Raw genomic sequence first — 115,343 nt, forward strand, 5'->3', positions numbered from 1 at the left:
AACTTGCAATAAGTTGAGCGGGTCAGTATAAACATTGCGCAATGCGATGGATTCTGCAATCCAAGGTAAATCAGACATTAATTGATGCCCTTTGCCTGAAAGCTCCAGTACAGTTTTGATATCTGCACTTAATTGTTCACGTAAGGATTGACCTAAATGCCAAAGCTCTTTTTTCACTAAGAATTGATCATAATGTTCAGATAACCAAGCGTCTGTTTTACTGAATACCATTTCCAACATACCAATTCTTGTATTAAAGAATGGCCAATGTTGACACATTTCTTCTAAGGTTGCTCGTTCATTTTGTTCAATCACCTGTTGTAAAGCAGCCCCAGCACCTAGCCATGCAGGTAACATAAGACGGTTTTGCATCCAAGCAAAGATCCAAGGGATTGCGCGTAAACTTTCAACGCCACCGTTTGGATTACGTTTTGCGGGACGAGATCCTAAAGGTAATTTACCTAATTCTTGCTCAGGCGTTGCGCTGCGGAAGTAAGGTACGAAATCAGGGTTGCCACGTACAACTGAACGGTAGATTTCACAAGATGAGGCGGAGAGTTTGTCCATAATATCTCGCCATTTTGCTTTTGGTTCAGGTGGTGGTAATAAATTCGCTTCTAAAATAGCACTTGCGTAGAGATCGAGCGTTTCAATCGCCACTGCAGGTAAACCTAATTTGAAGCGGATCATTTCGCCTTGTTCAGTTACACGTAAACCATTTTTCAATGAACGAGGTGGTTGGGATAATAAAGCCGCATGTGCTGGTGCACCGCCACGACCAATTGTGCCACCGCGACCATGGAATAAGGTCAATTCAACACCTAATTGTTCACAGAGATTAACCAGGCTTTCTTGTGCACGATATTGTGCCCAAGAAGCAGCGATCATGCCGGCATCTTTCGCACTGTCAGAATAGCCGATCATAACCATTTGTTTATTATTGATGACGCCGCGATACCAACCGATATTAAATAGTTGTCTCATTACTTCTTCTGAAGCGTTTAAGTCATCCAAGGTTTCAAACAGAGGAACAACAGGTAAGTGATAAGGGACTCCAGCTTCTTTTAATAATAAATGAACACCTAATACATCAGATGCGGTACGCGCCATTGAAATAATATAGCAAGAGATAACACCTTCTGGTTGTTCAGCAATCACGCGACAAGTGTCTAATATTTCTTTGGTTGTATCAGAAGGTGTCCAATCACGAGGTAATAATGGGCGGCGAGAGCTTAATTCACGAATTAAAAATGCCTGTTTATCATCTTCCGTCCAATGTGAATAATCGCCTAAACCAATGTAGCGTGTGATTTCTGCAATTGCATCGGTATGGCGCGTGCTTTCTTGACGAATATCTAAATGTAATAAGGTCACGCCAAAGCAAGTAACACGACGCAAACAATCCAACAATAAACCATTGGCAATAATGCGCATGCCACAAGTTGTCAAAGATTGATAACTATCATTTAACGGTTCCCACAATTGCTCATTACAAGTAATAATGTCTTGTTCATTGTAAATAGGTTTACGACCCGCTAATAAATCATTGTGGTAGGCAAGGGTATTGGTTAATTTTGTACGTAATTCCTTCATTACCATACGATATGGCTCAAGGTGATCGCCATATTTCGCACGATATTCTTCCGTACATTGTGCAATAGATAATTCACTGACGAGTTCTTGAATATCCGCTAAAAATAAGTCCGCCGCTTTCCAACGAGCTAAGTAGAGCACTTCTTGCGTGATTTTGGCAGTAACAAATGGGTTTCCGTCGCGATCGCCTCCCATCCATGAGGAAAAACGAAGTGGGATTAAATCGACTGGCAATTCATAGCCTAAATAGGTTTTGGCATTATCATTTAATTGACGGAGAAACGCGGGTACTGCTTGCCATAAACTATTTTCAATAACAGCAAATCCCCATTTGGCTTCTTCAAATGGTGTTGGACGTTGAGTACGAATTTCATTGGTGTGCCACGCTTGCGCGATAAGTTGTAATAAACGACGTTCAATACTTTTACGTTCTGCATCAGTTAAATCATCATGTTCTAATTTGCTTAAACATTTGTTGATTTCCACCTGTTTATGCACTAAAGAACGACGAGTAACCTCTGTTGGATGAGCAGTGAGCACTAATTCAATTAGTAACTTCTCAATTGTTTTAATTACTTTCTCTTTTGGTACATCTTGTTCTTTGAGGCGTTTAAATAATGACTCAATTGAACGAGAAGAAGACACTTCATCATGATGATGGCGCGAAATAGTTTGATATTGTTCCGCAACATTGGTGAGGTTTAAAAATTGGCTAAAAGCACGAGCAACAGGAATGATATTTTCTGTCGTAATTGTCGAAAGAAGATCTAATAATTCTTGTCTCGCTTTATCATCGCCTGAACGAGAGTCACGAGATAATACACGAATTTTCTCGATTAACTCGAGAATATCACTTCCTTGTGCTTCATTAATTGTTTCGCCTAAAAAATGCCCTAACATATTGATGTTATTACGCATTATTGAATACTCTTCAGTCATAAAAATACTCTCTTAAAAATTAAAAATAATGATATAGATATAACGAAAAAAATAAGTGAAATCAAATTTAATGGAAAAATTTATGTATTAGATCAATAAATGTAAATCTGTTTTATATTTTGTTTTAGTATTTCACTTTTTTATTAGAATATTTCTAATTTTGTTAGCTGTTTTGAATTGGCGTGCTGATTTATGAAGAAGGGAGATTGTCAAAAGTGCGGTGGAATTCACCGCACTTTTAGGACAAATTAATTTAATTTTTTGACAGATTTACGGATGACTAATTCTGGATAGGTATCAATCACTTTACGTTCCGTTGATTTAATTTGTATGCGTTCAAATAATAAGCTAATTGCTTGCTGTCCTAAGCGCGATTTAGATTGATGAATGGTTGTGAGTGGTGGTGCATAAAAACGCGAAGCATGGATATTATCATAACCAATGATAGAAATATCTTCAGGCACATTTAAGCCTCGTTCGATGATTGCAGAAATTGCACCCAAAGCCATTACATCGTTACAACAGAAAATGGCACTCGGTATTTTTTCTTGATTGAGAATTTTATTCATACATTCGTAACCATCTTCAGGCTCGAAGAAACCTTCTTGAATCCAATCAGGATTGATATGGAGATTGGCTTCTTTCATTGCTTGTTCGAAACCTTGATAACGATTTTTTGAAATGGTTTTGCATAATTCACCTGCAATAATGCCAATTTCTTTATGCCCATTTTCAATAAGGTGTTTTGTGGCCAAATATCCACCAATCAGGCTGTTGTCTTGAATACGGTCATTATTTTCACTGGCGATCCCCCAGTCCATAATCACCATAGGTACATCATTGAAATTATTAAAGAATTCTAAACTGTCTTGTGCATATTCTGAACACATAATAAGAATGCCATCAACGCGTTTTTTAGCGAGCATTTCTAAGTGATTTTTAATTTTTTCAGGATCATTCTGCGTATTACATAAAAAAAGAGAATAGCCTTGTTTATAGCAATGTTCTTCCACTGCATGAATGATTTCTGCGAAATAAGGGGATTCACTGGTTGTAACAATCATGCCAATGGATTTTGTCGTATTTACTTTTAAGCTACGTGCGACCGCACTCGGCGAATAATTTAGTTGTTGGATTGCATTTAATACAGATTGCTTGGTTTCTTCAGCGACGTGTCTTGTTTTATTTATAACATGGGAAACAGTAGTGGTGGATACACCTGCCATCTTCGCCACATCTTTAATTGTTGCCATAATTCTCTCCTAATTCGTTTTGGCTATTATAGTTTGAAATGCCTGAAAAATGTATGAAAAAATCTATGGGAATAGTAGAACCTTAAGCAATTTTCTCCATTGAGTGAATTATTTGTTAACAGTTATATATTTAAGTGATGACATTATAAACTATTTATAAAAACTCTATCTATAAATGCTACATTGACAGTGATATTGAGTGAAGATTAGAATTTTTAACACATTCCGACCCTAAACCTTTATAGGAGATTGATATGACTATCTATGTATCTAATATATCTGAATTACAAACTGCTTTGTCTTCATCTGACAAAGAAATTGTATTAAAGCACTCAATTATTATTCCTAATGAATTGCACTTGCCAAATGGTTTCTCTCTAAACGCAGATCCAGCTGATCACATCCTTATTGGTTTTGGTAATGGTGGTGGTTTAAAACTAACGGGAAATAATACGGTTAGCAATATTGCTATTCAAACAACGCCCACTGAACGAGCAATTTATATTGATTCCTCCGAAGTCGATTTAGGCAAAATTGCTTTAGAAAATTTGACGGTTACAGGTCAAGTTCAGCTCTTATTAAGAAGACCTAATAGCAAACTCGATCTCTACGTGAATAATTTAGATATTGTTGCCAGTGATAGCCGTAACCGTTCAGAGAAACCTTTAAAATACGGTGTGGTAGTTCATCAGGGTGCATTCACTTTGTATAACTACAATAGCGATAAAGATAGTTTAGTGACTGCAACAATCGAAAATATCCGTATTGGTCGTAAAAATGCTCCTGTGTTAGGAAGTGGTGTCTTTATTGGTGGGTTTAACGATGATGGCGGTAAAGTTATTGTTGAAAAATTAGTCACCGATGAAATTTACTCTAATGGAATGATTCCTTTCGGTCAACCAAATATTATTACTGGTGGTATCTTTATTTTATCAGGCGCTCATGCGAAAGAAATTGATAGCAAAGGCACAGTAACGACCTATGGTGTAAACGATATGGTGCTTGATGTATGGGGCAGCGTTGATAACTGGGTATGTCATAAAGAAATTACCTCTTACGGTACCAGTGGCATTGGCTTTGTGAATTTTGGTATCGTCAAAAATTTTGATGCAAAAGCACCAATTAGAACCTTCGGTAGCGGTGCTCGCGCATTCAACCAATATGATGGTACGATTGAAAGAGCGCGATTCCACAGTTTAACCACTTTTGGCGATGGTTCTATCGGTATCCAAGTAAGTAAGCCTGTGGGAACAATTCACATCAAGCATGACATTCAAACAAATGGTTCTGTTGGTGAATCTTTAGTGAAAGGACAAATTATGACTCTCGCTGCGACAGGGTTAAGTATCCAAGAAGGCGGTGAGATCCAGTCTTTAGTTGTTGGTGGTAACATTGAAACAAAAGGCGATAAAGTGACCACTTTAGAAATCAATAAAGGTAAACTTCTCAAATGCCAAATTGATGGAACAATCCAAGCTCTTGGCGAAAATGCAAAAACCTTAAATGTGACAGCAGAAAGCCTTGATAAGAAAATCCTAACGGAATTAGAAAGCAAAATTGCTTAATGAATCACATACAAAAAAGACCGCATTTGCGGTCTTTTTTTACATCATTATTTTAAAGTGCGGTGCATTTTTGCCTAAATTCGTTGCATTAATCTATTGAAATAACCCATTGGTTTGTTTACTAATTGTTGGAAAGAACCTTGTTCTACAATGCAAGCATTATCAACCACAACAATTTGATCAAATTGTTCTATTGCAGTTAAGCGATGTGTAACCATAATTAAGGTTTTGTCATGGCAATGTTGAAGAATTAATTCAATCACTTGGCGTTCTGTTTCGCGATCTAAACCTTCTGTAGGTTCATCCAGTAATAAAATTGGTGCATCGTTTAATAAAATACGCGCTAATCCTAAACGGCGTTGTTCTCCTCCTGATAATGGGCGACCGCCATCACCTAACCATTGCTCTAATCCTTGCTCCAATAAGGAAGATAAGCCTACCGCATGAAGTACTTCAACCATTTTTTCATCGGTAATTTGTTGTGCGTTCGCAATTTGTAAATTATTGCGTAAGGTATCGCTAAAAACATGCACACGTTGGGTTAAGAAACAAAATTGTTCACGTAAACAGGCTTCAGTATAATCTGCGAGCAAATGTTGTCCTAACCAAATATGCCCCTCATTAGCATCATAATTTCTTACTAATAATTGTAATAATGTAGATTTTCCACTCCCAGTTTTGCCTAAAATCGCGGTTTTAGAACCTGTAGGAATTTGCATATTGATCTGTTTTAATGCAATTTCTTCTCGTTGAGGATAATAAAAACTGACATTTTCAATATTGAGTAAAATAGCCGATTTTTGCACCGCACTTTGTTGCCCATTGAACTGCACTAAAGGCGATTGTTCTGTAATTTCTGTTACGCGCTCAGCACTGGCAACTACTTGTCCAATGTGAAGGAAAGCAGCGCCTAATGGCATCAGAATTTCAAAGGCAGCAAGGGTAGCGGTGGTAAATAACGCGATAAAGGCAAAGCGATAGGTATCAGAACCAAAGTCCATTTCTGAGGCAAGCCATAGGGTTAGCACCACTAATAATCCATTGGAAAATAAAGAAAGTGCGGTGGATAATCCGGATAAATTGCTTTCCCGCTGTTGATAATCTTGCCACTGTTGTTCCGTTGTATTCAGTTGTTGCTTTAACTTCGCTTCCGCATCAAATAATAATAATTCTGCCTGCGCTTGAATAAACTCAATAAATTGAACGCGGTATGCTGAACGGGATTGGGTTAATTTCACACCAAATTGTTTGCCCAAATGGTAAAAAATGGTAGGAATGATTAACAGCAAAATGAATAAGATTGCACCAATTAATAGGGCTAGTGACACATTAAATAAACTCAAACCGATAGTCATAAATAGAATGACCACAATCGCGCTGATAAAAGGCGCGATGAGGCGTAAATAAAGGCTATCTAATGTATCAATATCGGCCACTAAACGGTTGAGTAAATCGCTGTTACGATAGCGATTTAATACGGCTGGCGAAAGCGGAATGATTTTACTGAAAACCTGCACGCGTAGTTTGGCAAGTACACGAAAAGTCGCGTCATGGGTCACTAATTTTTCAAAATAGCGCGCTGCCGTTCGACCAATGGCTAATCCTCGCACGCTAGCGGACGGATAGAAAAAGTTAAATAGCGTACCTGCTCCAGCAATCGCAGTGGCAGCAAGAAACCAGCCTGATACACTTAATAATCCAATGCTGGCAGCCAATCCAGTAATCATTAACACTAAGCCTAAAAATAATGGCCATTTATTGTGTTTGAATAAGGGTAAAAAAGGGAGTAGTGAACGCATATTTTTATATTTTCCAAAACAGATAAATTTTACACCGCACTTTACTGCACATCTTGCTTGCGCTGCGCTAATAATGTTGCAAAATAGCCTTGATCTTTAAGTTGATCATAATGCCCTTGTTGTACGATTTCGCCTTGTTGCATGACGAAAATTTGATCGCATTGTTTGAGGTCTTCAATACGGTGAGTAATCATCAATGTTGTTTGTTGTTGGCTAATTTGTGCAAGGGTCGTTAGAATTTGATTTTCTGATTGCGCATCTAGGCTTGCAGTGGGTTCATCAAGTAATAATAAATTTCCTTTTCTCAATAGTGCGCGCGTAATGGCAAGGCGTTGTGCCTGACCAACAGATAATCCCACGCCACCTTCTTTAATCTCCGTATTTAATCCGATGCGATCAGTAAATTCTTTTGCATTTGCTTGTTCTAATGCAGTTTCAATTTCTTGTGGTAGCGCTTGAATGTCGCCTAATAATAGGTTTTCTTTAATGCTACCTTGTAGCAACAATGGGTTTTGTCCTACCCAAGCAATTTGTTTGCGCCATTGAGTGAGATCGCATTGATTTAATTCAACATGATTGATTTTTAGGCTGCCTTGATAAGGTAAAAAACCGAGTAACACATTGATGAGAGAGGTTTTCCCTGCGCCACTTTGTCCCACTAAAGCGATATGAGCTTTGGCAGGGATCTTGAAATTCAGTGGTTGAGTTAGAGCTTTACCTTCAGGCGAAAGCACCACTAAATTTTCTGCTTGAATTTCCACCGCACTTTGATGAGGAATTTGTTGTTGAGCCTGTGATTGAGCCGTTTGGTAATCGCTTTCTAAAAATGTCACAATGGCATCTGCTGCACCAATACCCGCAGAACGATCATGATAATAGGTGCCGAGATCGCGCAATGGTTGATAAAATTCAGGCGCTAAGATTAAGCAGAAAAAGCCGGTGAACAAGCTGATTGAGGTGCCCATTGAGCCAAATTCAATTTGCCCTAAATAACTAAAGCCAAAATAAACCGCCATGATAGCAATGGAAATAGAGGTGAAAAACTCCAGTACAGAAGAGGATAAGAATGCGAGTTTTAACACATCCATAGTGGTTTTGCGGAAATCTTCCGTTGATTTTTCAATATGTTTAGTTTGATCTAAAGTGCGGTTAAAAAGTCGTAAAGTTTCTAAACCTCGTAATCGGTCCAGAAATTGTGCACTTAATTTAGCCAGCGTATCCATATTTTGCTGGCTTTTATCCGCAGCGGCTAAACCTACAATAATCATAAAAAGAGGGATCAAGGGGGCTGTTAGCAACATAATTAACCCGGCAACCCAATTGAGAGGAAAGATAGCGATCAGGATAACCACGGGTACAATAACGGAAAGCATTTGTTGAGGCAAATAACGTGCGTAGAAATTGTGTAGATTTTCTACTTGTTCCAGCATAAGACTTGCCCAACTGCCAGCTGGTTTGCCATTGATCGTGGCGGGTCCCACTTGATGAATTTTATCTAAAATTTGTTGGCGAATATGATTACGTAATTGTTGACCGCATTTAAAACCAATTTTTTCGCGCCAATAAAGGATGGCAGCGCGAATCGCAAAGCAACAGAGCAATGTGATAAATTGGGGGATTAAGGTGTTGCGATCGGTGCGTAATATCACAAAATGTTGTAATAAATTTGCTAACAGCCAGGTTTGTCCAATTAAGAATAATGATGATAGCGTTGCTAATCCTACATTAAGATTTAATAATTTTTTGACAGGTTGTTGCTGTGCTCGCAACCATTTAAACAAATATTTCTGACGCTGTTTTTCCATGTTTTTATTACAACAAATTTAAAGAAGGAATTGTAAAATTACCCCAAATAAAGTGCGGTGCATTTTTATTAAGTTTTGGAAGTTAGGATTCTACAAGAAATCTAACCTAAACGCATTACTTTATCTGGGGTGATTTTGTACTCAATTTAAGGTATTTTTCTATGCGAAATACCTTGATTGGTATTAATTTTGTGCATCTAAGAAACGCTCTGCATCCAATGCTGCCATACAGCCTGTGCCAGCAGAAGTAATGGCTTGACGATAGTTGTGATCCATTACATCGCCTGCCGCAAAGACGCCTTCAACAGAGGTGGCAGTGGCGTTGCCTTCTAAGCCTGATTTCACCACAATATAGCCATTGTTTAACGCTAATTGGTTTTGGAAAATCTCCGTATTTGGCGCGTGACCGATAGCAACAAAAACACCATCTAATTTTAATTCTTCAGTCGTATCAGATTGCGTATCTTTTAAGCGTAATCCTGTGACGCCCATATTGTCGCCTAAGACTTCATCTAAAGTGCGGTTGGTATGAAGAATAATTTTGCCTTCTTCCACTTTTTTCATTAAACGATCAACTAAGATCTTTTCTGCACGAAAACTATCGCGACGGTGAATTAAATGTACTTCTGAGGCAATATTGGCTAAATATAATGCTTCTTCCACCGCAGTATTACCGCCACCAATGACAGCAACAGGTTTATTGCGATAGAAAAAACCATCGCAAGTGGCACAAGCGGACACTCCACGACCTTTGAACGCTTCTTCTGAAGGCAAACCAATGTAGCGAGCAGAGGCGCCTGTTGCGATAATTAATGCATCGCAAGTGAAGGTTTGCATATCGCCATATAATGTAAATGGGCGACTAGAAAGATCCACTTTATGAATGTGATCAAAGACAATTTCGGTATCGAATTTTTCCGCATGTTGTAGCATGCGTTGCATTAATTCTGGGCCTGTAGTTTCTGCAAAATCGCCTGGCCAGTTTTCAATTTCAGTGGTGGTAGTAAGCTGTCCACCTTGTTGTAATCCTGTCACTAAAACAGGTTTTAAATTTGCACGAGCCGCATAAATAGCTGCAGTATAGCCTGCTGGGCCTGAACCTAAAATTAATAATTTACAATGTTTGGTATCTGACATAAAAAATCCTTATTTAAACAAATTAATATAATAATGAATATAATGAACGACGATATTTATTGGCAATTGGATCTGTGCCTAAGGCGGAAATAATGGCAAGGAATTGCTGTTTCACTTCGCCATTTTGGGCAGATAAATCTTGCTTCAAAATATCAAATAATAGGCTTAACGCTTCCTCATTTCTATTAGCTTGGTTTAATTGAACCGCTAATTTTAATGCGATTTCAGGGGTTGGATTCTTTTTATAATCCGCTTCTAATTGCTGAATTTCTGGCGTATCCGCTGCTTTAATTAATAACTCAATTTCTGATTGCAAACTATGCCAACGACTATCACGATCTTGCAATGGAATTTGATTTAAAATCTCCAACGCCGGCTCTGTTTTCTTCATCGCAACATAGGTTTCGGCATAAATTAACGCGATATCACTATTTTTTTGATCAGAGAGTAACCATGCCTCTTTTAATAATGGCAAAGCGGCGTCGTAATTTTCTGCCTCTAAATAATCAAGGGCTAAATTATATTTAATTTCTTCCTCTTTCGGTAGAATTTGGCTAAGACGTTGTTTTAATTGTTCTTCTGGCAACGCCATTTGGAACGCATCGACCGCTTGTGCTTCTTTGAATAAATAGGTTGTTGGCAACGCTTGAATACCAAATTGCATGAGAATATTTTGCTCGGTTTCGCAATTCACTTTTCCTAGTAAGAATTGCCCTTGGCATTGTTCACAATACTGTTCAAAAAGTGCGGTGAATTTTAGCGAAGTTTCATGACTTGGCGCATAAAACACAATCGCCAGTGGCGTGTTTTGCGAACGTTGTAAGATTTCTGTGAGGTTGTGTTCAGTTACATCAATAATATAGTTGCTCATGTTCATTCCTTTAAAATGTATTATTTATAAGCAATTCCAAGAAATATTTGATACAAGACGACAAGTATCACATTTAAAATGAAAAATATCTAATATTGGAGTGGATAATGTCCATTTCCCTTGGCAAATAGGACAACGACGTTGTTGTTCTTGCTCATAATCTTTGGCACCGACGCGATATAAATAGTAATAGGTGGGCGTGCCTGTTTGTTGTTCCACTTCTTTCGCCAAAGCATAGCCATGCTTAAATAAATGGCTATCAACATTGGAAATTTCAAGTAGCGCCTGTTGTTCAAGGGTTGAACCATTCATTTGTAGCTGATCGCAAGCTTGCCAATTTTCTTGCCATTTTATTAAATCCATACTTAAGTGCGGTTGATTTTTTAAGGATTTATACAAAGGGATTGGCGCTAAATTTTCCCCATTATGCAAGGGTGAACAGGATTGCAAATGAGTAGTATAAAGTACTTGCCAATCAATCTGGTCTTCATTGGTTTGATCAGAATTAAAGTCTTCCGCCACAATTTGAAAACTCTCTAAATTTACACCGCACTTTTGTAACTTTGCTAAGCAATCTTGCACAGGTTGGTTGTTGTTATCAAATAATAAGCTATGTTGTTCGGGGCAAATGACACGAATACCAAAACCATTACTTTGTTCTTGTTCCGCTAAAAATAAGGGGATTTCACGCCCTATAATTTGCCCGTTATAACGCCATTGATCAATTAATTGATTTAATAACAACATTTGTTGTTCATTTTGTTGGGTTTGATTATGCGTGAAAAAAATATCGATTATGTACATAGGGGTTGAATTTTGCTTAGCTTGTGCAATATATTAGCACATCAACGATTAAAAAGCTTAAATGGCTTTCTGAAAACGCTAACGCTATGATGAAAAAACAAACGCAAAAATATTTAGATCAACTCCAACAAACCTTGCAAGAACTTGCCTTTTGGCAAAGTATGCCGCCTTCGGCAGAAGCCTTATCTAGCACTGAACCTTTTGCTATCGATCATTTAAGTGCAACGGAATGGTTGCAATGGATTTTTATTCCAAGAATGACCGCACTTTGTGAGAGTGAGCTACCATTACCTCGTAATATGGCAATATCGCCTTATATTGAAGAAGCATTGAAAGATCACGAGCAATTGGCGAAATTGTTAGCGCCAATTCTTGCGATTGAACAGTTATTACAAGGCGAACAACGTGCTTGAAATTTTATATCAAGATGAGTTTATCATCGCGGTAAATAAACCTGCGGGAATGTTGGTGCATCGCAGTTGGCTCGATCCTCATGAAACGCAGTTTGTGATGCAAACATTAAGGGATCAAATTGGACAACATGTTTTTCCAATTCATCGCTTAGATCGCCCCACTTCAGGTGTTCTATTATTTGCTTTAAACCCTGAAATTGCCAATTTGTTGTGCCAGCAATTTGAAAATAAAGTGGTAGAAAAGTCTTATTTGGCTGTGGTGCGTGGCTATTTAACGGGCGAGGAAAAAATTGATTATCCTTTGAAAGTACAAAGAGATAAAATTGCGGATAAGTTTGCTCAGCAAGAAAAAGAAGCACAAAGTGCGGTGACAATTTATCAAGGTTTACAACAAGCTGAAATGCCTTGGTCGGTAGGAAAATATCAAACATCGCGTTATTCTCTTGTGCGTTTAATGCCACAAACAGGGCGAAAACATCAGCTTCGTCGCCATATGAAGCATATTTTTCATCCTATTTTGGGCGATACTCAATATGGTGATTTACATCAAAATCGCGCATTAACTCAGCATACAGAAGTTGCGCGATTAATGTTGCATGCAGAAAGGCTAGCTTTTTCTCATCCCGTAACAGAACAACACTTGACCATTCAAGCAGGATTAGATTTGCAATGGCAAAGACTGTTTGAACGGTTTAATTGGACTATTTAATTTATTGTTAGATTGGCAAATATCAAATTAAGGAGAATATTATGTCAACAATTGTTTTAGCATTAGGCGATCTCTCTTGTGGACATTGCGTTAAAGCAGTGCAAAAAGTGCTAACAAATATGGAGGGCGTAGAGCAAGCAGAGGTAAGTTTACAGTTTGCCAAAATCGTGGGCGAAGTCGATGCGCAAAAATTAATTGATACTATTGTTGAGGCTGGTTATCAAGCCAAACTTGCACAAGCGGACGCTTTATTGGCGTTATCGGGTTTGAACTGCGGACACTGTGTGAAAAGCGTGGAAAAAGCTTTAAGTGCGGTGGAAAATTTGGATGTTTTTGAAGTCAGCAAAACTGAAGCTAAACTTTATGGCAAGTTAGATGTAAACAATGCAATAAAAGCCATTATTGACGCCGGATTCGAGGCGGAATTAGTGACTAGCCCAAAGTCTGATCTACCAACACAAACCTGTACAGAGCCTGATCCTGTGGTGGTAGAGCTAAAAAATGATCAGGCAATCAATGACGAGCTGCCACAATATCATTTTCTATTGACGGGAATGAGCTGTGCAGCTTGTGTCGCTAAAGTGCAAAAAGCCATACAAGCAGTGGACAATGTGCAATATGTACAAGTTAATCTTGCTGAATCCACTGCATTAGTCAATGGTGAAATCGATCCTCAACATGTAATTCAATCTGTTGTTCATGCGGGTTATGGTGCAGAACTCATTGAAGATGAACAAACTCACCGAGAAAAGCAACACCATTTTATTCAATCGGAAATAAAGCAACGTCGTTGGCAGGCCATATTGGCTTTATTGGTTGGATTTGGCTTGTTTTTCTGGATGATTTTGGGCGGACAAACACAAGTCACGCCACAAAACCAGCAAAATTGGCTCATCGTTAGTTTCGTTGTTCTCGTTGTTATTGGATTAACTGGTGGGCATTTTTATCGACGAGCTTGGCAAAATTTACGTAATCGTACCGCTACCATGGATACTTTAGTCGCCTTAGGTACTGGTATGGCTTGGCTTTATTCCACTGTACTGGTATTGAATGTGGATTTTTTCCCAGAACATTCTCGCCATCTGTATTTTGAAAGTAGCGCTATGATTATTGGATTAATCAATGTGGGTAAAATGCTTGAAGCGAAAGCGAAGCAACGTTCTTCTAAGGCGTTGGAACGCTTATTGGATTTAACCCCTAAAACCGCGAGAGTTGTGGGCGAGCAAGGTGAATATGATTTGCCTATTCAACAGGTACAAACCCAGATGATTTTGCGTTTACAGACTGGAGATCGTGTTTCGGTTGATGGTTCAGTTATTCAAGGTGAAGCTTGGATTGATGAGAGTATGCTTACTGGTGAGCCATTGGCGATACATAAGCAAATTGGCGATAAGGTCAGCGCCGGAACGGTAGTCAATGATGGGACCTTATTATTTCGTGCAGAGCAGGTCGGTAAGCAAACCAAATTAGCCAATATTATTCGTTTAGTGCGTCAGGCACAAAGTAGTAAACCTAAAATTGGGCAATTAGCTGATCAAATCGCGAATTGGTTTGTGCCAGTGGTGATTGTGATTGCACTCATCGCTGCGATAACTTGGTATTTAATTACCCAACAAATTGCCTATGCTTTTGTGGTTTTAACCACCGTTCTTATTATTGCTTGCCCATGTGCTTTAGGCTTAGCCACTCCAATGTCGATTATTGCTGGCGTTGGTCGTGCGGCAGAATTAGGCATATTAGTTCGTGATGCCGATGCGTTACAAAAAGCATCACAAGCGGATACCATTGTTTTTGACAAAACCGGTACGCTAACGGAAGGTAAGCCGCAGGTGACGGACATTTATACCTTCAATGGTTTTGATGAAAAAAGTGCGGTGCAATTTGCGGCAAGTTTGGAGCAAGGGGCGAATCATCCTTTAGCAAAAGCCATTTTGGATTATGCACAAGACATGGCATTGGAAGAACCACAACAATTTAGTACATTAAAAGGGATGGGGGTAAAAGGGCATATCGCTAACAAAATGGTGCTGTTGGGCAATGCAAAATTTTTACAACAGCACGAAATTGATGTACAAATTGCGGAACATGAATTTACTCAACTCTATCATAAAGGTGCCACTGTTGTTTTCTTAGCCATCGATCTGCAACTTGCCGCAATTTTTGCTATACGTGATCCATTACGCCAAGAAACTGTGACAGCTATTCAACGTTTGCATAAACAAGGCTATCAATTGGTCATGTTGACGGGGGATCAGGAAAAAACAGCTCAAGTTATTGCAAAAGAAGTGGGGATTGAACAGGTAATTGCAGGTGTATTGCCGGAAGGAAAAGCGCAAGCTATTCAACAATTACAGCAACAAGGACTAAAAGTCGTGATGGTTGGCGATGGTATTAATGATGCTCCGGCACTGGCACAAGCGGATGTGAGTATTGCGATGGGAAGCGGTAGTGATATTGCGATTGAAACCGCTGAATTAACCTTAATGCGACATAGCATTGACGCCATTGCTGATTCTTTATCTTTGGCTAAAGGCACTTTACAGAATATGAAACAAAATCTATTTTTTGCCTTTATTTATAACAGCTTAGGGATTCCTTTGGCAGCAGGCGTATTCTATCCTTGGTTAGGTGTATTGCTTAACCCAATGGTTGGTGGCGCAGCTATGGCATTTTCATCCATCACCGTTGCTAGCAATGCCAATCGCTTATTACGTTTTAAACCTAAATCTTAAAAAAGTGCGGTAGAAAATACTAAAGTTTTATCTTTGGGATGAAGTTAATCTTAATGATGGATATTTAACCAAATAAAAGATGTGTTTTGATTTAAATCAACTAATGTTTATCTTTTACTTTGAGAACAGGGAACTTTTCTGTATTATCACACACATCAGGTCAAGTGCTTGATAATTCATAAAGTTCCTAAATAAAATAATCTTAATAAATAGCTAAACTACTTTCCTACCACCTCAGTTGAGGTGGTTTTTTTATGTCTACAAAGTAGCAATTAATAATGTAATAAAAAATTGCAGCGAGATTGCCATTTCAATTAAGCCAATCTGTTTAGTGGATAATTTTTGCGTAGGAAGTATGACTGCACGAATTAAAGCTGGCAAAAATGTGAGGGCTAAGAAAAGTTGTTGTAATGCTAAAAATACTATGATTAAAACACAGTGAAAGAGAATGGAAGAAAATAAATAATAGGGATTTTTTCGTTCTCGTAAGACGGATTTGACATATAGGGTTACGCCGATAAAAAATAAACTTGGGAAAATAGCTGTCCAATAAATTTGATCATCAACTTGGCGATGAGGAAAATAATAGGCTGCCATTCCTACAACAGCAAAAATAGAGATAGCATTTAAATCATTGAGCAATGCACGTTCATCTTTTTTCTTCGCATAATAAATGCTGATTAAACTGAGAGGAAGAATGGCAAGGGCAAAATAAATCAGCTGCCAATTATGTAAAAACGCAGGAGCAGAAAAAATGAGACAAGCGACACCATAAATCATTGTCCATTTTCGATACAGCTCAAGATTTCTACCTTTAAACAAATTTAGAAAAGGGTAGGTCATTAAATATAGACTAAACCACGCGAGTAGTAGAAAAAAATGCTGCCAAATAGGATCGGAAAGTAACATGCCGTATAAAAATGGCATTAATGCCATGACAATTGCGCCATGTTGATTTGAAATTAAGAGTTTCATAATTGAATGCGAAAATTTATTTTTGGTAAAATTTTAGTGGGTTTTTATTTAAATTGGTATAAACTTTTTGCGTAATTTTATTAAAAAATAAGGAGAGAAAATGAGTATTCAACGCTTTCATGTGGGTAAACGTTATTCTGAAGTCGCGCTGCATAATGGTGTAGCATATTTAGCCGGACAAGTGCCTGAAAATACAGCAGGACAAGCAATTTATGAACAAACAAAAGATGTATTAGGTTTGATTGACAAATTGCTTGCCGAAGTGGGGACAGACAAAAGCCGAATTTTAATTGCGCAAATTTTTCTAACAGATATGAAAAATTACGCAGAAATGAACCGCGCTTGGGATGAATGGGTAGCTGATAACAATGCGCCACCGAGAGCCTGTGTAGAAGCAAAATTGGCTGATCCAGATTGGTTAGTGGAAATTGTGGTGACAGCCGCAGCATAATAAAAAGCGCGGTCAAATTTCCCAGTATTATGTAGCAGTTGTAAAAAGACTTAACTAAAAAACATACAGTCCTTATCAAGGTGCATTCTTTGATAAGGATTTTTTATGATGATTAATTCTGATTTAATTGTTAGGTTAGGGTAAGAAATTAAACACTATCAGAAAGAATATAAGTCGATTATTGTATGAAGGAAATTGAATTACGTTCATTGCCGAAATAGTGGAGCAAGCAGACGGAATGGCAACAGGTGATGTAAATAGTATTTTTGATTTAAAATCAGCAGCTCTTCATCAAGGCATATTGTTCTTCTTTCAAAAGAGATGGTTGAGATAACCAAAGTACTCATGATTGAGTGCGCATAAATAGATCTGATAGTAAGATAAAAAGAGCGGTGGATTTTCAGAAAGTTTTGAAAAATCCACCGCACTTTGTTTAGATTAAATTATCAAGGGGGGCGAACATTGTGTTTAACCCTCTGATAATCTGTTGGTTATATAACTTACCAGCTATAACGCACGCCAATATGTCCATTGTAGGATTTGCGTGATACGCTTGAATCACGGTGTACACGGTTGCGATCTTGGATGCCAATGACATAGCGTGCGTCCGCATAGACACTTAAGTTTTGGTTGATTGGGTATTGTCCACCTAAACCAAACTCTGCCGCTAAGTCGCCGAAACGCTCTTTCACTTGTTCTCTTCCTACTTGGATAGTGCTGCCTTTACCTGATAAGGTTTGGATTAAGTTAGCAGTAAAGTAAACTTGTGGGCTGTTTTTGTCTAAAGTTTCAGACCAGTTTACTCTCACACCTAAACGACCCACTAGGCTGTCTTGATGGGATTTTTTCACTTGTCTAATGCCATCGTTAAAGCCGTTTAACCAAATGCTTTGGTAGCTTAATTGGGCTTGTGGCTCTACGGTCACTTGTGGGTTGAGTAAGTGGTATGGTTTACCCACTTCAATAGACGCCCCTAAGCCGTAGCCGTTTTGCTTCACTTGCGTGTTGCCACTGCGGTAACGGTTTTGTAACCAAGACACTTGTCCAACTAAGTCAAGGTAAGCCCCTGCTGGACTATAGTATGTGTGGTAGCCACCGATTGAGAGCATGTCAGATTTAGCGCTGCCAGTGAACTTATTACCAACCACTACGCCATTCTCTGCGTTGTATTTATCAAAGAACTTGCTGTTTGCCCAACCGTACGTGAAAGTTAAGCCCGTGTGTTGTTGGCTCTTGTCGTCGTTAAGTTTGAAATCAATATCACGACCGAATTGTACAAAACCTGATTTTACATCTGCACCAAAACGATCTCTGCCTTGAAGTGCAGTGGAATCTAGGTTCATTCTGCCCCATACTTGATTGAGGGCATTGCCGTTTTCCCAACCTGCGTTGCGTTGTTCGCCCACACGTTCATGTAATTTACCTAATTGCGCTAAGCCCATTTGGCGGTTGATGAACGGTTGTTGAACATAACCCACCACAGGTTTGCTGATAATATCAACAGTTTCGGGTTCAACTGGTGTAGTTGGTGCCACTGGGTTGTCTGGATTAACTGGATTGCTTGGGTTAGCAGGGTCGCTTGGTTTCGCTGGCGGTGTTGGCGTTGGTAATTTCGCTTTCAATGTCCAGTAGTAGCTGTTGCCTTCACGTTTTAATTGTGCCTCGCCTGCGTTAGTGGTTTCCGCGCTACCTGTAAATGTACCTGAGTCAGTGCCTTTCACAGTTATCACTGGGTTATTAAAGCCACCATTTTTCTCGGCTTCTGCACGTGTCACATCACCTAAAATTTTATTCGGTACCACAACGGTAGTAGCGCCAGTGGCATTACCTTCAATCACAAGTAAGTCATTTTTCTGTACATCAGGGTTGTTCCAAACCGATTTAACTAACACTTGTGAACCTACTTTACCTTCGTAGTTGCCTTTAATGGTCATCTTCGCTTCAGGTTGGTCTGGTGGTGTCGCATTGACAAGGTCAATTTTGCCCTCATTAACCACGTTGTAGCCTACCGTTGAAGTAGCTGTGTTTGGTGCTAACGCCAGTTTACCTTGTGTACCAATGGTCATATTGCCTAAGCCGTCATTGGGTTTTCCACTTAATAAATCACCTGTTAGGGTTAAAGTTGCTTCTTTGTCTTTTGCAACATTAATGGTTGTCCAGTTGCTGATTTTAGTATTATTCGGTTCGCCTGCTACAGTTGAAGCACCTGTTAAATTTTGATTTAATACGAAAGTGTTTTCTTCGCTATCTGACAGCGATTCGCCACTATCAAGACCGCCATTAATTCTAATTAAATTGGCAATATCAGTACCAGAAAGCGAAAATTTATCATTTCCCTTTCCCATAACAATATAGCCATTAAATATCCCAGCCGAGGAGGTCATTTGGTCATCACCATTTTGGGTATAGATGCCTCCAAGAATTTCACCTGTATTCTGAATCAGATCATTACCTTCTACAGTAATAATTGAAGTATCAACATCCTTATTACGATTAATCAACTTTCCTGCATTCGTAATATGTACTGGGGTCGTCTTACTATAGTCATTAAATGTAATAGCTGCGAAGCCTGTTTTATCTTCTATTTCAATTACACCGTTTTCTGTATTTTTTATAACAATTGTTGCTGTTGGCGAATGTTCAGTGAATCTGAGTAAACCAATTCCTATATAAGAAGATTTAATATAATGTTGATTGGTTATCTCAATTGTTTGCACATTTTGATTGATCTTCTGAAGCTCAATACCTACTGCATACTTAGTTGAAGACGAAGTTATATTACCTGAATTTATAATTCTTACTTTTTCCGAATCAGCCCCCCAAACAGTCACTCCCAATGCATCACCTTGTGAATTTTTGACATTAATATTTCCACTATTGATGATCTCAATCTCTTTACCAGCACCTGTTATCGCTGATATAGAATTATTTGGTGTGTTGGCTGTGATATTAATTGTCCCTTTGTTCTCAGTATAGGCTTTTGCAAATTTTGCATTGTTTGCAATACCCAAAATAGCACCTGATTTTTGCTGTGCATCAGCGACAATAACGTTAATTACCCCCGTAGTATCATTTAAAAAAGAGTTATCTTGATTTTGATTATTATTATTTAAATAATAAATATTTACTGCCGCATTGGAACTATTTATTTTTTGAAGTGATTTTGCATTTTGCCAGGTAATTGTGCCTCTATTAATGCCTGAAAATGCGGTTGCGCTATTTCGCGTAAAAATAGGCTCTATCCCGTCAGAAGAACTGATGTTACCTTCATTAATTAATGTTGTATTAACATCAGAGATAATTTGCGCACCATTATCTCCTGCACATATTACTGTAGTACGTCCGCTTGCGGATAAATTTGGATCATGAGTACAAGCTGCAATGCTGTCATTAGATAATATGAATAAGAAACTACCGAGGATTATTCCACAACTTTTATTCATGATTTTATGGCTTTTACCCAATTCAGATATTGCATAACTTAAGCCTGTATTTGGGTCAAATTTTGTTTTAAAAATGTGATTTAGCATAAATCTTCCTTTATTTTGCGTAAATGGTTGGTCAACACCAAACTTGCTATTAGAGAATTAGGTCAGACCTCATGAAAAGTCCTAAATTTTAATCCTATAACTTGTCATTTGCAAGGTTGTGTTTTTGTGAATATGCCCCTTTGTTATATTGAGATAACTAGGAGTCAAATGTCATCTTTTTGATCCGGAAGTGCTGATGCATTAATGATTATTTTTACCATTGTTGAGAATGAAACTCGATGTCTTATTGCTTGAAAGATTAGTTGTATTTAGTTATAAGAATTTGCAGCTTAATAAGTTGATTAGATAGTCCAACTTTTTCTGGGCTGATCAGAAAAGGCTTTTTATTATCCACTCACAATATAAAAATTTGCGGTCAAATTTCCTTTATTTTTGACCGCGCTTTTTAAGTTATTGTGCCATATTTTGTACTGATTTTAGGAAACCGGCAGCGGTGGCGTAAACGTCGGTTTTGCCTTGTGCCATTAAAATCATGTCTGACATTTCACGAAAGGCGCCTTTGCCTCCGCCTAAATTAAGGACGTAGTCCGCGCAATCTTTTACATAGTTAGCCGAATCAGCTACAGCAAAAGATAAGCCGCAAACCGCAAATGCGGGAAGATCAACACTATCATCACCGATATAAGCGGTTTGTTCTGGTGTGACGCCAGCTTGCTTCATTAATTCATAACAAGCTGTTTCTTTTTCTAATTTGCCTAATAGAGCAAACTGAATGCCTAAATCGGCAATTCGTTTCTGTAAAATCGGAGAAGAACGTCCTGAAAGTACAGCGACTTGAATACCTTGTTCAATCAGCATACGAATACCTAAGCCATCACGCACATGAAAACTTTTAATCGCTTCGCCATTGGCATCATAATGCAATAAACCATCGGTCAATACACCATCAACATCTGTTATCACTAATTTAATCTGTTGTAATTTTTCTGTGAGCATATTGATTCCTTAGCTTGAGAATTCAATTAAACCGACTACTTGCTGATTATCATCTAATACCACTAATGAATGGATTTTTTTCTCTTTCATAAAGCTTTCAGCGGCGGATAAAAATTCATTTTGATGAATGGTTTTTGGATTTTTGGTCATTAGATCCTGTGCTGTTTTATTGAGCGTATCTGCCCCATTGGCACTTAATGCACGTCGAATGTCACCATCGGTAATAATGCCTTGTAGTTTTTTATCTTGCATAACTAATGCCACGCCCATACGCCCTTCATTCATAATGGTTAAGCAATCAGTAAAGCTAGTTGAAGGTTCGGTCACAGGTAGGCGCGTTTGCATTTGATCTTTTACGCGACATAATAAACGACGACCTAATGAACCACCTGGATGGAATTTAGCAAAATCAATAGGCTGGAAGTTGCGTGCATGAATCAGCGCAACAGTTAGTGCATCGCCTAAAGCAAGAGTGACAAGAGCAGAAGTCGTTGGCGCTAGATTATTTGGGCAAGCTTCACGATCAATGGTGATATCTAAAACATAGTCGGCGTGTTTACCTAAAGTTGATTTTTTATTACTGGTTAGTGCAATGATTTTATTACCAAAATTCTTTAAGCTTGGAATCAGTTTGTTGACTTCATCGCTTTCGCCACTGTAAGAAATCAATACGACGATATCAATAGGTTTTAACATGCCTAAGTCGCCATGGAATGCTTCTGTTGGGTGTAAAAAGAAACTTGGCGTGCCTGTAGAAGCCAAACTGGCGACAATTTTTTGTCCGATTAAGCCCGATTTTCCCACGCCTGAAATGGCGACACGTCCTTCACATTGTAGAATTAATTCAACCACTTCATTGAATGTGTTATCTAAGTTTTGGCTCAATTTCGCTAATGCTTGTTCGGCAATAGTGATAGTTTGACGACCATTTTGTAAATGATTCATATTGTTCATCTCACAAGTGCGGTTAAAAAATTAAAAGTTTTAACTTGATGTTATGCCTGTATTTTAGCGTAAGTTTTCGTTTCACTCTAGGGAAAATTCCGTTATACTACGCCTTGAGTTAGTCAGACAATCGCTGGTTTATTGAAGCCCTTAACCGTTGTTTAACGACCTAGTGGGACAAGTAGACGAGAGGAAAGTCCGGGCTACATAGGGCAGAGTGCCAGGTAACGCCTGGGGGGCGTGAGCCCACGACAAGTGCAACAGAGAGCAGACCGCCAACTTCGGTTGGTAAGGGTGAAAGGGTGCGGTAAGAGCGCACCGCATGGCTGGCAACAGTGCATGGCAGGGTAAACTCCACTCGTAGCAAGACCAAATAGGAACTCAATGGGTGTGCCCGCTCAGAGTTCGGGTAGGTTGCTTGAGCATACATGCGAATGTGTGCCTAGAGGAATGATTGTCCAACGACAGAACCCGGCTTATCGACTGACTCATTCCAAATTTTAACCGCTGATTTTATCAGCGGTTTTTTTATGTGATGAAACGTTTTAAAACAGAATATTATTTCTGTTTTTCAACTGCTTCTAATGCTCTTAATGAATAAGTATAAGCAGCACCGGCATTTAATGCGATTGCTGTTGCTAATGCACCTGCGATTTCACTTTCTGTTGCACCTGCTTTAGCTGCTTCTGCTGCGTGTACGCTGATACAACTTTCACAACGCGTGGTTACTGCAACGGCTAAGGCAATGAGTTCGCGTGTTTTCAAATCAAGTGCTTCCGCCGCAGCTGCTTGATTAAGTGCTTTATAAGCGTCCAACATTTTTGGATGCTTTTTACCTAATTCCGCAAAAGAATCCTTAACAAGTGCGGTGTGTTCTGGCCAATTTTGAAACATAACAATCTCCTATATGATGATTTGTTGGGTTGTTTTAGATAAAAAGAGTTTATTTACCTAAATTATCAAAGAATTTTTTTACACCATCAAAGAAGTTAGAGGATTTCGGGCGTTGTGCATTTTGTCCTTCCAAACTTTTCTCCAGTTGTAATAGTAATTCTTTTTGCTCTTCATTCAGTGAAACAGGGGTTTCAATAATCACTTTGCAAATTAAATCGCCGCTGTAACCTGTGCGCATGGCTGAAATACCTTTGCCTCGCATACGGAACATTTTACCACTTTGTGTGCCTTCTGGGATTTTTAATTTAACGCGTCCATCTAATGTTGGCACGTCAATTTCCCCGCCAAGCGCGGCTTGTGTAAAGCTGATTGGCACTTCACAATAGAGGTTATTACCATCGCGCTCGAAAATATGGTGATCTTGAACATGAATTACCACATATAAATCGCCTGCAGGTGCGCCATTTTCGCCAGCTGCCCCTTTGCCTGCTAAACGTAATTGATTTCCTGTATCAACACCCGCTGGAATTTTAACTGATAGATTTTCGGTTTTATGTACTCGTCCATCGCCATGACATTTTTTACAGGTTTTTTCGATTTTTTTCCCTCTACCATGACAGGTTGGACAGGTGGTTTCTGTCATGAAGAAACCTTGTTGACGACGAACTCGACCTGAGCCATGACAAGTTGGACAGGTTTCTACTTTAGATCCTTTTTCTGCACCAGAGCCATCACAATGATCACAATGTACTAAAGTACGAATTTGGATATCTTTTGTTACGCCTTTCACCGCTTCTTCTAAGGTGATTTCAATATCGTAGCGTAAATCATCTCCACGAACTACACGTTGGCGACCAGATCCGCCACCAAACATTTCGCTGAAAATATCTTCAAAACCACCGAAGCCACTAAAACCGCTGAAACCTCCGCCAAAGCCGCCAGCACCACCAAAACCACCTTGTTCAAAGGCTGCATGTCCATATTGATCGTAAGCGGCGCGTTTTTCTTTATCGCTTAAAATTTCATAGGCTTCTTGAATTTCTTTAAATTTTTCTTCTAAGGCTTTATCCCCTTTTGTGCGGTCGGGGTGATATTTCATTGCTAGTTTTTTGTAAGCTCGTTTGATGGTTTTCTCATCAGCACCACGATCGACTTCAAGTAATTCATAATAATCTTGCTTTGCCATAATATTTCCGTTTTGTTGTTCTGATTTTTATCAAATAAAATTTTATTATTGGATATGGTGGCTTGTAACTAAATTACAAGGGGGCATTATCATTCTCTCTGTATTTATTTTAAAATAATGTTGAGGTTTATTCTTGCTCAAATGCTTATGAATGCTCCTCTGAATAAGAAAAGTGCGGTGGAATTCACCGCACTTTTGGGGATTAATGTTCTCTGGTTTTAAAGAACTCAACATCAGGGTAGCGTTCTTGTGCTAAATTCAAATTCACCATTGTTGGTGCGATATAAGTGAGGTTATCACCGCCATCCAAGGCGAGATTTTGCTCATTTTTACGCTTGAATTCTTCAAATTTTTTCGCATCGCTACATTCAACCCAACGCGCAGTAGCAACATTGACGTTTTCATAAATTGCTTCAACGTTGTATTCTGATTTTAGACGGGATACTACCACATCAAACTGAAGGACACCCACTGCACCAACAATTAAATCGTTGTTTGTTAAAGGGCGGAATACCTGTACTGCGCCTTCTTCTGAAAGCTGAACTAATCCTTTTAATAATTGTTTCTGTTTAAGAGGATCTCTTAAACGAATACGGCGGAATAATTCTGGCGCAAAGTTCGGAATACCGGTGAATTTTAACGTTTCACCTTGGGTGAACGTATCGCCGATTTGAATGGTGCCATGGTTATGTAAACCGATGATATCTCCGGCATAAGCTTCTTCAGCATGGGTTCGATCGCCCGCCATAAATGTGAGCGCATCTGAAATTACCACATCTTTACCAATACGCACATGGTGGAATTTCATCCCTTTTTCATATTTACCAGATACGATACGCATAAATGCCACGCGATCTCGGTGTTTTGGATCCATATTGGCTTGAATCTTAAAGATAAAACCAGTGAGTTTTTCTTCGCTACTTTCCACTAAACGTGAATCTGATTGACGCGCTTGTGGTGCTGGTGCCCATTCGGTTAAACCATCAAGGAAATGATCTACGCCAAAATTGCCTAATGCGGTACCAAAGAAAACAGGGGTGAGTTCGCCTTGAATAAATAAATCATGCTCAAATTCATTAGAAGCACCTTTCACTAATTCCAATTCATCACGCAATTGTTGAGCTAAATCATCACCAACCGCAGCGTCTAATTCTGGACTATTTAATCCTTTGACGACACGTACTTCTTGAATTCGATGACCTTGACCGCTTTGGTATAAATAGGTTTCGTCTTTATAAAGATGATAAACCCCTTTAAATAATTTGCCGCAACCAATTGGCCAAGTAATAGGTGCACAATGGATATTTAATACGCTTTCTACTTCGTCTAATAATTCCATTGGATCACGAATATCTCGGTCGAGTTTGTTCATAAAAGTAATGATCGGCGTATCGCGCAAACGAGTCACTTCCATTAATTTAATGGTTCGTTCCTCAACCCCTTTTGCACTGTCGATAACCATTAAACAACTGTCCACTGCGGTTAAAGTGCGGTAGGTATCTTCCGAGAAATCTTCGTGCCCCGGTGTATCTAATAAGTTGACTAAACAATCATTATAAGGAAATTGCATGACGGAGGTGGTGATAGAAATACCACGTTGTTTTTCCATTTCCATCCAGTCTGATTTGGCATGTGCTGCGGAGCCTTTGCCTTTTACGGAACCTGCTGTTTGAATAGCATTTCCGTATAATAGCACTTTTTCTGTAATGGTTGTTTTACCCGCATCGGGGTGAGAGATAATTGCAAAAGTACGTCGTTTATTGACTTGTTGTGGATATGACATAATTATTTCGTAATAAGTTAAAAAATTCTGCGTATTGTCGCTGAATTTCGGTATTTTTTCAAATAAAAAAGCCTTTCGGTAAATGCCGAAAGGCTTGGGAAATAGGATGGTGCGACTAGCTGGACTCGAACCAGTGACCCCCACCATGTCAAGGTGGTGCTCTAACCAACTGAGCTATAGTCGCATAAAAGTGCGGTTATAATATAGAAAGATTTTCTTAAAAACAAGCGTTTTTAGCAATCCCATTTTTGATTGATTAATAACTCAACGATTAACTTTTTAGCTGTTGAATTTTCTTTATTACATTACTTGTGGAACAACCATTTTCAAAGTTGAGCACCAGTACGTCACCGCCATTTGCCCAAACTTCTTTAGATCCTGCAATTTCTTCAGGTTTGTAATCGCCACCTTTAACTAGCAAGTCAGGGAGTATTTCGCTAATTAAACGTTGTGGTGTGTCTTCATCAAATTCGACTAGCCAATCCACTGATGCCAAACCAGCTAATACACTCATTCGGCTATTTAAATCGTTAATTGGACGAGTTTCACCTTTTAAACGTTTCACTGAATTATCCGTATTTACGGCAACAATGAGACGATCACCTAATTTACGCGCATTTTCTAAATAGGAAACATGACCAGGATGTAAAATATCAAAGCAGCCATTAGTCATCACAATTTTTTCACCGCGATCTTTCGCTAATTGGACTGCTACTTTTAAGTCCGCTTCGTTCATAATCCCGAAACCATTTGACGTTCGTCCATGAATTGCATTTTCAAGTTCGACGGTGGACACTGTCGATGTACCCAGTTTTCCAACCACAATGCCAGCGGCAACATTGGCCAAATAGCAAGCTTCTTCAAAAGAACGTCCATCTGCTAATGCGGTTGCAAGCACGCTGATCACTGTATCTCCTGCACCTGTAACATCAAACACTTCTTTGGCTTCTGTTGGTAAATGATAAGCAGGTTGAGCAGGGCGTAATAACGTCATGCCTTTCTCTGAACGAGTGACTAAAAGTGCGGTTAAATTTATGTCAGAAATTAATTTTAATCCCTTTTGAATAATTTCTTCTTCGCTATGGCATTTACCTACGACAGCTTCAAATTCAGACATATTTGGTGTTAGTAGGGTAGCACCGCGATAACGCTCAAAGTCAGTGCCTTTCGGATCGATCAACACCGGTACATTCGCTTTGCGTGCAATTTGGATCATCTGTTGCACATCGTTTAATGTACCTTTGCCGTAATCAGAAAGCACTAAAGCACCACAATTTTTTACCGCACTTTCTAGCTTATTTAGTAAATCTTGGTTGCGGACTTGATGAAAATCCTCTTCAAAATCAAGACGTAATAATTGTTGATGACGAGAAAGAATACGTAATTTAGTAATGGTTGGGTGAGAATCCAATTTGACAAAATCGCAATTGATTTTTTGTTTCTCTAATAATTGTGTAAGCGCATTACCCGCTTCGTCGTTACCTGTTAAGCCAAGCAATTTGACTGGTACATTCAATGAGGCGATATTCATTGCTACGTTAGCTGCACCACCAGCGCGCTCTTCATTTTCTTGCACGCGCACAACAGGTACAGGTGCTTCAGGGGAAATACGATTGGTTGCACCAAACCAATAACGATCAAGCATAACATCGCCGAGAACTAATACATTAGCGTTTGGGAAATGAGCTGAAAATTGAGTCATAATAGTTATCCTGAACATTAAAATAAATAATTTTACTGATTTTACCACAGCCAAAAAGAGTTTGGCTTAAAATTTCATTCAAATTCCGTTACACTATAACGAATTTATCTGTGGTTTCTATTCTGGATTAGGTTATGTCACAACAACAAATGCCGCAATTTCAAACTGCCTTTTTACACCCAAAATATTGGGGATTTTGGCTCGGATTGGGCGTCTATTGGTTAATACTTTGCTTGCCTTACCCTATATTGCTTAAAATTGGCGATGGTTTAGGTTGGCTTTTTTCAAAATTAAAAGTGGGCAAACGTCGTGAAAAAATTGCTCGCCGGAATTTAGAATTAGCATTTCCTGAGCTTTCTCAGCAACAACGTGAAGATATTTTACGAAAAAATATGCGGGCAGTAGGCATGGCGGTGATTGAAACGGGTATGGCGTGGTTTTGGTCTGATCGTCGCATTAAAAAATGGGCAAAAATTGAGGGTTTAGAACATTTAACCCATCATGCAAAAGACGGTATTTTGTTGGTGGGAATTCATTTTTTAACCTTGGAATTAGGGGCTCGAATTGTAGGATTACATCATGCAGGCGTAGGTATTTATCGCCCAAATGACAAGCCTATTATGAATTGGTTACAAACATGGGGGCGTTTGCGTTCTAACAAGTATATGTTAGATCGCAAAGATTTACGTGGTATGGTCAGAGCCTTGAAGAAAGGCGAAACTATTTGGTATGCGCCAGATCATGATTATGGGCGAAAAAGTGCGGTGTTTGTTCCATTTTTTGCGGTACAAGATGCGGCAACGACGACGGGTTCTTATTTTTTATTGAAAGCCTCTCCTAATAGTAAAGTGGTGCCCTTTGTACCTTTAAGAAATGAAGATGGAGCAGGCTATACCGTCAGTATTTCGCCAGCTGTCGATTTCTCCGATTTGTCAGATGAAAGGGATGTTGCGATTCGTATGAACCAATTGATTGAACATGAAATTCTAAAAGGCGTGGATCAATATATGTGGTTACACCGTCGCTTTAAAACAGAACAAGATGGCGACGATGGCAAAAAATATCGTTAGAGGAATTAAAGGGGGCACTTCAAGCCCCTTTTTATATAGCAAGACTTTGCAAAAGTGCGGTGTATTTTTTCTTTGTTTTATGTATAAGGCTAGCCTATTGAAATAAAAGGATGTGTTTTTAACTAAAATATGGTAAAACTATTTCCCGAATTTTACTAACAACTTATAGGAAACGAATATGTCGAATTTACAAGCAATCATTGAAGCCGCGTTTGAACGTCGTGCGGAAATTACACCAAAAACTGTTGATGCGGAAACTCGTGCAGCGATTGAAGAAGTGATTGAAGGCTTAGATAGTGGTAAATATCGTGTAGCGGAAAAAATTGATGGTGATTGGGTGACTCATCAGTGGTTGAAAAAAGCAGTATTACTTTCATTCCGTATTAATGACAATAAGCTAATTGATGGTGCAGAAACAAAATATTACGACAAAGTTGCATTAAAATTTGCAGATTATACGGAAGAACGTTTTGCGCAAGAAGGTTTCCGCGTGGTGCCTTCTGCAACTGTACGTAAGGGCGCATATATTTCGAAAAATGCGGTGTTAATGCCATCTTATGTAAATATTGGTGCTTATGTTGGCGAAGGTACCATGGTAGATACTTGGGCAACTGTTGGTTCATGCGCACAAATTGGTAAAAATGTACACTTGTCTGGTGGTGTAGGTATCGGTGGTGTATTGGAACCATTACAAGCAAATCCAACTATTATTGGAGACAACTGTTTTATTGGCGCACGTTCTGAAGTGGTAGAAGGCGTTATTGTAGAAGACGGTTGTGTAATCTCAATGGGCGTATTCATTGGTCAATCAACTAAGATTTATGATCGTGAAACGGGCGAAGTGTTCTACGGACGTGTGCCAGCAGGTTCAGTTGTCGTATCCGGTAGCCTTCCTTCAAAATGTGGCAAATATAACCTTTACTGTGCAGTTATCGTGAAAAAAGTTGATGCAAAAACATTAGGTAAAGTAGGTATCAACGAATTATTACGCAGTATTGAAGAATAATTCATATAAATTTGAACTTTCTTTTAATTTATATGTCTTAGAAATCTGAATGTGGCTTAAAAATGCCACATTTATCGTAGGTTCGTTATCCATATAGTGATAACTTTATTATGAACAATTTTATAGGTACAACAATGAAAAAATCAGTATTAGCAGCATTAGTATTAAGCTCAACATTAGCATTAGCGGCTTGTGATCAAGCGAAACAAGAAGTCGCTAGCAAAACTGAAGAAGCAAAAACAGCAGTAGCAGCGAAAGTTGAAGAAGCTAAAGCGGCAGTAAGCCAAGCAGCAAATGAAGTAAAAGATGCTGCAGTTGCTAAAGCAGATGAAGTTAAAGATGCGGCAGTTGCTAAAGCGAATGAAATGAAAGATGCAGCTATGGCAAAAGCTGATGAAATGAAAGATGCAGCTATGGCTAAAGCGAATGAGATGAAAGACGCAGCTATGGCTAAAGCAGACGAAATGAAAGACGCTGCAATGAAAAAAGTAAATGAAGCTAAAGATGCAGTGATGGATAAAGCAGCTGAAGCTAAAGACAAAGCTGCAGAAATGAAAGATGCGGCGATGGATAAAGCGGCAGAAGTGAAAGATGCAGCGATGGATAAAGCAGCTGATGCAAAAGAAGCAGCAATGGGTAAAGTTGAAGAAGCTAAAGAAGCAGTAACTAAATCTATGGATGCGGTTTCTGAAAAAGCTGCTGAAGTAAAAGATGCAGTGACTAAATAATTCATTCATCTTTAATCTATTATAGAAGGAAGCCAATCGGCTTCCTTTTTATTATCAATTCATAAATTCTGTGTTAGAATAGCCGACCATTATTGATGGTATATTAAGGAAAAAGAATGAAAGTATTAGAAGGCGTTTTAGCCGCTCCTCATGCAAAAATTGCTGTAGTAGTTGCTCGTTTTAATCATTTTATTAATGATAGTTTAGTTGATGGGGCTGTAGATGCATTAAAACGTGTTGGGCAAGTAAAAGATGAAAATATTACTTTGGTTAAAGTGCCAGGTGCTTATGAATTACCTTTAGCAGTTCGTCGTTTAGCAGAAAGTAAAAAATTTGATGCAATTGTTGCATTAGGTACAGTCATCCGCGGTGGTACTGCACATTTTGAATATGTTGCGGGAGAAGCGAGTAGTGGTATTGGCCATGTTTCTTTAAATTGTGATATCCCAGTCGCTTTTGGTGTATTAACCACTGAAAATATTGAACAAGCTATTGAGCGTGCAGGAACTAAAGCAGGCAACAAAGGGGCTGAAGCTGCATTAGTAGCATTAGAAATGATCAATTTATTGGATCAAATTAAAGCATAATATGAAAGAACAAATGAAGAAGCCTTCAGCTCGTCGTCGAGCGAGAGAATGTGCAGTACAAGCCTTATATTCATGGTTTGTATCACAAAATGATGTGGCGGAAGTTGAACTTACTTTTGTTACTGAACAGGATTTAAAAGGTGTTGATATCCCTTACTTCCGCAAATTATTCCGTCAGACTGTAGAATTTGTGGAAGCAGTGGACAGTACTTTAGCGCCTTTCTTAGATCGCACAACGGAAGAACTCACTCCAATTGAAAAAGCAATTCTACGTTTAGCTACCTATGAATTAAAGTATGAGTTAGACGTGCCTTACAAGGTTGTTATTAATGAAGCAATTGAAGTGGCGAAAACCTTCGGGGCTGAAGAAAGTCATAAATATATTAATGGTGTATTAGATAAAGTTGCACCAGCTTTAGGTCGTAAGTAAATAAAAATTAAAGGTGGGAAATCCCACCTTTTTTTAGGTTAAAAATATGGCAAATGGTGAATTTGATCTTATTCAAACATTTTTTGAGGCACCACGTCAAATTGGCAGGAATGATGTTCATTTAGCGATTGGCGACGATTGTGCTTTAACGCAAGTGCCTAAAGGTAAGCTATTGGCAATTACGACGGATACTATGGTGGAAAACTCTCATTTTTATCCCAATATTGATCCGCGTGATTTAGGTTATAAAGCCATTGCGACTAACCTCAGTGACTTGGCAGCCATGGGGGCTGAGCCAGCTTGGGTTTCTCTCGCATTAACTTTACCCAAAATTGATTCTGATTGGTTGAAGGGATTTAGCCAAGGAATGTTTGAGATTTTAAATCAATATAATGTGAAATTAATTGGTGGTGATACCACAAGTGGCAAAATCCCGACAATTACCATCACAGCGCAAGGATTTGTGGATGCAAACACAGCACTCAGTCGTCATCAAGCGAAAGTCGGTGATTGGATTTATGTTTCAGGCACTATTGGTGATGGTTTAGCTGGCTTTTATTTGCTATCAGAACATTATCAACATCATAAAACTGCGGTTAATTCTGACGAAGTTTTTTTGATTCGTCGTAATCTTCATCCAACACCGAGAATCGAATTAGGGCAATTGTTAGCGAAACATCAACTTTCCCATTGTGCCTTAGATCTTTCTGATGGTTTAGTCGGAGATCTTGGACATATTTTAGCGCGTAGCAATCTAAGTGCGGTGTTAAATTTAGAAGATTTGCCTTGCTCTGAAGCACTTGTTAATCTATATGGACGAGAGAAAGCCGAGCTATTGGCGTTACAAGGTGGTGAAGATTATGAGCTGTGTTTTACGGTGCCACAAGAGAAACAAGCGGAGTTAGAACAACATGTAGCTTCATTAGGTGTGCCTTGTACTTGCATTGGTCAAATGATAGAAAAGCAACCATCAAATATTCTCTATCAACGCCATAACCAACCGATTGATTTACAACTAACTAGTTTCGAGCATTTTAAATAAATATGAATTCTGAAAATCCCTTAGCAAAGGTTAGCTTAACAAATCCCATTCATTTTTTAGCCCTAGGTTTCGGCTCTGGTTTGATTCGCCCTGCACCGGGGACTTGGGGGAGTTTAGCTGGGTTGATTTTAGGTGCATTGTTGTTGCAATGTTTAACCATAAAAACTTTCCTTTTTTTCACCGCACTTTGTTTTGTATTAGGTTGCTATTTATGCCAAAAGACAGCCGATGATATGGGCGTTCATGATCATGGTTCAATCGTGTGGGATGAATTTATTGGTATCTGGTTAGTGTTAGCCGCGGTACCTGAAATAAATCTGTTGTGGTGCATTGTGGCATTTGTGCTATTTCGTTTTTTCGACATTTTAAAACCTTATCCAATTAAAATCTTTGATCAAAAATTAGAAAATGGTTTTGGCATCATGATTGATGATGTCTTGGCTGCTGTATATGCCGTATTATTGTTATTTTTTTATTCGTTGATTGCATAGGTTGATTATGCTTAATTTAATGATTGTACATTTCTTTGGCTTATTAACACCTGGACCTGATTTTTTCTATGTGAGCAGAATGGCTGCTAGTAATTCAAGACGTAATGCTGTTTGCGGTGTGATTGGCATTACGTTAGGCGTTACTTTTTGGGCTGTTGCTTCAATGCTTGGTTTAGCCTTTGTGTTTACAACCATGCCAATGATGCATGGCATTGTTATGGTTTTAGGCGGTGCTTATTTAACTTATCTGGGCGTATTAATGCTTAAAAGTCGTGGCAATGTAAAATTTGAGAACTATACCGAACAAGAATTTAACCAGCAGACGAGTATCAAAAAAGAAGTGCTAAAAGGATTATTTGTTAATCTATCTAATGCAAAAGCCATAATTTATTTTAGTAGCGTGATGTCACTCGTTTTAGTCAATTTAACGCAAACGTGGCAAATCCTCATTGCATTAGCGATTATGATTATTGAAACCTTTGTTTATTTTTATGTACTTTCGGTTTTATTTTCACGTCCAGCAGTAAAACAAATTTATACGCAATATAGTCGTTATATCGATAATTTTGCTGGATTAGTTTTCGCTTTGTTTGGTGGTTATTTAGTTTATAGTGGCATATTGGAACTTTCCATATAAATAAAACCTTCCATTTGGAAGGTTTTATTATTTGAGCAAATCTTTTAAGCTAGCTTTCATCATGGTCATTTGATTTTCATACAGGGCTTTGCTTTCTCGCTCATCAATCATATAAGAAATGGTTTCAGAAAGCGTCATATTCATTTTGCGAGAATAGCGAGAAAGGCGCTGCCACACCGCATATTCTAAATCAATAGATTTCTTTTTCGTATGCTGTTTTTCCCCATTGAAAAAACGCTTACGGCGCGCGCGAATGGCTTGATCAAGTTTTACTACTAAGCCTTGCGACATATGTTGTTTAATCCAATCTTCAATGGCTTTAGGTTGATTTTTGCACAAAATCAGTTCTTTCGCTTTTTCTTGCGCTAAACTTTGTTCTTGGTAGTCGGTAATATTTTCACCTTCGCGAAATTTTTTGGTGAGATATAACCATTTCCAATGGCTTTCTTGATTCTCAAGTTTCTGATATTTCATGATTTTTATGCTTTTAGTGACGTGGTAACTGAAATTAATATACGCTTTTTATCGTTTTTTGGCTAGTAAATTTTTAGCAAAAAGGCGGAAGTATGCGATAATAGCCAACCATTTAATCAACGAAAGAGAACGATAGTGATTTCATTGACTGAGCCAAAATTAAATTGGACAGATTTGCAGCCTAACTTAATTGAATCTGATGTGCCCGATAAATCTGTATGCTTGTTAGATTTACAACCTAAAGTAAAAACAGCTATTCATCAATTCTTGCAAAATTCACACCGCAGTTTATTAGTATTAAAAGCTGATAGCGTATTAGATTATGCAAGTGCGGTGGAAAATTTTATTAAATTACAACAGGCTCCGTTGTCGTTATCAGGTGTGCAATATATAGTGGAGCAAGCGGATAGCTTTTCTTTTGCTCAAGTGAGTGCATTACCTGCGCAATCCTTTGAAGATAATTTTGCAGCTAAGCAAATTGTTGCAACGGCTTTGTATTTTGATCAGGCAACTTTATTTGGTGCTATCCGAATTCATCCCACTTCTCATGATATTCAATTAAATGCAGGTTTGGTCCATCAATTAAATCAAGGCGTACTTATTTTGAGTTTATCTCACTTATTGGCGCAATTTGACTGTTGGTCTCGTTTGAAACAAATTTTATTAGAGCGACGTTTTACTTGGTATTCCACACATCCCTTTAAAGCCTTACCTTGTGAAATTCCAAGTTATGATTTATCGCTGAAAGTGGTATTGCTAGGCTCAAGAGAAGAAATTGCGACCTTTGAAGAATGGGAAAAGCAGCTATATCAAATGGCTGATTATGCGGAAATTGAGAATTATATTTCCTTACAAGAGCCAGACCAGCAAATTGTGTGGCAGCAATATGTACAATCTTTTGCTAAACAGCACGTTTTACCTAATTTGACAGCAGAGGGAATGAATAAGCTCTACCAATTATTTGTGCGTGAGAGTGAAAGCCGAATTCTTATTAATATTTCGCCGCCATTGTTAAAAAATGTACTGAGCGAAACGCAACAGATTGCTCAAGGTAAATTGGCATTAAGTGCGGTGGATTTTGAGGCATTTTTTCAACAGAAATCAGCACAATATGGTTTCTTAAAAGAGCAAGCTTATTCAGATATTTTATATAACCAAGTCTATGTTGAAACAGAAGGGGAAGCCATTGGACAAATTAATGGCTTGTCTGTTGTTGAATTTGCAGGTACGCCATTATCTTTTGGTGAGCCTTCAAGAATCAGTTGTATTGTTCAATTTGGCGATGGTGAAGTCATTGATATTGAAAGAAAAAGTGAGTTGGCGGGTAATTTGCATAGTAAAGGTATGATGATTGTTGAAAGTTGTCTATCCAATTTGTTGGATTTGCCTTCACAGTTACCGTTTTCGGCTTCACTCGTTTTTGAGCAATCTTACGCAGAAATTGACGGTGATAGTGCTTCATTAGCTGCATTTTTAGCCTTAGTGAGTGCATTATCTGAATTGAATATTCCACAATCCATCGCAGTAACGGGGACAATCGATCAATTCGGCATTGTTCACGCAGTTGGCGGTGTGAATGATAAGGTTGAAGGTTTCTTCGCTATTTGTAAAGCTAGAGGCTTAACAGGCAAGCAAGGCGTGATTATTCCTGATACTACTTGCTATCAACTTTCTCTGAGTGATGAAGTAGTAAGTGCGGTGAAAAATAATCAATTTTCTATTTGGGCAGTTTCTGATGTATTCGATGCTTGTGAAATTTTATTTGAACGAAAATTGGAGCAAGCCGAAACATCGTCAGATGAATTGTCTATTGCGCAATTAATTAATCAACGTATTGAAAGTCGTTCAGAGCAACAACATTCGTCTTTTTGGTCTAAATGGTTAAATAAAAAATAACTGATCGGAACAGTTTGGCGAACATGTGTTAGCTGTATATTTTTAGACTGGACTTTGTTAGTATAGGTTTATTCAGTGGTTTAATTGGATAAACCTATTTTATATAACAAAAAGAGAGAAAAATGACTAACACTTGTACACCCAAAAAGAGTTCTTATTCTTATGAGGAATTATTAGCTTCTGGTCGTGGAGAACTTTTTGGCGAAAAAGGCCCACAGCTCCCAGCACCAACAATGCTAATGATGGATCGTATCGTTGAAATGAATGAAACAGGCGGATTATTCCAAAAAGGTTATATTGAAGCTGAATTAGATATTCATCCAGATTTACCTTTCTTTGCTTGTCATTTTATTGGCGATCCAGTTATGCCTGGTTGCTTAGGTTTAGATGCAATGTGGCAACTCGTTGGCTTTTTCCTCGGCTGGATTGGCGGTGAAGGGAAAGGACGTGCTTTAGGTGTTGGTGAGGTCAAATTCACAGGTCAAATTTTACCAACAGCGAAAAAAGTGACTTACCGCATTAACTTAAAACGCGTGATTAATCGTAAGTTAATTATGGGCGTTGCAGATGGCGAAGTCGAAGTGGACGGAAAAGTCATTTACACTGCGACAGATTTAAAAGTGGGTCTATTTCAAGATACCTCAGCTTTTTAAATAATAACGATATTGTAAAGCCCGAATATTTATTCGGGCTTTTTTATACATCTAATAACACTAAAATTGCAGCTTCTCCGCCCCATTCTCGTGGTGCTTGATGTAGTGCTCTTACTTTGGGATGTTGAACAAGCCAACGGGGAATTTGTTTTTTTAAGGTAAAAGTGCCATAGCCGGTCATAATACTTGCGCAGTAAATATTTTCATTTTCACAAGCTTGAATTAAGCTGGCTAACTCCAATTTGGCTTGCTCTCGAGTTAAACCATGTAAATCTAAAAAAATTTCTGGAGAAAAATCACCTCGTCGAAGCTGCTTTAACAGATAGCTATCTTCATTTTCTCTTAAATATTTCACCGCACTTTCTTCTTCTAACAATGGCTCATATTCATCAGAAAAATAAAACAATGTATCTTCTTTTTCTCGTAATTCTTTTTGCTCTGCTTTTTTTCTTAATTGCTTTTTGCTGCGTTCAGGCACAAAAATATCCTGTTTTAAGGGTTTAATACCTTTAATTTCGTCACGAAATAGATTTAAATCATCATTCTGTAGCATTATACCTTTCCTTGTTGAGCGAAATTTCTATATACTAACGGAAAATTTGTATTTTACCAAACAGGAGCATTGGATGACTTTTTTCGAAAAAGGAGCAAAAGAGATTTCGGTTTTAACAGATTTACACACAATTAAGGATTATCTCCGTTGGGTGTACAGTATGTTTAATTCACAAGAGATCTTTTATGGTCATGGCATGGATAACGCTTGGGATGAAGCCTCATTATTGGTGCTTTCCAGCTTAAATTTGCCGATGGATGTGCCAACAGACTTATATGATGCGCGTCTTACTGAGTTTGAAAAGCAAGAGATTATTGAATTAGCCATGGCGCGCATTTCAGAGCGTATCCCAACCCCTTATTTAGTGAATTCATCTTGGTTTTGTGGGTTACAATTTTATGTGGATGAACGCGTGCTCATTCCTCGTTCTCCAATTGGCGAACTTATTTTAAATAAATTTGACGGGTTATTGGATAAAGCTCCAACTCGAATTTTAGATATGTGCACTGGCAGCGGTTGTATTGCAATTGCTTGCGCAGATCAATTCCCTGAAGCAGAAGTGGATGCGGTGGATCTATCAACAGATGCGCTCGAAGTGGCAGAATATAATATCGAGCGCCATAATATGCTTGGACGTGTTATCCCAATTCAATCGGATCTTTTCACCGATGTGCCTCAAGATAAATATGATCTTATTGTCACAAATCCGCCTTATGTGGATAAAGAAGATTTAGACAGTATGCCGGCCGAATTTCAACATGAACCTGAATTAGCGTTAGCCGCAGGTGAGGATGGATTAGCTTTAGTGACTAAGATCCTTGCTCAATCTGCAAACTATTTAAATGACAATGGTGTGTTAATTTGTGAAGTAGGCAATTCAATGATTCACTTAATTAATGCTTATCCAGATGTGCCATTCAATTGGATTAATTTTGAAAATGGCGGCATTGGTGTGTTTTCATTAACTAAACAACAATTACTGGATTATCAACATTTATGGCATTAATTCGCTTTAATGTGAATAATAGATAATTACCTACAATAAAATTTTTCTATAAAAAATATTGATTAATCGACCGCACTTAACATTTCTTCGGCATTTGCTAATGCAGTGGCAGTGATTTTACTTCCACCTAACAATTTAGCAATTGCTTGAATACGGTCTTGGTGAGAAAGTGCGGTCATTTTTGTTTCTGTTTTTTCATCCACAATAAATTTTTCCACCATAAAATGATTGTGTCCATGGCAAGCGACTTGCGGTAAATGGGTAACACAAATAACCTGACATTTTGTTCCTAATTGGCGTAACAATTTTCCTACTACATTAGCAGTTGCCCCGCTGATACCTACATCTATTTCATCAAAAATTAATGTAGGGATAGCACTTTTATCTGAAGTCAGGACTTGGATGGCTAATGCGATACGAGAAAGTTCCCCACCTGATGCTGTTTTCGCTAACGGTTGACTGGATTGCCCCAAGTTGCTTTGTAAATTAAATTGAATACTGTCAGCGCCATTGGTGGTGATTTTTTCGTAATCAGTATTTAAATCAATAAAAAATTGCGCATTTTCCATTGCAAGTTGTTTAATTGAGGCTGTAACTTGGGTTGCCAATTTATCAGCACCGATTTTGCGACTGTTGTGTAGTGCTTTTGCCGTTTCTTGCATTTGGGCTAAAGCTTGTTGTTCTTGTTCAATAAGAGTTGCTTCACTTTCGGAAAAATCAACTAATTGTGCTAATTCTTGTTTTAAAGTGCGGTGAAATTCCACTAAGTTTTCTGCATGAATATGATGTTTCTTCGCAAGGTGAATCGCTTGGCTCATTCGTTGTTCAATTTGTTCTAACAAATAAGGATCTTGTTCAATATGAGAAGAAAGATGCTGAACTTCATTGCTGGCTTCTTGAACCTGTATTAATGCTTCTTGTAATAAATCTTGTACAGAACTATAACGAGGATCTAATTCCACTAATTCATCTAAATATTGGGTTGCTTTGTACAGTAAGCTGTCTGCACTAACGGTTTCGTTTTCACTTAATAACGTCAGCACTGATTGTGACAAAGAGGTTAGTTCTTCACTACTTGAAAGGCGTTTATGTTCTTCTTCTAATTCTAAAAATTCATTAGGTTGTAAATTAAACTCATCCAGTTCGTCTACTTGATATTGTAAAAGTTGTTTTCTTGCTTCATTTTCAATGCAGCGTTGTTTAAATTGCTCAACCTGTTGTTTGAGTTTTTTCCATTGCTGATAGTCAGCGTTCATTTGGTTGAGCAAATCTGCATGATTGCAAAAATTATCGAGGGTTTGTAACTGGAAATCACTCTTTAATAATAGCTGTGAGGCATGTTGTCCATTAATATGAATAAGATAGGTTGCCAATTCTTTTAACTGTGAGGCAGAAACCGGAGTACTATTAATAAATGCTTTTGAGCGCCCATCTTGATTGATGATACGGCGTAATATACAGTTTTCAGGGTGATCGTTATCTTGTAATTCATTTTGCTGTAACCATTGGGCTACTTTAGTTTTTGGTTCAATATAAAAAGTTGCACAAACGTCAGTTCTTTCTTGATCTTCTCTAATCATTGAAAGCTCTGTTCGTTGACCTAGGCATAACCCTAGCGCATCAATTGCAATTGATTTTCCTGCACCTGTTTCCCCTGTAATAACAGACATGCCGTTGGATAATTCGATATCTAAGTGGCGGACAATAGCAAAATTATTAATGGTAAGTTGGGTAAGCATAACAAAACTCCTTTACTGTATGTTATACAGTATATTATATGATTTATATACAGTAAAGTGTTTTGTGATAAGTTAAAATAATTTTTTCGACCAACCTAATTTTGTTCGCAATACATTGTAATAATTGTAATTATTTAAATGGGCGAGTTTAAATTTGTGTTGGCTTTTTTGTACAGTAACAATATCGTCATTTGAAAGTTCTAATGCTACTTGGCTATCGCAACTGACTTCTAAACTCGGCACAATATGACCAGCAAAGCGAATTGAAATTTTGCTGTCTCCATCAATAACTAATGGGCGTGATGATAAGGTGTGTGGATACATCGGCACTAATGCGATGGCATTAAGCTGAGGTGTGAGAATTGGGCCACCAGAAGAAAGCGAGTAGGCGGTTGAACCTGTTGGGGTAGCAATAATTAAGCCATCAGCACGTTGTGAGAAAGCAAATTTATCATTTATGTACACGTGGAATTCGATCATATGTGAAATTTTGGCACGATGCACTACTAATTCATTAATCGCATTACCACTAGATACGATTTGATTATCTCTCATTACATTTGCTTCAAGTATAAATCGTTCTTCAACGAAGAACTCACCATTTAAGCAAGCTTGTAGCTGGGAATAAGCTTCTTTGGGATCGATGTCGGTTAGGAAACCTAAATTACCTCGGTTAATACCAATTAAAATAATATCGTATTTTGCTAATACGCGAGCATGACCCAGCATATTACCATCGCCGCCAATAACAATGGCGAGTTGTGCTTGTTGGCCAATTTGATCTAGTGAGGCAATATATTTAGGTTCTAATCCAATTGTTGTCGCAAGATTTTTTTCAACAAGTACGTTGTAACCGCGTTCTTGTAACCATAAGAAAATATTTTTATGCATTTGTAAATTGATATCATCGCGCGGATAGCCTACGATACCAATGGTTTTGAATGATTTATGTAGTGGATTGATATTATCTCGGTTGCTGTACATAGTTATTACTTGAATTTTAAAAAAACGCCCTTATATTACAATGTAAATTACTGACGAGTAAAGATGAACATTCATTCGCCCTTTTATTACAATTAATTTATTGATTTTTTATGGAGAATTCTATGTCGGAAACTGAATACAAACAAGAACAAACCGAAGAGCAACAAGTGGAACAACATGCTGAACAAGAGGTTGAGCAGGTTGTAGAAACTGCAGAAGAACAAGTGGATAACAATGCTGAGAGTACTGAAGTCGATCCATTAGAAGAAGCGATTTTACGTGTCCAAGAATTAGAGCAACAACTTGTTGAAGCCGGTAAAAAAGAGCAAGAAATTCAGTTACGTGCACGAGCTGAAGTCGATAATATTCGTCGTCGTGCGGAGCAAGATGTGGAAAAAGCACATAAATTTGCTTTAGAGAAATTTGCGAAAGATCTGTTAAATACTATTGATAATCTTGAGCGCGCGTTGGCAACACAAGCCAATAAAGATGATGAATGTGTGAAAGGTTTATTTGATGGCGTAGAATTAACGTTAAAAGAATTGCTCGCCACTGTTGCTCGTTTTGGTATTGAACCAGTGGGTGTTGTAGGAGAAAACTTTAATCCTGATTTACACCAAGCGATTTCTATGCAACCAACGGAAGGATTTACAACTAACCAAATCACCACTGTATTACAAAAAGGTTATTTGTTAAATGGTCGAGTGATTCGTCCTGCGATGGTGATGGTTGCTGCTTAATAAAACTTCATAAAATTCCACCGCACTTTTAATCAAAAGTGCGGTTTATTTTTACCATTCTTTCTTCCAAGCACTTTGGTCTAATTCTTTACCAAAATAACTTTCTACTAGGCGTTTAGTAATGTCGGTTTGCGGATTACTAAAAATATCCTGTGTTTTTCCATATTCAATGACTTGCCCTTTATCCATTACAAGTACTTGATCCGCAATATGTTTAACAATACCAAGATGTTGGCTGACATAAATATAGGACACTGCGCGGCGTTCCTGTACATCAAGCATTAAATTTGTTAGCTGCGTTTTGACGGAAGAATCAAGAATACCCAAAGCATCATCGGCAATAATAATTTGGGGATCGAGAATTAATGCTTGTGCTAAAGCAACACGTTGCATTTGGCTAGCAGACATCGTATTGATTTTGACATTTGTATGATCGGGGTAAAGTCCAACTAAACGTAATGTATTGAAGATTTTTTCATCACGTTGCTCTTGATTTAAGTCCGTCATATAACGTAATGGCGTATCTAATATTTGCCCTACATTTAAATGTGGATTAAAGGCAGAATGGGGATCTTGATATACCATGCGAATATATTTTGTGCGATTGGGATCGTTAAATTCTAGCGTTTTTCCTCGGAAGATAATGTCACCAGATGTAGGACGCGTAATGCCCATAATCATTTTCGCTAAAGTGGATTTACCAGAACCATTATTGCCAATAATCGCTAAGGTTTTTTTACGATCAAGTTTAAAGCTGACATCTTGTACGGCATGAAAATAGCTATGCTGGAGCAAACCATAATGTTCTTTAAAGGACTTGCAAAGTTGATTGACTTCTAATAATGCCATATCTATTCCGTATTTTGATTTTCTACATTGAGTGTTAATGGACTATTTACTTCTTTTACTTGGCTAATTTCTCGTAAATTTAGCGGGTAATGGCAAGCAAATTCATGTTGTCTCACTCGTCGCATTGGCGGTTTATTGACGCATTTTTTTTGAGCGAAAGGACAGCGTGGTCCTAAACGACAACCCATTGGCATATGTTCTAGTAATGGCACGCTGCCTCTTAATGTGCTTAAACGACTTTTTAATGGTAAAGGTTGACTAAAATCAGGGGCTGAATGAAGAAGTGCCACTGTGTAAGGATGATGAGGCGTTTCTAAAATACTTTCTTTAGGCCCTGTTTCGGTATTTTGTCCGCAATATAAGACGACAAAGCGATCGCACCATTCACTTATGGTACTGATGTCATTACTCGATAGTAAAATTGAGGTGCCGTTATTTTGATTCATACTTGAAAGCAAGCGGAATATTTGTAGCTGCGTTGTAGATTCCAATGAATTCGTGGCTTCATCCGCAATCAATAATCGAGGTTGGTTGGCAACAGCGATGGCTATCATCACTTTTTGCCCTTCTCCTTCAGTAATATCACCAGGATAGCTGTTCATGATATCTTTATGATCTTTAATACCAACGCGGTGTAATAGCTCAATAGCACGACGTTTTTTCCAACCAAACCATTGCCACCAGCGCCCTTTGAATGTCCAAGAGGGGATATGTTGAATGATTTGTGCGCCTATTTTCATACTCGGATCTAAATAGGAGAGAGGCTCTTGATAAATCACTGAAATGGATTTGCCCACCAGTTTTTTGCGTTTGCTTGGATTGAGTTTAAGCAATTCCACATCAGCGAAGCGGAAACGATCCGCTGTAATAATCCAATTTTCTTTCGCCGCGTTACAAATCACTTTCGCGATTAAACTTTTGCCCGATCCTGTTTCCCCAACCAATCCACAAATTTCGCCTTCGTTTAGTGTCAAACTCACATTATCTACTAATTTAATGCGTCCTTGTGGTGTTTGAATTTCAATACAAAGATTACGAATATCTAATAATGCCATTGTTGACTCCTATTCATAATATTTGTCGATAGCTTTACACAAACCATTGCCAAAGATACTCACGATTAACAGTGAAATAAAAATTGCAATACCAGGTAAAATCATTGACCAAGGGGCGAGATAAACAAGTTCAAGACTATCTCTGATCATAGCTCCCCATTCTGGTGTTGGGCGCTGTGCGCCTAATGATAAAAAACTTAATGCGCTAATTTCCATGATAGTAACAGTAAAAGCTCTGATTACTTCGCGCAAATAACGCACAGTAATATGAGGTAAAATAGTTTCGGTGAGCAAATTCCGCGTTGAAACACCATTTAAACGCAGGATAGAAACGTATTCTTTCTTTTTCTCCAATTGAATAGCCTGATAAATTTCATGGATAAAATGAGGCAACAGAGCAAGGGTAATCGCCAGCATTGCATTTGGTAAGCTTGGTTCCATTAATGTGGCAATAATGATACTAATTAATAGAATAGGCACCGATAAAAAAGCATCTAAAAAGTGACCTAAAATACGCGATTTCAATCCTTTTGAAATGCCCGCTAAAATCCCTAAAAAGCCACCAATAAGTGCGGTGAAAAAAACCACAATTATGCTTGAACCGAACGTATAGGTAATACCATTAAGAAGGCGGCTAAAAATGTCTCTTCCTAGATCATCAGTGCCAAAGAAATAAGCTACTTTACCTTCTGTATTCCAAGACGGTGGAATGAGTTCTGCACCAACAAATTGCATATGGCTTGGATAAGGCGCAAGCCAAGGACTGATCATCGCAATGATTGTCATAAAGACGAAAGCATAAAAACCAAATAAGGCAATACGATCTTGTCGAAAAATATGCCAAATTTGTTTTATTGTGTTGGTTTCGCGGAATTCGTTGGGTTCTTTATCAAATATCATTTGCCCACCCTTTTTTTCCGAAAGGATCTAATAAAAAGCTCAGTAATTCGGCGATTAAATTGATGGTAATGATAAATAATCCAATCACAATAACGCCAGCAGCAATACTGTTATAATCTTGTTGAGAAACGGATAGCATTAACCAGCGTCCAATACCAGGCCAAGCAAATGTACTTTCAACTAACATCGATAATGCTAAAACAAACGTAATCAAGCGGGGTAACTGTGGTATTAAATGTGGCAAACTATTTCGCAATACATAGCGGAATAGGATGCTACAAGTTGACCAACCTCTTGTTTGTGCAAACTTCACATAGTTTTGATTTAAGATTCTTTCACCTTGTTGTTGAATTAAGCGGGTAATTTCCATTGTTGGCGAAAGCATTAACACCAATGAAGGCAAGGCCAAATGTTGGAGAACATTTTGGACTATTTTAATGCGATATGGCACATCAACGAACCACATATCAATGACGGCAAAGCCCGTAATTTGTTTGATTTCATACAGTGCATTATATTGTCCTACTGCAGCAATTTCCCAGCGATATACTGCAGCAAAATAGAGCAGAATGGGGGCAATCCAAAAAAACGGAATTGAAATACCAAAAGAGGAAATGGCATTAATGGCTTTTCCATATATGGTGCGATGTTGGAAAGCTGCAAATATGCCTAATGGTACACCAAATAAAAAGGCCAAAAAGATGGCTGCGAAAACCAATTCGATAGTCGGCGGCAATACAGTGAAAATAACTGAATTTAATGAATCTCCGCCGTTATAGGTAATGCCTAAATTGCCTTTTAATAAACCACTGACATAATCCATATAACCAGAATAAAAGTGCGGTTCAGAAAATGAAATATTTGATGGCTCACGCATAAAAATATGATAGCTCACCAACGTCAGAAAAAATAAAATGGCTGAGGTTAAAAATAAGCGACGAAAAAGAGCATATATCATTTTTTACGCTCCTGTTTAAAGGATAGTTTTTCAAAATGAATGTTGCCAAATGGAGTAATGTCAATGCCACGTACTTTGGTATTGGAAATTAATAAACGTCCCACATTGGCAATGGGGAAAATCGCGAGTTCCGACAAGGCAAATTCTTCCGCTTCTTGATAATCAGCTGCTCTTAAATGGGCGTTGCGATTGAGTAACGCCACATCAAGTAATAAATCAAAACGGCTTGAACACCAGTTGGCGATATTGGTAATTTCACTGGCGCTGTTGCAACTAAGAATCGGGCGTAAGAACGCATCTGGGTCCAAACTGCCAGATAACCAGCCACCTAAAATCAAGTCATAATCTTCAGTTTTATTTGTCAGATTTTGGATTAAAAAGTTGCGAGAAACAGACCGCACTTTTACTTTTACACCTACTTGCGCCAAGTCAAATTTAATCATTTCTGCCATTTTTATTGGGGCAGGATTGTAAACTTGATCTTCATTAATTACCCACAAATCTAAGTTAAGATCGCGATCTGCTAGAACTTTTTTAGCCTGTTCTGGATCATAATGATAGCTTAGTTTTTTGGGTGATGATTCAGCAGCCCATGATACTGGCGGAATAATGCGGTTAGCCAAGGTCGCTTTTTTGTAATAAATCAAATCGATAATTCGTTGACGGTTAATAGCTTGTGCAATAGCTTTGCGAACTGATTTATCTTGCACCGCAGGGCGTAAGGCATTAAAAGCAAGAAAAGATAAATTCATGCCATCAACCATGGTCGTTTGGTAGCGGGTTTCTGCATTTTTTAATAAACCCAGTTGGCTTAACTCTGGGAAACCCACAATCTGGCATTCATCATTTAAGAATTTTGCTAATCGACCTGTGCGATCCGTTGAAAAGTCGATCACAATATGGGGAATATCTGCTGTTTTTTTCCAATAATGAGGATTACGCGTTAAACGAATATATTGGCTGCGGAAATAATCCTGTACTTGATAGGCTCCTGTGCCAACGGGAAGTTGGTCGAGCTGGCTGAGATTGTCATCTGCATTGAGCTGTAAAGCATATTCTTGCGATAAAATGACCGCATACTGACTGGCTAAATGAGATAAAACAGAGGTATCAGGCTCAAATAGCGTAATTTTTACTGTACGAGCATCGATGCTTTCTACTTGTTTAATTTTTTTGTCGAGTTTCACACTTTCAAAATAAGGAAAACGTGATTTACGAGCTAAATCGTGGAAGATTTGATATTGTCGATCCACATTATCATTGTTATCTTCACTGAATTCAGGTAAGCCAGTAGAGTGGCCTAACACACGATTGAGTGAAAATACCACATCATCTGCGTTTAAATCTCGGCTTGGTGTAAACCAAGCAGTGTGGTGGAATTTTATGCCCTTACGCAGTTTTATTGTGATGGTCTTGGCATCCGATGAAATTTGATAGGATTCGGCAAGTGAAGGCTCAATTCGAGCACTATTATCCGCAGGTTCAAATAATTTATTATAAATTTGTTCTGTTACCACATTCATGCTTGTGCTCGTATCCGCAGTTTGTGGATTAAAGGAAAAACCCGTTGCATGAGTACAATAAATTAATCCATTATTTGATACCGACGAAGGCACGCGAGGTGTTGCCTGTGCTGATGTTGCAACAGCGCAAGAAAAAAGTGCGGTTAAAAAAGGAAGAATTTTTTTAAGCATAAATTAAGGTATTCGTGGTAAATTAGCCTAAATTTTAGAATATATTTGTTAGGTTGGCTACCTGATTTATGTGAATCCCGCATAGTTGCCTAATTTATGAGAATTTAAATATGCTAAATAGTTTGCAGAAAGAAATAAATCAATTTATTGATCGTGGCTTGGATCGTTCCTTGCGAATTGCTGTGACAGGGTTAAGTAGAAGTGGGAAAACTGCTTTTATCACAAGTTTTATCAATCAATTGTTACATATTGATAAAGTCGACAATTACCATTTACCTTTATTTGAAGCAGCGCGTAATAACCGTATTATTGCCGTAAAACGTGTGGCGCAATTGGATTTACGTATTCCTCGCTTTGAATATGAAAAAAATTTGGCAGAACTTAGTCAAATTCCACCGCGCTTTCCACAATCTACGCGTGGCGTGAGTGAAACGCGCCTTGCTATTCGGTATCAACGTCATAATGGCTTAATGAGTTATCTTAAAGATACTGGCACCTTATATGTGGATATCTTTGATTATCCTGGGGAATGGTTGCTCGATTTGCCTTTATTGCATTTGGATTATCAGCAATGGTCACAATCTTTGACGCAATTGTTTACTGATAACCGCAAACATTTAGCTCAAACTTGGTTGCAAAAAGTGCAACAACTGGATTTATTGGCTGTGGCAAATGAAGATAAATTGGCTGAAATTGCACAGGAATACACCGCCTATTTACATCGTTGCAAAGAACAAGGGTTACATTTTATTCAACCGGGACGTTTTGTTTTACCAGGTGAGCTTGAAGGAGCTCCTGTATTACAATTTTTTCCGCTATTAAATGTTGATGAATCACAATGGGTTAAATTGAAAAAGCAAGCTTCATCAAATAGTTATTTTGCTGTTTTACAGAAACGTTATGAATATTATCGTCACAAAATTGTGAAGCATTTTTATCAGGATTATTTTGCTAAATTTGATCGTCAAGTGATTTTGGCAGATTGCTTAACGCCTTTAAATCATAGTCGTCAGGCTTTTGTGGATATGCAAGAAGGATTAAGTCAATTATTTCAGAATTTTCATTATGGCAAGCGAAATTTATTACATCGGTTATTTTCGCCTTGCATTGATAAATTAATGTTTTTAGCCACTAAAGCGGATCATATTACCAGTGACCAATTGCCTAATTTAGTGAGTTTAATGCGCCAGCTAGTGCAAGATGGTGGACGACATGTTGAATTTGAGGGTATTGAAACGGAGTACAGCGCAATTGCGGCAATTCGTTCGACCCAGCAAATGAACGTTGAGCAGAATGGTCAACATTTTAAAGCGATTCAAGGGATTAGAACCAGTGATTTGAAAAAAGTAACGCTTTATCCTGGTACTGTACCAAGTAAAATTCCTAATCCGGAATTTTGGCAAGAGCGGAAGTTTGAATTCGATCAATTCGAGCCTCAACCTTTATCACCTAACGAACCCATTCCTCATTTGCGCATGGATACGGTGTTACAATTTTTATTAGGCGATAAATTAGCGTAAGTGAGAAAACAATGAACGATAAAATTATTTTTGAACATCAAGATCATTCAGATAATGAACAGCAGTTTCAAGCTAAGCAAGAGTTTGATCAACAAGCGAAGATTGAAGTAGATAATGAGCCATTAGAAGCAGAACTATTAGATGAAAAATTTGATCAAGCCATAGTGGCGAAACCGCGTTGGTGGGTAAGAGCGTTAATTGGCGTGATGTTATTATTTTTATTAGCCATAGTGGCACAATCAGTCCAATGGTTGATTGATACTTGGCAGAATCATCAATGGATTTATTTCGCTTTTGCTTTGGTAAGTTTTTCAACAGTATTGCTAGGTTTAGTGGCAATTGCTCGAGAATTCTCACGCTTGCGTCAATTGCGTCAGCGTTTATTGTTGCAGCAACAAAGCAGCGAGTGGCAGCATAAAAGTGCGGTGCAAATTGACACAGATTTTTCGGTGGATAAAATGCGCCATTTTTGTGATGAAGTGGCAAAAAATATGGGGCTAGATGAGCAACATACCGCATTAATTCAATGGAAAAAGCAAATTTCATTGGGACATAATGCACAAGAAGTAGGATTTTTATTTAGCCAAAATGTGCTTCTTCCCGTTGATCAAAAAGCAAAACAATTAATTACAAAAAATGCCATTGAAAGTGCGGTGGTGGTAAGTATTAGTCCTTTAGCGGTGGTTGATGTATTTTTTATTGCTTGGCGTAATATCCGTTTAATTAATCAAATTGCACAACTTTATGGTATGGAATTAGGTTATTTCAGCCGTTTGCGATTAATGAAATTAGTGCTATTAAATATGGCACTCACAGGTGCCACCGAATTGGTACAAGAAATGGGCATGGATTGGCTATCGCAAGATATCGCAGCAAAACTCTCTGCACGAGTGGCTCAAGGTATTGGTGCGGGTTTATTAACCGCTCGTTTGGGGGTTAAAGCCATGGAGTTTTGTCGCCCAATGGCATTTAGCCGTCAAGAAAAGCCGAAGTTAGCACATATTCAACGTGAATTATTAAGTCATTTAAAAAGTACCATATTAAACCCATTAAAAATAAAGCAAAGCGAAAAGATGTAACGATTTATTGACGTGTGTATATTTATGATTTACAGTTTAAGCCAATGACTGTTTTCCTTTGGGTTTAAAAATGAACGAAAATACACCGCACTTAACTTATCATATTGATGATATTGTGGCATTAAGTCCAAAAATGCAAAATTTGATTGATAAAGCGAAGAAATTTGCAGTCCTTAATGCGCCTTTACTCATTCAAGGTGAAACGGGAACTGGCAAGGATTTGTTAGCCAAGGCTTGCCATCAATGGAGCCCTCGTCGAGATCATAAGTTTATCGCGGTGAATTGTGCAGGCTTACCAACAGAAGACGCTGAAAGCGAAATGTTTGGACGCATGCAAGCAGAGCAAACCACTCAGGGATTTTTTGAATATGCCGATGGCGGTACAGTATTATTAGATAGCATTGCTGAGTTGTCCTTGCCATTACAGGCAAAACTGTTGCGCTTCCTGAATGATGGTACTTTTCGTCGCGTAGGAGAGGAGCGAGAACATTATGCCAATGTGCGTGTGATCTGTACTTCTCAAGTGCCACTGTTGCATTATGTGAATGAAGGGAAAGTCCGTAGTGATTTATTTCATCGCCTCAATGTGCTGACGTTAGATCTGCCGCCATTAAGTGGGCGTCAACAGGATATTGAACCTCTCACTCAATTATTTGTTCAGCAAATCAGTCAAAATCTTGGTATTTCTCCACCGCACTTTGATCAAGCATTTATTCAATATTTACAGCAACATCATTGGGCTGGTAATGTGCGTGAATTGTACAATGCCTTATATCGAGCTTGCTCTTTATGTGAAGGTCAGCCGCTTGCCATAGCACATCTTAATTTGGCAGAAAACACATCTGTGAATTTGAATGTAGATCCTGTGGGGATTGAACAGTTCGAGAATTTGAATTTAGAACAAATTATGGAAAACTTTGAAAGCCAGGTGTTACGTCAATTTTACAGCCAATATCCAAGCACCAGAAAATTAGCGACACGTTTAGGGGTTTCGCATACTGCCATAGCCAATAAATTAAAACGTTATGGCATAAGCAAATAGACTTAGCTTTCTTCTAAATCAGAAATGGGATTAAATAGGGCTAATTCAGGGAATTTTTTTACACGTTTAAGCCATTCCACTTTTTCAATGTCGATCTGTAATTCAAATTCGCCTTGTTCAGAAATTTTCTCTTGGCGTATACAGTCCAATTGATAAAAACTATGGCGAATTTTGCCTTGGTTGGCATTTAATGTGATGGTTAAAGACAAAATCGTATTTTGTAACCGCTGATGAATAGCTTGAAATAGCAAGTCTATACCAGCACCAGATTGGGCAGAAAGATAGACCGCAACAGGCTGATTTTCATCATTATATTCAATGTGTGGCTGGATATTTTCTTGTTGATCGATTTTGTTATAGACCAATAAGCTTGGTACTTTATCCGCATGAATTTCCGCTAAAACCTCATTTACTGCCGCAATATTTTCCAATTTTCTGCTATCAGCGCTATCAATAATATGTAGTAATAAGCTGGCTTCAGTCGTTTCTTGTAGAGTTGATTTAAACGCATGTACCAAATCATGAGGCAAGTCACGAACAAATCCTACGGTATCTGCTAAAATAACGGTACCAATATCTTTGATATTTAAACGGCGCAATGTAGGATCGAGCGTAGCAAATAATTGATCTGCTGCATAAACATCCGCTTGAGTGAGACGATTAAATAATGTTGACTTTCCCGCATTGGTATAACCCACTAAAGAAAGCGTTGGTATATTCGCTTTTTGACGGGTTTGCCGATTTTGATTGCGTTGTTTTGTCACTTTTTCTAAACGACTTTGTAATTGTGCTATTCGCACTTTAATTAATCGTCGATCTGTTTCTAATTGGGTCTCTCCCGGTCCACGTAAACCCACAGCCCCTTTTTGTTGGTCTAAGCCTGTTTTTCTGCGCACTAAACTCGAAGATAAATATTTCAGTTGTGCCAGCTCAACTTGCAACTTGCCTTCATGTGAACGTGCACGCAAAGCAAAAATATCTAAAATTAACCCTGTTCGATCGACTACTCGGCATTGACAAATTTGTTCTAAATTTCGAATTTGTGCTGGTGTGAGACTATGATTGACGAGGACAACAGTAGCCTGTCGTTGTTCAACTGCTTGAGCAATTTCTTCGGCTTTGCCTTGTCCCACAAAATATTTTGCTTGTGGTGTTGAGCGTGAAGTTGTAATAACTTGTGAGATTTCTACCTGAGCCGATTTCGCTAGCAATTGAAATTCAACAAGATCTTCAAGATTTTTATTTTGGGAAAAGAATACATGAACAACAACAGCACGATCTTGGCTATTGCTTAACGCGGGTGTTTCACAAAGCGCGGTGGAAATTTCATTATTTTTCACCGCACTTTGTTGATTTTGGGTGCTAAATAAAGTCAATGTTATTCAGCTTGAGAATCCGATTCTGCATATTGTTGAGGTTGTTGCTGCGTATTGTTGTGATGTGACACTGAACGAGCTGGAACCACAGTGGAAATTGCGTGTTTGTAAACCATTTGATTAACAGTATTTTTTAATAAAATCACAAACTGGTCGAAAGATTCAATTTGACCTTGTAATTTAATACCATTCACCAAATAAATGGAAACAGGAATACGTTCACGGCGAAGTGCGTTTAAATAAGGATCTTGTAATGATTGTCCTTTTGCCATTTTATTTTCCTTCTTTATAGTTATTATAAATAAGATTATTCATCTTATGAGGATAATTCTACCATATCAATTTTGCATAGCAAGCTCAAAAGCTTGTTTTACTTTTTCTGGGTTTTGTTCGTTTTCTAAACTATTTAACCATTGAATTGGACTTTTCCAACCGCGTAACCAAGTGATTTGTCGCTTAGCTAGCTGACGTGTTGCACATATACCACGATAAATTGCTTCATCTAAATTATAGTCGCCTTGTAAATGTTCCCACATTTGTCGGTAACCCACACAACGAATAGATGGTAAATTTAAATTTAAATCACCTCTTGCGTAAAGCTTTTCAACTTCTGCTTGAAAACCTTGCTCAATCATAAGATGAAAGCGTTGTTCAATACGTTGGTGTAAGATCGAGCGATCTTCTGGTGCAATTGCAAACTGTAAAATATTGTAGGGGAGCGCTTCCCCTTTTTGTTCTGTTAATTCAGTGAGGGATTTTCCGGTTATATAAAAGACTTCTAGCGCACGATTAATGCGTTGGCTATCGTTGGGATTAATGCGTTGTGCTGATATGGGATCAATCTTAGCTAATTTCTGATGTAAAGCCGGCCAGCCTAATTGCGCAGCTTTTTGTTCAATTTCGGCCCGAATATTTTCATCTGCATTAGGAAGAGGGGAAAGCCCTTCTAATAAGGCTTTATAATAAAGCATTGTACCACCCACTAAGAGTGGCACTTTACCTTTAGCACTAATATCCGCCATTTCAGTTAAGGCATCTTGACGAAAATTCATTGCAGAATAGCTTTCTGCTGGATCAAGAATATCAATCAAACGATGTGGTACTAGCGCTTGTTCCTCTTTGCTTGGTTTGGCAGTACCAATATCCATGCCTTTATAAATCAAGGCGCTATCTACGCTGATGACTTCAATTGGCAACATTTGACTTAGCTTAATTGCTAAGTCCGTTTTGCCTGAAGCTGTTGGGCCCATTAAGAAAATAGCGGTTGGTTGCGTAGATTTCATGATTCATCTCTGTTTAATTGTGCTAAGTAATGGCTAAAATCTACTTGAATAGCGAAGTCGAGTAGATTGAGCGATTGTTGATTCAGTTGCAGTTCCACTTCTTGCAATAAATTGACTGCTTGGGCAAATACCTCAATGTTAGGAAATTCCAACAAAGATAAAAGTGCGGTGCAAAATGGCTCAATTTTTGGGTAATTATTTTGTAATAATCCCATCACAATCTTTTGTAAATTTTGTTGGCGTAAGCATTGTGGTACTTTGTTTAAGGTCAGACGTTGCTGTGCAACATTTTCAACAAATTCAAAGCCTAATTCAGCAAATAACGGTTTTTGTTGTTGCCACTGTTGTTGTAATTGTTCGTTTAAGCGAAATACAACGGGAATTAATAAAGGTTGTTGTGAAATTTGTTTGCTTTTCAAACTAAGTTGAATGTTTGTTTGTTGTAACTGTTTGATACTTAACAAATAAAATTGGGTATTTTGTTGTAACAACAATGCTTGATTATCAACAAGTGCTAGGGCTTTTAGCATATGTTGTTGCACAATTTCTTGCGTTGCAACCACATTGATTGGTGGCGATGAGCTTGGCGTGTTATCGGTTTTTAATAATTCACCATAAGCTTTTTGTTCGCTTTTACTAATATAAGGTGCCTTATCGTAATGATGCGTTGAATGTGAGCCATAAGCAGACGGATTTGCCCCAGAAGTAAAAATATTATGTCCTGCAGCTGCGCGATTAGGTTTTTGTGCCACATAATGGGCTTGTGGTTCTTGGGTTTCGTTATGTTGTTCTGCTGCTGCTGAGAAATCCAATTGTTCAGCACTGGATAACGCATTTTCAACGCCCTGACAAATAAAGTCATGGATTAAACGGGATTGATGAAAACGCACTTCATGTTTGGTTGGATGAACGTTCACATCCACTTCGTTTGGATTGAGATCTAAAAAGAGAACAAAAGCAGGGTATTGTTCCGAATGTAAATAATTGGCATAGGCTTGACGAATAGCGTGCGTGATGACTTTATCTTTCACCATTCGTCCATTGATATAGCAATAAGCCAAATCATTTTGCGTGCGATAAAACTGAGGTGCAGCCACCCAGCCTGATAGGTGCAAATCATCATGTTTCCAATCAATATGTAAGGCATGCTGTACAAAATCATCACCACAAATGGCAGCAACCCGTTTTAAAACTTGCGCAGTTTGCACCGCACTTTTATATTGGCGAACCGTTTTGCCATTATGGGTTAGGGTAAAACTAATTTGTGGCTTGGCGAGTGCAATGCGGCGTATGACTTCATCAATATGCGCAAATTCGGTTTTATCACTACGCAAAAATTTACGGCGCGCTGGCGTATTAAAAAATAAATTAGCTACTTCGACAGTGGTACCCACAGGATGAGAGGCGGGTTGAATGTGACTCTCTTGTTCTCGACCTTGAACATAAACTTGCCAAGCTTCATTTTGATCTGCTGTACGCGAAGTGAGGGTTAAGCGAGACACTGAGCTAATACTGGCTAAGGCTTCGCCTCGAAAGCCAAGACTTAAAATAGATTCTAAATCTTCAATATTGGCAATTTTACTGGTAGCATGACGAGCTAGCGCCAAGCTTAATTCGTGTTTTGGAATACCAATGCCATTGTCGCGGATTTTGATTAGGCTCGCACCACCATTTTCAATATCAATTTGAATACGGTTGGCTCCGGCGTCTAAACTATTTTCCACTAATTCTTTCACCACAGAAGCAGGGCGTTCAACCACTTCTCCTGCTGCAATTTGATTTGCTAACTGAGGTGATAGAATTTGAATTGGCATAACTATTCCTTAATTTGAATTTTCTGACCGACAAATACTTTGCCATGCTTTAATTTTGGGTTTAATTTCAATATCTTGTCTGGAGAAATACCATATAAACGACCGACGGCATAAATGGTTTGATTTTTCTCCATAACGTGATATTTCGGTACTTCTTTTATTTTTTCTGTGCCTACTTTTTTATCCGTTTGTTTATTTTTCTCGGTTTTGCTGTCTTTGTTCTTTTCAGTAGTTGATTTTACTGGCGCATTTTTTTCATGTTCATTGCTTGGTTTTGTTTTAGTGCTAGCTGGGATTTTAAGCTTATCACCAATTTTCAGCTCTTTTTGTTTAAGCTGATTGAGTGCCATAATATCTTTAACGCTCACTTGATATTTTTTCGCAATTCTATCCAAGCGTTCTCCCGATTTCACTTGATGAACAACACCGCTTTCTTTAATGGATTGTTTTTCAGTATTATTCTGTTCTGTTTTTTCTTTTGATGATTCAATGACTTTTTTCTCTGTGGCAGGAATTTTAATCGTTTCACCAATCCACAATTCCTTACGTTTCAATTTGTTTAACGTCAGAATATCAGCTGAACTTACCGCATATTTTTGTGCTAAACCACCAAGGGTTTCGCCTTTTTTAACTTTATGGCGAACACCACTATCTTTTATTGTGTTTTCAGTTACTTTTTTGTCTTCTACCTGATTTTTTTCTTCTTTTTTATTCTCTTTCTTATCTTCTTTTCCTTTGTCTGAATTTTTCTCTGTTTGCGTTTCTTTGTATGACACAGTGGTATTTACATCTAAGCCACCATTACGGCGACGATAATCTACCAATCCCTGATAAATAATATAAGCAATACGTTTACGATAAGCGCTGGTACTTAATTTTGCTTCTTCTTCAGTGTTGGATAAAAAGCCGGTTTCAACTAATACAGAAGGAATGTCTGGCGAACGTAATACACCTAAACTGGCATGCTGTGGTTTGCTTCGACTGAGTTGGGTAATTTTGGCGAAATTGCGTAAAATCGCATTGCCCATTTCATAGCCGACACGTTGGCTGTGTCCAAATTGGAGATCCAATACGGTTTGATTAAGATAGACTTCATTACTATTAGAAAGCACTCTGCCAGCACCACCAAGCAGTTCAGATTGCTTTTCATGATCTTCTAACCATTGTCCCATTTCATCATTTGCACGACGATTGGATAATACCCAAACGGAAGCACCTCTCAGTGCATTATTTGTTGAGGAATCCGCATGAATGGATATCAAATAATTGGCTTTATTACGGCGAGCAATTTCCGAACGAGCAGGAACAGAAATATAATAATCGCCTGAACGCGTTAGAACGCCACGAAAATTAGGATCTTTATCCAACAAGGCTTTTAATTCTTTAGCAATGGATAAGGTGACGTTTTTTTCATAAATGTTGAGATTGCGTCCAATGGCACCGGGATCTTTGCCCCCATGTCCTGGATCAATCGCAATTGTCCAAGCCACTGAAAATGAAAAACTGGAAAAAAGTGCGGTGAAAATTAATACTAAAATTCTTCTCATTTTATTATTATGCAATCTGTTGAATAACCTGTTGTCCTAATGAACTGTTCGCAACTAATTCAATATGGCGAGCCTCATTAGCATAAGAAATATTGACAATTAAATCAGCGCTGGTTAATAAATTTGCGCCTTTTTCTGCCCATTCAATCAAGCAAATACTGTTTGCTGAAAAATAATCACGAATTCCCATAAATTCTAATTCTTCGGGATCATTGAGACGATATAAATCAAAGTGATAAATGCGTAATTGTTGTAATTGATATTCTTCCACTAATGTATAGGTTGGACTTTTTACATTACCCTTATGACCTAACCCCTGAATCATTCCGCGACTTAATGTGGTTTTACCTGCACCTAAATCTCCATTCAAATAGACCACAAAGCCATTTTGTGCGGATAAAGGTGCAATAATATGAGCTAATGTTTTACCAAATTGGCAGGTCATTTCTTCATTAGCAAGATATGTTGTATAAGTCGGGTTCATCATGAGAATTAACGCAAAATCAATATAAAATAACGCAAAATTATACCGCACTTTATATTGATTCTAAAGGGACAAGCGGACTTTATTTGTCACTAGGATAAAATAAATCCATACAAAAAATAAGTATTAATCTGAATTACCTATCGAATTTATTTGAGTAAACCATTTTCATTCTTGGGCGAATAGTATTATACTTAACCCACTTTCAACGCATCTTGTAGCAAAGAAAGGAAGACCTTTTATTTATCATTTATGGAGAATTATTATGGCAATTAATTCAATTGGTTTATCTTCTGAATCATCTAAAACATTAGCGCAAGAATTAAACAATTTATTAGCAAGCTACCAAGTGTTTTACACCAATGTTCGTGGATATCACTGGAACATTAAAGGTTGTAACTTCTTTGAATTACACGCAAAATTTGAAGAAATCTATGATGACTTAGTGGTTAAAGTAGATGAAATTGCAGAACGTATTTTAACTTTAGGTCACACACCTAATAACGGTTTCAGCCAATATTTAAGCGTTTCACGCATTAAAGAAGATATCGGCGTGAGCGATGCTCAATCTTGCTTAAAAGGCACATTAGAAGGTTTCAAAACCTTATTAAAACAACAACGTGAAATTTTAGCGCTTGCTGGTGAAGTGGATGACGAAGGTACAGCTTCACAAATGAGCGATTACATTACTGAACAAGAAAAATTAATTTGGATGTTTAGCTCAGCTTGTGGTTGCTGCAACGGTTAATTTCTCTGATTAAACAAAAAAGTGCGGTGATTTTTACCGCACTTTTTTTATTGCGCTTAAAACGAAAAAAGACGCTTTTTAAAGCGTCTTTTAAGAATTTGGAGCGGGAAACGAGGCTCGAACTCGCGACCCCGACCTTGGCAAGGTCGTGCTCTACCAACTGAGCTATTCCCGCATGCTGTTTGTCTAAAACAGGGCTTATTATACGAAGATTTTTATTCTGTGCAAGCGAAAATTTTTTAAAACAATTCACTTGACTGAATTTTAATCTAATTTAATAAAATGTTGTCGATAATAAGCTAATTCTTTGATGCTTTCTTTAATATCATCTAATGCAAGATGTGTATTGCCTTTTTGTAATCCATCTAAAATTTCAGGTTTCCAACGGCGAGCCAGTTCTTTTAATGTGCTGACATCTAAATGGCGGTAGTGAAAATATTCTGCTAAATCAGGCATGTATTTAAATAAAAAGCGTTTATCTTGCGCAATACTATTGCCACAAATTGGTGAGGCACCTTTGGGGACCCACTTTTTTAAGAAATCAATGGTTTGTAATTCAGCTGCACGTTCTGTTAATTTGCTTTGTTTGACTCGATCAACCAAACCATTTTCAGTATGGGTTTTGACACACCAATCGCTCATTTTATTTAATAATTCATCGGATTGATGAATGGCTAATACGGGTCCCTCCGCTAAAATATTAAGATTTTTGTCTGTAACGATGGTTGCAATTTCAATAATTCGCTCTTTTTCGGGATCTAAGCCCGTCATTTCTAAATCAATCCAAATGAGATTTTCTTTATCTTGTGCCATAATTTAAGGTATCCTATACAAAATTTTGTCCTATTTTAACTAAAATTACGATAAAAAACGACCGCACTTTTAAGGAATTCAGATTGGCAAAGCATAAACTTACTCAAAACCAGAAACGTCGTATTCATGCTAATAATGCAAAAGCATTGGATCGTCATCGTCGCCAAGCGAAAAAAGATATTGATTGGCAAGAGGATATGTTAGGCGAAACCCAAGATGGCGTGGTGGTAGTGCGTTATTCTATGCACGCAGACGTGGAAAATAAAGATGGGAAGGTTTTTCGCTGTAATTTGCGCCGTACTTTGTCAAATGTGGTGGTGGGTGATTTGGTTGTTTGGCGTGAAGGTCATCAGCAATTACAGGGTATTAGTGGTGTGATAGAAGCGGTTTTACCGCGTAAAAACGAGTTAAGTCGTCCAGATTATTATGATGGTTTAAAAGTGATGGCGTCGAATATCGACCGTATTATTATTGTGTCAGCGGTGTTGCCAACGCTGTCATTAAATATTATTGATCGCTATTTGGTCATTTGTGAAACAGCCAATATTCCAGCGGTGATTGTATTAAATAAAGTGGATTTATTATCTGAACAAGAATACCAACAAGCTGAGCAACAACTTAAAATTTATCAAGATATTGGTTATCAAACCATGATGATATCAGCGAAGACGGGTAAAAATATGTCAGAATTGACCGCACTTTTAACGGAAGGGATATCCATATTTGTGGGGCAATCAGGAGTAGGGAAATCAAGTTTAGTCAATCAAATTTTACCTGAAGTGAATGCGCAAACGGGCGAAATTAGTAGTGTGTCAGGGCTAGGACAACATACGACTACCGCTTCTCGTTTATATCATTTATCGCAAGGCGGTCATTTAATTGATAGTCCGGGTATTCGAGAATTTGGTTTGTGGCATTTAGAGGCAGATCAAATCACAAAAGGTTATAGGGAATTTCAAGCATTTTTAGGCACTTGTAAATTTAGAGATTGCAAGCATTTACAAGATCCGCAATGTGCATTACGAGAAGCGGTGGAACAAGGCAAGATTCATCCTACGCGTTTTGAAAATTATCATCGTTTGATTTTAAGTCGGGAAGAAAATAAATCTCAGCGACATTTTGTTGAATAAAGCAAAAATACAAAGACCGCTCTTTAAAAGTGCGGTCTTTTTTATACTATTTTTATTTTTCGTGCGGGTTACGCGTGTTGGTTCCTGATAGATTTCTCATTAGTAATGCATAATCTAATTCGATATCTTGTGGAATATCCAGGAACACGAAATGTCCATCGCCTAGTCCAGCTTCAACAGTTTCATTTTTACGATTTAGCAAACGTTGAATTTTGAATGTGATGTTGCCTTTTGGAGTCATCATTTCCACTTCATCGCCTAGTAAAAATTTGTTTTTAACTGCAACTTCCGCCATACCTTGTTCATTACGTTTACCCGTAAATTCGCCCACGAATTGTTGACGCTCAGAAATGGAATAGCCATATTCATAATTTTGATATTCATCATGCGTATGACGACGTAAGAAACCCTCGGTATAACCGCGATGTGCTAGGCTTTCTAATGTATCCATTAAGCTTTCATCAAATGGTTTGCCTGCTGCTGCATCATCAATAGCTTTACGATAAACTTGCGCGGTTCTTGCACAATAATAAAAGGATTTTGTTCGTCCTTCGATTTTTAATGAGTGAACACCTAATTGCGTTAATTTTTCCACATGTTGAACTGCTCGTAGATCTTTTGAGTTCATAAAGTAAGTGCCATGTTCATCTTCAAAGGCAGTCATTTGTTCATCTGGACGATTAGGTTCTGTGTAGAGGAACACCTTGTCTGTTGTGCTACCTTCGCCTAACGTTGGCTCAATATTTTTGACTTCAATTTCCGGTTGATATTTTTGCACATCGTTTTTAGGGACGATATTTCCCACATCATCCGTTGTGCCTTCTTGCATTTTATATTCCCAACGGCAAGCATTGGTACAAGTGCCTTGATTTGGGTCGCGTTTGTTAATGTATCCTGATAATAAACAGCGTCCAGAATAAGCCATGCATAATGCACCATGAACGAAAATTTCTAATTCAATATCAGGCACTTGTTCGCGAATTTCTGCAATTTCTTCAATGGAAAGTTCACGAGATAAAATTACGCGTGTTAATCCCATTTGTTTCCAGAATTTCACTGTTGCCCAGTTCACCGCATTGGCTTGTACGGATAAATGGATATCCATTTCAGGAAAATGCTCACGCACCAACATAATTAAACCTGGATCAGACATAATCAGTGCATCGGGTTGCATATCGACCACAACTTGCAGATCTTTAATGAAGGTTTTGAGTTTGGAATTATGTGGCGCAATGTTGACCACCACATAGAATTTTTTGCCTAAATTATGGGCTTCTTCAATGGCAATTTTTAAATTGGCATGATTGAATTCATTGTTACGCACACGCAAGCTATAGCGAGGTTGCCCTGCATAAACCGCATCTGCACCATAGGCAAAGGCGTAACGCATATTTTTTAATGTTCCCGCAGGGGAAAGGAGTTCGGGTTTGAATGTCATAAATTTCTCTCTGAGTACAAGTCAGTAATTTGCCGAGGCAAATTGTTAAAGGTGCAGTATTTTAGCAGAAATTGTGGTAAAGTGCGGTGCAATTTTCGCAAATTTTAGGAATTTTTATGTCAGAGCAACAACTTAATAATTTTTCGTTAATTAGCCGTTTATTTGGTAATTTATTTTATCGTTCACCAACAGATCCTATTTTGGCGAGCGTATTTAACTGGTTACAGCAAAAGGGTTTGCAACAGGTTTGGGCGTTAGAAACGGATAAAAATACGCAAGCAGCGATTGAAAGTTTACAAATGCCATTGGACGTTAATTTGTTAGCACAAGAATACCAGCGTTTATTCGTGGGTGAAAAGGCGATTTCAACGGCAATATCCGATTACGGTATTGATGTGGCGGAATTTGTGGCATTTCGACAAGAACGTGCTATGCCAGAAGTAGAAAGTACGGATCATTTTGCTTTAGTTTTTTTAACTGCTTCTTGGATTGAGGATAATTTGGATTCACCGCAGGCACAGCTTGAGCTATTTGAACGCTTTTTATTGCCTTGTGCTAATTTATTTCTGAACAAGGTGGAGCAACAAGCTAATTTGCCTTTCTATCGTGCTTTAGCCTTGCTATCTCGTGAAATTTTAGCAGCAATGGCAGATGAATTAGAGGAAGTTCAGGCATAAGTTATGATTCATTTAAAGCAAGTCCAGTTTCAATATAAAACCATGGCAATGCAATTTGACTTGCATATTCAAGCAGGTGAAAAAGTGGCGGTGATTGGAGCAAGTGGCGCAGGGAAGAGCACTTTGTTGAATTTAATTGCAGGTTTTGAATTCGCCCATCAAGGCGAAATTTGGCTAAATGGCGAAAATCATTTCTCAACGCAACCCCATCAACGTCCCGTTTCGATGCTATTTCAGGAAAATAATTTATTCCCACATTTGACGGTTTATCAAAATATTGCTTTGGGGATTAAACCCAATTTAACGTTGGATGAACAGCAAAAACAAGCGGTAGAGCAGGCAGCAACTGCGGTAGGTTTGTCTGCATTTTTATCGCAGAAACCCACTTCACTTTCAGGTGGACAAAAACAGCGCGTTGCTTTAGCTCGTTGCTTGTTACGTGATAAACCAATTTTATTGTTAGATGAACCCTTTTCTGCTTTAGATCCCCAATTACGCCAAGAAATGCTTCAGTTGCTATTAACATTATGTGAACAGAAGAAGATTACTTTAGTATTGGTTACTCACCAACCTAATGAATTAGAAGGGAAAATTGATCGCCTTATTCAGGTAGAAAATGGCAAAATTATATAAATGAATATTCAAAGTGCGGTGCATTTTTGTTAAGTTTTAAAACTTTCAAAAAATACACCGCACTTTTTATTCTGCTGGTCGCGCTTCTTCTACTGGCGCTTTTGTTTCTGTTGGCGTAGATTGCTCAACTGGTTTTGGCGACATGGCACAGAAATTTTGTGCGTTATCTATCCATACAGGGATATTGCGTACTGGCGAATAGCAATTCCAACCGCCGTAAGCGTTCACCCCAACCCATTTTATATTTTGTGGTTTGCTTGGTTTAAGTGGGGAAATTTCAGCACGACGAAGATAATTTTTATAAATTTCTAAGGCACCACTTGCGCCTGTTAAGCCAGTGCTGCCGTTATCATCACGTCCTAGCCAAATTGTAGCAACATTTTGACCGTCTATACCCACATACCAGGTATCACGCGCATCATTGGTAGTGCCCGTTTTTCCTGCTAATTTTAATTCAGCAAAATCATTCATTAGGCTTCGTGCTGTTCCGCGTTCAACCACTTGTTGCATAGCATATAATGTTTGGAATGCAGCTTCCGCTGGCACAACTTGTTCGGGTTCTGTTGAATGTTCATGTAACAATTGACCCTGACGATTGCTAATGGAATTAATGGTGCTAATCGGAATTTTACCGCCATTATTTGCAATCACTTGGTAAGATTTTGTTACATCATAAGGAGAGATACTGTATGAGCCTAGTAACATTGCCGGCACTTTGGGGATATTCACGCGATCCCATCCCATTGCTTTTTGGGTTTCAATTACCTGTGTTAATCCTACTTTCATACCGATGTTGACCGTTGGAATATTAAGGGAGCGTGCAAGCGCATCCATTAATAGCACAGAGCCACTATAACGGCGATCGTAGTTACGAGGTTGCCAAGGTGGACTACCTTTAATATTAATAGTAATAGGTTGATTGTTAATGGCTGTATTTAAACGGAATTGTTGTGGATTGCTTAATGCTGTTAAATAAACGGAAGGTTTTACCAAAGAACCAATTTGACGATTTGCCATGATCGCGCGGTTAAAACCAGCATATTGTGTTTGTGTGCCACCAACGATGGCGCGAATTTCACCATTATGATAATCAGCAACAACCATGGCAGCCTGTAAATGTGGATTTTTCACTTTAAGCTGCAATTCTCTTGTTGCATTTACAACCGCTTGTTCCGCATAAGCTTGCTGTTTTATGTCCATATTGGTAAAAATTCTCGCCCCCAGTAAATCGGCTGGTTTGATGTGGGTGAGATTTTGGCGTAGTTCAGATTGCAATGTTTGAATAAAGGCAGGATAAGGGCGTGAGATATTCCCTTTTTCTTGCACACCTAATGGGCGCTGGCTGAGCATATCAAATAATTCTCTATCAATCATTTGATGTTCTAACATTAGACCTAATACAACATTGCGACGATTTTTCGCATTTTCAGGATTACGCCAAGGGTTATATAAAGAAGGGCCTTTTACCATGCCGACCAACAGAGCTATTTGGTCTAAACTGATTTCGCGTACTGGGCGCCCAAAGAAAAAGTGGCTCGCTAATTCAAAACCATGAATTTGGCTGTCGCCATTTTGTCCTAAATAAATTTCGTTTAAATAGGTTTCTAAAATGGTATTTTTGTCGTAACGCCAATCTAAAATCACCGCCATTAAGGCTTCATTGATTTTTCGAGTGAAAGAACGTTCATTGCTTAAAAAGAGGTTTTTAACTAATTGTTGGGTTAATGTACTTCCACCTTGAACAGTATGCCCAGCTTTGATATTGGTAAACATCGCGCGCGCAATGCCTAATGGACTAATTCCATCATGTTCATAGAAACGACGATCTTCAGTGAGGATTAGTGTATCAATTAATAAGCGCGGGTAATTTTGTAGCGGTATTGCTAAGCGTTCTTCTTTATCTGATTCGGATTGCAACATAGCAATGAGTTTTGGTGCCAAGCGAAAATCATTAATTGTTTTACGATTAATTAAATCTTCAATGACAACTAATTTTTCATCATGGAAACGCAAACGAAATACGCGTTGTGCTTCTGCTACATCGGGGAAAGGGAAAGCACGACGTAATAAAACAATACTATCGTTTTCAATTTTAAAATCACCTGGTGCTGCCACGATAGTTGTCTGACGATAATCATTATTTAGCAACAATTGAATAACATCATTTAGATTGAGATTATCTTGCAAGCGGATACTTTCAATACGACTATACACTTCGGTGGGGAGTCGCCAAATTTGTCCATCCATTTTTGAACGAATTTGCGAGTCCAAATAAGCGCCATAAGCAAAGGCTAAACAACCGACAGTAAAAATCGTTTTAGCAAAAAACAGTTTCCATTTGTGCTTTTTGGCGAAAGGTATTTGTTCGGTGGATTGTTCCGTTTGTTTTTCTTGAGGATGTTGTTCCGATGACATTAAATAATCCTAGTTTCCATGCAAACTGGCACAATTCTAGCACAATTTTATTTTCTGCGTGTAGCCTCTCTTGTTAACCCTTTTCTTTTTTTAGCAATGAGAATAAAAAGAGCAGTGCAGCAGCGATAACCACAGAGGGACCTGCGGCAGTATTGTAAAACATGGAAAATGCCAAGCCCATATTCACTGCAATCATACTCACAACAATAGCAACAACTACCATGGTTTCCGGAGTACGAGCAAAACGTCTTGCCGTAGCGGCAGGGATAATAAGTAATGAAGTGATGATTAAAGCACCAACAATTTTCATGCTGAGAGCGATCGTAAGTGCGGTTAAAATCATTAACAAAAATCGCATTTTCTTAATGTTAATCCCTTCAACTTGGGCAAGATCTGGGCTAACGGTTGCTGAAATAAGTGGTTTCCAATAAAACACTAATAGCGACAATACGATGATTACGCCACATAAAATATAAAGCACATCATCAAAATTGACGGATAGAAGATCACCAAATAAATAACTCATTAAGTCGACACGAACGTTTTGTAATAAGCCAACGGTAACCAAGCCTAAAGACAAGCAACTATGGGCAATGATGCCTAATAAAGTATCTACGGCAAATTGGGTGCTATTTTCTAACCAGACCATCACAATGGCAAGGATTAAAGTGAGGATTAAAATCGCAACATAGGGATTGATTTCAAAGAAAATACCAAGAGCTACACCTAATAAAGCAGAATGTGCAAGAGTATCGCCAAAATAGGCCATTTTACGCCACACAACAAAAGCGCCTAAAGGTGCGGTAATAAAAGAAAGTAGCATGCCGGCAAGCCAAGCGGGAAAAATAATATCAAACATAATGATGACCTATTTATTTATGTTGTGCGCAAGTCGTCTGACCTTGGCAACAAATATCGCCATGCATATCGTGGCGATGATTATGATGGTGAGTATAAAAGGCAGTGTTTTTAACAAACTGATCACCAAATAATCGGATAAATTGTGGATTATTAGACAAAATCTCTGGTGTGCCTGCACAACAAATATGTTGATTAATACAAAGCACTTCATTTGTATCCGCCATCACAATATGTAAATCATGGGAAACCATTAAAACGGCACAATTTAATTTTTCTCTGGTTTGATGAATTAATTGGTACAATTCCGCTTGTCCTCCTAAATCAACGCCTTGAGTTGGCTCGTCTAATACTAATAAATGGGGTTTGTTCAAAATAGCCCGAGCAATTAAAACGCGCTGCATTTCACCACCCGATAATTTTTGTAGGATATTTTTTTGTAAATGAGAAATAGATAATAATGAAAGTGCGGTTAAAATTTCGTGTTTTTTCACGCCTTTCTTTAAGGACAAAAATTTTTCTACTGTAATCGGTAAAGTTGGATCGATATACAATTTTTGTGGTACATAACCAATGGATAGCCCTTTTTTATAAATTACTTCGCCTGAGGTTGGGGTAAGCAATTTGAGTAACACTTTTAAAAATGTTGATTTCCCACCACCATTTGGACCAACAATGGTAATGACCGAATTAGGATAAATTCGGAAATTAATATCTTGTAATGCAATTTTTTGTGGAAAACGTACACTAATCGATTTTAATTCGACTAAAGGTTCGTTTATTGCTGAACGAATGGAATGAATTAGCATAAGTGGATATCGGTGGCAAAATAAAATGGCGTTTAACATAGCTTATTTTATGCAATAAAACAAGTTTAAGTGCTTAAAAAATGAATGATATGAGTTATTTACTCATTTCTCTGATTTTTTTATTGTGTATAATGAATTTTCTTTATTTATGCTTGTCATAAAAACAGCCATTTAGAATTAGGATCATTATTATAGTGAAGCAAATCAAGTTAGCTCGTGATAGACGCAAAAGAAAATCTTACATTAAAGCTGGGGTTTTCTTTTTGGCTTTGCTATGCATTATCACAGGGGGAATTCTCAGTTTAAAGGATACTGTAGAGAATAATGAACCTATTAATATTACTTCGACGCAAGAACAAGCTGAATTTCAACATCTCAAACCAACCTCAACTCAATCTGACGAAAATCTAAATAATGAAGATTCATCTTCTATTGTTCAAACCACCTCAGATCAAAATGAAGAGAATGCAACCTCTTATGATGATGAATTGTTAGAAAAGGATGATGAGTCCGACCAAATCGATTTAACTCAAGATAAATTACCTGAAGATGCACAGAATGTATTGGATGATTTATTGGATGCGGTTGATCAAGCAAAACGCATCACCGATCAATTCTCTCATACTATTGTGAAAGGGGATAAGTTAAAAGATGTATTAGAAATGTCTGGTTTAGAAGATGAAACTAGCCAAAAATTAATTGCAAGCTACCCCGAGTTAAAAAATTTAAAACCGGGTCAGCAAGTCTATTGGATTTTAGATAATGAAAATGAACTAGAATATTTAAACTGGCTTATTTCTGAAAGAGAAGAGCGCATTTATGAACGCAAAGAGAGTGGACAGTTTGCGCGTCAAATTATAGAGAAGAAAAGTATCTGGAAGAAAGATGTGCTAAAAGGTCAGATAGAGAACAGCTTACGAGCTAGTTTACAAAAATTGGGTTTAGATAATCGACAAATTCATCAATTAAGCACCGCGCTTCAATGGCAAGTGAATGTAGCCAAATTAAAAAAAGGTGATAAGTTTGCAGTATTAGTATCACGTGAATACTTAGGTGATAAGTTAACTGGTCAAGGTAATGTTGAGGCCATTCATATTGTGGCGAGTGGCAAAAGCTATTACGCCATTCAAGCAAATAATGGACGCTACTATAATCGCCAAGGTGAAACAATTAGCAAAGGTTTCGCTCGTATCCCATTGCAGCGACAAGCAAGAATATCTTCGCCTTTTAACCCTCGCAGACGCCATCCTGTAACTGGGCGTGTCCGACCACACAAAGGAACTGATTTTGCTTTACCTGTGGGCACACCTGTTATTGCTCCTGCTGATGCTGTTGTTGAAAAAGTGGCGTATCAAAGTGGCGGTGCGGGACGATATGTTGTTTTACGCCATGGTCGTGAATATCAAACTGTCTATATGCATCTCAGCAAAGCGCTTGTGAGAGCAGGACAATCTGTTAAGCGAGGAGAACGGATTGCTTTATCTGGCAATACGGGGATTTCAACAGGCGCCCATTTGCATTATGAGTTTCATATAAATGGACGACCAGTTAATCCGATGACGGTTAAATTACCGGGTGGAAATACGGGAATGGCAGATAGCGAACGTAAAACGTTCTTAGTGAGAGCTAAGGCAGTTGAAAGACAATTAAAAATATAAGCATTTATTAGGATAAATAATAAAGCGCGGTGGAAAAATGACTTTTTTTAACCGCGCTTTTGTTTTAGTATTAAGTTCTACTTTCATACATTAAAACAATGAAAAGAGAATCACTTAACTAAAAGTATCGACTTTTTAATAATAGCTGATATAATACAGACAATGTTTATGAATGTTCGTTCATTTTTATTTTGTAATAAAAATGTAAGATTGAACAAAAATAAACCAATATTTAGTTTCTTTGCTTATAAAACAACCAAAAAAGCAAAAAAATGTTTGATTTTTCCTATTTAGGATTGGATAATACGCCCACTTTTGAAATGTTCTTCTTGATATAGATCAAGGTAGAATTGAATTTGTCAAAAGGAATAGGGCAAATTCAACCCTAGTAGGCAAATCTAGTGCTATAAATCTTTATAGCTAAGATAAAATAAAAGGTACATCTTTTGTACTCGGAATTCAGCTGAATCCAGCTGATATTTTTGAAATTAGATGACTAAAAAGTAAGAGGATCATCACAATGAAAAAAACAGCTATCGCATTAGCTATCGCTGGTTTAGCAGCGGCATCAGTTGCACAAGCAGCTCCACAAGAAAACACTTTCTATGCTGGTGCTAAAGCAGGTTGGGCATCATTCCATGACGGTTATACTCAATATGAAGATGCTGCAAATGGTTTAGGTACACTTAAAAACTCTGTAACTTACGGCGTTTTCGGTGGTTATCAAATTTTAAACCAAGACAACATGGGTCTTGCAGTAGAATTAGGTTACGATGACTTCGGTCGTGCTAAATTACGTGAAAATGGCGTAACTTCTGCAAAACACACTAACCATGGTGCACACTTAAGCTTAAAACCAAGCTATGAAGTATTACCAGGTTTAGATGTTTACGGTAAAGTTGGTGCAGCATTAGTTCGTTCTGACTACAAAACTCAAAAAGGTTTCACTAACAACTTCAATGGCGTTGAGCGTACACATAGCTTAAAAACTTCATTACTTTTAGGCGCTGGTGTTGAGTATGCAATTCTTCCAGAATTAGCGTTCCGTGTTGAATACCAATGGTTAAACAACGTGGGTAAATTAAAAAATGCTGATGGTACACGTTTCGACTATACTCCAGAAATCCACAGCGTAACTGCAGGTTTATCTTACCGTTTCGGTCAAGGTGCTCCAGTTGTAGCTCCTGAAGTTGTGAACAAAACTTTCACTTTAAACAGTGATGTTACTTTCGCATTCGGTAAATCAACATTAAAACCTGAAGCTGCTTCTACTTTAGATGGTATCTATGGCGAAATCGCTCAAGTTGCTAGCCCAGCAGTTGCAGTAAATGGTTATGCTGACCGTATCGGTAAAGATGCAGCAAACTTAAAACTTTCTCAACGTCGTGCTGAAACAGTTGCTAACTACTTAGTATCTAAAGGTTTAGATTCTAACGCTGTAACTGCAACTGGTTACGGTGAAGCTAACCCAGTAACTGGCAACGCTTGTGACGCAGTTAAAGGTCGTAAAGCATTAATCGCTTGCTTAGCGCCAGACCGTCGCGTTGAAGTTCAAGTTCAAGGTAACAAACAAGTTACTATGTAATTTGAGATATCTAATTATTAGTTAGATTTATTCCGAAAAGACCTAAACTTAGTTTAGGTCTTTTTCTGTATTATGCGATATTCATTGAACTAAGTTTCAGTTTATTTGTCTTAATACTGATTTTATTTTTATAAAAGGAAACTTTAGAATGAAAAAATGGTTACTTATTCTTGTTGTTGCTGTTGTTGCTGGCTTTACATTAATGTCTAGCTACAATGGTTTAGTGAAAGCTGAAGAAGAAATTGATTCTGTGTGGGCGAATGTTGAATCTCAATACCAGCGTCGTGCGGATATGATTCCAAATTTAGTGAATACAGTGAAAGGTCAAGCTAATTTTGAAAAAGAAACCTTAACAGGTGTGATTGAAGCACGTGCTAAAGCAACACAGGTTAAAATTGATCCAGCAAATATGACGGAAGAGCAATTAACGCAATTCCAACAAAACCAAGATTCTGTTGGTTCAGCGCTTTCTCGTTTACTTGTTAGCGTAGAAAAATATCCAGAATTAAAAGCACATGATGGTTTTAATAACTTACAAGCTCAGTTAGAAGGTACTGAAAATCGCATTAATAAAGCACGTAATGACTTTAATGCGGCAGCAAAAATTTATAACCAAAAAGTGCGCCAATTCCCAACAAAATTAGCAGCGTTGATTTTAGGCTTTAAAGAAAAACCTTACTTTAAATCAACCGCTGGTGCAGAAAATGCACCAACAGTGAACTTCCAATAAGATTAATTGAATTTATATGGGGTTGTTGATTGTTCAGCAACCCTGATTTTTAAAGAAAAATTATGTCGCTATTTTCTCGAATTCCGTTTGATAAAAAACAAATTGAAGCTGCAATTGCAGAATTAGAAAAAAATTCTTCAGCAGAGCTTCGTGTTTATATTGAACGTCATTTACCTAAAAATACCTTAATTTTAGACCGCACTTTAGCTGTATTTAAGCAATTAGATATGCACGAAACAGCAGCCAAAAATGCAGTGCTGATTTATATTGCCTATAAGGATCATCAATGTTCAATTATTGGGGATATTGGTATTCATCAGTTTGTTGGTGAACAATTTTGGCAGCAGCAATGTGACTTAATGATAAGTTATTTTAAACAAAAGCAATATACTTCTGGTGTAGTAGCTGCTATTGAGCAAATTGCTGGCGAGTTGACGACCTATTTTCCTGTTCAAGCTGATGATATTAATGAATTACCAAATGAGGTGATTATTAATGAATAAATTATTTCAAAGTGCGGTATTTTTTTGCTTAGTTTTTGTTAGTGTTTTAGCAAAAGCAGCTGATTTCCCTGCTAGTCCGAATCCATTTCGCTATGTGAATGATTACACTAATACATTATCTGCAGCAGATAATCAGTATTTAGAAAATAAACTGATTCAATATGGGCAGAAGACGAGTTCTCAAATTGCAGTAGTTATTATTCCAACGACTGGCGAATATGAAATTGCGCAATATACAGCAGAATTAGGCGATAGATGGGGAATTGGACGTAAAAAGCTAAATAATGGCGTTTTATTTCTGATTGCTAAAAATGATCGCAAAGTGTTTATTGCTACTGGGCAAGGTTTGCAAGGTGTTTTACCTGATGCTTTTTTATCACAGTTAATTCGCAAGGTGATTTTGCCTTCTTTTAAACAAGGGCAATTTGCACAGGGTATCAACCAAGGATTAGACTATATTATTGCCGCTAGCCAAGGCGAATTTGATGCGGCAAAAGTAGAGTCAGAGGAAAGTTTAGAAGATTATATTCCTTTCTTTATGGTTGTCTTGTTTATTCTTTTTGTTTTATTTGGTGAATTGAGCTGGCGTCGTAAACCTTATATTAGCCCAACCGCAAATCATGATTTACAAAATGCAGCAATCATCGCTGCTTCCGTATTAAATAGTCGAAGACGTAACGGCGGTGGATTCGGAGGCGGCTTTGGAGGCGGTTTTGGTGGAGGATCTGGTGGTGGCTTCGGCGGCGGTGGTTTTGACGGAGGCGGTGCTGGCGGTAGCTGGTAAGCAAGAAGTTGATAATCCCACTCGGTTATAGCATAAAGGAAAAAACTTGTGATAAAATAACCGCACTTTTAAATACGACAAAGGAAAAATAATGGAAACATTAGATAAAATCAAAAAACAAATTGCTGAAAATCCAATTTTAATTTACATGAAAGGTTCGCCGAAATTACCTTCTTGCGGTTTTTCTGCGCGTGCAGTCGAAGCGTTAATGAACTGCCAAGTACCATTTGGGTATGTTGATATTTTACAGCATCCAGATGTACGTGCTGAGTTACCAAAATATGCAAATTGGCCGACTTTCCCACAATTATGGGTAGAAGGTGAATTAATTGGTGGTTGCGACATCGTATTGGAAATGTTCCAAGCTGGCGAGTTACAAACCCTGTTAAAAGAAGTAGCAGAACGCCATCCTCAAGCTTAAGTTAGTAAAGAGCAAGCCATCATATTGATGGCTTGTTTTTATTACAAACTATTCTCATTAAAAACAATTCTTGTGTATTTCATTGCAAATTTCCGCTAGAATATCCCCCATTATTTTTTAGTTCTATTTTAATCTAAGTATCAGATATATCTACTTATTTTGAGGTATAGAGTAAGATTCTATGACAATTCTAGTTTTGGGTATTAATCATAAAACAGCAACGGTGGCTTTGCGGGAAAAAGTAGCGTTTTCGGAAGAAAAGCGTCAAATTGCCCTACAACAAATTCACCAGTTGGACTTGGCTCAAAGCGCGGTCATTTTATCTACTTGTAACCGTACAGAAATTTATTTGCATAACAAGCAAATATCACCAGAAGAACAAGATGTTAGCTTGTTTTTAGATCAAGCTGTTGCTTGGTTTGCTCAAATTCATCAAATTAGCTCAGAAGAATTACAATCTTGCCTTTATTTGCATATTAATCAACAAGCGGTTAATCATTTAATGCGGGTTGCTTGTGGTTTGGATTCATTAATTTTAGGTGAGCCACAAATTCTAGGCCAAGTAAAACAAGCTTATCAATTAACGGAAGAATTTGCTGAGCTGCATCATTTAGCATTAACAGGTGAATTTTCTCGTTTATTCCAACGCACTTTTTCTGTTGCGAAACGTGTGCGTACGGAAACCAATATTGGTGAAAATGCAGTATCTGTGGCTTATGCAGCTTGTAGTTTGGCCCGTCAAATTTTTGAGAATTTAAAATCCTTATCGGTATTATTAGTCGGTGCGGGTGAAACCATTGAATTAGTGAGTCGCCACCTTTTACGCCATGGTGTGAAAAAAATCATGATCGCTAACCGCACTTTATCAAGAGCGGAAGAACTGGTTGCTCGCCTTGATCGCAGTGACAAAATTGAAATTATGCCTTTAAGTGAATTGCAACAAGGATTAAATCAATGTGATATTGTTATTTCTTCTACTGGTGCACCTCATATCTTAATTTCGCAAGAAATGGTTAAACAGGCTCAAAAGTTGCGTAAAAATGCCCCAATGTTATTGGTTGATATTGCGGTTCCTCGTGATGTAGAAGACAGTGTGGGCGATCTTGATCGTATTTATCATTATACTGTTGATGATTTGCAAAATATTATCCAACGTAATATGGATGAACGAGAAAAAGCGTCAGCTCAAGCACAACAGATTATTAATCAAGAATGTCAGGATTTCTTTGAATGGCTTAAAGTGCATCAATTTTCCAATTTAATTCGCACTTATCGTGATAATGCAGAACAAACGCGTCAGGCGTTGTTAGAAAAAGCCATCAATGCGTTACAACAAGGTGAAAATGCCGAACTAGTTTTACAAGAACTAAGCTATAAATTAATGAATAAATTAATTCATTCGCCAACTCAGGCTATGCAAGGAATGGTAAAAGCGGGTAACGCAAAAGGATTACGCAGTTTTTCGCAAGCATTAGGTGTAGAATATTTTGAAAAGTAGCGATAGCTACTTTTTTATTACTCGACAAACGATAAAATTCAGTAATTAATAGGATAAATTATGATTACCTTATATGCATTAAAGCAATCCCGCGCTTATCGTATTGCTTGGTTGTTGGAGCTTTTAGAAGTTGAATATAATCTTGTTTTAATCGACAGGGATAAACAGACCTTTCTGGCCCCAAATGATTTACGTAAAATGCATCCTTTAGGTAAATCCCCTTTAATTCAAGATGGCGAATTGATTCTGGCAGAAAGTGGCGCTATTGTTGAATATTTGCTCAATCGTTATGATGTTCAATGTCGTTTCAAGCCCCAAAATAGCGATGCATCTTATACGGATTATATTTACTGGTTACATTATGCAGAAGGATCAATGATGCCCTTGTTGGTTATGTCATTAATTTTCAACCGCATTGATGCACAAAAAGTCCCATTTTTTGTCAAACCTATAGTGAGAAAAATCACCACAACATTTCGTCATCATTTTTTACATCCTCAATTGAAATTGCATTTAGACTATATTGAACAAAAACTAGCGAATAAAACTTGGTTTTTAGGTGAACAATTAACGGGTGCAGACATTATGATGAGCTTCCCACTACAAGCATTGGTTTATAAAGGTTTAGATAATTACCCAAATATTAATAACTACGTTAAACGCATAACACAAAACAATGCTTATCAAAAAGCTGAAATGAAAATAGGGAAGTTGGAGATATGAGATAAAGCCTTTGATTATCATCAAAGGCTTTATTATTACTCTCTTGCAAGTGCCATAATGGGATCTAATTGAGCGGCTTTTTTAGCAGGCATATAACCAAAGATGATACCTATGAGTGTTGAAAATAACACTGCAGCGATAATGGAGAACATTGAAAATGCCATGTGGAAATTATTAACAAAACTATTAAATACATAGCCAATAATCAATGAAAGAGCAATGCCTGAAAGACCGCCTATGATACAAATAAGTACGGCTTCAATTAGGAATTGTTGCAAAATATCGCTTTTACGCGCACCAATTGCCATTCGGATACCAATTTCTTTTGTGCGTTCGGTTACTGATACGAGCATAATATTCATTACCCCAATACCACCGACAACCAGTGAAATAAAGGCAATAGATGAGATTAATAATTTCATCGTATCGGTTGTACTTTCAAGGGTTTGTTTAATCGTATCGCTATTCATAATAAAAAAATCTTTTTTACCATGGCGAGAAATAAGGTATTGCGTCACACTTTTTTCGGCAACGCTAGTATTTATATCATCATTCACTTTAACGGTAATAGAACTAATTTTGCTACCACCCGTTACACGATACATTAACGTGCTATAAGGCACATAAAGGTTGAGATTGCTTGATACGCCCATTTGACGATTGGAAACGACACCAATAATGCGAAATGGACGATGAGCAAAAAGCACAACTTTACCAATGGGATCTTCATGAGCAAAGATGGCTTGTTTGGCACTTTCATCAATAATGGCGACTTGGGCATTGTGAACGACTTCTTCTGCATTAATTAAACGCCCCATTCTTAATTTCATGCCTTCCACATCAAAGTATTGTTCGCCAATTCCTTTTAGATTTGTTGCCACGAAAGATTTATTGCCATAAATTAATGTGCCTGTGGCGGCATTATTTGGCGTAACCCCTTGCACATAGCTCTGCTTTAATAGAGCATTCGCATCTGCAACAGTTAAATTTTGCATATTTTCAGCACGTCGATCACCAAAGCCTGTACCATTAAAAATGGTCATGGTATTGGTGCCTAATCCATTGATATTCGACAATATTTTTTGTTGAGAACCGTTGCCTAAAGCAACCACAGAAACCACAGAAGTGATTCCAATGATAATGCCCAACATGGTGAGTAGGGAACGCATTTTATGCGCAATAATGGCACTCATCGACATTCGGAATGCTTCAATCAATTGATCTCGGTTAAAGCCAAAACCGCGGTGTGTTTTTGACGACTTTTGTACCGCACTTTTTACATTAGCTTTTTGTTGATCACTAATGATTTCACCATCTTTAATTTCAATAATACGGTTGGCACTTGCCGCAATATTGGGATCATGAGTGACGATAATAATGGTATGTCCTTCCTGATGAAGTTGACGTAAAATGGTCATCACATTTTCACCACTTTGCGAATCCAGTGCGCCAGTGGGCTCATCAGCTAAAATAATTTCACCACCATTCATCAACGCACGTGCAATACTCACGCGTTGTTGTTGACCACCTGATAGTTGATTAGGCTTATTATTTTCTTTATTGTCTAAGCCTAATTTGTGTAATAAGGTTTTCGCTTGTGCAAGACGTTCATATTTGGATTGACCTGCATAAATAGCGGGAAGCGCTACATTTTCTTGCGCTGTTAGCGTGGATAAAAGATTATAACGTTGAAAAATAAACCCAAATTTCTGGCTGCGAAGTTGAGATAATTGCGTTGAATTAAGCGTAGTGGTTTCCTGTCCTGCAATTTTATAAGAGCCAGTGTTGGCTGTATCCAAACAACCAAGGATATTCATCAGCGTTGATTTTCCCGATCCTGATTGACCAATAATGGCAACAAAATCGCCTTGTTGAATGTTCAAAGAGATGTTTTTTAGAATATGAACTTGATTTTCGCCTTCACCAAAATAGCGATTTAATCCATTGATTTCAATAATATTCATTCAATTTTCACCGCACTTTTAGGGTTACAATATACGGGGGCCACGCGTTGAATTTCCCACTTTTTCGCCTTCATTTAATTGCGATAAAATCACTTTTTCACCTTCTTTTAAGCCTGACTTAATTTCAGTTTGGAAATCATTTTGCATACCAATTTCAACCTGTCTTGGTTCCGATTTATTTTCACTCACTAATACATTGACCATGTATTTATTCTGTTGGCGTTGCAATGCCATATTGGGTATGGCTAATACATTTTGGGCTTGCGCGATTTTGATGGTGTTTTCAGTGGTCATGCCAATTCTCAACACTCGATTGGGATTATCAACAACTAAATTTGCATAATAATACACCGCAGTTGGCGAAGTATTTGTTGTGGTTCGCGCATCAGTAATAGTTGTTGTTGCAGGATCAACACTTTCAATCACAGCATGATACTGGGTTGAATAATCAGACAAAATGGTAAAGCTGACTTCTTGTCCTGCTTTCACTTTGGTGATATCTCCCTCAGAAATTTCAGGTTTAATGAGCATTTTGTCTAAATTAGCCACTGTTACAATTGTGGGAGCTGCTTGATTGGCGTTGACGGTTTGCCCTTGTGAAATGGGAATAGAAACCACAGTGCCTGTAATAGGCGATGTAATTTTAGTGTAGCCAACATTCGTTTCTGCGGTGTTGACTTCAATTTCTGCTTGTTTAATTAATTCTTTTAATGCCGCTATTTCATATTTTGCCGTATCTAAACTATTTTTAGCTGCATTAAAACTTTCTAAGGAAGTGGATTGTTGCGCGTATAATTTAGCCTGACGATTATAGCTAGATTGCGCTACATCATAGGCGGTTTTTTTCGCATTTAATTGCGATTGATAGCTCGCTAATACCGCTTTTTTGGTGTTCAACATATTCACTTGAGTGGTGGAATCTATTTCTGCGATCAATTCACCTTTTTGGATATCCTGTCCTAAGGTGACATGTAGTTTAGTAATTTTGCCTGATACCTGTGCGCCGACATCCACTTGATTCAAGCTATGAACAGTGCCTGATGCAATAACCACTTTTTCTAAATTAATGCGTTTTACTTCCTCTGTGAGATAAGTTGTCGCTTTGGTTTTGTTAAAGGCGAAGAAGTACAGTGCTGCGGCAGCACAAAGAAGTAATATGAGTAGAGCAAAAATTTTCTTTTTCATAATGTATTAATCATTTCAATCACAAACAGATAAAGCTAAGTTGAGTTTTATCTAAACAGCAAAATTCTAACATGAATTCAGGCAGAGAAGAAAAGTGCGGTGGATTTTCCTCATGTTTTATGTAAAAGCACGCTTGAATTTAAAATAAATAGGCGCTTGCAAGATAAAGCAAACTTTTGAATTTTCAGGCTAAAACGTGTAGAATGAACAGAATTTTTAACAACGCAATTTAGTACTATGACAACAGAGAATATTGAATTAGAAGAAGCTCGTCCGAGTAACTTTATTACCCATATTATTGATGAAGATTTGGCTTCAGGCAAACATACGCATGTACATACACGTTTTCCACCAGAGCCTAATGGTTATTTGCATATTGGTCATGCAAAATCCATTTGTTTAAACTTTGGTATTGCTAAAGATTACAATGGGTTATGTAATTTACGTTTTGATGATACTAACCCTGTAAAAGAAGATGTGGAATATGTTGAATCTATTAAACAAGACGTAAAATGGCTTGGTTTTAACTGGGAAGGCGAAGTGCGTTATGCATCAGATTATTTTGATCAACTTTATGCCTATGCCATTGAGTTAATTCAAAAAGGCTTGGCTTATGTTTGTGAATTATCGCCAGAAGAAATGCGTGAATATCGTGGTACCTTAACAGAGCCGGGTAAAAATAGTCCATATCGTAATCGTTCTGTTGAAGAAAACTTAGCGTTATTTGAAAAAATGAAAAATGGCGAATTTGAAGAAGGTAAAGCCAGTTTACGCGCTAAAATTGATATGGCATCACCATTTATGGTGATGCGCGATCCTGTGTTATATCGTATTAAATTTGCAAGTCATCATCAAACAGGCGATAAATGGTGCATTTATCCAATGTATGATTTCACTCATTGTATTTCCGATGCGATTGAACGTATTACCCATTCATTATGTACTTTGGAATTCCAAGATAATCGTCGTTTATATGATTGGGTGTTAGATAATATTTCCATTGAACGTCCATTGCCACACCAATATGAATTTTCTCGTTTAAATTTAGAAGGCACTTTAACGTCTAAACGTAAATTGTTGAAATTAGTCAATGATGGCATTGTTGATGGTTGGGATGATCCGCGTATGCCTACGGTTTCAGGTTTGCGTCGTCGTGGTTATACACCAGCTTCATTGCGTGAATTTGCACGTCGTATTGGTGTCACCAAACAAGATAATGTGGTGGAATATAGTGCGTTAGAATCCTGTATTCGTGATGACTTAAACACCAATGCACCACGTGCAATGGCGGTTATTAACCCAGTAAAAGTGATTATTGAAAACTTTGAAGGGGAAGAAATTTTAACGGCACCAAATCACCCAAATCGCGAAGAATTAGGTGTGCGTGAATTGCCTTTCACTCGTGAACTTTATATTGATGAAGCCGATTTCCGCGAAGAAGCCAATAAACAATATAAACGTCTTGTGCTAGGCAAAGAAGTGCGTTTACGCAATGCTTACGTGATCAAAGCAGAGCGTGTAGAAAAAGATGCAGAAGGCAAAGTGACCACTATTTATTGTACTTATGATCCTGACACTTTAGGCAAAAATCCTGCGGATGGTCGTAAAGTAAAAGGGGTAATTCAGTGGGTATCTGCAATGCAAAATTGCCCAGCAGAATTCCGTCAATATTCGCGTTTATTCACTGTAGCTAATCCTGGTGCAGAAGAAGATATTCTTGCTGCAATCAATCCTGACTCATTGATTATCAAACAGGGTGTTGTGGAAAAAAGTTTAGCAAATGCACAACCAGAACAAGCTTATCAATTTGAGCGTGAAGGTTATTATTGTGCGGATAGCAAATACAGTCGTCCAGATCATTTAGTATTTAACTTGACGGTCAGCTTAAAAGAAGGATTTTAAATGAAAAAACTCATGTTATTGATTGCCGGTGTCCTTATGATAGCGGCTTGTTCTCAACCAAAAGATATCTATTTTAATGGTTCAGAAGGCTCTCATTCGGGAATGAAATACGACAAAGCAAGTCAATCATTCCAAATTAATAAATAAGCCTAAAGTGCGGTTAAAAAATCAAAAATTTTAACCGCACTTTTTATTAAGGACATCTCATGCAACAACGATTTTGGGAACAGAAATCTTTAGCGGAAATGAGCGAAGCAGAATGGGAAGCGCTATGTGATGGTTGTGGAAAATGCTGTTATCGTAAATTTATTGAAGGCCACGGTAAGCGTGAGCGCCTGTATTTTACCCGCATTGCTTGTAATTTGCTGGATTTGGACTGTGGCAAATGCAGTGATTATCCTAACCGATTCAAAATTGAGAAAGATTGTACCAAGCTAACCAAGAAAAATTTACCTGATTTCGTTTGGTTGCCTTCCACATGTGCTTATCGCTTGCTTTATGAGGGCAAGCCGTTATTTGATTGGCATCCTTTAATTTCAGGTAAACCAGAATCTGTTAAATTAGCTAATGTGATGATCAAAAATGGTATTCATGAACGTGACGTCATTGATTGGTTTGATTTTGTGATTGATGAAGATCACAAAATTTAGCTAAATCGATTGTGTTTATTTGCCGCCTTGCTAGAATGAAAGCAGAATGATTGCTAAGGCGGTATATGATGTTTTCAGAACAACAAAAGCAACAAGCCGAACAACTCGGTATTTCCTTATCTCATTATGATATTGATGGGCATTTAATTTATGTGAAGCCCGAAACATTAGATTATTTCACCGCGCTTTTTACCCAAAAACGTGACAATTCAACCGCGCAAAACAGCCCCTTATTTGATGATGTTGTTGTGTTAAATGAAGCACAAACAACAGAATATGATTTTCAACATTTCTTTACTTCCACTGTAACTTGCCAACTTGTAGATGAAAATCAGCAAGCCATTTTTGAGCAAAAAGCAGCACAAAAAATTAGCTTGCCTGCGTTATCTATGGGGTATTATCAGCTAAATTTACGCAATAAAAATCAGCAGAAAACCATTCGTTTATTGGTTCAACCCAAAACCAGTTTTCAATCCCCTGTATTACAAAATAAAAAAGCTTGGGGATTGAATGTGCAACTTTATAGTTTGCGCTCAGCGCGTAACTGGGGTGTCGGTGATTTTGCGGATTTGATTTATTTAATTAAAAGTGCGGTGCAATTTGGTGCAGATTTTATCGGTATTAATCCTCTACACAAAATGTATGCCGCTGTACCAGACTGGGCAAGTCCTTATAGTGCAGCTTCTCGTCGTTGGCTTAATCCTATGTATTTAGCGGTGGATCAACTACCTGAATTTGCTTATGCCAAATCGACGCAAAATTGGTTTAATCAGCAGCAACAATATATTGAGCAGCTGCGAAATGAGGATAACGTAAATTATGCGGCAGTTTTTGCGTTGAAATTAGAGGCGCTTAAACAACTCTTTGCATTTAGTAATCGTAGCAAAAGTGCAGAAATCATCGAGCGCCGTCAACAATTCCAGCAATTTATGCAACAACATGGCGAGGCGTTGTTGGATCAAGCATTATTTGATGTGTTAGATCAACAATCACATCAGGGCATGCCAGAAGATGAAAATCAAATCGGTTGGTTAGGTTGGCAGGCAGAATGGCAGCAACTCGATCAAAAACAACGCCAAGCATTACATCAAAAATATCAAGCTGAAGTGCTGTTTTATGCTTGGTTACAATGGCTGACCGAGCAACAATTAGCAGAAGTGCAACAAGTTGCCAAAGATGTGGGGATGCAATTAGGCATTTATGGTGATCTTGCAGTGCAAAGTTCCAGAGGCAGTGCTGATGTATGGTGCGATCCTGAATTATATTGTGTGAATGCAAGCGTCGGTGCGCCGCCAGATCCTCTAGGACCCGTTGGTCAAAATTGGAACTTGCCACCCTATAATCCTTCCATATTAAAAGCAAGAGGATTCCAGCCCTTTATTGAAATGTTACGTGCCAATATGCAATATTTTGGCGTGTTACGTATTGATCATGTGATGGGTTTATTCCGTTTATGGCTGATCCCTGAACATAAAAACGCGAGCGATGGTGTTTATGTGCATTATCCGTTTGATGAGTTAATGGCCATTTTAGCCATTGAAAGTCAGCGTAATTATTGTATGGTCGTTGGCGAAGATTTGGGGACTGTTCCTGATGAAGTGCGGTCAAAATTAAGTGAGTTTTTCATTTTTTCCTATTTTGTGCTGTACTTCTCACAACGTCATGGCGAATTTCCACGCGCTGATCATTATCCAACTCATGCCTTTGCGACCATTGGTACACATGATGTGCCTTCGTTACGCAGTTTCTGGCATTGTCGTGATCTGGAATTATTTAACCAATTGGGCATTTTACAAGGTGATTTCTTGCAACAAAAATATGATCAGCGTGTGCAAGATAAACAGGCTTTATTGAATACATTACATCGAGATCAATATTTACCCGATGATTATCAAGGTGATGCAATGAGTATGGCGATGCATGATCATCTTAATGTCGTCATCCATCGTTATTTAGCCCAAAGTCAGAGTTTATTGATAGGGGTACAGTTAGAAAACTTGATTGATCAGGAAATGTCGTTTAATTTACCAGGTACATCAACAGAATATCCTAATTGGCAACGAAAATTAGCATTACCTTTAGAGCAGATTTTTATCAATCCTCGCATTCAAGCGTTATTGACTGAAATCAACCACAACCGAAATCAACAGTAGGAATGGCTTATGAAAAAATTAGTAGAACAATCCGTAATTAATGCTTTTTTTAATGGTACTCATGCAGATCCTTTTGCAGTATTGGGTATGCATGAAACAGAGCGAGGCATTGAGGTGCGAGTGTTAATGCCTGATGCTGATCAGGTTGTCGTTATTCATCGTGACACCCAACAACCTTTATTAACCTTAGATTGTATTGATGAGCGAGGTTTTTTCTGTGGCGTTGTGCCAGATATTCGAGAATTTTTTGCTTATCAGTTAGAAGTGACTTGGGGTCATGAAAGTCTGTTAATTGAAGATCCTTATCGTTTCCATCCAATGATTGAGGAATTAGATCATTGGTTATTGGCTGAAGGTTCGCATTTACGCCCTTATGAAGTGTTAGGTGCACATTTTATTGAACATGATGGTGTTGCAGGGGTGAACTTCCGTTTATGGGCACCAAATGCAAAACGTGTATCTGTCGTCGGGGATTTTAACTATTGGGATGGTCGTCGTCATCCAATGCGTTTCCATGCAAGTAGCGGTGTATGGGAATTATTTATTCCAAAAGTCACATTAGGACAGCTGTATAAATTTGAATTATTAGATAGCAACAATCATTTGCGTCTTAAAGCAGACCCTTACGCGTTTGCAGCTCAATTACGCCCAGATACCGCTTCACAAGTGAGTGCATTGCCTGAAATTGTTGAAATGACCGAGCAACGTCGCAAAGCAAATCAATCTGATCAACCTATTTCTATTTATGAAGTGCATTTAGGATCTTGGAGACGTAATTTAGAAAATAATTTCTGGTTAGATTATGATCAGCTAGGTGATGAGCTCATTCCTTATGTAAAAGATATGGGCTTTACCCACATTGAATTGTTACCGATTTCTGAATTCCCATTTGACGGTTCTTGGGGCTACCAACCGCTAGGTCTTTATGCACCAACAAGTCGTTTTGGTACACCAGAAGGATTTAAACGTTTTGTTGAAAAAGCGCACAAAGCGGGCATTAATGTGATTTTAGACTGGGTGCCAGGCCATTTCCCAAGCGATACCCATGGTTTAGCGGCTTTTGATGGTACAGCATTGTATGAACATGCCGATCCAAAAGAAGGATACCATCAAGATTGGAATACCTTAATTTATAATTATGGTCGCCATGAAGTGAAAAATTACTTATCAGGTAATGCATTATATTGGTTAGAACGTTTTGGCTTAGATGGCTTGCGTGTTGATGCGGTAGCCTCGATGATTTATCGCGATTATAGCCGTTCTGATGGTCAATGGATCCCGAATCAATATGGTGGGCGTGAAAATTTAGAAGCCATTGAGTTTTTAAAACATACTAACTATGTCTTAGGCACTGAAGCCTCTGGCACAATGAGTGTTGCAGAAGAATCGACTTCTTTCGCTGGGGTGACTTTGCCACCAGAGCATGGAGGTTTAGGTTTCCATTATAAATGGAATATGGGTTGGATGAATGATACTTTATCCTATATGAAACTTGACCCAATTTATCGCCAATATCATCACAGTAAAATGACATTTGGTATGCTATATCAATACAGTGAAAACTTCGTATTGCCTTTATCACATGATGAAGTGGTGCATGGTAAATGTTCATTGCTAGGTAAAATGCCAGGGGATGCATGGCAAAAATTTGCTAATTTACGTGCATATTATGCTTATATGTGGGGTTATCCGGGCAAAAAACTTTTATTTATGGGGAATGAATTTGCTCAAGGTCGAGAATGGAATTACGAAGAAAGCTTGGATTGGTTCTTGCTAGATGATTACCATGGCGGCGGTTGGCATAAAGGTGTGTTGCAGTTAGTGAAGGATTTGAATAAAACTTACAAAAATCACACCGCACTTTATCAGTTAGATAGCAAACCAGAAGGCTTTAATTGGCTTGTTGTTGATGATGCACAAAATTCGGTATTTGCCTTTGAACGCTGTGATAGCAATGGTGAACGCATTATTGTGGTCAGTAACTTTACACCTGTGCCTCGTGAAAATTACCGAATTGGTGTTAATGCCGAAGGCGAATATGAAGAAATCCTAAATACAGATTCAGTTTATTATAAAGGATCGAATTTGGGTAATTCTGGCGTTGTTGTCTCAGAGGAAGTGGAAAGCCATGGAAAAGCGCATTCTATTTCTGTTGTTGTACCGCCATTAGCAACAGTTTATCTCCGTTGGAAAAAAGTGGAGAAAGCAGTGAAAAAAACGCGTAAGCCGCGTCAGCCGAAAGCGGTAAAAGAGGCTGAAATGGGGGCAGAGAAGACTGTTAAAAAAACAAGAACAGTCAAAGCAAAAGCCACAACTGCAGAAAAAACGAAAACCACTAAATCTGTGAAATCTACGGCTGCGAAAGCAGAAAAAGCAAAAACAGCTAAAGCGGATAAAGAAAAAACAGAAAAAGTGGTAAAAGCGAAAGCAGAAAAGGTGGTTAAGGTAAAAGAAGAAAAAACGAAAACAGCCAAAGCTGCAAAAGAGAAAAAAGCAACAGAAAAAACAACAAAGGCAAAAACTGCCAAATAATATTATTTCACTCATTTAGGGCGTAGCGATACGCCCTATCATTTTATTATTGTAGTAGGAATGAACAATGCAAGATTTGCAAACTGAAATGGGAATTCAATTTGAACAACGAAATCAACAATCAGGCGTAAATTTTAGCCTGTATTCATCACAAGCAAGCCATATTGAACTTTGTTTATTTGATGAACAAGACAATGAACAACGCTTCGCGATGCAAGTCAATGACAAACATATTTGGCAATGTTGGTTGCCGAATATCTCTGAGGGGACTAAATATGGCTATCGTATTTATGGCGATAATGAATTAAGCAACCCGAACAAATTAATGCTCGATCCTTACGCCAAAAAAGTGGTCGGCAAACCTGATTTATCTCATTATGAAGCTTGCTCTTGGTTTCTCCTTTCTGATGATCGTGATAATGCACAAAAAGCACCTAAAGCAGTCGTATATCAACCAACAGAATTTGATTGGGAGGATGATAAATCGTTGCAAACACCTTGGGCTAACACAATTGTGTATGAATTGCATGTGAAAGGATTTAGCCAATTACGCGAAGATTTACCCCAAAATATTCGTGGGACTTATGCGGGATTAGCGCATGCAAAAAGCATTGCTTATTTGCAGGATCTTGGTATTACTGCGGTTGAGCTATTGCCGGTCAATTTTGCCATAAATGAACCGCACTTACAGGAAAAAGGCTTAAGTAATTACTGGGGATATAATCCTTTAGCCATGTTTGCTTTAGAGCCTAATTATGCTGCAACAGAAGAACCAGAGATCGAATTTAAGCAAATGGTTAAAAAGTTGCATAAAGCGGGCATTGAAGTGATTTTGGATATTGTTTTTAACCATAGTGCAGAGAGTGAAAAATATTATCCAACTTTTAGTCAGCGTGGCATTGATGATCAAACTTATTATTGGCAAAACGAGCAAGGGCAATATCTGAATTGGACAGGTTGTGGAAATATGCTGGATATTTCAAAACCAGCGAGCAGAGCTTGGGTGTTGGATTGTTTACGCTATTGGGTAACAGAATATCATATTGACGGTTTTCGTTTTGATTTAGCCACCAGTTTAGGCAGAGAAAGCCCTGAATTTAATCCTAAAGCAGTACTATTAACGGAAATGGAACAAGATCCTATTTTAAGCAAATGCAAATTGATTTGTGAACCTTGGGATCTTGGTGAAGGCGGATATCAAGTGGGAAGATTCCCCGCCTATTTTGCAGAATGGAACGACCGCTATCGTGATGATATGCGCTTATTTTGGTTGTGGAAAAGTGGCAACTTAGGCGCTTTTGCTGAACGTTTAGCTGGTTCAAGTGATATTTATCGCAAGGAAAACCAATACCCACATAAAACGTTGAATTTTTTAACCGCACATGACGGTTTTACATTACGCGATTTAGTGAGTTATAACCATAAGCATAATTTGGCGAATGGCGAAGATAATCGTGATGGACGCAATGATAATTTCAGCTATAACCATGGTGTTGAAGGAATGGTCAATGCCTTACCATTGCAGCAACAAAGTGCGGTGGAAAATCAACGATTTTTAACCAGTATGGCATTATTGCGCAGTTTATTATTATCTAATGGTACGCCGATGTTATTAGCAGGCGATGAGTTCGGCAATACGCAATATGGCAACAATAATGCTTACTGCCAGGATAATGAAATTAGTTGGCTAAAATGGCAAAATTTTGACCGCGCTTTATTTGTGGCGACAAAACAAGCCATTCAATTACGTAAAAAAATTGCGAGCTTGTGTCAGGATAAATGGTGGAGCGATGAGAATGTTCGTTGGCTCAATCAATGGGGCAATCCAATGAATGAAGGGGATTGGCAGAATCAGGAAAGTAAAAATTTACAAATTTTACTCGATGAGCAGTGGTTATTCCTTATCAATGGCAAAGATGACATTCAGCATTTTGTCTTACCAGAAGGACAATGGAAAATGCTCGATTTAATTGCCGAAAAAATCGTGGAGGGAGAATGCGAGATTGAACAGATCGGATTACATGTCTTTTCCCGAAAATAACCGACTTTTTTATAAAAATTTGAGGTATATCACAGAAATAAATTACATTCTAACTATAATGGGTTGTAAGGAATGTTGAAATACATCATACCTTAACTGAAACGATTAATTCGCAAATTTTATTTTATGGAGATCTGTTTATGAGCAGCAATATTTCACAACCGAGCAAACACGAATTAGTCAAAGATACTTTAGTATTAATTTTGGCAGGGGGACGAGGTTCTCGTCTATATGAATTAACAGATAAACGCGCTAAGCCAGCCCTATATTTTGGTGGTAACCGCCGTATTATTGATTTTGCATTGTCTAACTGTATTAACTCGGGATTAAACCGTATCGGTGTCATTACACAATATGCAGCTCATTCTTTATTACGCCATTTACAAACGGGTTGGTCGTTTCTACCACAAGAGCGCGGTGAATTCGTTGATATGTTACCTGCGCGCCAACAAATTGATGATAATACTTGGTATCGTGGTACAGCGGATGCGGTTTATCAAAATATGGCGATTATCCGCGACCACTATAAACCAAAATATGTTTTAATTTTAGCAGGTGACCATATTTATAAAATGGATTACGCACAAATGATTCTTGACCATGTTACCAGTGGCGCAAAATGTACAGTTGGTTGTATTGAAGTGCCTCGTGAAAGTGCAAAAGAATTTGGCGTAATGGCGGTTAATGAAAACTTAAAAGTTAAAGCCTTCGTAGAAAAACCAAAAGATCCACCACCAATGGTTGATAAACCAAATTCTTCTTTGGCTTCAATGGGTATTTATGTATTCGATGCGGATTATTTATATAACGTGTTAGAACATATTGTTGATACACCTTATACATCTCATGACTTTGGTAAAGATGTGATGCCGTTAGCATTAGAAGAGGGCGTGTTATATGCCCATCCATTTGATCGTTCTTGCAAAGGTCGAAATACGAATGGATCTATTTACTGGCGCGATGTGGGTACACTTGATAGTTTCTGGCAAGCCAACATTGATTTGGTTTCCGAACAACCTCAACTTGATATTTATGATCCGAGCTGGCCAATTCGTGGTAACCCAATTCAGCCTTATCCATCAAAATTCTTCTATCATCAACCAATTGAACGTCCGGTAGATAACTCATTGATTGCCGGTGGCTGTTTGATTACCGATGCTTCTATTAGTTATTCTGTTGTATTTGACAATGTGAAAGCGAATGAAGGCTCAATAATTGATCATAGTGTTGTTTTACCACAGGTAACAGTAGGTAAAAATGTAACCTTGAGACGTTGTATCGTGGATCGTAATGTGACAATTCCAGATGGTTTGCAAATCGGTGTTGATTTAGAATTAGATAAAAAACGTTTCCGTGTCAGCCAGAATGGTATTGTTCTTGTTACTCGAAGCATGTTACAGAAACTGCAAGGGGAAACGGTATTATCTGAAGAAAATTTAGATTAATCCCTCTAATTGATACGGACGCCATTATTGGCGTCCATTGTTATTTTAGCTATCTTCAAAAAAGAGAATGAAAGATGAATATTTTACATGTGTGCTCTGAAATTTACCCTTTATTAAAAACCGGCGGACTTGCAGATGTATTAGGGGCTTTACCAAAAGCACAAAATCAAATTGGCGATGAAGCAAGGGTATTAATTCCAGGATACCCAGCAATTATGCGTGGGATTCCTGAAACAGTTGTTGTTGCAGAAGTCCATACTTTTGCGGGTTATGTGACATTACGTTATGGAAAATTAGATGATGTGGGTGTTTATATTATCGATGCACCACATCTTTATGCAAGAGAGGGCAATCCTTATCATGACCAATGGTATAACGACTATATCGATAACTATAAACGCTTTGCATTATTAGGTTGGATTGGTGCGGAATTAGCTGTTGGTTTGGATTTTTGGTGGCGAGCAGAAGTTGTTCATTCCCATGACTGGCATGCAGGTTTAACTAGTGCTTATTTGCATTTAAAAGGTCGCCCAGCTAAATCCGTATTTACTATTCATAATTTAGCGTATCAAGGTAAATTCTCCTATCACCATCTTTATGAAATTGGTTTACCTTGGGATATGTTCCATGTAGATGGTTTAGAATTGTATGGACAAATTTCTTACTTAAAAGCAGGTTTATTCTATTCTGATGCGGCAACGGCAGTCAGTCCAACCTATGCAAAAGAAATTACACGTCCTGAATTTGCTTATGGTTTAGAAGGGTTATTATCGACTTTATCTTACCAAGGTCGTTTACATGGCATTTTAAACGGCGTTGATGAACAAGTGTGGCATCCGAATAATGATCCATATATTGAGGATCACTATAAATTAAAATTTATGGGTGGTAAGAAAAAGAATAAACAAAAATTACAAGAATATTTCAACTTGCCTCAAGATCCTGAAGCCTTACTCTTTGTAATGATTACGCGTTTAACAGAACAAAAAGGGGTTGATTTATTACTAGAAAGTGCGGATGAAATCGTTAAACAAGGTGGACAGCTAATTATTTTAGGCTCAGGTTCGCCGAATTTAGAAGAAGGCGTATATGGTTTAACCCAATATTACCCTAATAATGTGGCGGCTAAAATTGGCTACGACGAACCTTTATCTCATTTAATGGTTGCTGGTGGCGATGTTATTTTAGTTCCAAGCCGTTTTGAACCTTGTGGATTAACCCAATTATATGGTTTGAAATATGGTACCTTACCTTTAGTTCGCTCTACTGGTGGATTGGCTGATACTGTTGTTGACAGTTCGAGTGAAAATATCAAAGCCGGAACCGCAACAGGATTTGCCTTTGAGCACGCCGATCCTTATTCCTTACGCCAAGCCTTAATTAATGCCTTTAATCTATGGCAAAAACAGCGTTTATGGTTCAGTGTAAGGGCGAATGCGATGGAGCAAGACTTCAGTTGGACACTGGCAGCAAGAAGCTATCAATCCCTTTATTATAAAATTTAGTTGGATTTTTTATCAAAGTGCGGTTAAAATCCGCACTATTTTATTATATATGTATGGAGTTTATTAATGACAGATCAACTATTTTCCTATAGTCGTCCCGAGGAAAGTGTCGAATCACTAAAGAAATCAATTGTTTATAAATTAGTTTTTGCAATTGGTCGTTCACCAGAAGAAGCAAGCCAACGTGATTGGTTAAACGCAACATTATATGCTGTGCGCGATTTAGTCACAGAAGGCTGGATTTCTACAGCAAGACAAGCTCGTTCAGAAGAAACACGTCGCGTTTATTATTTATCAATGGAATTCTTAATGGGAAGAACCTTGTCAAATGCCTTACTTGCTGAAGGGGTGTATGACATTGCTAAACAAGCATTAAGTGAATTGCATGTTGATTTAGAAGATGTATTAGAAAAAGAAGTAGATCCAGGTTTAGGTAACGGTGGTTTAGGCCGTTTAGCTGCTTGTTTTATGGATTCAATTGCAACGTTGGCATTACCAGGTATGGGATATGGTATTCGTTATGAATACGGTATGTTCCAACAACATATTGAAGATGGTCGCCAAGTAGAGAAACCAGATGCTTGGTTAGAAAAAGGCTATCCTTGGGAATATATCCGTCCATCTAAACGTTTTAACATTCATTTTGGCGGTAATATCCATTTTGAAGGTAAAAAATGTGTTTGGACGCCAGCTGAAGAAATTTCTGCCTTAGCTTATGACCAAATGATCCCGGGTTATGCAACAGATGCTGCTGCAACATTGCGTTTATGGTCTGCTAAAGCGGGGGATAACTTCAACTTGGCGAAATTTAACCAAGGGGACTATTTCGGTGCAATCGAAGAGCGTTCATCAAGTGAAAACGTTTCTCGTGTACTTTACCCAGACGATTCAACTTGGGCGGGTCGTGAATTACGTTTACGCCAAGAGTATTTCTTAGTATCTGCTTCATTACAAGACATTTTGAAACGCCATAAACGTACTCATGGCACCTTAGATAATTTAGCAGACAAAGTGGCTATCCATCTAAATGATACTCACCCAGCATTAACAATCCCTGAATTAATGCGTATTTTAGTAGATGAAGAAGGCTACGCATGGGAAAAAGCATGGGAAATGACCGTTGCTATTTGTTCTTATACTTGTCATACCCTCATGTCAGAAGCATTAGAAACATGGTCTGTTGAAATGATGGGTAGCTTATTACCACGTCATTTACAAATGATTTTTGAAATTAATGATCATTTCTTAACTTATGTGCGTGAGAATGTGACTCAAGATGAAAACTTCATTCGTCGAGTGTCCTTAGTTGAAGAAGGTAATAACCGTAAAGTTCGTATGGGTTGGTTATCTGTTGTTGGTTCACACAAAATTAATGGTGTGGCAGCAATCCACTCTGACTTAATGGTGACATCAACTTTCTCTGATTTTGCACGTATTTATCCTGAGCGTTTCACTAACGTGACTAACGGTATCACGCCTCGCCGCTGGATTGGTGTTGCTAACCCGAATTTATCTGCATTATTTGATAAATATATTGGTAATGAATGGCGTAGAGATTTAAGTCAATTACGCAATTTAGAAAGCTATATTGGCGATGCATCATTCAAAGAAGCTGTTTACAACATTAAACATGTTAACAAAGCAAAATTAGCGGCTTATATTAAGAAAGAATTAGGCGTAACTGTTAATCCAAATGCGCTATTTGATGTACAAGTGAAGCGTATTCATGAATATAAACGCCAAATCCTTAATGTGTTACATATTGTTGCTCGTTATAACGCAATGTTAGCTAACCCTGAAAAAGATTGGACACCTCGCGTGTTTATCTTAGCTGGTAAAGCGGCATCAGCTTACCATGCAGCAAAACAAACCATCAATCTCATTAACGATGTTGCGAATGTGATTAATAATGATCCTCGCTTAAAAGATCGCTTAAAATTAGTTTATATTCCTAACTATAGCGTAAGCTTAGCGGAATTAATTATTCCAGCCGCAGATATTTCAGAGCAAATTTCTCTAGCGGGTACTGAAGCATCTGGTACAAGTAACATGAAATTCGCTTTAAATGGTGCATTAACATTAGGTACATTAGATGGTGCAAACGTTGAAATTTTAGAAAACGTTGGTGCTGACAACGTATTTATCTTTGGTAACACCGTAGAGCAGGTTGACGAGTTACGTCGTAACGGATACCGCCCATTTGATTATTACCAAAACGATGCGGAATTACGTCAAGTAATTGACCAAATTATTGGTGGTCATTTTTCTCCAAATGAACCTAATCGCTATCATCAGCTATTAAGCGGATTACAGTATCATGATTATTATCAATCATTTGCTGATTTCCGTAGCTATGTTGAAGCACAAAAAGTTGTGGATGAGAAATTCCAAAATAAAGAAGCTTGGGTCGATAGTACATTACAAAATATTGTCAATATGAGTTTCTTCTCATCTGACCGTACTATTGCTGAATATGCAGAGCGTATTTGGAATATTAAACCTCTAAAAGTTTAATTAAGTAAAAAAGAAATCCTCGTCAAGTGGCGAGGATTTTTGTTTGGTAAAAATAGAGTTTAAAAAAGTGCGGTGATTTTCACCGCACTTTTATATGGCAAACTATTCTTGTTCGGCTTTTTCTTTTTTGCCTTTATAGACTTTGAAAGCGATAAAAGCAGCAAGTAAGCCTAAGAAAATATATAACCCCGTTTGTCCTGTTTTAATTTGATGGGCGAGCCATTCGCGATTATTGGCACCATAGAAGCCTAGATAAACCCAAATTGGCACAGATATAATGGCAGCAAAGAAATCCAATAGTACAAAGCGAGTATAGCTCACTCGTTGAGTGATACCTGAAACCATATAAATTGGGGCGCGTAAGCCAGGTAAAAAACGAGCAACAAATAAAACACGATTGCCATAGCGTTCAAATTTTTCCCGCACCATCCGCAGACGTTTTACGTTGACAAGTTTGCGAATAGGGCGGAATCTTAAAATTTTGACACCATAAATTCGCCCTAGCCAATACATTGTGCTATCGCCAGCCAAAACCCCAATCATGCTGACCACAAGCATGATGTGCACATTGACATTTTCAGGATAAAGTCCTGCAATAATGCCACCAGAAACAAGCGTAATATCTTCTGGGATTGGCACACCAAATCCGCAAATTAGCAGAACAAATAATACTGCCCAGTAGCCATAATCTGTAAAAAAGCTAACTAATAAATCCATAAAACATCATCCTATAAATACGAAACAAAATGAGATAAATCAAAAGGTTTGGCTTCTCGTTCCATTTTTTCTTCTGCGCTACCAACCATTAACAAGGCAATGATTTTATCATGCTCGGTGCAACCAAAAGCTTGGTGTAATGCCGTTCCTTCGGTCCATTTCCCTGTGATCCAAACATTATCAAACCCCAGACTTTGTGCTGCTAATTGCATAGCATAAACAGCACAACCCGCAGTTAATTGTTGCTCCCAAGCGGGCACTTTTTCTATATGGGGATCAATTTTGGCAACAACCCCAATAATCATTGGTTTGCTACATATCCCAGCGATTTTGCCGAATTGTCGTTCATCTAAATTAAACTCAATCGCTGTTTGCGTTAAGAGGTCAGCTAAAGTTGTTAATCCTTCTTTTTCAATAACAACAAAGTGATAAGGATGTAATCGACCATGATCAGGTGCATGGAGTGCCGCATGAAAGATTTGCTCTAATTGTGCTTTATTCGGTGCTGGTGGCACTAATTTTTTATTTGAACGGCGAGTGGTAAGTAATGTTAAGGTATCCATTATTTTTATAAATTCTTTAATAAAGTGCGGTAGATTCTACCACATTTTTACGGTATATTCCTTGCAGTTTTTTACTATTCACTAGGATATATATGAATTCTCTTTTTCGTTTTTTTAAATTCATTTGGAAAACACTCAATTTTGTTCGCCGCGTGGTGATGAATCTTGTTTTTTTGCTTTTTGTTCTGTTGGCGATTACGGTATTTAGTCTTATTAATTCCAATTCTTCGCAGCAACATTCAGCACAGGTTGATGGCGCATTATGGTTAGCTTTAGATGGCTACCTTGCGGATAATCGTGAACAAGGAATGACTTGGCAACAAGCACTAAATGAATTGGAAGATAAGCCTATTCCTCGCAAAATTTCGACTTTTGATGTGGTTTATACCATTGAGGCTGCGAAACAAGATGAACGCATTAAAGGCTTGGTGCTAGATTTAAATTATTTTGAAGGCGCAGATTTGCCTGCATTAGAATATATTGGCAATGCGATTAAGGATTTTAAACAACAAAAGAAACCGGTAATTGCTTTTGCGGATAATTACAATCAAAGCCAATATTTATTGGCAAGTTTTGCGGATGAAATTTACCTTAATCCAGTTGGCGATGTGAATATTCATGGTTTGTCAGCACAAAATCTTTATTTTAAATCCTTGTTAGAAAAGCTGGAAATTACACCGCACATTTTCCGTGTAGGGACTTATAAATCTGCGGTGGAGCCCTTCTTACGAGACAATATGTCGCCTGAAGCCAAAACCAATACGCAACGTTGGTTAGGTGCTATGTGGGAAAATTATCTGGATTTAGTTGCACATAATCGTCAAATAGATAAAAGTAAAGTGTTGCCGGATTCAGCACAATTCTTAGCAGAATTAAAATCGTTAAAAGGTGATAGTACAGCTTATGTGAAACAACGTAAGCTTGTGACGCATTTTGCTACTCGAGCAGAAATGCAGCAAAAATTAACCGCACTTTTTGGCAAAACTGAGAGTAATGAAATTAAAAGTATTGATTTTGACGATTACTTAGCTTTATTGCCCGATCGTTTTGAAAGCCAAAATGAGCCTAAAATTGCGGTTATTAATGTTGAAGGAGCCATTGTTGATGGCGAGAATTCAGAAGAAGATGTGGGCGGTGATAGCGTTTCTCGTTTATTAAATTTGGCTAAACAAGATAAATCGGTAAAAGCGGTTATTTTACGGGTTAATAGTCCAGGTGGTAGTGCATTTGCTTCGGAAATTATTCGTCAAGAAATTGATAATTTGCAACGTGCTGGTAAACCTGTGGTGACTTCAATGGGGGCAATGGCAGCTTCAGGCGGTTATTGGATTGCTAGCACAACAGATTATATCATCGCGGATAAGAACACCATTACAGGATCTATCGGTATTTTTGCTATGTTTCCGACTTTTGAAAATAGTTTGAAGAAAATTGGGGTAACGGAAGATGGTGTGAGCACCTCGCCATTAAGTGAGCAGTCTGCTTTTAGTCCTTTATCAAAAACGGTCAATGATATTTATCAAATGGAGATTGAACATGGTTATGATAAGTTCTTGGATGTAGTCAGTCGTGGCAGAAAATTAACGAAACAAGAAGTCGATAAAATTGCTCAGGGACAAGTTTGGCTTGGTCAAGAAGCATTACAACATAAGCTAGTTGATGAACTAGGCGATTTTGAAAGTGCGGTGAAAAAAGCGCAAGATTTAGCTAATCAAAAATTAGGTGGCGAACAACAATATGCAGTTGAATGGTTTGTAGAAGAAGAAAAAGGTTTGGCCGCATTGGTGCAATCGTTGCGTAAAGAAATGCGCGTATTATTTGGTCAATCTTTTGCTTTACCAAAAGTATTAGAGCAATATGCTTATCCCTTGCATAATTTAAATCGTTTTAATGATCCCAAAGGGCAATATTTGTATTGTTTAAACTGCGCCAAAGTCAATTAAAAAACGGTCAATATTGTAATTAAATTAATTGGTTATACCTTTTTATTTTATTGTATAATACGGATAATTTTTAAACATATATTATGCCGATTGAAGTAGTATCGGCACAACATAGTAATTAATTCAACCACATTTAAAGGTTTTTTATGAATAAAGTATTTCGAGTCATTTGGAACAAATCAACACAATCTTGGATGGCTGTATCAGAATTAGCTCGCGGACGGGTAAAGTCTAGCTCGAGTAACACTGTTGATTTAGCAAAAATCACCGCAGTATTATCATTGGGAACATTAGCTTTAACACCATTGTCTGCAGAGGCCGCTCGTCAGCTTGCTATAGTCGGTGCACAAAATGTTTATATCGAGACAAATGCTGGTACTGAGACAGATACTAATAAAAAACAGAATATTTTAATTGGAGAAACAGCGAAGGTAGCACAAACATCAATAGGTTCTAGCCAAAGTAAATACAGTAATGCTTATGCAGATAAGAACGTAGTGATTGGTTATGATGCAACTTCAGCAGGTCAACGAAATGTAGTATTGGGTAATAATGCCTCCACATTTGGCGGTGTTTCCTTTGGTTCATCACGCGATCAAATTTCTATCGGTACAAATGCGATGGCAGCAGGGACATCAAGTATTGCATTAGGTTTGGATACTTTTACGAATTCTATTGATGGAATCGCCATTGGTACTTCTGCCAGAGCTAATTCAGAACGATCTATTTCTTTAGGTATAAATACGACTTCTGCGATGGATTCTGTGGCTATTGGTTCAAATGCCAAAGCAGAAAGTTTTCAGTATTCTGTTGCAATTGGTGCAGAGTCTAAGGCGGATGTTGCAGCCACTCAAGAAGGCAATATCGTTGTTAATGGTGTAAATTATGACGGAGCAACAGGAGCTGTTCCATCGTTAGCAACCAGTACTAGAGATAAAAGTTATGTCGTTTCTTTCGGTAACGATACGATTAAACGTCAATTAAAAAACGTGGCTCCAGGTAAAATATCTGCCACTTCCACCGATGCGATCAACGGTTCTCAACTTTACAGTATTACTAAAGGTATTCAAGATAATACTCGCACCTATTTCCACGTCAATTCGACAGATACTAAAAACTTTGATGCAGCAAACAAAAATGCTCAAGCAACGGGTGCGAATGCAATGGCGGTGGGTCCGAATGCAAGTTCTGCCGGGGCTGGTGGTTTAGCTATCGGGGCGAATGCGAATGTGACCAATTCTGCTGGTATAGCCTTGGGTATTGATTCGATTGCCTCTGCGGATGCAGCTACTGCGTTAGGTCAAGGTGCAGCGGCGAAAGGGTTAAACTCTGTTGCTATCGGTCGTAATTCGGTGGTGAATAATCAGTATTCTATTGCGATTGGTGAAAATGCAAATGCGAGCACCAACAATTCTATTGCGTTAGGTCATAATTCAGTGACTGCTGCAACGGGTACGAATAATGATTATGTAAGTAAAAATGATGCTCAGGCTAATGCGAATTTGCCAGCCTTTGCTGGTATTGCGAAAGATACTTCTGGCAGTGTGTCTGTCGGTAAAGCAGGTGAAGAACGCCAAATTCATCATGTGGCAGCAGGACGAATTTCTGCTACGTCAACAGATGCCGTAAACGGCAGTCAGCTCTATCAAATCGCTAATAATACGGGCTTTAATATCAAACAAAATGGCACTGCGAAATCTCGTATCAATAACAATGGCGAAGTAAATTTCACAAATGGCACCTATTCCACCGCAGTTGTGACGGATGGGGAGAATAGTTCAGCTGTTAAATTTGATGTGGTTACCCAAAACATTGATAGTGATGCAACCACAGGTGTGGCGTCACCGAATGGCAGCACCGCAGGTTTAACAACAGCACAAACCGTTTCTGATGCAATCAATAAAGCCGTTGAAAAATCTGGTTGGACAGTTAAAGCGAATAATGATACTGGCGAACGAATCAATAACAATGGGGCGGTGAGTTTTAATAGCGGTGACAATATCGTGGTAGAGCGCTCTGTTAATAACATTACGATTAAAACTGTCCAAAATCCAACCTTTACTGATGGTGCAACGGTTGGCGGAATGCTAAATGCCAATGGGGGTTTGACTGTGGCTGGCTCTAAAACGGTGAGCATGGGCGGAAATAAGATCACCAATGTTCAAGCTGGGCAGGCTGATACGGATGCAGTCAATGTGTCGCAGTTAAATGCGTTAGGCACTAACAATATCAAATTGGCTGGCAACTCAGGTAATACTGATACGCAGGCACTGAACAAATCAGGCGGATTGAGCTTTGGTGTAAAAGGCGATGGTACTTATATCACCAGTAATGCGGCGGGTTCGGATGTTACTTTATCTTTAACTCAAGCAACGAAAGATAAAATTGATAATGCCGCAAACAAAGATTTATCTAACATCACACCAGCTGGCACAACGGTGATTAAAAATGCGGCGAAAGACGCTGTCAATGTAGAAAATGGTACCAATACCGTTGCGTCTAGTCGTGATGTCAATGGCGTTAAAACCTTTAAAGTCGATGTGGATTTATCACCTTATGCGAGAACAGCTGATTTAGGCAATACGCCAATTACCTATAAAGCCAATGGTGCGGGACAGAAATCTACAAGTCTATCGAATGGGTTAGATTTCAAAAATACTAACGGCTTAACCATTGAGGCTAAAGACAATGGCGTTGTGGAATTAGGTTTAGATCAAGCCACTCAAAATGCAATAAATGTGCGTGAAACCGTTAAAGCAGGCACAGGTGTAACTGTAACGGATACCGAAACTAACGCAAGCGGTGGAAAACAATTTACGGTTTCTGTAAATGATAGCCATATTAAAGACAAAGCTAAAGAAGCTATTGAAGTGAAAGGCAATGGTTTAGCGAACGTTACTCCGAGTGTTGATGGTGAGAAACAAATTTACACTGTGAGTGTGTCTGAACAGGGCGTAAAAGATTTAGCAAAAGGGGCAGTCAATGTTACCAGCAATAGCGATATTACGGTTACACCAACAGCGACAAATGACACCAAAACCTTTGATCTTACTCTGCAAAAATCCACCGCAGTAACAGCAGGCGATAACAAAGTTGTGACTTCTGATGCGGTAAATACGGCGATCAATAATTCAGGTTGGAATTTAAAAGCGAATGCAGAAACAGATAGCAAAAAAATTACCAACGGAAATGATGTGATTTTCCAAGAAGGTAAAAACATCAATATCACACGTGAAGAAAATAAAATTGTTGTTAAAACGGTTGATAGTCCAACGTTCACTAATTTAGAAACCACAGGCACAGCGACACTTAATGGCTTAACAATGAAAGCCAATGCTCCTGTGAATATGGGGAACAATAAAATCACCAATGTTGCCGCAGGCGAAGCTGATACTGACGCAGTCAATGTGTCACAGCTCAATGCGCTAGGCAATAACACCCTTAAATTAAACGGTGACAGCACATCTACTAGCACACAAGCCTTGAATAAAGAAAATGGTTTGGAATTTGGCGTGAAAGGTCAAGCAGGCTATATCGAAACCAGTGCTAAGGGTTCAGATGTATCACTCAAACTTTCTGACGCCGTTAAAACGAAGTTAGACAATTTAGCGAACAACGCAAACGACACTTACGCTAACCAAAGTTTATCAAATATCAACGCTGCGGGTATCCAGAAAATTCAAGATCAAGTGGCAATCGAAAATGGTAGCAATACCATTGCTTCAACTCGCAATAACAATGGCGTAAAAACCTTTAAAGTTGATGTAGATCTCACAAAAACCAACCTTGCTTATAAAGCGGATGGCGAAACTACGTCAAAAAACACCGCACTTTCTGATGGGCTAACTTTCAAAAATACCGATGGTTTAACTATCACAAGTAAAGATGGCGGTGTTGTTGAGTTGGGATTAAGTGAGAAAACCAAACAAGATATTGCAATTCGTGAAACAGTGGTTTCAGGCAATGGTGTAACTGTAACGGATACTGAAACTAATTCAACTGGCGGTAAGCAATTCCGCGTTGCGGTGCAAGATGATCATATTAAACGCCAAGCCAAACAAGCGGTGGAAGTGGTTTCAGGCAATACAGCTGATGTGACTGTGGCACCGACCAGAACGGATCTCAAAGATACTTACACAGTGACGATAAATAAAGCAACGGAAGTGACTGAAGGCGATACCAAAGCGGTTACGTCCGATGCGGTGCATAAAGCCATCAATGCGTCTGGTTGGAAGCTTAAAGCCAATGACGAAAATGGTGATGGCGAAAAAATTGCCAACGATGGCGAAGCGATTTTCAACGCAGGCGATAACATTGTAGTGACTCGCCAAGGCAATAAAATCCAAATTGCTACCAACCACAACCCAACCTTTAATAACGGTGCGACAGTTGGCGGAATGTTAAATGCCAACGGTGGTTTGACTGTTGCAGGCTCGCAAACAGTGAATATGGGTGGAAACCAAGTTCATGGCGTGGCGAATGGTACAGTAGACACCGATGCAGTGAACTTATCACAATTAAACGCAACCACTAATAACTTAACGACCAAAGGTTTAGACTTTACAGGTAATGATGGCAAAACACACCGAAACTTAGGTGAAACGGTAAACATCTCAGGCGAAGGAACGACAAAGGGTCAATATACGGGCAAAAACCTCAAAACGGTTGTGAGCGAAGGCAAAGTCGAAATTCAATTTGCGGACAACCCAACCTTTAACGATGTGAAAGCCAATGATGTTAATGCGGCAACAGTGACAACCACAGGAGCGATTACTGCTGGCGGAATGTTGAACGCTAATGGTGGTTTGACAGTGGCAGCGAATAAAACTGTCGATATGGGCGGAAACCAAGTTCATGGAGTGGCAGAAGGTACAGCTGATACCGATGCAGTAAATGTGAAACAGTTGACGGATACTGTGGCGAACTCATCTTGGAATTTAACCAATGGTGCGGTCGATGGTGGAGAAGATGTCACAGATAAAGCGTTGGCAGTAGAAGAAATCAATCCAAACGATCAGTTGAGACTACAAGCGGGTAAAAATATCAAAGTCAAACGTGAAGCGAATGGTGTTGTGACCTATGCGACCAAAGATGATGTGACGTTCACCAATGTGAAAACGGATACCTTAACTACGACAGCGGGTGCAACCATTGGTGGTATGTTAACAGCCAATGGTGGTTTGACCGTTGCAGGCTCGCAAACAGTGAATATGGGTGGAAACCAAGTTCATGGAGTGGCAGCTGGTACAGCAGACACCGACGCAGTGAATGTATCGCAGTTGAATAGTTTACGTGACAATACTCGAACCTATTTCCATGTAAATTCGCAGAAACAAGAAAACTTTGCCAACGCAAATGCGATTGCACAAGCAACAGGCGTGAACGCTTTAGCCGCTGGTCCAAACGCAACGGCAGCCGGTGAGAGTTCAGTGGCATTAGGGGATGATGTTAAAGCGGCTGCGGCGAACAGTGTTGCAGTCGGTTCTGCCGCCTTGGCTGAGAATGACAAATCGATCGCTATTGGTGACCAAGCGAAAGCGAAACATGACAATTCAGTGGCATTAGGTGCAGGTTCTGAAACCGCAGCGATCGGTAACGATCAAAACTATGTGATTAAAGCAGATGATGGCACTGATGGTGCAATGCCTGAATTTGCGGGCGTAGCAAAAGCGACTTCTGGCAGCGTTTCTGTGGGTAAAACAGGAGCAGAACGTCAAATCCATCATGTTGCTGCAGGGCGTATTAGTGCGACATCAACAGATGCAGTCAATGGCAGCCAGCTTTACCATATTGCCAATAACACTGGTTTCAATGTGAAAGAAAACAATGCGGATAAATCACGAATCAACAACAATGGTATGGTCAATTTCGTGAATGGCACCTTCTCAACTGCGGTGGTTTCTGATGGAGAAAATGCTGCGGATGTGAAATTTGATGTTGTGACCCAAGAGATTGATAGCGATGACACCACAGGCGTCGCCACACCAAATGGTGCAACATCGGGGTTAACGACCGCAACGACAGTGGCTAACGCAATCAATAAAGCGGTAGAAAAATCAGGTTGGACAGTAAAAGCCAATGGGGATGAGGGGCAACGCATTAATAACAATGGCGAAGTGAACTTTGAGCAAGGAAAAAACATCAATATCACACGAGATGGAAGCAAGCTTGTCGTCAAAACCATTGATGATGTGAACTTTGCAACAGTCACAACATCAGGCAATGTGAATGTCGGTGGACTGTTAAATGCTAATGGTGGCTTGACTGTAGCGAAGAACCAAACTGTCGATATGGGTGGAAACAAGATCACCAAAGTAGCAGCGGGAACGGAAGATACTGATGCAGTGAATTTATCGCAATTAAACGCAACCACTAATAACTTAACGACCAAAGGTTTAGACTTTACAGGTAATGATGGTTTGCCGAAAACTCATCGTGATTTAGGACAGGCATTGGCTATTGAAGGGGAAGCAGCTACAACGGGTCAATATTCTGGCAAAAATGTCAAAACGGTAGTTTCAGACGGCAAGGTTGCTATCCAAATTGCAGAAAGCCCAACTTTTGTTGATGTTTCTGCAACTAGCCTTACAACCACAGGAGCGATTACTGCAGGTGGTTTATTGACTGCGAACGGTGGTTTAGCGGTTAAAACTGGTACTTCAGTGAATATGGGCAATAACCAAGTTCATGGCGTGGCAGAAGGTACAGCTGATACCGACGCAGTAAATGTGAAACAGTTGACGGATACTGTGGCGAACTCATCTTGGAATTTAACCAATGGTGCGGTTGATGGTGGTGAAGATGTCACAGATAAAGCGTTGGCAGTAGAAGAAATCAATCCAAACGATCAGCTGAAATTACAAGCCGGTAAAAACATCAAAGTCAAACGTGAAGCAAATGGTACAGTGACCTATGCGACCAAAGATGATGTGACCTTTGCAAATGTAACTACTCAGAATTTGAATGTGACTGGAGCAAGTACGCTCAACCAATTAACGGTAAACGGTGCAACCTTATTCAATAAAGGCTTTACGGTTGCTTCGAATCAAACCATTGATATGGGCGGTAATCGTATTCAAAATGTAGCTAATGGTACAGCAGATAGTGATGCAGTGAACTTATCGCAGTTAAATGCAACGACAAGTGGTTTAACAAACAAAGGGTTAGATTTTACGGGTAATGATGGTGAAACACATCGTAACTTAGGTGAAACCTTATTGATTACAGGTAAGGCAGCATCAGGAACAAATTACAATAGTAATAATGTGAAGACGGTAGTAACAGATAAGGGAGTAGAAATCCAGATTGCTGAGAATCCGACGTTCACTAATGTAACAGCGACTAATGTAGATACAACAAACCTTGCAGTGTCAGGTAATAGTACTTTTGGAGGAGAAGGTAAAACCTTTACTGTAAACAAAGGTACAACCATTAATATGGGCAATAACCAAGTGAAAGGTGTTGCGAAAGGAACGGAAGATACCGACGCAGTAAATGTGAAACAGTTGACGGATACGGTAGCGAACTCATCTTGGAATTTAACCAATGGTGCGGTTGATGGTGGTGAAGATGATACTAAACTGACCGAAGCAGAGAAAATCAATCCAAACGATCAGCTGAAGCTACAAGCGGGTAAAAACATCAAAGTGAAACGTGAAGCAAATGGTACAGTGACCTATGCGACGAAAGATGATGTGACCTTTGCTAATGTAACTACTCAGAATTTGAATGTGACTGGAGCAAGTACGCTCAACCAATTAACGGTAAACGGTGCAACCTTATTCAATAAAGGCTTTACGGTTACTTCGAATCAAACTATTGATATGGGCAGTAATCGTATTCAAAATGTAGCTAATGGTATAGCAGATAGCGATGCGGTGAACTTATCTCAGTTAAACGCAACGACAAGTGGTTTAACAAACAAAGGGTTAGATTTTACGGGTAATGATGGTGAAACACATCGTAACTTAGGTGAAACCTTATCGATTACAGGTAAGGCAGCATCAGGAAAAAATTACAATAGTAATAATGTGAAAACTGTAGTGACAGATAGAGGCGTTGAGATCCAGATTTCAGAAAATCCAACGTTCACTAATGTAACAGCGACTAATGTAGATACAACAAACCTTACTGTATCAGGCAATAGTACTTTTGGTGGAGAAGGTAAAACCTTTACTGTAAACAAAGGTACTACGATCAATATGGGGGACAATAAAGTTAGTGGAGTTGCTAATGGTGATATTTCTGCAACGAGTACAGACGCTGTAAATGGTAGCCAATTATACGCAGTAAAACAGCTTGTTGGTGGTAACAGTGGTTCTAATACAACTATTGTCAATCCAGATGGTAGCACAACAACGGTTTCTGTTGCAGAATCAAATGGTTATACCTTAACAACTTATAATGTTGAAAACCAAAAAGAGTATAGAACCAATAATGTTGTTGAAGCTATTGGACGTATGAATGAACAGGGTATTAAATTCTTCCATACCAACGATGGTGTTGTAGATCCTGCAATTCAAGGGGAAAATACGATCGACTCAAGTGCCTCTGGTAAATTCGCAACCGCAGTGGGTTATCAGGCGAGAGCTACGGGTGAAAATGCCATTGCCTTAGGTAAAGGTTCAACTGCTAGTGGAACGAATACTATCAGCATTGGTACAGGTAACCAAGTAACAGGCAATAACTCAGGTGCAATTGGTGATCCAAGCACAGTGTCTGGCGATAATTCCTATTCATTGGGTAATGACAACAAAGTTGCAACCAATAATACCTTTGTGGTCGGCAATAATGTGACTCAAACTGTGGATAATTCGGTCTTCTTAGGAGCTAATACGGGTTATGTAGCTGCTGGAGATACGACTAAGGGCAATATCGCTCACACCTCACAAACTATTGGTGGAACAACATATCAATATGCTGGCGGTAAAGCAGATGAAGTGGTTGGTGTGGTTAGTGTTGGTAATGTAAATTCTGACGGTTCAATGCAAACTCGTCGTATTCAAAATGTAGCACCAGGTTTAGTAAGTGCAGAAAGTACGGATGCGATCAACGGCAGTCAACTTTACAGCTTAACGAGCTTTGTTGACCAAGGCTGGACATTGAATACCGGTGCAGTTAGTGGTACTAATGGTGTTGCACAGGGTTCATCCCCAACTAAAGTTGGATTAGGACATACTGTAAAAGTGAATGCTGGCCAAAATATTGTCATTAATCAGAAAGGACAAGAGTTTAATATTGGCACCTCTATGTCACCGAATTTTAACCGTTTAACCATCAATCCAAATGGTAAAGTGGATATGGGGGGGAATCGTATTCAAAATGTGGGTAGAGCAGTTGCACCGAATGATGCGGTCAATTATGGTCAGTTCAAATCGGAAATGCAATCAGTGGATCGTCGTTTGCGTAGTGGTATTGCAGGGGCGGTTGCGACAGCAGGTTTAGTACAAGCATTTAATCCAAATGATAGCTTAGTAGCTATTGGTGGCGGTACTTATCGTGGTGCAGCAGCTGTTGCATTGGGTTATTCTCGCGTATCGGATAATGGCAAAGTGATCTTTAAAGTAACGGGTAGTGCGAATAACTACGGTGATGTAACTGGTAGTGCGAGTGTGGGCTTTAAGTTCTAATTTTCGCTGATGAAAAAGGCTGTACTTTTCAGTACAGCCTTTATTTTTATCAAAGTGCGGTTAAATTTGGCAGAGTTTTTTAACTGAATTTAATCGCTCATCATTATGATATTTTCTGTTTATTTCGCTGAATAATACCCACCCATTGCACTATAAATCGCATTTTCGCTTTGGATTACCGCGTATTTTGCATTCAAAATGGCGACTTGAGAGGCTTTTTCTGTATTTGCTGCATTTAACCATTCACGCAATTCAGAAACGCCTGCATCATAACGATTTTTATAATATTGCGTAATGCGCTTGTCATAATCATATTTTTTCGTCAAATTCGCGAAATTGCTGACAGATTGTGTATAAGCGAAATAGTTGGTATCAATTTCATTGAGCGCACTGGTAATGCCTTTTTCGTAGCTCACTTTTGCTGCCTCGTAAGCGGCTTCTGACAGTTTTACATTCCATTTAACATGGTTCCAATCTAAGAATGGCAAGCTAATACCTAATATGCCAGATGCCATTGGATTTTCAAATGCATTGCTCACTTTATTACCTGATGATGATAATGATGCACCAAGGCTGATGGTTGGAAACCAAGCTTTTTGCATGGCTTTTGCATCTTTAAAGGCACTGTTAAAGCGGAATAAATTCCCTTTTACATCAGGTCGATTAGCAATAGTTGAAACAGGGACATCTAAATTTACTTTGGCGGTTTTAACATTCAAAATATGAGGAAATTGAATATTTAACGCTTCTTGTGGTTTTAGGTTTAACAAATTGCGTAAGGTTTTTTCTGCTGTTTTACGTGCAGTTTGATAAGTAATCAGATTATTGCGCACCATTAATACCGCTTGAGTCGCTTGGTCTGTGCTTGCACGATCTGCTACACCTTGCGTCAAACGGTTTTGCATAATTTTATTAATACGTTCGTAGTAGCTAATGCTATCATTTGTTGCGCTAATTGCATCATTTAAATAAGCAATTTGGTAATAAGTGACAACTACCGCGTTAATAAGTGATAAACGCGCAGCTTCAAGATTTTGCTGTGTTGCCTTGTATTGCCATTCTTTTGCGTTAGCAGCATCGGCTAGACGTTGCCATAAATCCAATGTATAGCTGACATTTAATGATCCTTTATGGCTAATCGTCGAATTAGCATGTTGATCAATTGGTCGGCCAGCAGATGAAGAGGTTGAACCACTAAAAGATGGTACCAAATCTGCACCTAATAAATTAGCTTGATAAAGTGCCGCGTTCACAGCGATGGCAGCTTTAGCTAAATCTTTGTTATTTAATAATGCACTTTCAACCACTCGATTGAGTTGTGCATCATTATACAATGCCCACCAATTGTCCTTAATATTGTATTGTTGGGTGATTTCAACATATTGCTGATAATCTTGTTGGGTGCTTTGATAGCTATCATTGAGGTTTGCGCAGCCCGCCAAAAAGGCAGAGAGCATTAATCCCATTGTTAATTTGGAAATATTCATCATGTGATACCTTGAATAAAAATGTAAGTGCGGTTAAAAACTTGCTTATTTTTCACCGCACTTTTTTGTGAATTATTACTGAACGTTCGTTCATTTTTGTGTTGTGTATTGTAACAGAAAAAAAATGAGATTGAAATTATTTCAATAAATCATTCATCAAAGGCAAAAAATTTTTATATAATGCAAGCAAGTGCAAAATAAGGAGTAAATCATGACATTAAGAATTGGTATCGTTGGCGCTGGCGGTAGAATGGGGCGACAACTTATTCAAGCGGTGCATAATGCACAAGGTGTGGAATTAGGTGCTGCATTTGAGCGAGCAGGATCTTCTTTAATTGGCAGTGATGCAGGAGAGCTTGCTGGTATTGGACATTTGGGTATTCAGGTTCAGGGTGAACTAGCGCAGGCAGTTGATCAATTTGATGTGTTAATTGATTTTACTCGTCCTGAAGGCACGTTAAATCATATTACCACCTGTGTTACTCATCAGAAAAAAATGATTATTGGTACCACAGGATTTGATGAAGCAGGAAAACAAGCTATTCAAACTGCAGCGGAAAAGATTGGTATTGTTTTTGCTTCTAATTATAGCGTGGGCGTGAATTTAGTGTTTAAATTATTGGAAAAAGCTGCAAAAGTGATGGGCGATTATTGTGATATTGAAGTGATTGAAGCGCATCATCGTCATAAAGTGGATGCGCCTTCCGGTACTGCTTTATCCATGGGCGAACATATAGCTAAGGTTTTAGGGCGTGATTTAAGCAAAGATGGCGTATTTGCTCGACAAGGTATTACAGGCGAACGTAAGTTAAATGAAATTGGTTTTTCAACGATTCGCGCATCAGATGTTGTTGGTGAACATTCTGTTTGGTTTGCGGATATTGGCGAGCGAGTAGAAATTTCACACAAAGCATCTAGTCGAATGACCTTCGCTAATGGTGCAGTAAGAGCGGCAAAATGGATTGCTGATCAGCCTAACGGTTTATATGATATGACGGATGTGTTGGATCTGAATAATTTATAAATGACATAAAAAAGTGCGGTGGATTTCACCGCACTTTTTGTTTCGGAGCGAAATATTATTGTACTAATAAATAGAAATTATTATTGCCACGCTTAATATTTAACGCGATCACAGAAGGTTTTTTATCTAAAGCTTCTTTTAATTCTCTTAAATTATTAACACTTTGACGGTTAACGCCCACAATTAAGTCACCCACTTTTAAACCACGTTGAGCAGCAGAGGAGTTTGTTGCCACTTTCACGATTTCCACGCCATCTTTATGATTATTAAATACTGCACCTTCTAATGCTGGGATTAAATCATTTGCGTCAGAAGACACAGATTGAACTAAATCATCTGATTGTAAGGTCACTTTTGTGGTTTCTGTTTTACCATCGCGCCAGTAGGTTAGCTCAAAGGTTTTACCTGCGCCAGAAGTCGCAATTTTGGCACGCAACTCAGCGAAACTTATAATTTTTTGACCATTAAGAGCAATGATTACATCGCCTGCTTTTAAGCCAGCTTTTTCTGCCGCTGATTTTGGTAATACTTCACTGATAAATGCACCTTGTTGTGCATCTACATTAAATGCTTTGGCTAAATCTGCATTTAATTCGCCACCTTTGATACCTAAAACACCACGACGTACTTCGCCAAATTCAACGATTTGTTGTACTAAATTATTCGCCATATTAACAGGAATAGCAAAAGCAATCCCTGCATTGCCACCACTTGGTGAAATAATAGCAGTGTTGATACCAATTAATTCGCCATTTAAGTTGACTAATGGACCGCCAGAGTTACCGCGGTTTACTGCCGCATCTGTTTGAATGTAGTTTTCATAAGTACCACTGTCTGATCCCATTGAACGACCTAAAGCTGACACAATGCCCGAAGTAACGGTTTGTCCTAAACCAAATGGGTTACCGATCGCTACAGTAAAGTCGCCAACGCGAAGTTTGTCGCTATCTGCCATTTTAACTGCGGTTAAATTTTTCGGATTTTCGAGTTGAACTAAAGCTACGTCAGATTGTTTATCTGCACCGAGGATTTTACCTTTAAATTCACGACCATCATGTAATGTCACAGTAATAGTATCAGCTTTATTGACAACGTGATTATTGGTTAATACATAGCCTTTTTCTGCATTAATAATGACACCTGATCCCATGCCTCTGAATTTACGTGGTGAGGATGAACGACCACCGAAAATATCATCACCAAAGAAACGACGGAATTCTTCAGGAATACCCATATCCATTTGGGAGTTTGCGCTGTCTTTTCCTTCCACATGAATAGATACAACAGTTGGTAATACTTTTTCTAGCATAGGCGCTAAGCTTGGTATTGTTGTCCCCGAAACTTCGGTTGGTAATTGCGCCATGCTTGTTGTTGGCGCTAAAACACTTAGTCCTAATACAATTGCACTTAGGGCAAAATGGATTTTTTTCATCTTCATAAGTTTTCTCCTAAATAAAATAGAACAAATAAATCTCAGTGCTCTATATGACAAAAAAATGGGGCAAATGTTCATAAATTCAAGACTGGAGAATAAAAAAACGCTCCCAATAGGATGGGAGCGTTCTATTTATCGCAAAAGTGCGGTTAATTTTTTAGCACTTTTTATTGTGTCGCTTGGATTGCTGTGAGCGCAATGGTGTAAACGATATCATCAACTAATGCACCACGAGATAAATCGTTTACTGGTTTACGCATACCTTGTAGCATTGGACCAATAGACACTAAGTCTGCTGAGCGTTGTACCGCTTTATATGTGGTATTACCTGTATTTAAATCTGGGAAAATAAATACAGTCGCTTTACCAGCAACAGGTGAATTTGGCGCTTTAGATTTCGCAACATCTTCCATTACCGCAGCATCATATTGTAACGGACCATCAATTAATAAATCAGGGCGTTTTTCTTTTGCAATACGTGTTGCTTCTTTCACTTTTTCTACATCAGCACCTGAGCCTGATGTACCTGTTGAATAAGAAATCATCGCTACTTTTGGATCAATACCAAATGCTTTTGCAGAATCAGCAGATTGGATAGCAATTTCAGCAAGTTGTTCAGCTGTAGGATCTGGGTTTACCGCACAGTCACCATAAACTAGCACTTGATCTGGTAACAACATGAAGAAAATTGAAGAAACAATTGAGCTACCAGGTGCTGTTTTGATAATTTGCATTGGTGGACGGATAGTATTGGCTGTAGTATGCACCGCGCCAGAAACTAAACCATCAACTTCATTTGCTTCTAACATCATGGTTCCAAGAACAACGTTGTCTTCAAGTTGTTCACGAGCAGAAGTTTCAGTCATTCCTTTTGCTTTGCGAAGTTCAACTAAACGATTAACGTAGTTTTCACGAACAGAAGCAGGATCAATTACAGTAATGCCTTTACCAAGTACCACATCTTGTGCTTCAGCAACACGTTGTACATCCGCAGGGTTTGCTAAAAGTACACATTCTGCAATACCACGTTCTGCACAAAGTACAGCTGCTTTAATTGTACGAGGTTCATCACCTTCAGGTAGTACAATGCGTTTTTTAGCTGCACGAGCTAATTCGGTTAATTGGAAACGGAATGCTGGAGGTGATAAACGACGAATACGAGAAGATTCACCAACGATTTGGTTAATGAAATCAGTATCAAATTGTTGGCTAGTGTATTGTTTGATGTTTTCAATACGTTCTTTGTCGTCAACAGGGACTTCTAAATTGAAACTTTGTAGGCTGAGCGCTGTTTGCCAAGTATTGCCTTCAATACGGAAAATAGGTAAACCTGAGGTCTCAAAAGCGCGTTGGCATAATTTATTGATTTGGTTATCAATTTTATAACCACCAGTTAATAAGATACCGCCAAGTTCAATACCATTTGTTGCAGCAAGCGCTGCTGCTGTTAATACATCAGGGCGATCCGCGGAGGTCACTAATAAGCTACCAGTACGGAAATGCTCAACCATATTTGGTAAGGTACGAGCACAGAAAGTAATGCCACGAATACGGCGTGTTTGGCTTTCACCTTCATGAATAATAGATGCGCCTAAGTGTTTGATTAAATCTACAACACGACTTGCCACAAGCTCGGTATTCCAAGGAATACATGCAAGCACTTTAATTGGGCTGGTTGCAAATAAGCGATAAACCTCGCCAGCTTGATTATGGCTATGTTGGAATGAGTCGAAAATTTCAGTTAAATCAGGGCGTGTGCGACCAGTGTCATCAACTGGAGCATTGAATTTATTGATAACCACACCAAGTAGGTTAGGGTTTGATTTACCACCAAAAGACGCTGCCGCTGCTTCAACGCGTTCTTTTAATTCCGCAGGAGTATCTGTGGATGGTGCTACCACTAAAATTATTTCTGCATCTAATGCTTGAGCAATTTCATAGTTAATGCTGTTTGCATAAGAATTTTTACGTGTTGGGATTAAGCCTTCAACAATCACAATATCATTGTCTTTAGCTAATTTTTGATGGCGTTCAACCACTTTTTCTAATAACACATCCGTTTGATTTTGACCGATTAAGTTTTCTGCTTCACTTAACATGAATGGTTCAGCGGTTTCAATACTTGTGCTGGTACGAACGATAGAAGTTGTACGGTCTAATTTATCTTCGCCAGTATTGGGTTGAGAAATTGGTTTTAGGAAACCAATTTTGCTGCCTTTTTGTTCCAAAGCTTCGATTAAACCTAGACTTACACTAGTTAAACCAATGCCACTGCTAATTGGAATAAGAATAATAGTTCTGGACATAATTTTTCCTAAGTTTGAGATAAAAAAGAAACTGCCGATATCTATCGGCAGCTTATTCTATTTGATTAGAAGCAAAGACCTGCAGTGTCTTGTGCAATTACTAATTCTTCGTTAGTTGGAATTACCATAGCAACTGGTGTGTTATCAGCTGTAATAATACCTTCATTACCAAAACGCGCTGCTAAGTTTTTATCATGATCTAATTGGTAACCGAATAATTTTAAGTGACCTAATGCTTTTTCACGAACAAGGGCAGAGTTTTCACCAATACCACCAGTGAATACGATTGCATCTAAACGATCACCAATAACCGCCATGTAAGAACCGATATATTTCGCTAAACGGTAGCAGAATACATCTAAAGCACGTTTTGCTGGCTCTTCTTTGTCGTAGTTATCTTCTGCATAGCGGCAGTCACTAGTAATTTGAGTTAAACCTAATAAACCTGATTTTTTAACTAAGGTTTCTTCAATTTGTTCAACAGACATGCCTAATGATTTATGCATATAGAAAATAATTGCTGGATCTAAGTCGCCTGAACGAGTACCCATGACTAAGCCTTCTAATGGCGTGAAACCCATAGAAGTATCAATACATTCACCATTGCGGATTGCAGCAACAGAAGCACCATTACCTAAGTGGCAAGTAATTACATTGATTTTATCTGCTGGAATACCTAAACGATCTGCAACTTCGCGGCTAACGAAATAGTGGCTTGTACCATGCATACCATAACGGCGAACACCTTTTTCTTTATATAATTCGTATGGCAATGCATATAAGAATGCTTGCTCAGGCATTGTTTGATGGAATGCAGTGTCAAATACAGCAACGTTATTATTTTTTAAATGTGGGAAAGCTTTAAATGCTTCTTGGATACCGATTAAATGAGCAGGGTTGTGCAGTGGCGCAAATTCTGCTGCTTCTTGAATACCTTGAACAACTTCATCAGTAATCACAACTGATTTAGTGTATTTTTCGCCGCCATGAACAATACGGTGACCGATCGCAGCAATGCTGTCTTTTAATTCTTGCGTTAAGATATGAGAAACAATGAAGTTTAATGCTTCACTGTGCGCAGCACCTGCGCCTAAATCTGCATTACCTTTTTCGCCATTTAATTTCCATTTGATACGTGCTTCTGGAAGATAGAAAGCTTCAGCTAAACCTGATAATTTTTCTTCGCCAGAAACAGGATCTAAGATTGCAAATTTTAATGATGAACTACCACAGTTTAAGATAAGAACTAATTTTGACATAAATTAACCTATTATGTAGGGTTGAAATTAAAATGTATTCAGCTCAATTTAAGCTGAACAGAGGTTGAAAACCATCTTGCCGCATAGGATACACTTTTCAGGCTATAAAATAAATTATTAAGCATGGAAAAATGTCAATTTCTTCAAAAGAAATTGATAAATTCAATATTTTTTGAAAAGTGCGGTGTAAAATTTCGTCGTTTTTGCTACATCAGAGATCATTAATGTAACCTAAAATGGCTTTTGTTAACTCAACATAATGACCTTTAAAGCGATGACTGAAATTCAGTAAATAATAAAATTGATATATAAGTTTACGCTCTGCATAGCCATCATCTAGGGGGAACACTTGCTGATAGCTTTGGTAAAATGCTTCAGGGAAGGGTTCAAATAATTCACTAAACGCCAAATCACATTCACGATCGCCCCAATAACAAGCAGGATCGTAACTATATATTTGATCTTTCACTTTAGCGCAATTTTCAATCCATAAGTTACCATGTAACAATGAGGGTTTCGGTTTATGTTTAGCAAGTTTTTTCGCGATCATTGACACGATTTCATCAATATTGCCAAAGTCCAATCCCTTTTCATGACAAATCTGTAATTGCCAACCGATACGTTGTTCTGCAAAAAAGGTTGCCCAATTATTGTGCCACGCATTTGGTTGATGGACGGGGCCTAACCAAGTATCAAAATCTAAACCATAACATTCAGGTCCCTGTACTTGATGTAATTGTGCTAATTCCTTGCCGAATTGAGCAAAATCTTCTTCATCATCTTGTTCAATTGACAAAGCTTCTAATAATAAGAAACTGTGATTTTGCGAACAACCGACCGCATAAGCTTGAGGCACTTTAATGGTATGTGTTTTTGCTAATAGCTCAAGTTGATCTGCTTCTGCGCGGAACATCGAACGATAGGATTTCTCGTTACATTTCACAAAAACGGGTTGCAAACCGTCATTAATCATCCAAGCTTCGTGCATTTCGCCTGTGTGAACTTTGTCTTTTTCTTTAATGTGATAATAAGCACCAAATTGATCTGCTAGTACTTGAGAAACGGATTTCCACATAATTACCCCCTTAAAATAACACGCAACTAGGATTAACTTGATATTAAAGGAATTTTTGTCAATAATCTGTGATGAAGTTCAAATTATAGAAAGAAAAAGGAGAGAATATGCAACTTTATGTTTATGATCATTGCCCTTATTGTATTCGTGCCCGCATGATTTTTGGACTGAAAAATATCCCATTCGAAAAACGCGTTTTATTAAATGACGATGAAACGACACCAATTGGATTAATTGGTAAAAAAGTTGTGCCAATTTTAGTGAAAGAAGATGGCACCGCCATGCCAGAAAGTTTAGATATTGTGCGTTATGTAGATACGCATTTTGGCTCGCCAATTTTATCGGAACAAGTTCGCCCCGCATTAGAGCAAGCAATGAAGAAAATTGGCAGCTATTATAATCATTTATTACTGCCTCGTTTTATTCAATTAGGTTTACCTGAGTATGGCACTGAAAGTGCGGTGCAATATTTTGTGAAAAAGAAAACGGACTTTATCGGGGATTTCGCTGAGAATTTATCGAACAGTCAGCAATATATCGATCAATTACAGCAAGATCTTATTGAACTGGGTAACTTGATTTTGGCTGAAGATAAAGCCAATGGCGAACAACTTTCTTTTGAAGATATTATGCTTTTCCCAATGTTGCGTAATTTAACTTGCGTGAAAGGATTAACATTCCCAACGCATGTTAAAAATTACATTAATACAATGGCACAACTAAGCCAAATAGATCTCTATTGGGAGAACGCTATTTAAGTTTTCAAGCTCACAAAAATTGTGTTAAAATGCACCGCACTTTTGCTCACACATTGTAGGTGTATATCAAAAGTGCGGTGCGTTTTGACGCACTTTATTTAATTAATTTAAATAGTCTTTATTATTGAATTAAAGTAATCTTATAAATCAATT

The 115,343-nt window shown here is 38.3% G+C and carries 90 protein-coding genes, 2 tRNA genes and 1 other RNA gene (2 of these 93 only partly in view); 46 read left to right on the plus strand and 47 right to left on the minus strand.

All coding sequences use genetic code 11. The features are described from left to right. Together ppc and purR are read right to left on the minus strand one after the other, a co-directional pair. Nucleotides 1-2,532, minus strand: the 5' portion of a protein-coding gene (ppc, locus tag ACT2CV_RS02305) for a phosphoenolpyruvate carboxylase (RefSeq protein ID WP_464972630.1). The gene continues 111 nt to the left of window position 1, outside the view; the window shows 2,532 of its 2,643 coding nt (coding positions 1-2,532); its start codon is at nucleotides 2,530-2,532; its stop codon lies beyond the left edge, outside the window. Between the two features lie 248 nt (nucleotides 2,533-2,780). Beyond that, nucleotides 2,781-3,785 (minus strand): HTH-type transcriptional repressor PurR, encoded by a 1,005-nt coding sequence (gene purR / locus ACT2CV_RS02310; protein ID WP_464972629.1) that lies wholly within the window; start codon nucleotides 3,783-3,785, stop codon nucleotides 2,781-2,783. Between the two features lie 254 nt (nucleotides 3,786-4,039). Here purR and ACT2CV_RS02315 point away from each other — a divergent pair, with 254 nt between their 5' ends. Beyond that, nucleotides 4,040-5,350 (plus strand): hypothetical protein, encoded by a 1,311-nt coding sequence (locus ACT2CV_RS02315; protein ID WP_464972628.1) that lies wholly within the window; start codon nucleotides 4,040-4,042, stop codon nucleotides 5,348-5,350. A gap of 74 nt (nucleotides 5,351-5,424) precedes the next feature. Here the strand turns inward: ACT2CV_RS02315 and cydC are convergent, their stop codons facing one another. The 5 genes from cydC to ACT2CV_RS02340 all read right to left on the minus strand — a co-directional run bounded on the left by cydC (nucleotide 5,425) and on the right by ACT2CV_RS02340 (nucleotide 11,766). Then, nucleotides 5,425-7,149, minus strand: coding sequence for a heme ABC transporter ATP-binding protein/permease CydC (gene cydC / locus ACT2CV_RS02320; protein ID WP_464972627.1), 1,725 nt, complete (start codon nucleotides 7,147-7,149; stop codon nucleotides 5,425-5,427). A 41-nt stretch (nucleotides 7,150-7,190) separates the two neighbouring features. Continuing rightward, nucleotides 7,191-8,954 carry a heme ABC transporter permease/ATP-binding protein CydD gene (cydD, locus tag ACT2CV_RS02325; RefSeq protein WP_464972626.1) on the minus strand — a complete coding sequence of 588 codons (1,764 nt, stop codon included), beginning with the start codon at nucleotides 8,952-8,954 and terminating at the stop codon, nucleotides 7,191-7,193. Nucleotides 8,955-9,137: 183 nt separating this feature from the next. Continuing rightward, nucleotides 9,138-10,091, minus strand: a complete 954-nt coding sequence (gene trxB, locus ACT2CV_RS02330; RefSeq protein ID WP_464972625.1) for a thioredoxin-disulfide reductase — start codon at nucleotides 10,089-10,091, stop codon at nucleotides 9,138-9,140. 22 nt (nucleotides 10,092-10,113) lie between these two features. Next, nucleotides 10,114-10,968 carry a tetratricopeptide repeat protein gene (locus ACT2CV_RS02335; protein WP_464972624.1) on the minus strand — a complete coding sequence of 285 codons (855 nt, stop codon included), beginning with the start codon at nucleotides 10,966-10,968 and terminating at the stop codon, nucleotides 10,114-10,116. Between the two features lie 18 nt (nucleotides 10,969-10,986). Continuing rightward, nucleotides 10,987-11,766 (minus strand): Zn-ribbon-containing protein, encoded by a 780-nt coding sequence (locus ACT2CV_RS02340; RefSeq protein ID WP_464972623.1) that lies wholly within the window; start codon nucleotides 11,764-11,766, stop codon nucleotides 10,987-10,989. 89 nt (nucleotides 11,767-11,855) lie between these two features. Here ACT2CV_RS02340 and ACT2CV_RS02345 point away from each other — a divergent pair, with 89 nt between their 5' ends. Genes ACT2CV_RS02345 through ACT2CV_RS02355 form a run of 3 tightly spaced genes read left to right on the plus strand, consistent with a single transcriptional unit; the run spans nucleotide 11,856 to nucleotide 15,620 of the window. After that, nucleotides 11,856-12,179, plus strand: a complete 324-nt coding sequence (locus ACT2CV_RS02345) for a YqcC family protein (protein WP_464974017.1) — start codon at nucleotides 11,856-11,858, stop codon at nucleotides 12,177-12,179. Beyond that, entirely contained in the window at nucleotides 12,172-12,888 is a 717-nt protein-coding gene (truC, locus tag ACT2CV_RS02350; protein WP_464972622.1) for a tRNA pseudouridine(65) synthase TruC, read from the plus strand. Before ACT2CV_RS02345 ends, truC begins: the two co-directional genes overlap by 8 nt. A gap of 41 nt (nucleotides 12,889-12,929) precedes the next feature. After that, on the plus strand, nucleotides 12,930-15,620 hold the full coding sequence (locus tag ACT2CV_RS02355) for a copper-translocating P-type ATPase (protein WP_464972621.1): 2,691 nt from the start codon (nucleotides 12,930-12,932) through the stop codon (nucleotides 15,618-15,620). A 258-nt stretch (nucleotides 15,621-15,878) separates the two neighbouring features. On the opposite strand, the gene ACT2CV_RS02360 is transcribed toward ACT2CV_RS02355, so the two are convergent. Beyond that, the gene (locus ACT2CV_RS02360; protein ID WP_464972620.1) at nucleotides 15,879-16,595 is read right to left on the minus strand and encodes a YwiC-like family protein; all 717 of its coding nucleotides are present in this window, start codon (nucleotides 16,593-16,595) and stop codon (nucleotides 15,879-15,881) included. A 100-nt stretch (nucleotides 16,596-16,695) separates the two neighbouring features. Between ACT2CV_RS02360 and ACT2CV_RS02365 the strand changes: the two genes are divergently transcribed. After that, a complete protein-coding gene (locus ACT2CV_RS02365; RefSeq protein WP_464972619.1) occupies nucleotides 16,696-17,046 on the plus strand; it encodes a RidA family protein in 351 nt (116 codons plus the stop codon). 500 nt (nucleotides 17,047-17,546) lie between these two features. On the opposite strand, the gene ACT2CV_RS02370 is transcribed toward ACT2CV_RS02365, so the two are convergent. The 3 genes from ACT2CV_RS02370 to ACT2CV_RS02380 all read right to left on the minus strand — a co-directional run bounded on the left by ACT2CV_RS02370 (nucleotide 17,547) and on the right by ACT2CV_RS02380 (nucleotide 22,478). Next, the gene (locus ACT2CV_RS02370; RefSeq protein ID WP_464972618.1) at nucleotides 17,547-20,576 is read right to left on the minus strand and encodes an autotransporter family protein; all 3,030 of its coding nucleotides are present in this window, start codon (nucleotides 20,574-20,576) and stop codon (nucleotides 17,547-17,549) included. Between the two features lie 411 nt (nucleotides 20,577-20,987). Then, nucleotides 20,988-21,533, minus strand: coding sequence for a KdsC family phosphatase (locus tag ACT2CV_RS02375; protein WP_464972617.1), 546 nt, complete (start codon nucleotides 21,531-21,533; stop codon nucleotides 20,988-20,990). 9 nt (nucleotides 21,534-21,542) lie between these two features. After that, complete coding sequence (locus ACT2CV_RS02380; RefSeq protein ID WP_464972616.1) at nucleotides 21,543-22,478, minus strand: KpsF/GutQ family sugar-phosphate isomerase; 936 nt, start codon at nucleotides 22,476-22,478, stop codon at nucleotides 21,543-21,545. A gap of 114 nt (nucleotides 22,479-22,592) precedes the next feature. Here ACT2CV_RS02380 and rnpB point away from each other — a divergent pair. Next, nucleotides 22,593-22,973: RNase P RNA component class A (gene rnpB, locus ACT2CV_RS02385), an RNA gene on the plus strand. 63 nt (nucleotides 22,974-23,036) lie between these two features. On the opposite strand, the gene ACT2CV_RS02390 is transcribed toward rnpB, so the two are convergent. From ACT2CV_RS02390 to hldE, 5 genes are all read right to left on the minus strand, one after another. Beyond that, on the minus strand, nucleotides 23,037-23,372 hold the full coding sequence (locus tag ACT2CV_RS02390) for a carboxymuconolactone decarboxylase family protein (protein WP_464972615.1): 336 nt from the start codon (nucleotides 23,370-23,372) through the stop codon (nucleotides 23,037-23,039). A gap of 49 nt (nucleotides 23,373-23,421) precedes the next feature. Beyond that, nucleotides 23,422-24,558, minus strand: coding sequence for a molecular chaperone DnaJ (gene dnaJ, locus ACT2CV_RS02395; protein ID WP_464972614.1), 1,137 nt, complete (start codon nucleotides 24,556-24,558; stop codon nucleotides 23,422-23,424). 202 nt (nucleotides 24,559-24,760) lie between these two features. Continuing rightward, nucleotides 24,761-26,341, minus strand: coding sequence for a peptide chain release factor 3 (gene prfC / locus ACT2CV_RS02400; protein WP_464972613.1), 1,581 nt, complete (start codon nucleotides 26,339-26,341; stop codon nucleotides 24,761-24,763). A 107-nt stretch (nucleotides 26,342-26,448) separates the two neighbouring features. After that, nucleotides 26,449-26,525, minus strand: a tRNA-Val gene (locus ACT2CV_RS02405). 87 nt (nucleotides 26,526-26,612) lie between these two features. Beyond that, nucleotides 26,613-28,043, minus strand: coding sequence for a bifunctional D-glycero-beta-D-manno-heptose-7-phosphate kinase/D-glycero-beta-D-manno-heptose 1-phosphate adenylyltransferase HldE (hldE, locus tag ACT2CV_RS02410; protein WP_464972612.1), 1,431 nt, complete (start codon nucleotides 28,041-28,043; stop codon nucleotides 26,613-26,615). Nucleotides 28,044-28,177: 134 nt separating this feature from the next. On the opposite strand from hldE, the gene ACT2CV_RS02415 reads away from it, so the two are divergent. From ACT2CV_RS02415 to ACT2CV_RS02450, 8 genes are all read left to right on the plus strand, one after another. Then, on the plus strand, nucleotides 28,178-29,113 hold the full coding sequence (locus ACT2CV_RS02415) for a Kdo(2)-lipid IV(A) acyltransferase (RefSeq protein WP_464972611.1): 936 nt from the start codon (nucleotides 28,178-28,180) through the stop codon (nucleotides 29,111-29,113). 178 nt (nucleotides 29,114-29,291) lie between these two features. Next, a complete protein-coding gene (gene dapD, locus ACT2CV_RS02420; RefSeq protein ID WP_464972610.1) occupies nucleotides 29,292-30,119 on the plus strand; it encodes a 2,3,4,5-tetrahydropyridine-2,6-dicarboxylate N-succinyltransferase in 828 nt (275 codons plus the stop codon). 134 nt (nucleotides 30,120-30,253) lie between these two features. Beyond that, complete coding sequence (locus tag ACT2CV_RS02425) at nucleotides 30,254-30,847, plus strand: histone (protein WP_464972609.1); 594 nt, start codon at nucleotides 30,254-30,256, stop codon at nucleotides 30,845-30,847. Between the two features lie 116 nt (nucleotides 30,848-30,963). Next, entirely contained in the window at nucleotides 30,964-31,434 is a 471-nt protein-coding gene (ribH, locus tag ACT2CV_RS02430) for a 6,7-dimethyl-8-ribityllumazine synthase (protein WP_464972608.1), read from the plus strand. A 1-nt stretch (nucleotide 31,435) separates the two neighbouring features. After that, nucleotides 31,436-31,864: a transcription antitermination factor NusB gene (gene nusB, locus ACT2CV_RS02435; protein ID WP_464972607.1), complete on the plus strand. Its 429-nt coding sequence runs from the start codon at nucleotides 31,436-31,438 to the stop codon at nucleotides 31,862-31,864. A gap of 46 nt (nucleotides 31,865-31,910) precedes the next feature. Next, nucleotides 31,911-32,906, plus strand: a complete 996-nt coding sequence (gene thiL / locus ACT2CV_RS02440; RefSeq protein ID WP_464972606.1) for a thiamine-phosphate kinase — start codon at nucleotides 31,911-31,913, stop codon at nucleotides 32,904-32,906. 2 nt (nucleotides 32,907-32,908) lie between these two features. Continuing rightward, nucleotides 32,909-33,397: a phosphatidylglycerophosphatase A family protein gene (locus ACT2CV_RS02445; RefSeq protein WP_464972605.1), complete on the plus strand. Its 489-nt coding sequence runs from the start codon at nucleotides 32,909-32,911 to the stop codon at nucleotides 33,395-33,397. A 7-nt stretch (nucleotides 33,398-33,404) separates the two neighbouring features. After that, complete coding sequence (locus ACT2CV_RS02450; protein WP_464972604.1) at nucleotides 33,405-34,034, plus strand: homoserine/threonine efflux transporter; 630 nt, start codon at nucleotides 33,405-33,407, stop codon at nucleotides 34,032-34,034. Nucleotides 34,035-34,061: 27 nt separating this feature from the next. Here the strand turns inward: ACT2CV_RS02450 and matP are convergent, their stop codons facing one another. After that, complete coding sequence (matP, locus tag ACT2CV_RS02455; protein WP_464972603.1) at nucleotides 34,062-34,508, minus strand: macrodomain Ter protein MatP; 447 nt, start codon at nucleotides 34,506-34,508, stop codon at nucleotides 34,062-34,064. 138 nt (nucleotides 34,509-34,646) lie between these two features. Between matP and ACT2CV_RS02460 the strand changes: the two genes are divergently transcribed. Together ACT2CV_RS02460 and fabA are read left to right on the plus strand one after the other, a co-directional pair. Further along, entirely contained in the window at nucleotides 34,647-36,404 is a 1,758-nt protein-coding gene (locus ACT2CV_RS02460) for an AAA family ATPase (RefSeq protein WP_464974016.1), read from the plus strand. 122 nt (nucleotides 36,405-36,526) lie between these two features. After that, nucleotides 36,527-37,057, plus strand: coding sequence for a 3-hydroxyacyl-[acyl-carrier-protein] dehydratase FabA (gene fabA, locus ACT2CV_RS02465; RefSeq protein WP_464972602.1), 531 nt, complete (start codon nucleotides 36,527-36,529; stop codon nucleotides 37,055-37,057). A 43-nt stretch (nucleotides 37,058-37,100) separates the two neighbouring features. On the opposite strand, the gene smrB is transcribed toward fabA, so the two are convergent. Next, a complete protein-coding gene (smrB, locus tag ACT2CV_RS02470; protein WP_464972601.1) occupies nucleotides 37,101-37,610 on the minus strand; it encodes an endonuclease SmrB in 510 nt (169 codons plus the stop codon). A gap of 73 nt (nucleotides 37,611-37,683) precedes the next feature. Between smrB and prmB the strand changes: the two genes are divergently transcribed. Continuing rightward, a complete protein-coding gene (prmB, locus tag ACT2CV_RS02475; RefSeq protein ID WP_464972600.1) occupies nucleotides 37,684-38,616 on the plus strand; it encodes a 50S ribosomal protein L3 N(5)-glutamine methyltransferase in 933 nt (310 codons plus the stop codon). A 62-nt stretch (nucleotides 38,617-38,678) separates the two neighbouring features. On the opposite strand, the gene recN is transcribed toward prmB, so the two are convergent. Beyond that, complete coding sequence (gene recN / locus ACT2CV_RS02480) at nucleotides 38,679-40,355, minus strand: DNA repair protein RecN (RefSeq protein WP_464972599.1); 1,677 nt, start codon at nucleotides 40,353-40,355, stop codon at nucleotides 38,679-38,681. Nucleotides 40,356-40,427: 72 nt separating this feature from the next. After that, nucleotides 40,428-41,318: an NAD(+) kinase gene (locus ACT2CV_RS02485; protein ID WP_464974015.1), complete on the minus strand. Its 891-nt coding sequence runs from the start codon at nucleotides 41,316-41,318 to the stop codon at nucleotides 40,428-40,430. A 143-nt stretch (nucleotides 41,319-41,461) separates the two neighbouring features. On the opposite strand from ACT2CV_RS02485, the gene grpE reads away from it, so the two are divergent. Then, nucleotides 41,462-42,079: a nucleotide exchange factor GrpE gene (gene grpE, locus ACT2CV_RS02490; RefSeq protein ID WP_464972598.1), complete on the plus strand. Its 618-nt coding sequence runs from the start codon at nucleotides 41,462-41,464 to the stop codon at nucleotides 42,077-42,079. Nucleotides 42,080-42,130: 51 nt separating this feature from the next. On the opposite strand, the gene ACT2CV_RS02495 is transcribed toward grpE, so the two are convergent. The 5 genes from ACT2CV_RS02495 to ACT2CV_RS02515 are packed head-to-tail and all read right to left on the minus strand — an operon-like array spanning nucleotide 42,131 to nucleotide 47,535. Then, nucleotides 42,131-42,928, minus strand: coding sequence for a peptide ABC transporter ATP-binding protein (locus tag ACT2CV_RS02495; RefSeq protein WP_464972597.1), 798 nt, complete (start codon nucleotides 42,926-42,928; stop codon nucleotides 42,131-42,133). Between the two features lie 2 nt (nucleotides 42,929-42,930). Further along, the gene (locus tag ACT2CV_RS02500; protein ID WP_464972596.1) at nucleotides 42,931-43,983 is read right to left on the minus strand and encodes a peptide ABC transporter ATP-binding protein; all 1,053 of its coding nucleotides are present in this window, start codon (nucleotides 43,981-43,983) and stop codon (nucleotides 42,931-42,933) included. 9 nt (nucleotides 43,984-43,992) lie between these two features. After that, nucleotides 43,993-44,880, minus strand: a complete 888-nt coding sequence (locus ACT2CV_RS02505) for an ABC transporter permease subunit (RefSeq protein WP_464974014.1) — start codon at nucleotides 44,878-44,880, stop codon at nucleotides 43,993-43,995. Beyond that, nucleotides 44,873-45,841 (minus strand): ABC transporter permease, encoded by a 969-nt coding sequence (locus ACT2CV_RS02510; protein WP_464972595.1) that lies wholly within the window; start codon nucleotides 45,839-45,841, stop codon nucleotides 44,873-44,875. Before ACT2CV_RS02510 ends, ACT2CV_RS02505 begins: the two co-directional genes overlap by 8 nt. Then, nucleotides 45,838-47,535: an ABC transporter substrate-binding protein gene (locus tag ACT2CV_RS02515; RefSeq protein ID WP_464972594.1), complete on the minus strand. Its 1,698-nt coding sequence runs from the start codon at nucleotides 47,533-47,535 to the stop codon at nucleotides 45,838-45,840. The genes ACT2CV_RS02510 and ACT2CV_RS02515 overlap by 4 nt, the downstream gene beginning before the upstream one ends. 110 nt (nucleotides 47,536-47,645) lie before the next feature. Here ACT2CV_RS02515 and ACT2CV_RS02520 point away from each other — a divergent pair, with 110 nt between their 5' ends. The 3 genes from ACT2CV_RS02520 to ACT2CV_RS02530 all read left to right on the plus strand — a co-directional run bounded on the left by ACT2CV_RS02520 (nucleotide 47,646) and on the right by ACT2CV_RS02530 (nucleotide 51,176). Next, nucleotides 47,646-49,055 (plus strand): YcjX family GTP-binding protein, encoded by a 1,410-nt coding sequence (locus ACT2CV_RS02520; RefSeq protein WP_464972593.1) that lies wholly within the window; start codon nucleotides 47,646-47,648, stop codon nucleotides 49,053-49,055. An 11-nt stretch (nucleotides 49,056-49,066) separates the two neighbouring features. Next, nucleotides 49,067-50,134 carry a TIGR01620 family protein gene (locus tag ACT2CV_RS02525; RefSeq protein WP_464972592.1) on the plus strand — a complete coding sequence of 356 codons (1,068 nt, stop codon included), beginning with the start codon at nucleotides 49,067-49,069 and terminating at the stop codon, nucleotides 50,132-50,134. A 70-nt stretch (nucleotides 50,135-50,204) separates the two neighbouring features. Next, on the plus strand, nucleotides 50,205-51,176 hold the full coding sequence (locus tag ACT2CV_RS02530; RefSeq protein WP_464972591.1) for a sigma 54-interacting transcriptional regulator: 972 nt from the start codon (nucleotides 50,205-50,207) through the stop codon (nucleotides 51,174-51,176). Nucleotides 51,177-51,178: 2 nt separating this feature from the next. On the opposite strand, the gene hflX is transcribed toward ACT2CV_RS02530, so the two are convergent. The 6 genes from hflX to tsaE all read right to left on the minus strand — a co-directional run bounded on the left by hflX (nucleotide 51,179) and on the right by tsaE (nucleotide 57,680). After that, a complete protein-coding gene (gene hflX / locus ACT2CV_RS02535; RefSeq protein ID WP_464972590.1) occupies nucleotides 51,179-52,552 on the minus strand; it encodes a ribosome rescue GTPase HflX in 1,374 nt (457 codons plus the stop codon). 2 nt (nucleotides 52,553-52,554) lie between these two features. Beyond that, entirely contained in the window at nucleotides 52,555-52,824 is a 270-nt protein-coding gene (gene hfq, locus ACT2CV_RS02540; RefSeq protein ID WP_464972589.1) for an RNA chaperone Hfq, read from the minus strand. Nucleotides 52,825-52,890: 66 nt separating this feature from the next. Next, complete coding sequence (gene miaA / locus ACT2CV_RS02545; protein WP_464972588.1) at nucleotides 52,891-53,835, minus strand: tRNA (adenosine(37)-N6)-dimethylallyltransferase MiaA; 945 nt, start codon at nucleotides 53,833-53,835, stop codon at nucleotides 52,891-52,893. Further along, the gene (gene mutL / locus ACT2CV_RS02550) at nucleotides 53,832-55,649 is read right to left on the minus strand and encodes a DNA mismatch repair endonuclease MutL (RefSeq protein ID WP_464972587.1); all 1,818 of its coding nucleotides are present in this window, start codon (nucleotides 55,647-55,649) and stop codon (nucleotides 53,832-53,834) included. Before mutL ends, miaA begins: the two co-directional genes overlap by 4 nt. A gap of 2 nt (nucleotides 55,650-55,651) precedes the next feature. Then, complete coding sequence (locus ACT2CV_RS02555; protein WP_464972586.1) at nucleotides 55,652-57,196, minus strand: N-acetylmuramoyl-L-alanine amidase; 1,545 nt, start codon at nucleotides 57,194-57,196, stop codon at nucleotides 55,652-55,654. Between the two features lie 7 nt (nucleotides 57,197-57,203). Beyond that, the gene (gene tsaE / locus ACT2CV_RS02560) at nucleotides 57,204-57,680 is read right to left on the minus strand and encodes a tRNA (adenosine(37)-N6)-threonylcarbamoyltransferase complex ATPase subunit type 1 TsaE (protein ID WP_464974013.1); all 477 of its coding nucleotides are present in this window, start codon (nucleotides 57,678-57,680) and stop codon (nucleotides 57,204-57,206) included. A 265-nt stretch (nucleotides 57,681-57,945) separates the two neighbouring features. Here tsaE and ACT2CV_RS02565 point away from each other — a divergent pair, with 265 nt between their 5' ends. Further along, complete coding sequence (locus tag ACT2CV_RS02565; protein WP_464972585.1) at nucleotides 57,946-58,428, plus strand: Dps family protein; 483 nt, start codon at nucleotides 57,946-57,948, stop codon at nucleotides 58,426-58,428. Nucleotides 58,429-58,527: 99 nt separating this feature from the next. Here the strand turns inward: ACT2CV_RS02565 and ACT2CV_RS02570 are convergent. Then, nucleotides 58,528-58,603, minus strand: a tRNA-Gly gene (locus tag ACT2CV_RS02570). A gap of 89 nt (nucleotides 58,604-58,692) precedes the next feature. Beyond that, nucleotides 58,693-59,241, minus strand: coding sequence for an oligoribonuclease (orn, locus tag ACT2CV_RS02575; RefSeq protein ID WP_464972584.1), 549 nt, complete (start codon nucleotides 59,239-59,241; stop codon nucleotides 58,693-58,695). Between the two features lie 83 nt (nucleotides 59,242-59,324). Here orn and rsgA point away from each other — a divergent pair, with 83 nt between their 5' ends. Next, nucleotides 59,325-60,371: a small ribosomal subunit biogenesis GTPase RsgA gene (rsgA, locus tag ACT2CV_RS02580; protein ID WP_464972583.1), complete on the plus strand. Its 1,047-nt coding sequence runs from the start codon at nucleotides 59,325-59,327 to the stop codon at nucleotides 60,369-60,371. 52 nt (nucleotides 60,372-60,423) lie between these two features. Here the strand turns inward: rsgA and trhP are convergent, their stop codons facing one another. Next, nucleotides 60,424-61,809 (minus strand): prephenate-dependent tRNA uridine(34) hydroxylase TrhP, encoded by a 1,386-nt coding sequence (trhP, locus tag ACT2CV_RS02585; RefSeq protein ID WP_464972582.1) that lies wholly within the window; start codon nucleotides 61,807-61,809, stop codon nucleotides 60,424-60,426. Nucleotides 61,810-61,925: 116 nt separating this feature from the next. Between trhP and ACT2CV_RS02590 the strand changes: the two genes are divergently transcribed. Further along, nucleotides 61,926-62,486 carry a TorD/DmsD family molecular chaperone gene (locus tag ACT2CV_RS02590; RefSeq protein WP_464972581.1) on the plus strand — a complete coding sequence of 187 codons (561 nt, stop codon included), beginning with the start codon at nucleotides 61,926-61,928 and terminating at the stop codon, nucleotides 62,484-62,486. A 3-nt stretch (nucleotides 62,487-62,489) separates the two neighbouring features. Further along, complete coding sequence (gene thiQ / locus ACT2CV_RS02595) at nucleotides 62,490-63,119, plus strand: thiamine ABC transporter ATP-binding protein (protein ID WP_464972580.1); 630 nt, start codon at nucleotides 62,490-62,492, stop codon at nucleotides 63,117-63,119. A 66-nt stretch (nucleotides 63,120-63,185) separates the two neighbouring features. On the opposite strand, the gene mrcB is transcribed toward thiQ, so the two are convergent. From mrcB to znuC, 3 genes are all read right to left on the minus strand, one after another. Further along, complete coding sequence (gene mrcB, locus ACT2CV_RS02600; RefSeq protein WP_464972579.1) at nucleotides 63,186-65,534, minus strand: penicillin-binding protein 1B; 2,349 nt, start codon at nucleotides 65,532-65,534, stop codon at nucleotides 63,186-63,188. Nucleotides 65,535-65,607: 73 nt separating this feature from the next. Then, nucleotides 65,608-66,393 carry a zinc ABC transporter permease subunit ZnuB gene (gene znuB / locus ACT2CV_RS02605; RefSeq protein ID WP_464972578.1) on the minus strand — a complete coding sequence of 262 codons (786 nt, stop codon included), beginning with the start codon at nucleotides 66,391-66,393 and terminating at the stop codon, nucleotides 65,608-65,610. A 13-nt stretch (nucleotides 66,394-66,406) separates the two neighbouring features. After that, on the minus strand, nucleotides 66,407-67,201 hold the full coding sequence (gene znuC / locus ACT2CV_RS02610; RefSeq protein WP_464972577.1) for a zinc ABC transporter ATP-binding protein ZnuC: 795 nt from the start codon (nucleotides 67,199-67,201) through the stop codon (nucleotides 66,407-66,409). Nucleotides 67,202-67,395: 194 nt separating this feature from the next. Here znuC and mepM point away from each other — a divergent pair, with 194 nt between their 5' ends. The 8 genes from mepM to ACT2CV_RS02650 all read left to right on the plus strand — a co-directional run bounded on the left by mepM (nucleotide 67,396) and on the right by ACT2CV_RS02650 (nucleotide 75,103). Further along, nucleotides 67,396-68,859, plus strand: a complete 1,464-nt coding sequence (mepM, locus tag ACT2CV_RS02615) for a murein DD-endopeptidase MepM (RefSeq protein ID WP_464972576.1) — start codon at nucleotides 67,396-67,398, stop codon at nucleotides 68,857-68,859. A gap of 520 nt (nucleotides 68,860-69,379) precedes the next feature. Then, on the plus strand, nucleotides 69,380-70,444 hold the full coding sequence (gene ompA / locus ACT2CV_RS02620; protein WP_464972575.1) for a porin OmpA: 1,065 nt from the start codon (nucleotides 69,380-69,382) through the stop codon (nucleotides 70,442-70,444). A 148-nt stretch (nucleotides 70,445-70,592) separates the two neighbouring features. Next, the gene (locus ACT2CV_RS02625; protein ID WP_464972574.1) at nucleotides 70,593-71,174 is read left to right on the plus strand and encodes a LemA family protein; all 582 of its coding nucleotides are present in this window, start codon (nucleotides 70,593-70,595) and stop codon (nucleotides 71,172-71,174) included. A gap of 62 nt (nucleotides 71,175-71,236) precedes the next feature. Beyond that, entirely contained in the window at nucleotides 71,237-71,677 is a 441-nt protein-coding gene (locus ACT2CV_RS02630; protein ID WP_464972573.1) for a TPM domain-containing protein, read from the plus strand. After that, a complete protein-coding gene (locus ACT2CV_RS02635) occupies nucleotides 71,670-72,461 on the plus strand; it encodes a TPM domain-containing protein (RefSeq protein ID WP_464972572.1) in 792 nt (263 codons plus the stop codon). The genes ACT2CV_RS02630 and ACT2CV_RS02635 overlap by 8 nt, the downstream gene beginning before the upstream one ends. A 91-nt stretch (nucleotides 72,462-72,552) precedes the next feature. Then, the gene (gene grxD / locus ACT2CV_RS02640) at nucleotides 72,553-72,882 is read left to right on the plus strand and encodes a Grx4 family monothiol glutaredoxin (RefSeq protein ID WP_464972571.1); all 330 of its coding nucleotides are present in this window, start codon (nucleotides 72,553-72,555) and stop codon (nucleotides 72,880-72,882) included. 181 nt (nucleotides 72,883-73,063) lie between these two features. Then, on the plus strand, nucleotides 73,064-74,380 hold the full coding sequence (gene hemA, locus ACT2CV_RS02645; protein WP_464972570.1) for a glutamyl-tRNA reductase: 1,317 nt from the start codon (nucleotides 73,064-73,066) through the stop codon (nucleotides 74,378-74,380). A 60-nt stretch (nucleotides 74,381-74,440) separates the two neighbouring features. Further along, a complete protein-coding gene (locus tag ACT2CV_RS02650) occupies nucleotides 74,441-75,103 on the plus strand; it encodes a glutathione S-transferase (RefSeq protein ID WP_464972569.1) in 663 nt (220 codons plus the stop codon). Between the two features lie 35 nt (nucleotides 75,104-75,138). On the opposite strand, the gene ACT2CV_RS02655 is transcribed toward ACT2CV_RS02650, so the two are convergent. Next, the gene (locus tag ACT2CV_RS02655) at nucleotides 75,139-77,067 is read right to left on the minus strand and encodes a MacB family efflux pump subunit (RefSeq protein WP_464972568.1); all 1,929 of its coding nucleotides are present in this window, start codon (nucleotides 77,065-77,067) and stop codon (nucleotides 75,139-75,141) included. Between the two features lie 24 nt (nucleotides 77,068-77,091). Next, nucleotides 77,092-78,252, minus strand: a complete 1,161-nt coding sequence (locus ACT2CV_RS02660; protein ID WP_464972567.1) for an efflux RND transporter periplasmic adaptor subunit — start codon at nucleotides 78,250-78,252, stop codon at nucleotides 77,092-77,094. Between the two features lie 237 nt (nucleotides 78,253-78,489). On the opposite strand from ACT2CV_RS02660, the gene glnS reads away from it, so the two are divergent. The 9 genes from glnS (at nucleotide 78,490) to ACT2CV_RS02705 (ending at nucleotide 92,994) form a co-directional block, all read left to right on the plus strand. Next, nucleotides 78,490-80,154 carry a glutamine--tRNA ligase gene (glnS, locus tag ACT2CV_RS02665; RefSeq protein WP_464972566.1) on the plus strand — a complete coding sequence of 555 codons (1,665 nt, stop codon included), beginning with the start codon at nucleotides 78,490-78,492 and terminating at the stop codon, nucleotides 80,152-80,154. After that, nucleotides 80,155-80,301, plus strand: a complete 147-nt coding sequence (locus tag ACT2CV_RS02670; protein ID WP_464972565.1) for a hypothetical protein — start codon at nucleotides 80,155-80,157, stop codon at nucleotides 80,299-80,301. Between the two features lie 59 nt (nucleotides 80,302-80,360). Then, nucleotides 80,361-80,804 (plus strand): YcgN family cysteine cluster protein, encoded by a 444-nt coding sequence (locus ACT2CV_RS02675; protein ID WP_464972564.1) that lies wholly within the window; start codon nucleotides 80,361-80,363, stop codon nucleotides 80,802-80,804. A gap of 65 nt (nucleotides 80,805-80,869) precedes the next feature. Further along, nucleotides 80,870-82,957, plus strand: a complete 2,088-nt coding sequence (malQ, locus tag ACT2CV_RS02680; protein ID WP_464972563.1) for a 4-alpha-glucanotransferase — start codon at nucleotides 80,870-80,872, stop codon at nucleotides 82,955-82,957. A gap of 9 nt (nucleotides 82,958-82,966) precedes the next feature. Further along, nucleotides 82,967-85,489: a 1,4-alpha-glucan branching protein GlgB gene (gene glgB / locus ACT2CV_RS02685; RefSeq protein WP_464972562.1), complete on the plus strand. Its 2,523-nt coding sequence runs from the start codon at nucleotides 82,967-82,969 to the stop codon at nucleotides 85,487-85,489. A 67-nt stretch (nucleotides 85,490-85,556) separates the two neighbouring features. Next, on the plus strand, nucleotides 85,557-87,530 hold the full coding sequence (gene glgX, locus ACT2CV_RS02690; protein WP_464972561.1) for a glycogen debranching protein GlgX: 1,974 nt from the start codon (nucleotides 85,557-85,559) through the stop codon (nucleotides 87,528-87,530). Nucleotides 87,531-87,670: 140 nt separating this feature from the next. Next, nucleotides 87,671-88,975, plus strand: coding sequence for a glucose-1-phosphate adenylyltransferase (gene glgC / locus ACT2CV_RS02695; protein WP_464972560.1), 1,305 nt, complete (start codon nucleotides 87,671-87,673; stop codon nucleotides 88,973-88,975). 74 nt (nucleotides 88,976-89,049) lie between these two features. Further along, nucleotides 89,050-90,480 carry a glycogen synthase GlgA gene (gene glgA, locus ACT2CV_RS02700; RefSeq protein ID WP_464972559.1) on the plus strand — a complete coding sequence of 477 codons (1,431 nt, stop codon included), beginning with the start codon at nucleotides 89,050-89,052 and terminating at the stop codon, nucleotides 90,478-90,480. A 66-nt stretch (nucleotides 90,481-90,546) separates the two neighbouring features. Then, nucleotides 90,547-92,994: a glycogen/starch/alpha-glucan phosphorylase gene (locus ACT2CV_RS02705; RefSeq protein ID WP_464972558.1), complete on the plus strand. Its 2,448-nt coding sequence runs from the start codon at nucleotides 90,547-90,549 to the stop codon at nucleotides 92,992-92,994. Between the two features lie 102 nt (nucleotides 92,995-93,096). On the opposite strand, the gene ACT2CV_RS02710 is transcribed toward ACT2CV_RS02705, so the two are convergent. Then, entirely contained in the window at nucleotides 93,097-93,711 is a 615-nt protein-coding gene (locus ACT2CV_RS02710) for a DedA family protein (RefSeq protein WP_464972557.1), read from the minus strand. 11 nt (nucleotides 93,712-93,722) lie between these two features. Then, nucleotides 93,723-94,274, minus strand: coding sequence for a nitroreductase family protein (locus ACT2CV_RS02715; protein WP_464972556.1), 552 nt, complete (start codon nucleotides 94,272-94,274; stop codon nucleotides 93,723-93,725). A gap of 92 nt (nucleotides 94,275-94,366) precedes the next feature. Here ACT2CV_RS02715 and sppA point away from each other — a divergent pair, with 92 nt between their 5' ends. After that, nucleotides 94,367-96,217 carry a signal peptide peptidase SppA gene (gene sppA, locus ACT2CV_RS02720; protein WP_464972555.1) on the plus strand — a complete coding sequence of 617 codons (1,851 nt, stop codon included), beginning with the start codon at nucleotides 94,367-94,369 and terminating at the stop codon, nucleotides 96,215-96,217. 146 nt (nucleotides 96,218-96,363) lie between these two features. Next, entirely contained in the window at nucleotides 96,364-105,846 is a 9,483-nt protein-coding gene (locus ACT2CV_RS02725) for an ESPR-type extended signal peptide-containing protein (RefSeq protein ID WP_464972554.1), read from the plus strand. A gap of 119 nt (nucleotides 105,847-105,965) precedes the next feature. On the opposite strand, the gene tdeA is transcribed toward ACT2CV_RS02725, so the two are convergent. After that, the gene (tdeA, locus tag ACT2CV_RS02730) at nucleotides 105,966-107,336 is read right to left on the minus strand and encodes a toxin/drug exporter TdeA (protein ID WP_464972553.1); all 1,371 of its coding nucleotides are present in this window, start codon (nucleotides 107,334-107,336) and stop codon (nucleotides 105,966-105,968) included. A 208-nt stretch (nucleotides 107,337-107,544) separates the two neighbouring features. Between tdeA and dapB the strand changes: the two genes are divergently transcribed. Beyond that, entirely contained in the window at nucleotides 107,545-108,357 is an 813-nt protein-coding gene (gene dapB / locus ACT2CV_RS02735; protein WP_464972552.1) for a 4-hydroxy-tetrahydrodipicolinate reductase, read from the plus strand. Between the two features lie 55 nt (nucleotides 108,358-108,412). Here dapB and ACT2CV_RS02740 read toward each other — a convergent pair whose 3' ends face one another. The 4 genes from ACT2CV_RS02740 to ACT2CV_RS02755 form a co-directional block, all read right to left on the minus strand. Beyond that, nucleotides 108,413-109,789, minus strand: coding sequence for a Do family serine endopeptidase (locus ACT2CV_RS02740; RefSeq protein WP_464974012.1), 1,377 nt, complete (start codon nucleotides 109,787-109,789; stop codon nucleotides 108,413-108,415). A gap of 170 nt (nucleotides 109,790-109,959) precedes the next feature. Further along, on the minus strand, nucleotides 109,960-112,098 hold the full coding sequence (gene pta / locus ACT2CV_RS02745) for a phosphate acetyltransferase (protein WP_464972551.1): 2,139 nt from the start codon (nucleotides 112,096-112,098) through the stop codon (nucleotides 109,960-109,962). A gap of 65 nt (nucleotides 112,099-112,163) precedes the next feature. Beyond that, nucleotides 112,164-113,357: an acetate kinase gene (locus tag ACT2CV_RS02750; RefSeq protein WP_464972550.1), complete on the minus strand. Its 1,194-nt coding sequence runs from the start codon at nucleotides 113,355-113,357 to the stop codon at nucleotides 112,164-112,166. A 211-nt stretch (nucleotides 113,358-113,568) separates the two neighbouring features. Further along, nucleotides 113,569-114,432: a fructosamine kinase family protein gene (locus ACT2CV_RS02755; protein ID WP_464972549.1), complete on the minus strand. Its 864-nt coding sequence runs from the start codon at nucleotides 114,430-114,432 to the stop codon at nucleotides 113,569-113,571. A gap of 107 nt (nucleotides 114,433-114,539) precedes the next feature. Here ACT2CV_RS02755 and grxB point away from each other — a divergent pair, with 107 nt between their 5' ends. Beyond that, nucleotides 114,540-115,190: a glutaredoxin 2 gene (gene grxB, locus ACT2CV_RS02760; RefSeq protein ID WP_464972548.1), complete on the plus strand. Its 651-nt coding sequence runs from the start codon at nucleotides 114,540-114,542 to the stop codon at nucleotides 115,188-115,190. Nucleotides 115,191-115,311: 121 nt separating this feature from the next. Here the strand turns inward: grxB and ACT2CV_RS02765 are convergent, their stop codons facing one another. Beyond that, nucleotides 115,312-115,343, minus strand: partial view of a response regulator gene (locus tag ACT2CV_RS02765; RefSeq protein WP_464972547.1) — the 3' portion only. The gene runs 550 nt beyond the window's last position; only the last 32 of its 582 coding nucleotides appear in the window; its start codon lies beyond the right edge, outside the window; the stop codon is at nucleotides 115,312-115,314.

Source organism: Reella acinonychis (genome assembly GCF_052384575.1).
Taxonomy (GTDB): domain Bacteria; phylum Pseudomonadota; class Gammaproteobacteria; order Enterobacterales; family Pasteurellaceae; genus JBQSUQ01.

Coding starts and splice junctions, on each gene's coding strand:
- ACT2CV_RS02705 (WP_464972558.1), top strand. CDS start 90,547: ATGACAGATCAACTATTTTCCTATAGTCGTCCCGAGGAAAGTGTCGAA.
- ACT2CV_RS02555 (WP_464972586.1), bottom strand. CDS start 57,196: ATGAGAAGAATTTTAGTATTAATTTTCACCGCACTTTTTTCCAGTTTT.
- ACT2CV_RS02630 (WP_464972573.1), top strand. CDS start 71,237: ATGTCGCTATTTTCTCGAATTCCGTTTGATAAAAAACAAATTGAAGCT.
- nusB (WP_464972607.1), top strand. CDS start 31,436: ATGAAAGAACAAATGAAGAAGCCTTCAGCTCGTCGTCGAGCGAGAGAA.
- ACT2CV_RS02520 (WP_464972593.1), top strand. CDS start 47,646: ATGCTAAATAGTTTGCAGAAAGAAATAAATCAATTTATTGATCGTGGC.
- ACT2CV_RS02590 (WP_464972581.1), top strand. CDS start 61,926: ATGTCAGAGCAACAACTTAATAATTTTTCGTTAATTAGCCGTTTATTT.
- grxB (WP_464972548.1), top strand. CDS start 114,540: ATGCAACTTTATGTTTATGATCATTGCCCTTATTGTATTCGTGCCCGC.
- ACT2CV_RS02755 (WP_464972549.1), bottom strand. CDS start 114,432: ATGTGGAAATCCGTTTCTCAAGTACTAGCAGATCAATTTGGTGCTTAT.
- fabA (WP_464972602.1), top strand. CDS start 36,527: ATGACTAACACTTGTACACCCAAAAAGAGTTCTTATTCTTATGAGGAA.
- ACT2CV_RS02655 (WP_464972568.1), bottom strand. CDS start 77,067: ATGAATATTATTGAAATCAATGGATTAAATCGCTATTTTGGTGAAGGC.
- thiL (WP_464972606.1), top strand. CDS start 31,911: ATGGCAAATGGTGAATTTGATCTTATTCAAACATTTTTTGAGGCACCA.
- orn (WP_464972584.1), bottom strand. CDS start 59,241: ATGGCACAAGATAAAGAAAATCTCATTTGGATTGATTTAGAAATGACG.
- prfC (WP_464972613.1), bottom strand. CDS start 26,341: ATGTCATATCCACAACAAGTCAATAAACGACGTACTTTTGCAATTATC.
- ACT2CV_RS02450 (WP_464972604.1), top strand. CDS start 33,405: ATGCTTAATTTAATGATTGTACATTTCTTTGGCTTATTAACACCTGGA.
- ACT2CV_RS02525 (WP_464972592.1), top strand. CDS start 49,067: ATGAACGATAAAATTATTTTTGAACATCAAGATCATTCAGATAATGAA.
- ACT2CV_RS02750 (WP_464972550.1), bottom strand. CDS start 113,357: ATGTCAAAATTAGTTCTTATCTTAAACTGTGGTAGTTCATCATTAAAA.
- glgX (WP_464972561.1), top strand. CDS start 85,557: ATGCAAGATTTGCAAACTGAAATGGGAATTCAATTTGAACAACGAAAT.
- glgC (WP_464972560.1), top strand. CDS start 87,671: ATGAGCAGCAATATTTCACAACCGAGCAAACACGAATTAGTCAAAGAT.
- znuB (WP_464972578.1), bottom strand. CDS start 66,393: ATGTTTGATATTATTTTTCCCGCTTGGCTTGCCGGCATGCTACTTTCT.
- pta (WP_464972551.1), bottom strand. CDS start 112,098: ATGTCCAGAACTATTATTCTTATTCCAATTAGCAGTGGCATTGGTTTA.
- glgA (WP_464972559.1), top strand. CDS start 89,050: ATGAATATTTTACATGTGTGCTCTGAAATTTACCCTTTATTAAAAACC.
- glgB (WP_464972562.1), top strand. CDS start 82,967: ATGAAAAAATTAGTAGAACAATCCGTAATTAATGCTTTTTTTAATGGT.
- ACT2CV_RS02345 (WP_464974017.1), top strand. CDS start 11,856: ATGAAAAAACAAACGCAAAAATATTTAGATCAACTCCAACAAACCTTG.
- dapB (WP_464972552.1), top strand. CDS start 107,545: ATGACATTAAGAATTGGTATCGTTGGCGCTGGCGGTAGAATGGGGCGA.
- purR (WP_464972629.1), bottom strand. CDS start 3,785: ATGGCAACAATTAAAGATGTGGCGAAGATGGCAGGTGTATCCACCACT.
- ACT2CV_RS02625 (WP_464972574.1), top strand. CDS start 70,593: ATGAAAAAATGGTTACTTATTCTTGTTGTTGCTGTTGTTGCTGGCTTT.
- ACT2CV_RS02650 (WP_464972569.1), top strand. CDS start 74,441: ATGATTACCTTATATGCATTAAAGCAATCCCGCGCTTATCGTATTGCT.
- ACT2CV_RS02315 (WP_464972628.1), top strand. CDS start 4,040: ATGACTATCTATGTATCTAATATATCTGAATTACAAACTGCTTTGTCT.
- malQ (WP_464972563.1), top strand. CDS start 80,870: ATGATGTTTTCAGAACAACAAAAGCAACAAGCCGAACAACTCGGTATT.
- matP (WP_464972603.1), bottom strand. CDS start 34,508: ATGAAATATCAGAAACTTGAGAATCAAGAAAGCCATTGGAAATGGTTA.
- ACT2CV_RS02530 (WP_464972591.1), top strand. CDS start 50,205: ATGAACGAAAATACACCGCACTTAACTTATCATATTGATGATATTGTG.
- ACT2CV_RS02375 (WP_464972617.1), bottom strand. CDS start 21,533: ATGCTCACAGAAAAATTACAACAGATTAAATTAGTGATAACAGATGTT.
- ACT2CV_RS02510 (WP_464972595.1), bottom strand. CDS start 45,841: ATGATATATGCTCTTTTTCGTCGCTTATTTTTAACCTCAGCCATTTTA.
- ACT2CV_RS02675 (WP_464972564.1), top strand. CDS start 80,361: ATGCAACAACGATTTTGGGAACAGAAATCTTTAGCGGAAATGAGCGAA.
- ribH (WP_464972608.1), top strand. CDS start 30,964: ATGAAAGTATTAGAAGGCGTTTTAGCCGCTCCTCATGCAAAAATTGCT.
- cydD (WP_464972626.1), bottom strand. CDS start 8,954: ATGGAAAAACAGCGTCAGAAATATTTGTTTAAATGGTTGCGAGCACAG.
- ACT2CV_RS02380 (WP_464972616.1), bottom strand. CDS start 22,478: ATGAATCATTTACAAAATGGTCGTCAAACTATCACTATTGCCGAACAA.
- ompA (WP_464972575.1), top strand. CDS start 69,380: ATGAAAAAAACAGCTATCGCATTAGCTATCGCTGGTTTAGCAGCGGCA.
- ACT2CV_RS02415 (WP_464972611.1), top strand. CDS start 28,178: ATGTCACAACAACAAATGCCGCAATTTCAAACTGCCTTTTTACACCCA.
- ACT2CV_RS02725 (WP_464972554.1), top strand. CDS start 96,364: ATGAATAAAGTATTTCGAGTCATTTGGAACAAATCAACACAATCTTGG.
- trhP (WP_464972582.1), bottom strand. CDS start 61,809: ATGACATTCAAACCCGAACTCCTTTCCCCTGCGGGAACATTAAAAAAT.
- ACT2CV_RS02500 (WP_464972596.1), bottom strand. CDS start 43,983: ATGGCATTATTAGATATTCGTAATCTTTGTATTGAAATTCAAACACCA.
- ACT2CV_RS02335 (WP_464972624.1), bottom strand. CDS start 10,968: ATGAACATGAGCAACTATATTATTGATGTAACTGAACACAACCTCACA.
- ACT2CV_RS02740 (WP_464974012.1), bottom strand. CDS start 109,789: ATGAAAAAAATCCATTTTGCCCTAAGTGCAATTGTATTAGGACTAAGT.
- ACT2CV_RS02365 (WP_464972619.1), top strand. CDS start 16,696: ATGAGTATTCAACGCTTTCATGTGGGTAAACGTTATTCTGAAGTCGCG.
- ACT2CV_RS02515 (WP_464972594.1), bottom strand. CDS start 47,535: ATGCTTAAAAAAATTCTTCCTTTTTTAACCGCACTTTTTTCTTGCGCT.
- ACT2CV_RS02360 (WP_464972620.1), bottom strand. CDS start 16,595: ATGAAACTCTTAATTTCAAATCAACATGGCGCAATTGTCATGGCATTA.
- hldE (WP_464972612.1), bottom strand. CDS start 28,043: ATGACTCAATTTTCAGCTCATTTCCCAAACGCTAATGTATTAGTTCTC.
- tsaE (WP_464974013.1), bottom strand. CDS start 57,680: ATGAACCCGACTTATACAACATATCTTGCTAATGAAGAAATGACCTGC.
- ACT2CV_RS02635 (WP_464972572.1), top strand. CDS start 71,670: ATGAATAAATTATTTCAAAGTGCGGTATTTTTTTGCTTAGTTTTTGTT.
- ACT2CV_RS02715 (WP_464972556.1), bottom strand. CDS start 94,274: ATGGATACCTTAACATTACTTACCACTCGCCGTTCAAATAAAAAATTA.
- miaA (WP_464972588.1), bottom strand. CDS start 53,835: ATGAAATCTACGCAACCAACCGCTATTTTCTTAATGGGCCCAACAGCT.
- hfq (WP_464972589.1), bottom strand. CDS start 52,824: ATGGCAAAAGGACAATCATTACAAGATCCTTATTTAAACGCACTTCGC.
- recN (WP_464972599.1), bottom strand. CDS start 40,355: ATGCTTACCCAACTTACCATTAATAATTTTGCTATTGTCCGCCACTTA.
- mrcB (WP_464972579.1), bottom strand. CDS start 65,534: ATGTCATCGGAACAACATCCTCAAGAAAAACAAACGGAACAATCCACC.
- ACT2CV_RS02710 (WP_464972557.1), bottom strand. CDS start 93,711: ATGGATTTATTAGTTAGCTTTTTTACAGATTATGGCTACTGGGCAGTA.
- grpE (WP_464972598.1), top strand. CDS start 41,462: ATGTCGGAAACTGAATACAAACAAGAACAAACCGAAGAGCAACAAGTG.
- dnaJ (WP_464972614.1), bottom strand. CDS start 24,558: ATGGCAAAGCAAGATTATTATGAATTACTTGAAGTCGATCGTGGTGCT.
- mutL (WP_464972587.1), bottom strand. CDS start 55,649: ATGCCAATTCAAATTCTATCACCTCAGTTAGCAAATCAAATTGCAGCA.
- ACT2CV_RS02425 (WP_464972609.1), top strand. CDS start 30,254: ATGAAAAAATCAGTATTAGCAGCATTAGTATTAAGCTCAACATTAGCA.
- thiQ (WP_464972580.1), top strand. CDS start 62,490: ATGATTCATTTAAAGCAAGTCCAGTTTCAATATAAAACCATGGCAATG.
- ACT2CV_RS02660 (WP_464972567.1), bottom strand. CDS start 78,252: ATGAAAAAGAAAATTTTTGCTCTACTCATATTACTTCTTTGTGCTGCC.
- ACT2CV_RS02565 (WP_464972585.1), top strand. CDS start 57,946: ATGGCAATTAATTCAATTGGTTTATCTTCTGAATCATCTAAAACATTA.
- sppA (WP_464972555.1), top strand. CDS start 94,367: ATGAATTCTCTTTTTCGTTTTTTTAAATTCATTTGGAAAACACTCAAT.
- prmB (WP_464972600.1), top strand. CDS start 37,684: ATGACTTTTTTCGAAAAAGGAGCAAAAGAGATTTCGGTTTTAACAGAT.
- znuC (WP_464972577.1), bottom strand. CDS start 67,201: ATGCTAATTCATTCCATTCGTTCAGCAATAAACGAACCTTTAGTCGAA.
- trxB (WP_464972625.1), bottom strand. CDS start 10,091: ATGTCAGATACCAAACATTGTAAATTATTAATTTTAGGTTCAGGCCCA.
- ACT2CV_RS02670 (WP_464972565.1), top strand. CDS start 80,155: ATGAAAAAACTCATGTTATTGATTGCCGGTGTCCTTATGATAGCGGCT.
- ACT2CV_RS02355 (WP_464972621.1), top strand. CDS start 12,930: ATGTCAACAATTGTTTTAGCATTAGGCGATCTCTCTTGTGGACATTGC.
- ACT2CV_RS02390 (WP_464972615.1), bottom strand. CDS start 23,372: ATGTTTCAAAATTGGCCAGAACACACCGCACTTGTTAAGGATTCTTTT.
- ACT2CV_RS02370 (WP_464972618.1), bottom strand. CDS start 20,576: ATGCTAAATCACATTTTTAAAACAAAATTTGACCCAAATACAGGCTTA.
- hemA (WP_464972570.1), top strand. CDS start 73,064: ATGACAATTCTAGTTTTGGGTATTAATCATAAAACAGCAACGGTGGCT.
- ACT2CV_RS02495 (WP_464972597.1), bottom strand. CDS start 42,928: ATGGCATTATTAGAAGTCAATCAACTTTGCAAGTCCTTTAAAGAACAT.
- glnS (WP_464972566.1), top strand. CDS start 78,490: ATGACAACAGAGAATATTGAATTAGAAGAAGCTCGTCCGAGTAACTTT.
- grxD (WP_464972571.1), top strand. CDS start 72,553: ATGGAAACATTAGATAAAATCAAAAAACAAATTGCTGAAAATCCAATT.
- dapD (WP_464972610.1), top strand. CDS start 29,292: ATGTCGAATTTACAAGCAATCATTGAAGCCGCGTTTGAACGTCGTGCG.
- ACT2CV_RS02340 (WP_464972623.1), bottom strand. CDS start 11,766: ATGTACATAATCGATATTTTTTTCACGCATAATCAAACCCAACAAAAT.
- smrB (WP_464972601.1), bottom strand. CDS start 37,610: ATGCTACAGAATGATGATTTAAATCTATTTCGTGACGAAATTAAAGGT.
- cydC (WP_464972627.1), bottom strand. CDS start 7,149: ATGCGTTCACTACTCCCTTTTTTACCCTTATTCAAACACAATAAATGG.
- ACT2CV_RS02445 (WP_464972605.1), top strand. CDS start 32,909: ATGAATTCTGAAAATCCCTTAGCAAAGGTTAGCTTAACAAATCCCATT.
- tdeA (WP_464972553.1), bottom strand. CDS start 107,336: ATGATGAATATTTCCAAATTAACAATGGGATTAATGCTCTCTGCCTTT.